Genomic DNA, 110,026 nt, shown 5'->3' on the forward strand with positions numbered 1-110,026 from the left:
TTGCGCGCCCGTGCATCCAGCGCCGTGCGCACGGCGGCCAGGGCCACGCTGCCTTGCGCCCCCAGTGCCATGTCCGCCACCGGTGCCAGCGCGGCCTGCGCCAGGTCGGCATAGGTCTTGAACCAACCGGTGATCAGCGAGCGGTTCTCGTCCGACGCGGCGGCAGCCACCTTGGTGACAGCATCCACCCAGCGCGCGCTCTCGTCATGCCACTCGGGCATGAAGGCCGTCAGCATGGCCACCGCCGTGCCGCCCTGCACTGCCAGGTGGTCGTCCACAAAATGCGTGTAGATCAGCGGGTACAGCAGGCCATCGAGCACCAGGTTCTGTGCCACGAACAGCTCGAACGGATCGTTGACGACCAGCGTGTCCTCCACCAGCCGGCGCAGCGGCTGCCAGCGCGGGTCGTGCAGCCAGTCGTTCTTGCCCGCATCGAGCGCGCCGGGCTCGCCCAGGGCCAGCCCCAGGCGCGTGAGGTACTGCGCCACGGCCAGATGGTCCATGGCATGGAACATGGCCGGCGCCGTGAACGCCGTACCGTAGCCGCGCGAGCAGATCGTGCTGTTGTTCATGTTGGCGCCCCAGGCCGCGTGGCGCAGCGGCATGAGCACTGCACAGGCGGCGGTGCGCTGCGTGTCGGCAATCTTGTCGATCAGCCCCCGCGACTCCACGAACTGGTAGTTGGCCTCCATCGCCTCCTGCTGGCGCGCACGCGCCATGGTCCAGTTGGCGTAATAGAACTGGCGCGGGTCGCGCAGCGCATCCCAGTCGGCCAGCTTGACGGCCGTGCGGGCGGTGTCGAACAGCTCGAATTCGGGTTCCCAGGTCGGACGGTAATGGAAATGCGCGGTGGGCTGCACGCCCACCGTGGCTTCCAGGTAGCGCGACGCGGGTTTGTCACCCGTGTACGCGGCCACGCGGGCGAAGGTGCTGCGCAAAGGCTGGATTTCGCGCGCCTGCAGGTCAATGTTCATGTGCGGTGTCTCCTCAAACGATGGTGGTGGTGCGGTCTTCGATCGGATCGCCGAGGGGGCGCACCCGTTGCGCCCGGCAGAACGCCTCGAACGCGCGCTGCGGCAGCATCAGCTCCACCGTCAGTTCCGGCCAGCCGATCGAAAACTCGAACTCGATAAAACCGTTGTCCCGTCTTTTCAGCACACGGACGAACTTGCGCGACACGTCGCATTGCAGGCTGTCGGTGGCCAGTGGTTCTGGGTTCATTGCGGGCTCCATGTTTTGGCTTTAGCCCGTCAACAGGTGCACGGGTCGTGCCAACTGTCGATAAAACGACTTCAATATCGATAAAACAAGGGTTAGTCCCTACAAAACTCCGTGCCGGGAAGCTGCCGCACACCCCTGGCGGCTGCGCAGCCGCGCCTTGTCCGCAAGATGCCGCGGTGCAGCATGATCAAATGCTCAAATCCACCGAGCAGGAACTGATGAAATGGTGAATTCGACCGGCACTGGGGTCATACCCGATGGCGCTCATCATTCTTTTTATCGATAGTGCGCCCATGCCTGCCTCCGCCCTGCCTCCGCTGCCTCCCGATATCGATCTGCGCCGCCTGGTGCATTTTTCTGCGGGCGACGGCCGCATCTGGCTTTCGGGCCAGCGCATGCTGCTGGTCCATGCGGCCGCACTGGGCGCCCTGCGCCGGGAGCTGATGAACACCCTGGGACCGGCGCAGACCCGCCGCCTGCTGATGCGCGCGGGCTATGCTTCGGGCGAGCGCGACGCGCAGCTTGCGCGCCAGGTGCGCCCCGAGGCATCGCTGTTCGAGATGTTCTCGGTCGGTCCCCAGCTGCACATGCTGGAAGGCGCGGTCCAGGTCACCCCGCAGGTCTTTGAACTCGACCAAGCGGCGGGCCACTTTCGAGGGTTTTTCCGCTGGGACCACAGCTGGGAGGTCGAGAGCCATGTGCGCGACTTCGGCCCCCAGGATGACCCCGTCTGCTGGATGCTGCTGGGCTATGCCTCGGGCTACACCAGCGCATTCTTTCACCGCGCGGCGCTCTTCAAGGAAGTGCAATGCGCGGCCTGTGGACACGGGCACTGCATGATCGAGGGCCGCTTCCAGCACGAGTGGCCCGACGGGGACGCGATAGCACGCGACTACGACGCCGAATCGGTGCTGGTCAAGCTCGACGAACTGCAGTCGCAGGTGCAAACCCTTCGCACCCTGCTGCAACCCGCCGATGAGCTGGGGCCGCTGGTGGGGCGCTCGCACGCATTCGAGCAGACCGTGGCGCTGCTGCGCAAGGCCGCGCAGACGCAGGTCACGGTGCTGCTCACGGGCGAAACCGGTGTGGGCAAGGAGCGCTTTGCCCGCGCGCTGCACGCCATGGGCGCACGGGCCGACAAACCCTTCGTGGCCGTCAACTGCGCGGCGCTGCCCGCCGAGCTGATCGAGAGCGAACTCTTCGGCGCCGAGAAAGGCGCCTACACCGGCGCCGCTGCCACGCGCATCGGCCGCTTCGAGCGCGCGCACGGCGGCACCCTGATGCTCGACGAGCTGGGCGAGCTGCCCCTGCCCGCGCAGGCCAAGTTGCTGCGCGTGCTGCAAAGCGGCGAGATCGAACGCCTGGGCGGTACCCAGGTGCGCAAGGTGGATGTGCGCGTGGTGGCCGCCACCAATGTGGACCTCGAAAAAGCCGTGGCCGAGGGGCGCTTCCGGCGCGACCTGCTGTACCGCCTGAACATCTATCCCATCCGCATTCCCTCGCTGCGCGAACGCACCGACGACATCGAACTGATTGCCATGCACCTGCTGCAAAAGTATGCGGTGCAGCACGGCAAGCGCATGGCGGGCTTCACCGACCGGGCTCTTCTGGCGATGCGCGCCCATGCCTGGCCAGGCAATGTGCGCGAGCTGGAGAACCTGATCGAGCGCGGTGTCATCCTCACCCCGTCGGACGAGAGCGTGGACGCCGAGGTGCTGTTCCCGCACATCACGATGCAACCGGGCGCCACCGTCAATGCCGCCGGCACGCTGGAGCGCACCGCCACCCCCACGGCCCAGGCCACGCAGCTCTACGACCAGCTGCAAAGCAGCGGCCTGACCCTGGAGGCCCTGGAAGACACACTGATCCGCGAAGCCGTGGCACGCGCCGGCGGCAATCTCTCGGCCGCCGCGCGCGCACTGGGCCTGACGCGCCCCCAGTTGAGCTACCGTCTTTCGCGCCTGAACGAACGCGCGCAGACCTGACTCCACCACGGACCACCATGGCCAAACGCCCCTATCTGCACGCACTGAACACCGACAACGACCTTGCTGGCGCGGGCGCCACCATCTCGCGCACCCTGATCGAGCAGACCTATGCCGAATTGCGCGACGACATCATCGAAGGCCGGCTGGAGCCCGGCAGCAAGCTGCCGATCGAGCACCTGCGGGTGCAGTACAACGTGGGCGCCGGCACGCTGCGCGAAGCCATCACCCGGCTGGCCAGCGATGCGCTGGTGACCACGGAGGGGCAGCGTGGCTTTCGCGTGGCCCCGATCACGCTCGATGAACTGGAAGACATCACCCGCCTGCGGGTGCATGTCGAGATCGATGCGCTGCGCCTGTCGATCCGCAACGGCGGAGCGCACTGGCGGGCCGCGCTGCGCCAGAGCTACGACGCCATCTCGGCACTGGAACAGCCCTTTCAGACGGTGCACCGGCGCCGGTGGGAAATCCTGAACGTGCGTTTTCATGAGGCCCTGCTGGCCGGACAGGAGTCGCCATGGACACGCAAGGTACTGGGCCTGCTGGCGCGCCATGGCGAGCGCTACCGCCGCTACGCCATGGGCCTGCCCGGCTCGGTGCGCGACGTGCACGCCGAGCACACCGAGATCTTCGAGCAGGCCATCGCCGGCCGCGAAGCCCGCGCGGCGCTGGCGCTGGAAGCCCATATCCGCGCCACACCCGACCTGCTGGCGCAGGCGCTGCGCAACGGCCAGCTGACCTTGCCCACAGGGGCCACCCCTGACGCCGCGCCCGCACCGATGGCCGGCTGAACGTTTGCGCTATCGTTCGGGCCTGCCGCCGCGGCACCAGAACGCTCTCCTCCATGCTCCAGTACCTCACCATCCCCGTCACGCCCTTCCAGCAAAACTGCTCCATCGTCTGGTGCAGCGCCACCCGCAAGGCCGCCGTCATCGACCCCGGCGGCGACCTGGACCTGCTGCTGGCCGAGACCCAGCGACTGGGCCTCGCGCTGGAACAGATCTGGCTCACCCACGCCCATATTGACCACGCCGGCGGCACCGGAGAGCTGGCCCAGCGCCTTGCGCTGCCCATCGTGGGGCCGCACCCCGGCGACCAGTTCTGGATTGATGGCCTGCCGCAGCAAAGCGCGATGTTCGGTTTTCCGCCCGCGCAGCACTTCACGCCCACCCGCTGGCTGCACGACGGCGACCAGGTGCAGATCGGCCACGAAACGCTGAACGTGCGCCACTGCCCCGGCCATACACCGGGCCATGTGGTGTTTCATGCGCCGCAGATCGACCGGGCCTTTGTGGGCGACGTGCTGTTTTCCGGCAGCATCGGCCGCACCGACTTCCCCCAGGGCAACCACCAGCAGCTCATCGACAGCATCACGCAGCGCCTGTGGCCCATGGGCGACCAGACGGTGTTCATCCCCGGCCACGGGCCGGAAAGCTCGTTCGGACGGGAGCGGCAGAGCAACCCTTATGTGGGCGGCACGTGAGGAATGACGGAAGAGACTTTTAGCTATTATTTCAATAGCAAACTATCCGCCGCGCCGGGCCGCTTCGTACAGCCCCTGCACCCTGGGCACGTTCTGCTCCAGCTCGCGGATGCGTGCCGGGCCCGAGGGGTGGGTGGACAAAAAGGCCAGGCCGCCCTGCTTGCTGCCGGTGGCGTTGCCCATCTTTTGCCACAGACTCACGGCAGCCGAGGGCTGGTAGCCCGCGCGCGCGGCCAGCTCCAGCCCCACCAGGTCGGCATCGCTCTCGTCAGCGCGGCTGAACTGCAGCGTGAGCAGTTGCCCGCCCAGGCTGACCGCCGCATTGCCCAGGTCGCCCAGGCCCAGGAGTTGCGAGCCCAGGCGCAGTGCCAGGTTGGTGCCCTGCGTCTTGGCGATGCGCTCGCGCGCATGCTCGCGCAGGGCGTGGGCCATTTCGTGGCCCATGACCATCGCGGCCTCGTCGTCGGTGAGCTTGAGCTGGTCGAGGATGCCGGTGTAGAAGGCGATCTTGCCGCCGGGCATGCAAAAGGCATTGACCTGCGAACTGCCGATGAGGTTGATCTCCCAGCGCCACTGGCGCGCGCGGTCGTTCCAGGGCGCGGCATGCGGGATCAGCCTTTTGGCAATGGCATGCAGGCGCTGCAGCTGCGGGTGCCCTGCCGGCGCCAGGGCGCGCTGGGCCTTGGCCTGCTGCAGCATCTGCTGGTACTGCTGGGCGGCGGAGTTCTCCAGCGTCTCCGCGGGCACCAGCTTGCGCAGGCTCGACGCCGAACCCACATCCACCTGCGCCAGCACGGGCGCGGCGGCGCTGGCACCCGCAGCCAGCAGGAAGGCGCGGCGCGCAGACCAGGGTGAAGACGGCGCAACGAAGGGTGGGGGGCAGAGCAGGCACATGCAGGAATAATAGACAAAAACCGCCCGGCCCCATGTCAGATACCTCCCCGACCCCACCCCACCCCCCTGCCGTGCGCACCCCCTGGCTCCAGACCCTGCGCGTATACCTGGAGCCCGCCAGCCTGCGCATGCTGACGCTGGGCTTTTCGGCGGGCCTGCCGCTGCTGCTGGTGCTGGGCACGCTCTCGTTTCGCCTGCGCGAGGCGGGCATTGACCGCAGCACCATCGGGTATCTCAGCTGGGTGGGCCTGGCCTATGGCTTCAAATGGCTGTGGGCGCCGCTGGTGGACCGCATGCCGCTGCCGCTGCTCACGCGCTGGCTGGGGCGGCGGCGCGGCTGGCTGCTGCTGTCGCAGGGCATGGTGGTGGCCGGCCTCGTGGGCATGGCGCTGGCCGACCCGCGCCTGACGCTCGGCCCCATCGTGTGGTGCGCGCTGGCGGTGGCCTTTGGCTCGGCGACGCAGGACATTGCGCTCGATGCCTTTCGCATCGAATCGGCCGACGCCAACCACCAGGCGGCGCTGGCCGCCTCGTACCAGACGGGCTACCGCCTGGCCATGATCTGGGCCGGCGCCGGCGTGCTGTGGATCGCTGCGCGCTCGGAAGTGGCGCCTGCCGTAGGGCAGGTGGTGGGCGAGGCCGTGGCCCAGGGTGCGGCCGCCTACCAGAACGGCGCCTGGCAGGCCGCCTACCTGGCGATGGCCGCATCGATGGCCGTGGGCATCGTCACGGTGCTGTTCTCGCGCGAGCCCGTGCCAGTGGTGTTGCCGCCGGCCAAGAACGCCGCCGAATGGCTCAAGGGCGCCGTGGTCGATCCGTTCGCCGACTTTCTGGGCCGCTATGGCTGGCAGGCCGCGCAGATCCTGGCGTTGATCGCCGTATACCGCATCAGCGACGTGGTCATGGGCATCATGGCCAACCCGTTTTATGTGGACATGGGTTTCACCAAGGACGAAGTGGCCGCCGTCACCAAGGTCTATGGCGTGGTCATGACGCTGGTGGGCGCCTTTGTGGGCGGCGTGCTGTCGATGCGCCTGGGGGTGATGCGCATCCTGATGCTGGGCGCCGTGCTCAGCGCCGGCAGCAACCTGCTGTTTGCCTGGCTGGCGGGGCACGGGCACGACGTGACGGCGCTGATCGCCGTGGTGTCGGCCGACAACCTGGCCAGCGGCATTGCCTCGGCCGCCTTCATTGCCTACCTGTCGAGCCTGACCAATGTGAGCTATTCGGCCACGCAGTACGCGCTGTTCAGCTCGATGATGCTGCTGCTACCCAAGTTCGTGGCAGGCTTCTCGGGCGACTATGTCAATGCGCATGGCTATGCGCAGTTCTTCACGGCCACGGCCCTGCTGGGGCTGCCGGTGCTGGGGTTGGTGTGGCTGGCGTCAGGGGTCAAAAAACCCGCTAGCGCTTTACCGTAAATCGCTTGTAGCTATTAAATCAATAGTTCCCAAACAGTTATCCACCTGCACGGTTTACCGGAACTTTACGGGAGCTTCAACGCCGCGCGACGCCTGCGGGCCACCATGGAGCCCTGCCCCCACCGGCTCCACCACCCCACTACACTGCCCCGATGAGCTCGCACCTGCTGATGATCGAAGACGACGCCCGCCTGGCCCAGATGGTGGGCGAATACCTGGGCCAGTCGGGCCTGCATGTCACGCACCGCGCCGACGGCGCCAGCGGCCTGGCGCAGTTGCAGGGCGAAGGCGCGGGCCCCCTGCCCGACCTGGTCATCCTCGACCTGATGCTGCCCGACATGGACGGCCTGGATGTCTGCCGCCGCATCCGCGCGCTGCAGGGGCCCGCCGCCCAGGTGCCGGTGCTCATGCTCACCGCCAAGGGCGACCCCATGGACCGCATCATCGGCCTGGAGCTGGGCGCCGACGACTACCTGCCCAAGCCGTTTGAACCGCGCGAGCTGCTGGCCCGCATCCGCGCCATATTGCGCCGGCGCACCGACGGCGCCAGCGCGCCGGCCGCGCAGACCCTGCGCTTCGGCTCGCTCGAAATCGACCGCGATGCCCGCAGCGTGACGGTGGCAGGTGCAGCGGCCGATCTCACCTCCTACCAGTTCGACCTGCTGGTGGCCCTGGCCGAGCGCGCCGGCCGCGTGCTCACGCGCGACCAGATCATGGAGGCCGTGCGCGGCCGCGAACTGGAGGCGTTTGACCGCTCGATCGACGTGCACATGGGCCGCATCCGCGCGGCCATCGAGGTGGACGCCAAGAACCCGCGCCGCATCCTGACGGTGCGCGGCGTGGGCTACGTATTTGCCAAGCAGCAAGACTGAGATGTCCCCCCTGAGTCGCTTCGCGCCTTCCCCCCAGGGGGACGCCACCGGTGGCCTGGCAAAGCCAGTTCCACGGTGGCACTGGCCTCGGTGGCGCCCCTTGCGCGGGCCGCAGTCCACGGGTGTGGGGCATGGCGGTGTTTGATCTCTTTTCCCGCCGTCTGTACCTGCGCATCTGGCTGGCCGTGGTCGGCGGCGTGGCCGTGCTCACCCTGGCCGTGGGCTGGGCCTGGCGCATTGCCGCCGAGCAGAACGCACTGCCCGTGGCGCCGCCCGCCCGCGAAGTGGTGCTGCGCGACAGCGAGGGCCACACGCTGGTCGCCGGGCTCGCCACGCGCGTGCCCGGGCCGCCGGGCGAGGGCCTGGAACTGTCCATTGACAGCGCCGACGGCAGCACCTACCGCCTGCAGCTGGCGCCGCGCGGCGACCGGGGCAATCACCCCGGGCCCAACCGCCGCGCCGACGCCGCCTTCTGGACCCGGCCACCGTTCGGCTTCCTGTGGATGCTGGGCCTGGTGGGCCTGGCCGTGGCCGTGGGGGTGTTTCCCATCATCCGCCGCCTGCTGCAGCGGCTGGAGACCCTGCAGCGCAGCGTGCAGCGTTTTGGCGAGGGCGACCTGTCGGTGCGTGTGCCCGAGCAGGGGCAGGACGAGGTGGCCCACCTGGCGCGCCAGTTCAATGCCGCCGCCGCCCGCATCGAGGCCCTGGTCAAGACCCACAAGTCGCTGCTGGCCAATGCCTCGCACGAGCTGCGCTCGCCGCTCACGCGCATCCGCATGGGCCTGGAGCTGATGGGCGGGCAGCAGCCCTCACCCGCGTTCCGCGAAGAAATCCTGCGCAACATCGCCGAGCTCGACCAGCTGGTCGATGAAATCCTGCTGTCCAGCCGGCTGGACGCGCGCGAGGCCGATGTGGGCACCGTGGAGCTGGTGGACCTGATCGGACTGGCCGCCGAGGAATGCGCGCGGGTCGATGCCGACCTGGATGTCAGCGCCAGCGCCGATGCGCTGCAAGTGCGCGGCGTGGCCAAGCTGCTGCGCCGCGCGCTGCGCAACCTGCTGGAAAACGCACGCCGCTACAGCCAGGGCACCATCACGGTGGTGGTGCAGCGGCACAACGGCCAGGCGCGCTTCAGCGTGCTCGACCAGGGGCCCGGCGTTCCCCCCGCCTTGCGCGAACGCATCTTCGAGCCCTTTTACCGCCTGCCGGGTGCCAGCGAACGTGCCGGCGGCGTGGGCCTGGGGCTGGCCCTGGTGCGCTCGATTGCCGAGCGGCACAACGGCTCGGTGCGGTGCGACGATCGACCCGACGGCACCAGTGGCGCATGTTTTGTGCTGTCGCTGCCGCTGGCAGCTGCGGCGGCAACGGCGCCTGCGCCACGCTGATCAGCGCACCATCCGATGTGGCGGCAGTGGCCAGCGCCAGGCCGACAGTCCATACATCACCGCTCCGACCACCAGCGCCGCCGCCGCCAGCGCCAGGCCGCGCGCAAAGCCCCGGCCCGGATCGCCCTGCGCAATCAGCCAGGCCACCAGGGGCGGCCCGGCGATCTGGCCCAGGCCGTAGACGGCCGTCACCAGGCTGGCAAAACTGTCGGCCGAAGCGGGCCACAGGCGCCGCGCCTCCTGCAGGCCGTAGAAGGTGATGGCCGTGAACGGCAGGCCCACGCACAGACTGCTGAGCGCAAAGCCGGCGGGCGTGGGCCAGACCAGCCCCAGCGCAATGCCCAGGGCCTGCAGCGCATAGGCGGCCAGCAGCAGCCAGCGCCGGTCCCAGGCCGGGGGAGTCCGCGTGCTCAGCGCCGCGCCAATCGCCACGCCAGCACCGAACACCGGCCAGAACAGGTCCGGCCAGGGTGCCCCCGGCGGCAGCGCGGCACGCGCGATGACGGGCAGAAAGGTGGCGGTGACGATGTAGCCCAGCCCCGCCAGACCATAGGCCAGCGCATGCACGGCCCGCGCCACCGCCGTACCGCCGCCCTGCGCCCGCGCCGCAGCCGGCGGCGCCCCTCTTGCAGGGTCCGTGGCCCGGACCTGGGCCGCCCGACCCCGCACCACGGGCCAGACCCCCACGCACAACAGCACCGACAACAGGCCGAACACCACCCAGCCCGAAGCCGCCCGCCACTGCCCGGCCACCATGGCGCTGGCCGCCAGCCCCGTGAGCACGATGCCCACGCCCGGCCCGCAGAAGATCAGCCCGCCCATGGCCGGCCGGCCCAGCACCGCCAGGCGCACCATGCACCAGGCCGCCACGTTGAGCAGTACCACGGCGCTGGCCGCCCCCGCCACCCAACGCAGCGCCGGCCAGCTGGCGGGCATCGGCAGCGCCATGGCCAGTGTGAGCAGCACCGTGACCACCAGCCCCGCGCGCGCCAGCCGCGCCGGGTGCCAGCGTGCGTAGAACCCGGGCGCCAGCCAGGGCAGCGCCATGCAGGCCAGGGCGCCCACCAGGTAACCCACGTAGTTGGCCGTGGCCAGCCAGCTGCCTTCGGCGAGCGTGAGCACGCCATCGTGCAGCATCATGGGCAGCAGTGGTGTGAACGCAAAGCGTCCCACGCCCATGGCCACGGCCAGCGCCAGCATGCCCGCCAGCGCCACCGTGTGGGGTCGGTCGGCCCAGGGCGTTGCAGCGGGTGTGGTGCCGGGGTGGGCGGTGGCCTGTGGTTCCATAGCGTGGTTTCCATGTCTGTTTTCTTTATCCTACGCTCAGCGCCGCACGGTCCCTGCGCGGAGGGTGGCGCATGCGCACACGCCCGCGCATTGGCGCCATGGACCCGATGGACGCCAAGCATTCACCCATGGACAATGCCCGCATGCACACCTTCACCAACTCCCGCTTTTGCACCCGCTTCGGCCTGACCACTCCCGTCGCACTGGCGCCCATGGCGCTGGCCTCGGGCGGAGCCTTGGCGAGCGCCTGCGCCCGCGCCGGGGCGCTGGGGCTGGTCGGCGGCGGCTATGGCGACCTGGCCTGGACACAGCGCGAATACCAGCTGGCGCTGCAAGCTGCGGATACCGGCCGCATTGGCTGCGGCTTCATCACCTGGAAGCTCGACGAAGACGCCTCGGCCCTCGACTGGGTGCTGGACCGGCCGCCCGGCCAGCGCCCCCGGGCGCTGATGCTGTCGTTTGGCGACCCACGCCCCTATGCGCGCCGCATTGCCGACAGCGGCGCCGCGCTCATTTGCCAGGTGCAGCGCATGGACCAGGTCCCGCAGGCCATCGAGGCCGGTGCGCAGGTGATCGTGGCGCAGGGAGCGGAGGCCGGGGGCCACGGCATGAACGCGCTCAATGGCCGCTCCACCATGGCCTTTGTGCCCGAGCTGGCCGACTGGCTGTCCGCCCATTCACCCGCCACCCTGCTGCTGGCCGCCGGTGGCATTGCCGACGGGCGCACGCTCGCGGCAGCCCTGGTGCTGGGCGCCGATGGGGCGCTCGTGGGCTCACGCCTGTGGGCCACGCAGGAAAGCCTCGCCCCGCAAGGCGCCAAGGACATGGCCGTCGCCACCGACGGCGACGGCACGGCGCGCACGGCCATCTTCGACATCCTGCGCCGCAAGAACTGGCCTGCACCCTACGATTTCCGTGCCCTGCGCAACGCGCTGCACCGGCAGTGGGAAGATCGCATCGACGCCCTGCGCGCCGACCCCGGGGCGGCACGGGCCGCCTACGACGAGGGCGTGCGCAGCGGCAACTTTGAGGTCGCGCACGCCACGGCGGGAGAGGCTGTCGGGCTCATCCACGACCTGCCGGCGGCGGGTGCGCTGGTTCAGCGCATGGATGCGCAGGCGCGGGCGCTGCTGGGTTGAGGGCCTGACCTTCAGAACGATCTGGACGCGCTCATCCGGACCGTCCTCCCCGCGGCTGCTCCAGCCAACGGATACAGCCCACGAACGCCACCAAGCTGAAGGTATAGAAAATATTGCCGCTGTTGTGTGCCAAGAAAACCTGCGTCCAGCCAAAGCCGAAGTAGGCGATGGGCAGCAGGGAGGCCGCCACGCGCACAGCCAGCAGCGAGGGCCGCTGCGCTGGCAGCGCCCGGGCCAGCCGGGTGCGAGTCGGCCACATCACGGCCAGCGGAATCGCATAGAAGGCCAGCAGCACGGCCACGCCGATCAGGCCGCGCTTGGCCCACATGTCCAAGATCTCATTGTGCGCATGCCCATACTCCAGGACCGACGGATGCGCCAACCCCGCCGCGACCATCTTCTGCTTTTGCACGACCACGCCGCTCACGCCCCAGCCCGTCAGCGGACGCTGCGCGCCCATGTGCAAGGCCAGGCGCCACTGCTCCAGGCGCTGACCGGCCGAGGTTGTCGCGCCCTGCTGCGGGTGGGTCCAATACAACGGAACCTCCGCCATGGCCTGGTCCACGCGCGCCCCGAACTTGCCCGCTGCGGGAATCACCATGGCCGCAACACACAGGGCGGCACCAACGGCCGTCCACATGGCCCGCCGACCTTGGCCGTGGCGCCACATCAGGCCCAGCACCACCGCCATCAGCAGGGGAGCCACAACCCATGCACCCCGTGATCCGGACAGCAAAGACGCCAGTACCCCGCACCCGCCCAACAGCCACAACAGCAGAAACTGCCTGCGCGGCCAGGCGCCAAACGAAGCCATGGCCCAGGTGGCGATCCCAAGGTACATGGCGATTCCGCCATATTGGATGGCATTGGTATGCCCCATGGCCTTGCTCCACCCCAAGACAAGGGATTGATAGGCGGCAATACCTAAAGCCCCCGCAGCACCCAGCGCGCAACCCCACACGGCGCTGCCTGCATGCACGCCGACCTGGTAGGCAACACCGAGGCACAACGCGGCCAGCCAGTACTTGAGCAGATAGTCCGAACCGGTCCACGACCACCAGCCGTCAAACGACAACCCCCAGATCAACCCCATGAGCACCATCACGGCGCACAGGGCTTTCAACTCGGTCGCCCAGGTCTTGTGGCGGCACAACCCCACGCCCGCCAGCGCGAAAATGACACAAGCTGCTGCGCCATAAGAGTACCCGGAAGGCACGGCCAGCGACAATGCAAAAAAAACAAAGCACGAAATGCTCATTCCGCATCCGACGATGCGCTGGTACAGATTGACCGTATCTTTTCTCATCACACCTTTCGTTCCAAAACACTGCGCGCAATGCCGCAAAGCCCGCTTTCCGCACCATGGCACCTTTTCCCATCCTCTACATCAACCTCGACAAAGATGTTGAACGCAGACAGCGCATGCAAGCCCAGTTCAACCACCTCCAGCTGGCTGCCCAGCGGTTGCCAGCCGTCTGGTGGCCAGACCTGGCGCGAGAGGAGCAAAACCAGTACTACAGCGAGACGCTGAACCAGACGCAATACTTCAAGGCCCTGGCCAATGGCGAGAAGGGCTGTTATTGCAGCCATATCAAGGCTTGGCAGGCGTTGCTGGACAGCGCCGCACCGGCCATGGCAATTTTCGAGGACGACGTCAAGCTGCTGCCGGACATTATCCCGGCCTTGGAAGCCCTGGCCCAACGAACGACTGGCTGGGACATGATCAAACTGTACAGCCGGGATCAGGAAAAAATTTGCAACAAATTCCCTCTGTTCACCACCCATTCCTTGATCACGTACCAGCGCATCCCCAGCTTTGCGGCAGGCTATGTGATCACCCGTGCCGGCGCCCAGAAGTTGCTGGCATCCCGCCTGCCATTCGGTCGCCCGGTGGATGTGGATTTCCGTTTCTGGTTCGAAAACGACCTGCGGGTCGCCGGGGTCTACCCCTCCGTCATGGCGCTGGATGACACCAGTGAAGTCAGCAGCATTTGGGAGCAACGCGACCGGCTCACGCTGTCGCAACGCCGACGCAAGCTGCTGATGAAGCTGCGCCTGACTCTGGGCAACGCCTTGCACCGCTGACACGCGCCAGGACGGGTTACGAATGCCCGCCCTGCGCCAGAAGCGCCTGGTACTGCGCCCACATATGCGAACGGCCATAGGAGGACAACGCCTTGCGCCGCGCGGCCTGTCCCAGTTGGGCCGCCATCTCCGGCTGCCGCAACAATTGCGCGAGAACCTGTCCCAAGGCGCCAGCATCAGACTCGGGCACCAGACGGCCGGTCAGGCCATCGCTGAGCACCTCGCGCACACCGATCACATCCGATGCCACGCAGGCACAACCGGCGGCCATGCCCTCCACCAAGGCCAGCGGCATGCCTTCCCAGTGCGTGGACAGCACAAAGATCTGGGTTGCCGCCAAGCGCTGGTGCAAATCACCCACATTGCCCAGAAACTGCACCTGGGCCTGCACGCCCAGTGCCTGGGCCAGTTGCCGCGCCTGCTTCAGCAGGCGCTTCTTGCCACCGCCAGCCAGGTACAGCGTGGGCATCAGGCCCCGCTGCTTCAGCCAGGCCAGCGCCCGGATCAGGGTCGCATGGTCCTTCTGGCGCGCGAAACGCGATGCCATCAGGATCGCGGCGTCGCGTTCAGCCCACGGCCGCATCAGGTGTTCTGGAAAGCGCTCCAGCGCGATGCCGTTCGGGATGGCAATGCATTTGTCCGGCGGGAAACCGTGCGCAATCAGACTGCTGCGCACCCCTTCCGAGACGCCAATGCTGGCCTCGGTACACGGAGCCAAGGCCAGGGCCTGGGCCAGACGGCGCGGGGTGTAGCGCTCGCGCGAGTTGTGCTCGACATGAAAGATCCGCGCCACGCCCTCGGCCCGGGCGGCCTGACGGCCCCAGATATGGTCGCTGAAACCGTGCGCAAACAGCACATCGGGGCGCCATGCACGAATGATCTTGCGCAGCTCCCAGACCGTCAGCACATGCAGCCAGTTCGACACGATGCGGACCTCCAGCCCCTGGTCGCGCAGCGCCTGAACCCGGCCCATGTGTGTGGTGCGCTTGCGCCGCAGCACCAGCAGCACTTCGGTGCCCGGGGTCTGCCGGGCGGCCAGGCACAGATCGATGGCCACTTGCGTGGCACCGGAAAACCCGCCTGTGACGAAATGCAGGATGCGCATGATTCACCCAAGAAAAAAGCACCAAAGCCGGCCTGATCGAGGCCATGCCTGGTGCCATTCGGCCGACAAAGGCCCGATCAATGCCCGCCCGCGAACACCTCGCCGGCCTTCAGCCGGTACACCGTGCCGCAATACGGGCATTTGGCTTCGCCGGCATGGGCCACGTCCAGGTACACCCTGGGGTGGCTGCTCCAGAGTTTCATGTCGGCCTTGGGGTTGGGACAGAACACGCCGCCCTGGGCGTTCAGGTCTTTGGCCAGAAGTTCAATGGCTGCTTGCGACATGGTCAGACCTTGGTGAGCCAGTGGGCATATTGGGGATTGCGGCCATTGACGATGTCAAAGAACGCGCTCTGGATCTTCTCGGTGATGGGGCCGCGGCGGCCCACATAGTCGTCTTTTCCGATCTCGATGCGATCGAGTTCACGGATGGGCGTCACTTCGGCGGCCGTGCCGGTGAAGAAGGCTTCGTCGGCGATATACACCTCGTCGCGCGTGATGCGCTTTTGCACCAGTTCCAGGCCCAGGTCCTTGCAGATGTGCATGACGGTGTCGCGCGTGATGCCCTTGAGCGCACCGGCCGACAGGTCGGGGGTATAGACCACGCCGTCCTTGACGATGAACACGTTCTCGCCCGAACCTTCGGACACAAAACCCGAGGTATCCAGCAGCAGGGCTTCGTCGTAACCATCATCGGTGGCTTCGGTGTTGGCCAGGATGGAATTGGTGTAGTTGCTCACCGCCTTGGCCTGGCTCATGGTGATGTTGACGTGGTGGCGCGAGTAGCTGCTGGTCTTGACGCGGATACCCCGGGCCATGCCGTCTTCACCCAGGTAGGCACCCCAGGCCCAGGCGGCCACCATCAGGTGGATGTCGTTGCCCTTGGGCGAGACGCCCAGCTTCTTGTCGCCGATCCAGGTCAGGGGGCGCAGGTAGCACGACTCCAGCTGGTTCTCACGCACCACGGCGCATTGGGCTGCGTTCACCTGGTCCTGGGTGAAAGGGATCTTCATGCGCAGGATCTTGGCGCTGTTGAACAGGCGCTCGGTATGGTCCTGCAGGCGGAAGATGGCCGTCCCAGCGGCCGTGTTGTAGGCCCGCACGCCTTCGAAGGCGCCGCAGCCGTAATGCAGGGTATGGGTCAGTACATGGATCTTGGCATCGCGCCAGTCGACCATCTGGCCGTCCATCCAGATCTTGCCGTCACGGTCGGCCATCGAGGGAACTACGGGGCTCATGGGTGTCCTTTGGGTTGCTGGGTGTCGCAAAAGAGCCAATTTTACGGGGCGGCAGATCCCGCATCGCCTTCTGGCGCATCCGCAGGCGCCACAGGGCGTTCCAGCGTCCATTTCACCAGCTTGCCACCGTGGAACTCGCAGGTCACATGCGATTGGGTGCCATCGGTCCAGCGGTAGACCTCGGGTTGTTCGTTTTCGGGCGACTGCAGCACCCCCAGCGAACGCGTCATGGCCACCACATGCATCAGGTTCACCCCCACCTGCAGTTTGGCATTGAGCATGACGGCACTGCCGACATATCCGATGGGGCGGTCGGCCGCCTTGCGCATGACATTCATGAGCCGCGTGAAATGCAGCAGGGCCCACATGAGGACACCCCCGCCGACGGCCGCGACGCCCATCCAGCCATAGGACCGAAAGCCCGCCACCACCACAATCACCAGCCCCACGGGCACCAGGATATTTCGAAAATTCATGGCCCCATTGTCTTACGACGCCGCTCGCCCAGCACTGTGGGGAGTGCGTATGCACAGGTCAAGCAATGCCGCGCACCACGTTCATGGCCTCCTCGACCCGCTCCACGGCGTGGATGGTCAGGCCTTCGATCGGTTTCTTGGGGGCATTGGCCTTGGGCACCACCGCCACGCTGAAGCCCAGCTTGGCCGCCTCGCGCAGGCGCTCCTGCCCGCGGGGCGCGGGGCGTACCTCGCCCGCCAGCCCGACCTCGCCAAAGGCGATGAACCCCTGCGGCAAGGCCTTGCCGCGCAGGCTGGAGGTGATGGCCAGCATCACGGCCAGATCGGCGGCGGGCTCGCTGATGCGCACGCCGCCCACGGCGTTCACAAACACATCCTGGTCCATGCAGGCCACACCGGCATGGCGGTGCAGCACGGCCAGCAGCATGGCCAGGCGATCCTTGTCGAGCCCCACGGAAAGGCGCCGCGGACTGGGCCCGCCGCTGTCCACCAGGGCCTGGATCTCGACCAGCAAGGGTCGCGTGCCTTCGAGCGTGACCATCACGCAGCTGCCCGGCACCGGCTCGCTGTGCTGGCTCAGGAAGATGGCACTGGGGTTGCTGACGCCCTTGAGGCCCTTTTCGGTCATGGCGAACACGCCGATCTCGTTGACGGCGCCAAAGCGGTTCTTGATGGCCCGCACCAGCCGGAACTGGCTGTGCGTGTCGCCCTCGAAGTACAGCACCGTGTCCACCATGTGCTCCAGCACGCGCGGGCCGGCCAGCGCGCCCTCCTTGGTGACATGGCCCACCAGCACCACCGCCACGCCCGACGCCTTGGCGGCCCGCGTGAGGTGCGCCGCGCACTCGCGCACCTGGGCCACCGAGCCGGGTGCCGAGGTGAGCTGGTCGGAATACACCGTCTGGATCGAGTCGATCACGGCCACGGCCGGCTGCATCGATTCGATGGTGGCCAGGATTTTCTCCAGCTGGATCTCGGCCAGCACATTCACCTGGCTGTGGTCCAGTCCCAGCCGGCGCGAACGCAGCGCCACCTGGGCACCGCTTTCCTCGCCGGTCACATACAGGGTGGGCAGCCCCGTGCGCTGCAGCGCATCCAGCGCCTGCAACAGCAGCGTGGACTTGCCGATGCCCGGGTCGCCCCCGATCAGCACCACGCCACCTTCCACGATGCCCCCGCCCAGCACCCGGTCCAGTTCGTCGATACCGCTGGGCGTGCGCGCGATGTCCGTGGCCTCGATGGCCGCCAGCGGCATGACGGCCTGCGCCTGCGCCAGCCCGGCAAACTGCGCGCCGCTGTAGCGGTTCTTGCCCGGTCCCGCCTCCGCCACCGATTCGATCAGGGTGTTCCAGGCGCCGCAGGATGGGCACTTGCCCAGCCAGCGCGGGCTGGTGCCGCCACATTCGGTGCAGGTGAAAAGGGTTTTGTCTTTGGCCATGGGAGCGGGATCTTGCAAAGCGGCTGGCCACTATAGCGGCCAGCAGCGCGCCAGCGGCCGTTACCGCTCCTTCAGGGGCCAAGAAACCATGCGCCCGCGTCCAAGGACCAAACCCCTTACGATGGCGACTCGGGCCCGCAATACTAGCGCGCATGTCGACGCCCCCGGCGCTCAGCACTGCGGAGCCTGCACCCCGCCACCTTTTCAACCTCCACCATGTCCGCACCCACGCTTTACTTCGCCCCCGGCACCTGCGCCCTGGCCGTTCACATTGCCTTGCACGAGGCGCAGGCAGGCCACGAGCTGGTTCGTCTCGACTTCACCACCCAGCAGCAACGCAGCCCCGAGTACCTGGCCATCAACCCCAAGGGCCGCGTGCCCGCGCTGGTGACCGAGCACGGCGTGCTGACCGAAACCCCGGCCTTGCTGGCCTATGTGGCGCAACGCTTTGCGCAGGCGCAGCTGGCGCCGCTGGACCCGTTTGCCTTCGCGCGCATGCAGGAGTTCAACAACTACCTGGCCTCCACCGTGCATGTGGCCCACGCCCACCGCCCCCGCGCCAGCCGCTGGGCCGATGACGCCCACGCCATCGAGGCCATGCAGCGCAAGGTGCCGCAGAACATGGCGGAGTGCTTTGGCGTGATCGAACACCATTACCTGCAAGGCCCCTGGGTGCTGGGCGAACAATATTCCGTCGCCGACGCCTACCTGTTCACCGTGTCCGGCTGGCTGCGCAGCGACGGCGTGGACGTGGCGCAGTTCCCCAAGGTGGCCGACCACCGGCGCCGCATGGCCGAGCGCCCCGCCGTGCAACGCGCGCTGGCATAAACGGCACAAAAAAACCCCGGCACCGGGCGGGTGGCGGGGCTTTCGGCGTTGCCGGCCCGGTCAGTTGACCTTGAGCGCGCGCCAGTCAATGCGGTTGTCCGCGCGGTGCGGCAGCTCCACCTTCTGCGTGGCGGCCCACGGGATCACCTGGTTGTACAGCGGGATGTGCGAAATGAGCTCGTGGTCCTGCACCAGGGCCTTTTCGATCAGGCCATTGCGTGTGGCCGGATCGGTTTCTTTCTTGATGCGCTCGATCAGCGCATCCTGCTGCGGGCTGCTGAAACGGCCCAGGTTGAAGTTGCCGTCGCCCCCGGCGCCCGGCGAGCGGACCAGCGACTGCAGCGAATAGAACGCATCGAACGTGGGCACGCCCCAGCCCAGCAGGTAGATGCTGGCCTCGTTGCGCTGGATCATGGGGAAATAGGTGGCAAACGGCAGCGAGCGCAGCTTGGCCTTCACGCCGACCTTGGCCCACTGCGCCGTGATGGCCTGGCACAGCTGTTCGTCGTTGATGTAGCGGCCTGCGCTGCAGGCAAAGTCCACCTCGAAACCGTTCGGGTAGCCCGCATCGGCCAGCAGCTTCTGCGCTGCCTTGGCATCGAAGGGCCAGCGCACATCGGCCTTGGGCGTCCAGCCGTTGACCTGGTGGGCAATCAACGCGCCCGTGGGCTGGGCCAGGCCGCGCAATACCACGCGCTGGATGGCGTTGATGTCGATCGCCTGGTACAGGGCCTTGCGCACACGCACATCCTTGAGCGGGTTCTGGCCCTTGACGTTCGAGCCTGGCAATTCGCTGCGGAACTGGTCCATGCCCAGAAAGATGGTGCGGTATTCGGCGCCTTCCAGCACCTTCAGGCCCTGCGTCTGGCGCACCCGCGCCAGATCCTGCAGGCTGGGGTCGATGATGAAGTCGATCTCGCCCGACAGCAGCGCCGCCGTGCGCGTGGCATCGGACTTGATGGGGGTGTAGACCACCTCGGTCACGTTGGTGGCGAACTTGCCCTTGCCCCACCAGTGCGGGTTGGGCGCAAGCACCACGCGCTGGTCCGGCGTCCACGATTGGAGCACGAACGGCCCCGTGCCCAGCGCGTTGCGGTGGGCAAAGGTTTCGTCCTTGTTCTTGATGTCCTTGGGCTCAACCGACTTGTTCTTCTCGGCCCAGGCCTTGCTGAGCATGCGCAACTCGGTCAGCTGGTTCACCAGCACCGGGTTGGGCACGTCCGAGAAGATGTCGATGGTGTGGCTGTTGACCTTTTCCACCCGGTCGATGCCCTGGGCATAGACCGCGTAGTTGGAGCTTTTCGACTTGGCGCGCTCGAGCGAGAACTTGGCATCGTCGGCCGTGAACTCGCTGCCGTCGCTGAACTTCACGCCCTTGCGCAGGCTCAGGCGCAGCTGGGTGGGACTCATCGGCTTCCATTCGGTGGCCAGCGCGGGCTCGGGCTTGAAGGTCTTGCTGTTGTATTCGACCAGCGTGTCGTACACGGCCGCGTGCAGCGCGTTGTTCACGCCCACGTTCTGGGCATGCACGTCCCACGACGACACATCCACGGCACGTGCCCAGCGGAAGGTCGTGGCCTGCGCGGTCAGGGGCAGGCTGGCAGCCAGCGTGGCGGCAAGGAGCAAGGGTTTGAATTGCATGGGCTTGTGCCTCTCAGAAAACAAAACCCTAATGTGACCCAGGGTAGGCGCCACCGGAACGATTTGGTGGTTGTATCCATGTGCGCCGTGGGGTCGGCACCCTGAAAACCGTCGACAAGGCGCCTGCGCCAGCAGCGCCCAGCCTACTGGCGCCGCAGCGCCTGCCGGATGCGCTCCAGCGCCGGCGAGGGCTGCGCCACGCTGCGATCGAACGGGTGCGCGGTGGCTCCGACGGCTTTCAGGATGCGTTGCACGTAGGCACGCGTCTCCAGGTAGGGCGGCACGCCGCGGTAGCGCTCGACCTTGCCCTCGCCGGCGTTGTAGGCCGCGGCCACCAGCGCCACGTCGCCTTCGAAGTAGGCCAGCAGCCAGCGCAGGTAGGTCAGGCCCCCACGGATGTTCTGCGCCGGGTCATACGGGTTCTTGACGTTGAAGCGCTCGCTCGTTGCGGGAATCAGCTGCATCAGGCCCTGCGCGTTTTTGGGCGACAGCGCCTGGGTGTTGAAGTTCGACTCGGCGGCCATGATGGCCAGCGCCAGCTGCGGCTCGACCTGGTATTGCGGCGCCATCCTGAGCACCAGCTCCACGATCTTGCGCGGCGCGACCCGCTGGTAGTTGACGCCAGGCTGGGCCACCTGGACCGGGGCGGGCGGTGGCGGCCGCAGGCATTCGGGCACTTCGTCCGTGGCGCCGCCCACCACCTGCAGCATGCGCGCTGCCACGTCCAGGCCCTGCTCGGCGGCGGCCTGGAAGAAAAAGGCGGCCGCCCCATCGTCGCGCACCACACCGCGCCCGTGGGCGTACATCCATCCGAGGTTGTATTGGGCCAGCATGTCGCCCAACCGCGCGCTCGCGCAATAGAGTGCAACGGCCCGCAACGGGTCGCGCGCCACGCCTTCGCCATGTTCGTAGGCGATGGCCTCCTGGCGCAGGCTGGCCGCCCGGTTGGCGTCGGATTCACCGGCCTGCGCCCGCGCCGCGCCCGCACCCCAGGTGCACAACGACACCACCGCTAGCGGCGCAAGGATCGACAGGCTGGCACGCATGGTTTTCAGTATGCGCGTCTTTGCGCCCTTCGTCACGTCCTGTGCCGACGCAGGACGGCCAATAGCCACCCCCCGAGAGTGTGCTGTGGACCGTCAGTCCACCGCCACGGGCACGCGCGGCGCCAGTGCGCACATCAGCTCGTAGCCCACGGTGCCGGCGGCCTGCGCCACCTCGTCGATGGGCAGGACCGTGCCGTTGCCCGCCCGCCCCCACAGCGTGACTTCGCTGCCAAAACCGGCCTCCACGCCCGCTGCCATGACGGGGTTCAGGTCCACGGTGACCATGTCCATGCTGACGCGGCCGACCAGGCGCGTGCGCACGCCGTTCACCAGCACGGGCGTGCCGGTGTCGCAATGGCGCGGGTAGCCGTCGGCATAGCCGCAGGCCGCCACGCCGATGGTGAGCGGTCCCTCTGCCGTGAAGCGCGAGCCGTAGCCCACGGTATCGCCCGCCTGCAGCTGCTGCGTGCCGATGATGCGGGTGGCCAGCGTCATGGTCGGCTGCAGGTCCCACTGCGCCGCCTGGTGCTCGGGGTGGTCGGGCGCGCTGCCGTACAGCACGATGCCGGCGCGCACCCAATCGCCCCGCACCTGGGCGTCGCTGGCATGGCGCAGCGCGGCGGCGCTGTTGCACAGGCTGCGCTCGCCGGGCAGGTCCTGCGTGGCCGCGTTGAACGCCGCCATCTGGTGCGCAATGCCCCGCGCGCCGTCGGCATCGCTGAAATGGGTCATGAACGAGATCTCGTCCACCTGCGGCAGCGCATTCAGCCGCGCCCAGGCGCTGCGGTAGCGCTGTGGCGTGAAGCCCAGGCGGTTCATGCCCGAGTTCAGCTTGAGGAACACGCGGTGCGGCACCTGCGTCTTGTGGGCGGCCAGCATGTCGATCTGGTCGTCGCAGTGCACCGCATGCCACAGCGACAGGCGCGAGCACAGTTCCAGGTCGCGCGGCTCGAACACGCCCTCCAGCAGCAGGATGGGACCGCGCCAGCCCAGGTGGCGCACACGCTCGGCCTCGGCCAGGTCGAGCAGGGCAAAACCGTCGGCGGCACGCAGACCTTCAAAGGCCCGCTCGATGCCGTGGCCATAGGCATTGGCCTTGACCACGGCCCAGGTTCTGGCGTCGGGCACGGCCTGGCGCACGCGCTCGAGGTTGTGGTGCAGGGCAGCGGTATGGATGGTGGCGTGGATCGGGCGCGGCATGGGAATGGTGGGGGAAACGAGCATGGGATTCTGGCATTGCGGGCCCGGGGGGGCGTGATATAACCGCCAGTCACCTGTATGCGGCCTCCCAATTTAATCGGGCATCAGCCTCACTGATACCCCTCCAGCCATTCGATGAAGCGCGGTTTTTACACCATCATGTCGGCGCAGTTTTTCAGCTCGCTCGCCGACAACGCACTCTTCGTGGCCGCCGTCGAACTCCTGCGCACAGGGGGCGCCCCCGAGTGGCAGCGCGCCGCGCTGGTACCCATGTTTGCCCTGTTCTATGTGGTGCTGGCGCCTTTCGTGGGCGCGTTTGCCGATGCCTTGCCCAAGGGCAAGGTGATGTTTGCCAGCAACGCCATCAAGATCGCGGGCTGCCTGATGATGCTGTTCGGCTCGCACCCCCTGATTGCCTATGCCGTGGTGGGGCTGGGCGCCGCGGCCTATTCGCCCGCCAAGTACGGCATCCTCACCGAGCTGCTGCCGGCCTCGCAGCTGGTCAAGGCCAACGGCTGGATCGAGGGGCTGACCATCGCCTCCATCATCCTCGGAGTGCTGCTGGGCGGTCAGCTGGTGGGACAGCAGCTGTCGGTGGCACTGCTGTCCATCGACATCCCCATGCTCGATACCGGCGTCGATACTGCTGCCGAAGCGGCCATTGCCGCACTCATCGTGGTGTATGCCCTGGCTGCCTGGTTCAACACGCGCATCCCGCACACGGGCGTGGAGATGCGCCCGCTGCGCCAGGACCCGCAGCGCGGCCTGATCTCCAGCACCCTGGCCCTGCTGCCCGACTTCTGGGCCTGCAACAGCCGCCTGTGGCGTGACAAGCTGGGGCAGATCTCGCTGTCCACCACCACCCTGTTCTGGGGTGCCGGCGGCAACCTCAAGTTCATCGTGCTGGCCTGGGCCGGCGTGGCCCTGGGCTACAACACCACGCAGGCCTCGGCCCTGACCGGCGTGGTGGCCATCGGCACCGCCGTGGGCGCCGTGGCGGCATCGATGCGCATGCGCCTGGACATGGCCACGCGCGTGATTCCGCTGGGCATCACGATGGGGCTGCTGCTGATCCTGATGGTGTTCATACGCAACATCTGGGTGGCCATTCCATTCCTGATCCTGCTGGGTGGGCTGGGCGGCTTCCTGGTCGTCCCCATGAACGCCCTGCTGCAGCACCGGGGGCACAACCTCATGGGCGCGGGGCGCTCGATTGCGGTGCAGAACTTCAACGAACAGGCCTGCATCCTCGGCCTGGGCGCTTTCTACAGCCTGTCGCTCAAGCTGGGGCTGTCGGTCTTCGGCGCCATCATCGTGTTTGGCGTGGTGGTGGCGGGCATCATGTGGATCATCCAGCGCTGGCATGCCCGCAACTGCCGCAACCATGGCGAGGAACTGCGCCACCTGCTGCACATCGCGCGGCAGGACACCCACCATTGATGCTATTTATTGAATAGCTATTGGCGCTTGATACATGAGCGCTGCCCGCGCTTTTGATGCCTACCATTTTCCCCGTACTGGCCCTGGTGTTCAACGCCTTTGTGTGGGGCGTCTCATGGTGGCCCTTGCGGCAGCTGCACGCCGCCGGGCTGCACCCGCTGTGGGCCACGGCGCTGATGTATGCGCTGGCCCTGGCCTGCCTGCTGCTGGCCCGGCCGCAGGCGCTGCGCAACGCGCGGCAGCACCCCGCCCTGTGGCTGCTGGCGCTGAGCTCGGGCCTGACCAACGTGGCCTTCAACTGGGCCGTGACGGTGGGCGACGTGGTGCGCGTGGTGCTGCTGTTCTACCTGATGCCCGCCTGGTCGGTGCTGCTGGCCTGGAAGGTGCTGGGCGACCGCCCTACGGGCATGGCGCTGGTGCGGCTGCTGCTGGCCTTTGCGGGCGTGGCCCTGGTGCTGCTACCCGCCGATGCCGCATGGACCCGGCTGGCGGCCCATCTCTCGGGCGCCGACCTGCTGGCGCTGGCAGGCGGCTTCTGCTTTGCCCTCACCAACGTCACGCTGCGGCGCCTGCATGCCGTGCCCGGCGATGCGCGCATGCTGGCCATGTTTGGCGGCGGTGCCCTGCTGGCCTGCGCCAGTGCCGCGCTCGGGCGGGCAGCGGGGGCCGTGCCCGCCCTGCCCGCTCCGGCACTGGCCTGGGTGTTGCTGGCACTCGCGCTGGCTCTGGCCTTTGTGCTGGGCAATTACGCCCTGCAGTACGGCGCCGCCCGGCTGGCCGCGGGCACCACGGCGCTGGTGATGCTGTCAGAGGTGGTGTTTGCCAGCGTGTCGTCGGCCCTGCTGACTTCTGCCACGCTGGCACCGCGCACCCTGCTGGGTGGGGCGCTGATCATGCTGGCGGCGCTGCTGGCGGCATGGCCACCCCGGCGCCAGGCCCGCACCTGACAGCCGGGGCAATACCCGGCGCCAGCCGCTACCATGGGCCGTCTGAAAAGGTTCTTTCCCAAGGAGTTGCCCATGACCAGCCTGTATGACCTGGAAGTTCAGCCCATGAGCGGGCCCGCCGTGCCATTGCGGCAGTGGGAGGGCAAGGTCTTGCTGATCGTCAACACGGCCAGCGCCTGCGGTTTCACCCCGCAGTTCGGCGGACTCGAAGAACTGCACCAGCAGTACGGCGACAAGGGGTTGGTGGTGCTGGGTTTTCCGTGCAACCAGTTCGGCCACCAGGACCCGGGCAGCAACGACGAGATCGCCAGTTTCTGCCAGCGCAACTACGGCGTGCGCTTTCCGATGATGGCCAAGATCGATGTGAACGGCGCCCAGGCCTCGCCGCTGTACCAGTGGCTCACCGCCGAAGCCCCGGGCCTGCTGGGCAGCAAGGCCATCAAGTGGAACTTCACGAAGTTCCTCGTGGGCCGGGATGGCCGCGTGATCCGCCGCTATGCGCCGCAGGATGCGCCCCAAAAGCTGGTGGGCGACATCGAGGCGGCGCTGGCCGCCCAGGGATGATCTGCATCACCCTCGCGAGCCGGGGGTCGTGCGGATCGGGATGGGCCACAAGGCGTCTTTTTTGCAGCCAATAGCCCGGCTATTGGCAAGAAAAGCAACGCAGCGGACCACCCGAAGCCGCGCTATCACCGCCCGCAGGGGGTTACGCAGGCCATCCCCAGAGCGCCGCGATCAGTCTGCCGCTGCGGGCGTGCGCTGGCGGCGCGCGCGCTCCAGCATCTGGCCGGTCTGGCGCGGGTCCATGCCGTACATGTCGGCAAAGGCCTCCAGCGTCTGGCCGCTGGCCTCGAAGGCGCGCAGCAGGGCTTCGTCCTTGGCATTGCGGACCGCCCATTCGGCGAAGGCTTCTTGCAGGATGGCATTGGCCGCTTCATCGCGGCCGGTGACCAGCTCGGTGTAGGCCTCGCGCGTGAGGCCCGAGGCCTCGAACGCCTGGACCATGCGCCTGCGCAGCTTGGGCAGCATGTCTTCGCCCGCCCGGGCCTTGCGGCGGCGAAACACCTCCAGCAGCGCATGGTGCACATGCTCGGGCGCCATGTCTTCGACGGGCTGGCCCGCCAGGTCGTGGCGCTTTTCACCGGCGGCCACGCTCTGCAGGTAGCGGGTGGAGCGGGTGTGGATGCCCAGCGCCACCTTGAGCGCATCGCGCTCGAACAGCTCGGGATGTGCTTCGAGCAGATCCTGAAAGATGCCGCGCTTGAGCGGCAGGAACACCGCACCAAACAGATGGGGATAGAGCCCCGCCAGCTGCTCCAGCACCGGGTGGGTGCGGGGCGGCGTGCGCGACGGTGCCTGTGGGCCTGCCGGCGCCTGGCCCTGGGCACGGGAGCGATCACGGCCGCTGTTGCGGCCACCACGCCCACCCCGGGGGGGACGATGGCCGCGCTGGGCATCCGCCGCAGCAGCGGCCTCGGCAATGGCTGCCGGAGCACTGTCGCCAGTCTCGGGCTGCTGCAATGCCTGCGGGGCACTGGCAGCGGCTACCGGGGCGGCGGGCGCCGCTGTGGGTTCTTGTTCTGGCACGTTGTCGGTCATGGCGTAGCGGATCGGAGGGCAACAAAACCCTCGATCATGCCAGCGTTGGCGCCAAGGCCCTTCCGACCCGCGCCGCAACAACCCATTCAAGACAAGGGGATGCATGCCGCTGGTGGCCCCGAAAGTAGCCCGATATGCGCCGCAGGAGAGCGGACCACCGTACACAAACAAGGCGCATCCCGGAAAGGATGGCCTTCCCTAACGGTTGCTGTTTCCCGGCGGGTCTCGCCGCGATTGCGACTGGTTGCTGCCGCCCACATGCGATTCGCGGTCGCTGCGGCTTTCGGGCGTGCGCTTGCCCTGGTTGATCTGGGTGGGGTCCTGCTCGCCCACCTTGTTGGTGTCGTTCTCGACCTTGCCCGTGTGGGGCGCTTGCTTGTCGCGCGGGTTGTGATGGATCGCCATGAAGATCTCCTGTAGGTGGCCCAAGGCCAAAGCTTCCCCGACCACGCCTCAGACAGTACCGCAAGCGAAGCCGCGTTGCAAACCGCAACGCGGCGCGGGATTGACGCCCGCGGCGGTGCCCCATAAAGTGGGCTCTGTCCCGCGCGTGTTCAATCCTCGGAGGAGACACCATGGCTTCACGGATATTCTGCAGCGGCCGGCTGGCTGGCCGGTTCAAGGCCGCCGTCAACGACCGCCTCCACAAGCGACGGCTCCCATGACGGCTCCCTCCGGCGCACGAACCGTCCTGTATGGCACACAGGCGTTGCTGTCCGTCATCGACGGGATGGCTCGGCAGGCCCACGCTCTGCTGGATGCAGCCCGCCAGGTGGCGGTGATTGGCGTGCTGCGCCGGGGCGCCCCCCTGGCGGACCGTCTGTGCACACGGATGATGGAGCGGTATGGCCTGCCGCAGCCCTTGCGGCTGGATCTGCAGGTCAAGCGGTATGCGGACGACCTCACCCTGCTCCATCCGGAAACCCAGCTGACAGAGCAGGCGCAGCATGCGGCACTGGATTTGCGCGGGCACACGGTGCTGGTCGTGGACGACGTCTTGTACACCGGGCATTCGCTGCTGAAGGTGGTGGACTATCTGGCACGCAAGCAACCCGCGGCCATCCGTGTGGCCTGCCTGGTGGACCGGGTCACCACCCGCCTGCCCCTCCATGCCGATGTGGTGGGCGTGCGCCTGGGCGTTGCCCCGCCGGACATCATCGAGTGCCATGTCCCCCCCTACGAGCCCGATTTCCGCATTGAGCTCGTGCAGCCCGATCGGCCGCGCTGAAACCGCCCGAGGCACCCCCATGTTCAAAGACCGCGACGACGCCGCCCACCAGCTGGCGGACCGCCTGGCCGCTTTCAGCGCCCAGCATCCCCTGGTGCTGGCCATTCCGCGGGGCGCCGTGCCCATCGGCAAGATCGTTGCAGCACAGCTCGGTGGCGACCTGGATGTGGTGCTGGTGCGCAAGCTGCGCGCCCCCTTCGAGCCGGAAGTGGCCATCGGCTCGGTGGCGGAAAACGGGTGGACCTACATCGCACCCTACGCAGCCGCAGTGGGAGCCGACCAGGATTACATCGCCGCGGAAAAACAGAAGCAGATGGCCACGATCCACTCGCGCCGGGTGCAGTACACCCCAATCCGTCCCCCGGTCGATCCGCACGGGCGCGTGGTGATCGTGGTGGACGACGGCCTGGCCACGGGCGCAACCATGATTTCCGCGCTGCACAGCCTGCGCCTGCGCCAGCCCGCGCGGCTGGTTTGCGCCATTCCCGTGGCATCGCCCGAGGCCCTGGAGAAAATCCGCCCCATGGCCGACGAAGTGGTGTGCCTGCATGCGCCGGCCCACTTCCAGGCCGTGGGTCAGTTTTACCGCCACTTTCCGCAGGTGGACGACGCGGAAGTGATCGCGCTACTGGGCGCCTGAAGCCGGCCCCCCCGGGGCCGGCAGATGCTGCGCGAACCAGTCCGCTGCCAGCTGGGCCACGGTTTCCAGCGCCCCCGGCTCCTCAAACAGATGGGAGGCATGGGGGACGACCGTCAAGACCGTGGTCCCGGGCATGTGTGCGGCAGCGCGCCGGTTGAGTGCCAGCACCTCTTCATCGCAAGCGCCCACCAACAGCAAGGTCGGACACCGCACCCGCGCAAGATCACGGGCGGGTGCCAGGTCCGGGCGGCCACCGCGGGACACCACGGCCCGTATGCTGCCCCCCAGCGCCGCGGCCGCACGCAAGGCCGCAGCGGCACCGGTGCTCGCACCAAAATACCCCATGGGCACCAACGCCATCGCTGGCTGGCGCCTGGCCCAGTCGGTCACATCCAGCAGGCGCTGTGTCAAAAGCGCAATATCAAACCGCGTGGCCTCGGCGCGGTCTTCCTCGGGTGTCAGCAGATCGACCAGCAAGGTGGCCAAGCCCCGTTCCCGCAACACCCGCGCCACATGGTTGTTGCGCGGGCTGTGCCGGCTGCTGCCGCTGCCGTGGGCAAAGAGCACCAGACCCTGGCTGTCGGGTGGACTCTCCCATGCGCCCTCGATAAACCCGCTGTCCACCGGAATGCGAACCAGTTGTTGGGTTGCGGATTGCATGGCATTACACCTCGCTCAAGGGCTCATCGAACATTGCGCTTCTGCCCGCCCGGTTCACCTGCGGGCATCGCATCGGCAGCGTCCAGCGCCTCGTCCAGCACTTCCACCCAGTGCCGCACGGGGGTGGAGGTGCCGCTTTGCAGGTGCGTGATGCAACCGATGTTGGCCGACAGGATGGCGTCGGGGGCCTGCTCGCCAAAGGCGTCGCCCAGCACACCGAGCTTGCGGTCGCGCAGCTGGTACGAGAGGCCCGGGTTGAGCACCGAATACGTGCCCGCCGAGCCGCAGCACAGATGGGATTCGTTGCGCGCCACGCGCAGCTGGAAGCCCAGCTGGTTCAGGTGCGTCTCGACGCCGCCGCGCAGTTGCTGGCCATGCTGCAGCGTGCAGGGCGGGTGGTAGGCAAAAAGCACGTCGGGCGGCTGCACGCGGCCCGCCAGTTTTTGCGCCAGCTCGGGCAGCATGGCGGGTAGCAGCTCCGACAGATCCCGCGTGAGGGCGCTGATGCGCGCGGCCTTGGCGGCGTACTGCGGGTCGTCCTTGAGGATGTGGCCGTATTCCTTGACGGTGACGCCGCAGCCCGAGGCGTTCATGACGATGGATTCGACGCCGCCCGCCTCCACCAGCGGCCACCAGGCATCGATGTTGGCGCGCATCTCGGCCTTGCCGCCCTCCTGGTCGTTGAGGTGGAACTTGACGGCGCCGCAGCAGCCCGCCTTGGATGCGATCACGGTCTGGATGCCCACCGCGTCGAGCACGCGCGCCGTGGCGGTGTTGATGTTGGGCATCATGGCCGGCTGCACACAGCCGGCCAGCATGAGCACCTTGCGCGCATGTTCGCGCGTGGGCCAGGCCCCGGCCGGCTGCGGCGCGGGTACCTTGGCCTGGAGGGATGGGGGCAGCAGGCCGCGCACTGCCTGACCCATCTTCATGGCGGGGGCAAACAGGGGCGATGGCAGGCCCTCTTTCAGCGCCCAGCGCAGGGCCTTCTCGCCCAGGGGTCGGGCCACTTTTTCATCGACGATCTTGCGGCCGATGTCGATCAGGTGGCCATACTGCACGCCGCTGGGGCAGGTGCTTTCGCAGTTGCGGCAGGTCAGGCACCGGTCCAGGTGCATCTGCGTCTTGCGCGTGGGGGCCTCGCCTTCGAGCACCTGCTTGATGAGGTAGATGCGGCCGCGCGGGCCGTCGAGCTCGTCGCCCAGCAGCTGGTAGGTGGGGCAGGTGGCCGTGCAGAAACCGCAGTGCACGCATTTGCGCAGGATGGCTTCGGCCTCCAGGCCATCGGGGCGCGCGCGGTATTCAGGGGTCAGTTGGGTTTGCATGGGGTGCAGCCTGGACGGGTCAACAAGATCACTTCAAGGAATGGGGGGCAGCCGGGCGGGCCCGGCCTTGCGCAGCGGATGGCGCAGGCGCGCGCGGTCGGCCCACAGCGGGGGCAGCGACAGGACCAGCAGCACCAGCGCCAGCGGCACCACAAAGACAAAGCCCACATGCTTGAAGCCGGCCGCCCCGGCAATGCCGCCCACGAGAAACACCGACGCCAGCCCCGCGAACAGCCGCAGCCGTGCCTGGTTGGCGCGCACCTGGTTTTCGAGCGCGGTGCCGGTGCGGTTCCAGTACAGCATCTTGCCCAGCTCGATGCCCAGGTCGGTCACCACGCCCGTCATGTGGGTGGTGCGGATCTGGGACGAGGACATCTTGGTCACGGTGGCGTTCTGCAGCCCCATGATGAAGGACAGCAGCAGCACCGTCATGGGCACGGCAAAAGGTGTGCGCCAGTCGAGCGTGATGGCGCCCACCAGCCCGAACACGAGCATGAGCAGCGCCACCAGCAACAGCGGCAGCGCATAGCTGCTGTGCAGTTTGCGCTGCAGCGCCCAGTTCACCATCACCGCCGTGGTGGCCGCCCCGCTGATGAAGGCCAGCAAGGCCCCCAGGGCGCTGAGCACCAGCACCATGTTGCCCAACACGAGGTTGTCGGCCAGCATCGACAGAAAACCCGTCATGTGCGAGGTGTACAGGTGGACCACCAGAAAACCACCTGCATTCACCGCCCCGGCATTGAAGGCCAGCAACAGACCGAGCACGCGGTTGCTGGTGCCCGTGCGGTGGTGGCCGGTGAGATGACGCAGGCGGCGCATGTTCAGCCTGCGGCGCCCTGGTGCGGCTTCGCTTGCCCGATGTCGCTGGCCACCATGTGCGCGCCCCTCACCACTGCGGCGCCATGCGACCGGGGTTGAAGATGCCGGCCGGGTCGAAGCTGTGCTTGAGGCGCGCATGGATCTGTGCCAGCGCCGAAGATTCCAGATCCAATGGGCCGGCAACGCTTGATTGCTCTGCGCCATCAGCCATGAATAACGCAGCACTTCCACCCACAGCCCGGGCGGCTTGGCGCAACGCATCGCCCTTCGCCAGCGGCGCCTGCACCCAGCGCAGGGCGCCATGCCATTCGATCAGCGGCGAAGCCCCCTCGGGCAGCGCCAGCACGGGGGCCGTGGCGGGCACAGACAGGCGCCACAGCGCCTGCCCAGGCTGGGCCTGGCGGGCGGAAAACCAGGGCAGCGTCTGCTCGCGGCAGGCCTGCCAGTCGGGCGCCACGGTGGCGTTGTCGAGCCGCGTACCGCCCATGCTGCGGCAGGCCGCATCCACCGCCGCCACCGCGCCACGCAGGCGCACAAACAGCGTGCCCACGCCCGCGTCCTCTACCCAGCAGCTGGCGTTGAGCGGCAGGGGCAGGCCGCCCCAGGCGTGCAGCCGGCGCAGGGCATCGGCCTGGCTGCATTCAAAGCGCAGCGTGGCCTCGGCGGGCGCCACGGGCAGCACCTTGAGGCTCACCTCGGTGAGCAGGCCCAGCGTGCCCCAGGCGCCCGCCATGAGGCGCGAAACGTCGTAGCCCGCCACATTCTTCATGACCTGCCCGCCGAAGGTGAGCAGCTCGGCGCGGCCGTTGAGCAGCACCACACCCAGCAGATAATCGCGCACGGCGCCCACGCTGGCGCGGGCAGGGCCGCTGAGGCCAGCGGCCACCATGCCGCCCACGGTGGCACCCGGTCCGAAATGGGGGGGCTCGAAGGGCAGGCACTGGCCTTTTTCGGCCAGCACGGCCTCCAGCTCGGACAAGGGCGTGCCCGCGCGCGCCGTGACGACCAGCTCGCTGGGCTCATAGCCCACGATGCCGGTGAATGCACGGGTATCGAGCACCTCGCCGCGCAGCGCAAGGCCATGAAAGTCCTTGGTGCCCCCACCCCGGATGCGCAGGGGGGTTTGCGCGGCGGCGGCGGCGCGGACACGGTCAACCAGCTGGCGAAGGGCGAATTCCATGGCCTGCATGGTAGCGGCACTGTTCCTGGGTATGCCGGCCTGGGCATGTGAATTTTTTGAACAGGGACCGTGCATTCCACCCGCGCCCCACGCAGGTCACAGCGCACACCAGGGCCTTGCCCCCAGAAAAAAGGCCCGCCGAAAGGGCGGGCCAAGACCTGGAGGTTTCTCCCTCCATCAGCAAGCGCTGCGGTGCCACCAGACACCGCAGCGCGGGAGCGATCAGCGGTTGTAGGCTGTTTCGCCGTGCGAAGTGATGTCCAGCCCTTCGCGTTCGGCTTCCTCGGATACCCGCAGACCCACGAGCAGATCGGCGATCTTGTAAGCGATGAACGAGACCACGCCCGACCACACGATGGTGAGCAGCACGCTCTTGGTCTGGATCCACACCTGGGCACCCATGGCAAAGGTATCGGGAGCGAGGCCACCTGTGCCGCCCAGGTTCTGCGAGGCAAACACACCGGTCAGGATGGCACCGAGGATGCCGCCCACGCCGTGCACGCCGAACACGTCGAACGCATCGTCGGCGCCCAGCATCTTCTTGAGGCCACCCACGCCCCACAGGCAGATGACGCCAGCAATCAGGCCCATCACGATGGAACCCATGGGACCCACGAAACCGGCGGCCGGCGTGACGGCCACCAGACCCGCCACCGCACCCGAGGCAGCACCCAGCATGGAGGCCTTGCCCTTGTGCAGGGCTTCACCGGCCAGCCAGGACAGCGTGGCAGCGCCCGTGGCCAGGATGGTGTTGATGAAGGCCAGGCCGGCTGCGCCGTTGGCGGCGCCGGCCGAGCCGGCGTTGAAACCGAACCAGCCCACCCACAGCAGCGAGGCGCCCACCATGGTCAGCGTCAGGCTGTGGGGCGTGAGCGCTTCGCGGCCGAAACCGATGCGCTTGCCCACCATGTAGGCACCCACCAGGCCGGCGATACCGGCATTGATGTGCACCACGGTGCCGCCAGCAAAGTCAAGCGCGCCGTCCTTGCCCAGCAGGCCGCCGCCCCACACCATGTGGGCCATGGGGATGTAGCTGAAGGTGAACCACAGCACGGCGAAGATCAGCACGGCAGCAAACTTGATGCGCTCGGCGAACGAACCCACGATCAGCGCCACGGTGATGGCGGCAAAGGTGGACTGGAAGGCCACGAACACGTATTCGGGAATCGTCGGCAGCAGACCCGACAGCGTGTCTGGCGCGATGCCCTTGAGGAAGAGCTTGTCGAAGCCACCGAAGAACTGGCCCTCGCCGGCAAAGGTCAGGCTGTAGCCATAGACGGCCCACAGCACGGTGATCAGCGCAAAGATCACGAACACCTGCACCAGTACCGACAGCATGTTCTTGGAGCGTGCCAGGCCGCCGTAGAACAGGGCCAGGCCCGGGATGACCATCAGGATCACGAGCAGGGTGGAGGTGAGCATCCACGCGGTGTCGCCCGAATCGAGCTTGGGCGCGGGTGCTGCAGGGGCGGCCTCGGCAGTGGCGGCTGCGGGTGCTGCGGCGGCATCGGCCGGCGCAGCCACGGGGGCGGCGGGCGCCGCGGCTTCTGCCGCCGGAGCGGCAGCGGTGGTTTCAGCCGGGGCGGGCGCCTGGGCCAGGGACATCGATCCTGCGGACAGCAGGCCCAGTCCCAGGATGAAGGAGGCAAGCAGTTTTTTCATGGCATGTTCTCTCTGTGGAATGCAGCGGGCCCTGGGGCGCGCTTAAAGGGCTTCCTTGCCGGTTTCGCCGGTGCGGATGCGCACCACCTGCTCCAGATGGCTGACGAAAATCTTGCCGTCACCAATCTTGCCGGTGCGCGCCGCGCCTTCGATGGCTTCGATCACGCGGTCCACCAGCTCGTCGGCCACGGCGGCCTCGATCTTGACCTTGGGCAGAAAGTCGACCACGTACTCCGCGCCGCGGTACAGCTCGGTATGGCCCTTCTGGCGCCCGAAGCCCTTGACCTCGGTCACCGTGATGCCTTGCACCCCGATGTCGGAAAGGGCTTCGCGCACTTCGTCGAGCTTGAAGGGTTTGATGATGGCTGTCACCATTTTCATTTGGGGTTCCTCCGATGGGGCGCCTGCGCGCCCACTGTGAATTACAGGGTTTTGGTGAGCGTGGCGATCACGCGGGCTTTGTTGACGGAACCGAAATAGTCTTTCTTGTTGGCGCCCACGATGGCGGCGCCCAGGGTCAGACCGTCGCCGAAGTCGTAGGCGCCACCGAATTGATAATCCATGTAGCTGGGCACGCCGCTGTCCCGGATGTCGCCGGAAAAGCGGGTAAAGCCCACCGCTGCCTTCAGCGTCACCTTGGGCATCACTTCCTGGGCCACCGCGACGTTCAGGTAGCCGGTGTTGCGCCCCCGCAGGCCCGAGCCGGACTTGGCGCCCGCCCAGCCGAAATAGTCCTTGGACACGGTGTGCGAGTACTTGGCCGTGAGCGGGCCATAGGTGGCAGCGCCATAAAGTTCGGTGGTGTTGCCGCTGGTGTTGCCGGGATACAGATAGCTCAGGGCACCCACATCCAGGTCCACCTCGCCGGCCTTGAATTTGTAGCCACCGTACAGGTCGGATTCCAGGGAATTGCCGGGCAGCCAGTTCACGCTGGAGTTCCAGTTGCCGACATACCAGCCGGTGTCACCAAAGGCATAGTCGAAACCGCCCTGCAACGCGGGCTTGAAGGCGCTGACCTTGCCGGTGTCCTGGTCCTGCCCCCGGAACTTGTAGTTGCTGGTCATGCTGACATTGCCGGTGAGCTGGGCACTGGCCAGCAACGGCAGGGCTGCAGCACAGGCAACGGTCAGAAGCTTGATGGATGCGCGGATCATGGTTCCTCCGGTGTAATGAAGAGTGGGGACAGTTGTGCAAAGCACGGTCCGTGCCATGTTGCGGATCTCCATGGCGACAAGGTCCGCACCCACGGCGTGCATTCGCCCTTACATTGGCAGTGGCGCCGCACCGTTGCACCCCCTTGGTGCGCAACGCCGCCAGCAGACAACAACCCTCCACCCACCGCACCCATCTGGGGAGAAAACCGTTCATGAGTCTTGCATTGGTGCAAAGTCGCGCGCTCCTGGGGCTGGAAGCGCCCTCCGTCACCGTCGAGGTGCATCTGGCCAACGGGCTTCCCAGCTTCACCCTGGTCGGCCTGGCCGATCTGGAAGTGAAGGAAGCGCGCGAGCGGGTGCGCTCGGCACTGCAGAACGCAGGGCTGGAGTTCCCCCACAACAAGCGCATCAAATGTAGTCAAGCACTTTTTGCACGGAATGGGCGAGGTACGGCACGTTCGCGTGCGCTCATCTTGACGGGTTGTCCACGGCGCTTGGTTGTGGACAACGCGCTGGGCCGTCCACCAGCCCGGAAGCGTGTTGTCCACAACTGCGAAGCACGCGGTGGGCAACTTCTTCAACGCACCTTTTAATGGACCGGTTTTGAAGCCGCATCAAAGCTGTGCGGGCGGCACCATCAGAGAGACTTGCCTACTTGATGTTGCCCGATCGAAGTGTTTCTACGCAGGGGTATTTCAACTCAGAAACGGTTAAATCGATCTTGCCGGCGTCTCACTTGTGCAAAGAATTGCATCTTCGCGCTTCAATGGTCATGAATTTTCTTCAAAGCAAGTGGAGAGCCAGACTAACTGCGGCATTACATCGCGGAATTGATCTGTTGTAAGAGATTTGGCATGCGCGTCTGCGCGGAACCTGTTGCTCAAATCCATTGCCTGCTGAAACCTCTGCTTATCCTCATTGAACATAAACTTAAAACGATCCCAGTGCGTAACGGTAAGATCTTTAAGATTAAGAAAATAGAATTCCTTAGTGAAAATCTGATCGTAATCAAGCTTCCTCGCGGCATCTGCCTGGCTTGACTTCCGCATCGCGGAAATAACCTCGTCCTTGGCCTTTTCCTTGCCGAATGCCACCTTGAAAGCGGAGCGTAGATAGTCACGGAAACGAAACTCGAACTGATTTCTTTCACGGCTGAGCAAAGCCCAGCGCTCTTCGACGGTGTCCGGGCAAAGCAAGTCCCTAGCATTTTTTCTCACCGCTGCTTCAACGGCGGCGATTCTGAAAGTGTAGGTGTCGTTCAGTTTTTCGATCAAACCGTAGCCGAGCAAGTGTGATACATCACGAGGCGAGCTTTCGGCGTAGATCCGGAAACGCTCTTGATCGCCTGCCGCGAGGACGCGGAGCATTTCGAACTCGCGCTGATAGCGTTCGGTCAAAACCTCCAGGATCATGGCGATGTAATTGCGGGTGTGCTCGAATAATTCTGTTTTGTGAGCCTGATAAAACGCACGGGTGGTGTGCACGCGGCGCGGTACGTTTGGAGCGGCTTGCAAGTCCCAAAGTCTGCTGCAAGCCTGACGAATGAGAAATGGATGACCACCGAAATCGTCGGTGAGGTAATGAAAATTGGTCTCATCGAACGTCACGCCCATATAAGCCCCAATGTGCTCGAGCATGCCCTTGACCTCCTGCCAGCTGAAGAAGCCGAGGTAGTGCGGTGCAACGTAACCGAATAAGGGATTGTCCGCACCATCGGCGGAATGTGGGGCCTCGATGATGTGAGCGTTGGTGCCGCCAAGGATGAAGCTGAAAAGATTCTGGTTTTGTTGGTACACAGATCTAATCGCCTGCCAAAACGGAATGGATTCTTTGCCAGAACACCAAGCCTCGCTAGTGGACACGTCAAAGCACAGGTTCTGTATTTCATCAAAGATTGCCAGTACAGGCTTGGTCGTCTTGTACTTCGCCATGCGAAGATCTTCGGCGAAGCAGGTTGTGGCGTCTGCTTCGGTGTAGTCGGCCTCAAGGTGTCCGCCCTTCAGCGTATTCACAGCGAAGATCGCTTCTTTAACTCTGTACAGTGCCTTATTCCACGTCGCGCGGTGGTATCGCGCGTCATTGCCGTCGATGAGTGCAACGGCAACGCCTGTCGCTTTCAAGTGGCGCACCACGGCCCAAAGCACGGACGTTTTGCCGATTCGACGCAACCCGAATACCGTACTATTCTCGTTGCTCTGGTAATGACCAACCAGACGTTGAATTTCTGTCGTGCGGCCGAAAAAGAACCGTTCGCTTTTAAGAGCGGAAGACATCGCAAAAAGGTCTTTTGAAAAGAGCCTTTGTTCGAACCGTTCGATCATTAGTCGTTCTTTGCCGGCCACGCCACCGCGCAATTCGCGATAAGTGAATGGCGCGACGGCGCGGGGATCGGAGTCACCTTCGCGAGGACGCTCCAGTAAGGTACCCTCGGCATTAGTGACGAGCACGATGCACAGGTGGTCGAGCCGCTGCGGATGTTTTTTTAAGAGCCGCTCAATCGCCTCGAGCACGCGCGAATCGATCGACGGGTACGGATGAAACAAACAGAGAACATCGCTTAAAAGATTGAACTTCTCTCTAAAGCCGTCACATGGTTTAAGAAACACATAAGGGAATGCTGCTTTGCCAGCTTGATGTACTTGCGCCTCAGCGATAAACCAGATAGTCGCAAGATTGTTAACAATTTCAATTTCGGCAGGCCCAAACCGAGCTAAATCGACCGCTGACCTCAAACCCGGCGCTTGTCTCATGCTTTTCCTTTTTACTTCTGATGATTTGGTCCGACAGATTGGCACAGTCGTTTATGGATGTTACGACACCGTACATTGCCTTCGACAAGAACCTACTGGGCCACCGGTCGGCCCAAAACCCTCGCCGGCTCTGAGACATCGCTGGCGAGTTTCAACTCCAGTCTTTTGCCATTGCCCAACGCGCGCCTTGCAGATGTCAGCGATAGCTTATTTGGTGACGGGTGGCCGTTACGGCGAAGCGGCATCGAACAACTCAAAGCCTGAGTTCAGCGGCGCATCAACGTCGGCTGCGGACCAGCAGTTCCGTCGATCTGCGTGTTCGCAAGTGTTCGGCTTCGCAAGAGAGGTGCATGCTTTGGTTGTCACAACGCTGTCCATGAGGCGCCAAAAATGGCTGAGGCATCGCGACCTTCGTCGAACCCGGTCCGAATGACGGCTCACCGACGCACTTGTAACGAGAAGTTGTGCATACTGCGCTGCTGCAAGTCCGCTGCCGCAGATCTAGCCTTCGCTGGTCATTTCGCCCGGCTACGCCCGGCAATTTCCGATGTTCGGCTTCTCTTGCGACTTAGTCATGTGGGGGGCATCCCCTAGAAAACCGGGGGGGGTGTTCGCATGACCAATAGAAAAGAACGATGTACACACGAGAACCTGACGCAGTCCTAGAGGCCCTCGATGACCGCTCTCTGCGGACGAGGCTGGCGCGCACCGATTGGGAACGCGACTCGCTCTTCGTAGCCGATGAGCCCAAAAGCGGCCGGCCGGCCTCGAACCGGAGGCCTCGTGAGCAGGCGTCGCTACTGCCGACGGCGCCACGACAGCCTTTCCTCGGCGGTGTACGACACTGCACACATCGCCGCAAAGTTCGGCCCCGTTGGAGCTCTCTGGACGGGCGTGGTTGGCTTCGCTGTCTTTTACGCAGGACTGCCGGCCTGCATGATGGCCTGGACCGCAGAGCGCAAAGCCAGCCTCAAGGGCCCCTCCGCGGCGGCCTTCGCGAACTTGCTGGACCAAGTCATGTGGTACCGCTTCATCTCGCCTTGCCAGTGGGCCGGCGTCGCCATCCTGCTGGTGTGCTCGTCCATCGCCATCTGGAAGTACCTCGGCCAGGCTGACTTCGATGGCGACGACGTTACCTTCCTGACCGCTGTGTCGAAAGCCGTCATCCGCTTAGTTGGACATTGAGAGCATCAGGCGCCGATCCCGGCTGCTTGCTTGGGCACTCTACGAAAAGCTCTCGCGACGCTGCCAGCACAAGATTTACGCTGGCTGATCGTCAACCACATGATCAGCGGCACGATCATTCCTCGCGAAGTTGTGCAGCAATCCATACTGAAGCGCCTTTGCCATCTAGCCGATCCGGAAACGCGGCACTTTGGTGTTCAGGACAAAGTGATGCCCATGGCCCGGCAGCATTGGTGATCATCGAGCGCGCCCCACACACGATGCATGTCTCTCGCAAGATGACCTCAGCTTGCAGAACGGCTTCTTGGATCGCGACCGCCGTTGGATCAAACGATTCGCTCGGCGCACAATGAATTCGCGTGATCTCTGTTGGCCGATGTGCATGGATTACGTGCCAGGCCCTGCGCTGCCCCCGGAGAACAGTAGCACCGAGATTTAGAGTTCGATCAACCCTGACCCTGTACCCGTTTCAGTACCGCTCGGAATTAGAGATTTCCGGCTCCTGGGGTATCGCCGTTGCCGGCTGCAGCCGGCAACGGCGGGCGAATTCGGCGGGTGTGGCCCAGTCTAGCGCGGAGTGGGGTCGGCTCTCGTTGTAGTCGATTCGCCAGGCTGCGACCTTGGCTCTCGCGTCGTCGAGCGACAGGAACCAGTGGGCGTTCAAGCACTCCTGGCGAAGCCGCCCGTTGAAGCTTTCCACGCGCGCGTTGTCGGTTGGCTTGCCCGGTCGGCTGAAGTCGAGCTCGACGCCACGCTCATAGGCCCACTTGTCCATCACCTTGGAGATGAACTCGCTGCCGTTGTCGGTCTTGATCGTTGCGGGCAGGCCCCGCCTGGCACAGATGCGGTTGAGGCTGTCGACCACGTCTTCTCCCTTCAAGCTCTGTCCTACGTCTATCGCCAAGCATTCCCGCGTATAGCAGTCGACGATGGTGAGCATTCGCAGCTTGCGGCCGTCAAACAGCGCATCCGCGACGAAATCCATACTCCAGATCTCGTTGATGGCGCAAGCCAGTTGTTTGGGCTGACGCAACATGGCTGCCTTGTTGCGCCGCGGCCGCTTCAGGCGCAGCGACAGCCCTTCCTCGCGGTACAACCGGTACACGCGCTTGACGTTGTCACGATGGCCTTCGCGTCGCAACAGGACATGCACCTGGCGATAGCCGTAGTGCACGCGCGTGTTGGTGATCTCCTTGATCCGCATCTTCAGAACGGATTCGTCGCGCTTGACCGGCTGGTACAGGTAGGTCGAGGCGGACATTCCGACCACGCGCAATGCATTGCGCTGACTGCAGCCGAAGCGTCGGATCAATTCAGGCACCCATTCGCGGCGCTGCGAAGGCCTCAGACTTTTTTGCGACCACCGCCTGCAGCATCGCCTTGTCTAAGCTCAGGTCGGCCACGATCTGCTTGAGCCGACGGTTCTCCTCCTCGAGCTGGCGCAATCGTCGCAGCTCGGACGGCCCGAGGCCGCCGTACTTCTTCTTCCAGACATAGAACGTCGCTTCGCTGATGCCCATCTTGCGGCACACCTCCTCGACGCTCGTGCCCAGTTCATTCTGCTTCAGCGCAAAGGCGATCTGGTCCTCAGTGAACTTGCTCTTCCTCATGGCATGTGCTCCTGGCCCCTCTTTGGGGCCTTCATCATGCCGGTCGACTCTGTTACCGAACGGTTCGAAATACTGGGACAGGGTCACGGCAGGGGCGCTAGTTGCCCGGCGCTTCCAGCCACTTGAGTGCTGCTGAAATGTCGTTGTAAAAGACTCGATAGTTGGCCTCGCCTGCATGGCCGAACGCAATGCGGGACAGGTAAGCGATCTTGCTGTTCGGTACCAGGATTGCTGTCCTGAGCGGAGCAGCGTCGAGTCTGGTTTTTCTCTCGGAGTCCAGTTGCTTCTGTAGAAGAACCAAGTCCATCTCGGGAGGTTCGAGTTCCAGCGCGTCGTACAGCACGCGGACGTGCTGTGTGTCACGCGTGAGCTCGATCACGCGTGCTTCGCACTCCCGAAGCAATTCAGCGGTGGGCTTGCCGCGCAGCCGCGCCACGATGACAGAACCAACCGGCTCCACCCAAATGCGTTCATCTTGCATCGGCCGATGCTACAGCGCCCACTCTCCGGCTGGGTGGGCAGGTCTGCTTCCGGACCCATGGCAGCCGTTCCACAGTGCGCCGCCCCGAGTGCAAGAAGCCCGCAACGCGGGGCTTCGAGGTAATGGGAGCAGGAGGGATTCGAACCCTCGATACGGGAGAACCGTATACCGGATTTCGAGTCGAGTACGCGGGGGCTGGGGAATGTGCCGACCGTCAACCTTCACTGGGAAAGCCGTTGTGCGTCAGACGCGCTGAGAGCGGAAAACGCATGTTGTTGGTCAAAAAAATTCCCCCGAACATTCGCTGCTCCAAGCCACCCGGCGACGGTGTGCAGGGGCCCAGGCAGGCAGCGCCGCATGTGCAGCTGCCGCGGTCCATGTCTCTACGCGCGCTCGTATGAGCGCATCAGCTTGTCCTTGGCCGCCTGGTATTCCGCTTCCATGCGCGCGATGAGGGTCGCGACGTCGGGGATGTCGCCGATCGCGCCGATGCCCTGCCCCACGCCCCAGACGTCCTTCCAAGTGCTTGTGCGCAGCAGCGGCCGCGACTGACCGGGCGAAGTCGGCAGGTTCTCGGGGTCGAAGCCCGAGGCGACGATGCTGGCGCGCAGGTAGTTGGCGTGCACGCCCGAGAAGTAGTCGGTGTAGATCACGTCTTCGGCCTTGCCCTGCAGTACCCCCTGCTTGTAGGGCTCGCTGGCGTTCGATTCGGTGGTGGCGATGAAGCGCGTGCCGACGTAGGCATAGTCGGCGCCCATCGCCTGCGCCGCCAGGATGCCGGCGCCGTTCGAGATCGTGCCCGACAGGGCGATTGGCCCGTCGTAGTGCTTGCGCACCTCGTTGACGAATGCGATCGGATTGAGCCGCCCGGCATGCCCGCCGGCGCCGTTGGCGACCAGGATCAGCCCGTCGACGCCGCCTTCGAGCGCCTTCATGGCGTGGCGCAGGTTGACCACGTCGTGCATGATCACGCCGCCATAGCCGTGGATCTCCTGCACCAGCTCGTTGGGTGCACGCAGGCTGGTGATGGTGATCGGCACCTGGTGCTTCGCGCACACCTCCAGATCGTGCTCGAGCCGCGTGTTGTCCTTCTTGATGATCTGGTTGACGGCGAACGGCGCCACCTTCTTGTGAGGGTTGGCGGAGGCGTACGCGGCCAGCTCTGCCTTCAGCTCCGTCAGCCAGCGGCCCAGCTCGGGCTCGGGGCGCGCGTTGAGCGCCGGGAACGAGCCGACCACGCCGGCCTTGCACTGCGCGGCGACGAGCGCCGGATACGACACAGTGAACATCGGCGAGCAAATCACCGGCAGCCGCAGCTTGCCGTCGAGAATTTTCAGCGTGGCCATCTTCTGTCGGTCTCCTCTTATTTCTTGCGCGCGCCGGGTCGACCTCAGCGCGGAAAAATAGGGTTGGCGATCGCGTTCTTCTGCGTCTGCGTGGTGCCGCCGGCGATGGCTAGCATGCAAACGTTGCGGACCATTCGCTCCAGCGGCAGCAGGCCCAAGTAGCCATAGCCGCCGAACATCTGCTGGCATTGGAGCGTCACCTTCTGCGCCATCTTGGTGGCATGCACCTTGGCGACGGACGCCAGGCAGACGTCGGGCGTGCCGGCATAGATGGCGGCCAGCGCGCGGTAGCGCGGCGAAGCGACGCGGCGCCCGGAAGCCAGGCGGCAGGGGCTGCGAACATGCTGTTGCAGTTGGTTCACTGGGTCTCCTCAGGCGAGTGGACGGGTGGGCAGGCCGCGCGCGCCCGGATTCTCAGCGGCCTTCGAACTTCGGCGGGCGCTTGGCGATGAAGGCAGCCGCGCCTTCCTTGTGGTCGTGGCTCGCGAGCAGCTGGTTCTGCACGTGCGACTCGAGCTCGAGGAAGGCATCGATGCCGACTCCCGCAGCGCCCACAAACAGGCGCTTGACCATGCCCAGCGCCAGACCGGCCGACGCCGCGAGATCGGTCGCAATCGCCATCGCGCGCTGGTCGAGCTGGTCTTCATCGACCAGCTCGGTCACCAGGTTGAGGCGCATCGCCTCCTCGCCGGACACCATGCGTGCCGACATCACCAGCTCCTTGGCGCGCAGCACGCCGACATACTGCGCGAGCAGAAAGGCCGCGCCGCCGTCGGGCGCGAGGCCGACCCTCCTGAAGAGCTGCCCGAACCTCGCGGTGGGCGTCGCGAGGATGTAGTCGCTGGCCAACGCGAGGCTCCAGCCGATGCCGACGGCCGGTCCGCGCACCGCAGCGATGATGGGCTTCTCGAGGTGGACCATCGCGCGGATCAGCGCGTGGGCGGTGGCAAGCCGGCGGCGCCCACTGCGGACATCCGACTCTCCGAACGACGTCACATCGGCGCCCGAGCAGAACGCATTGTTGGCGCCGCTCAGGATGACGGCCCGCACGCGGTCGTCGTCCGCGAAGCCCTGGAAGGTGGCAGTCAACCGATCCTTCATTTCGGCGCTCAGCGCATTCAGACGCGCGGGGGCGTCCAGGGTCACCCGGGCAATGCCGGCGTCGACTTCCACGCGAACCGTCACGGTGTCTCCTTCCGTCGCCGGGACAGCCGCCCCGGACAAGGGACGGGCGGCTGCCGTGCGCCGCACATCGCCCCGTCAATCTAACAATCGATAGGCTGGAGACTACTACACATCCTCCGCTGCCTCCATTGCAACGGCTATCCGAACGCGACGGGCGCCCTCGGATGGCCGATGTCGTGCCGGCCGGCCTTGCGCAGATCCGCTCGAAGGCATCGTCGTTGAACAGTATCGTTGGGCTCGTTGCCGTTGACGGAACAGGATGCAGAGCGACGCGGCGCCCTCGCTCGCGCGGTCCAGGACCTGGCGGGAGCTATAGTACAAAACATGCGTTAGGCAACCGCCCAATGGAGAATGGCTTGGATGGACTGGAGGATCTGCCCGTGAGCAGACCACAGGCGCCGGCGCGGGGCCGCACAATCGAGGTCGTGCCCGGCGTGCACTGGATACGCATGCCGCTGCCCTTCGCGCTGGATCACATCAACCTGTGGGCGATCGACGACGGGGCCGGCTGGGCCGTGGTCGACACGGGCGTGCGAACCGACCATTCGGTGGCGGTGTGGCGCGAGCTGTTCGCCAATGCGCCGGACGAACGCTCACTGACCCGTGTCATCGTCACGCACATGCACCCCGACCATGTGGGGCTGGCCGGCTGGCTGACGCGCAAGTTCAACGTGCGGCTGTGGATGACGCGGCTGGAGTACCTGAGCTGCCGCGCGGCGGTGTCGGACATCGGCCGCGAAGCACCGCCCGACGCGATCCGATTCTTCCAGCGCGCGGGCTGGGGCGACGCGATGATCGAAGCTTACCGGGCCCGCTTCGGCAATTTCGGCAAGAACATCCACGCGCTGCCCGACAGCTTCCGGCGCCTGAGCGATGGCGAGGAGTTGCGCATCGGTGCGCATGCCTGGCACGCCATCGTCGGCAATGGCCACTCGCCCGAGCATGTCTGCCTCTACTGCCCCGACCTCAAGGTGCTCATCTCCGGCGACCGAGTCCTGCCGCGCATCTCGTCCAACGTGTCGGTCTACCCCATCGAGCCCGACGCCGACCCGATGGCCGACTGGCTCGCGTCGCTCGACAAGCTGCAGCGACTCGTGCCCGATGACGTACTCGTGCTGCCGTCCCACAACGAGTGCTTCCGCGGGCTGCACGCACGCATCGACTCGCTGCGCCAAGGACAGGAGCGCTCGCTGCAGCGCCTGCGGCGCACGCTGAAGGAACCCAAGCGCGCGATCGACGTGTTCGGCGCGCGGTTCGCCCGCAGCATTGGCGAATCCGACGTGGCGCTGCTCGGGCTCGCGACCGGCGAGAGCCTGGCCTGCCTGAACCACCTTCTGCAGCGTGGCGAACTGACACGCGAGGACGACGACGACGGCGTGGCCTGGTATCGCCTCCGTCCCGCGGCCTGAGCCCGGGGCGGAGCTTCCGCAGCTTCGGAGAACGTCGCGCCGCCCCCCCCACGTGACGGGCACGGCTGGATGCGCCGGTGTTTCAAACGAAACGTGCAGCGCCCGATCGTCAGCTTCGTGCTGACACATCCCGGGCTGTTGGCGAGCGTCAGCTCGGGAGGGCGCGATTCATCAAGATCGGGTCGTGAGCCGCTCGGCTCGAGACGTTGATGTCGGGCTCGACCATCTTGACGCGGTCGGCCTCGGCGCGTTCGACCGTGGCCTGGGTACCGATCCGCCATCGCGAGGTCGGACGCATTGCCTCGTCCGGGCGGCTACGGGGTCAGCGTGCCGAGGCCTCGGCGCCGACCTCGAAGCGGATGTGGTCTCACATCAAAGGGCCGTCACGAGCTCCGGCACGGCCGTGAACAGATCCGCCACGAGGCCGTAGTCTGCCACTTGGAAGATCGGCGCCTCGGGATCCTTGTTGATCGCGACAATGACCTTGCTGTCCTTCATCCCGGCGAGGTGCTGTATCGCCCCAGAGATGCCGACCGCGACGTACAGTGTCGGCGCGACGATCTTGCCGGTCTGGCCGACCTGGAAGTCGTTCGGCGCGTAGCCGGCGTCGACCGCCGCGCGCGACGCGCCAAGCGCGGCGCCGAGCTTGTCGGCCAGCGGCTCGAGCACCGCGTTGAACTCCTTCGCGGAGCCCATGGCGCGGCCGCCCGACACAATGATCGAGGCCGCCGCGAGCTCCGGCCGCTCCGACTTCACAACCTCGCGCCCGACCAGGCGCGAGCCGGCCTGGGCCGGGGGCGTCGACGCCAGGCTCTCGATGGTCGCGCTGCCGCCCGCCGAGGCGCCGTCGAAGGCCGTCGTGCGGATGCTCAGCACCTTGATCCGGTCGCTGGACTGGACCCGTGCCAGAGCATTGCCCGCGTAGAAGGGACGCACGAAGGTGTCGGGCGATTCGATGGCGACGACGTCGGAGACCTGCGACACGTCGAGCAGCGCGGCGATGCGCGGCAGCACGTTCTTGCCGAAGGACGTGCTGGGCGCCAGTACGTGGGTGCACTCGGCGTCGGCACGCACCACGTCGACCACCAGCGCCGCCAGCGTTTCGGCGAGTTGGGGCTGGTGGTGCTCGGCGTCGGCCAGGAGCACCTTGCCGACGCCGGCGATGCCGGTCGCGGCCTGCGCGACCGCGCTGCAGCCGTTGCCGGCCACCAGCAAGCGCACGTCGCCGCCCAGGCGGGCGGCGGCGCTCAGCGTATTCAGGGTCGACGGGTTGAGCACCGCGTTGTCGTGCTCGGCAATGACCAGGACGCTCATGCAATCACCTTCGCTTCTTCCTTCAGCTTCTTCACCAGTTCAGCCACGTCGGCGACCTGCACGCCGGCTTTGCGCGTCGCGGGCTCCGTCACCTTCTGGGTCTTCAGGCGCGGCGCGATGTCGATGTCCAGCGTGTCCGCCTTGACCACTTCCATCGGCTTCTTCTTCGCCTTCATGATGCTGGGCAGCGTGATGAAGCGGGGCTCGTTCAGGCGCAGATCGGCCGTGACCACCGCCGGCAGCGCGAGCTGCAGCGTTTCGAGGCCACCATCGATCTCGCGGGTGACGGCGAGCCCGCCGTCGGCGGCCTGCACCTTGGAAGCGAAGGTCGCCTGCGGCCACCCCATCAGCGCGGCGAACATCTGGCCGGTCTGGCCGGCGTCGTCATCGATCGCCTGCTTGCCGAAGATGGCGAGCGTCACACCTTCCTTCTGTGCGACGTGGCGCATCAGCTTGGCGACCGCCAGCGGCTCCAGCGCCTCGGAGGTCTCGAGCAGCACGGCGCGATCGGCGCCGATGGCCATCGCGGTGCGCAGCGTTTCCTGACAGGCGGCGGGGCCGCATGAGACGGCGATGACCTCGCTCGCAACGCCGGCCTCCTTCAGCCGCACCGCCTCCTCGCAGGCGATCTCGTCGAAGGGGTTCATCGACATCTTCACGTTCGTGATGTCGACCCCGGAACCGTCGGACTTCACGCGGACCTTGATGTTGTAGTCCAGCACCCGCTTCACAGCCACCAATACCTTCACTACTTCTCCAATCTTTTCAACGCCGCGTAGTCTAACAATCGTTTGGTAGTCTGTCCAATGGGCGCGGCATGGCGCGACGGGCGCGCGTGCACAGGCGCTACGCGAGGCGCAACCACGTCATCGGTCTGATCCCGCAGGCGACCGCGCGCCCATGCAGCCCGTACCGGGCGGCTGGCGGCGAGAGGGGGCCGTCGACCCTGCCTGCGGACTCTTGCGGGACAGCGCAATCGCCGCGCGGCTGCGCAGCACGAGGCCAAGATGCGGCGGGCGGCCGCTCGCTCACGCGCCGCCCTGCCGCACCGCACCAGCGGCCAGCAGTAGCTCGATGCGCTCGGGCGGCAGGCCCGCTTCGCGCAGCACCTCGACGCTGTGCTCGCCCAGGGCCGGGGCCTGGCGCCGCACACGCGTCGGCGTGTCGGACCAGCGCGTGGGAACCGCCATGGTGCGGAGGCGGCCCTCGCTGGGGTGATCGACCGCTTCGAAGAAGCCGACGGCGGCAAGATGCGGGTCCTCCAGCAGCGAGTCGAGCGTGTGCAGCGGCATGGCGGGGATGTCCGCCGCCTCGAGCAGGGGCATCCACTCGTCGGTCGCGCGGGCAGCGAAGGCCGTCGCGGCCAACGCGTACAGCGGCCCGACGTTGCGGCCGCGCTCGGTGACGCTGGTGAAGCGCGGGTCGTCACGCAGCTCAGGCCGGCCGATCAGCTCGAAGAAGCGGTGCCACTGCAGGTCCGTGTAGAGCAGCATGCAGATGAAGCCGTCGGCGGTGGCGAAGGGCCGCCGCTCGGGCTCGAGGTGGCGCTGGAAACCGGTAGGGCCGACCGGCGGGTCGAAAGTGGCGCCGCCGGCGTGCAGCGTCAACACGAACTGCGCCATGTTCTCGAACATCGGCACGTCGACGGCCTGTCCGCGGCCAGTGCGCTGGCGCGCCAGCAGTCCGCCCATCACCGCATAGACGCCGACCAGCCCCACCGCTTGGTCGGCGATCGCCATCGGCACGTAGCGGGGCGGTCCCTCGCCGGCCTGCGCGAACAGCGCGGGCAGTGCCGACAGACCCTGGATCATGTCGTCATAGGCCGGTTTCGCGCCGTAGGGGCCGTCCTGGCCGAAGCCGAACAGGCCGCAATAGACTAGCCGGGGATTGACCGCGGCGACGCTGTCATAGTCCAGGCCGAGGCGCGCCATTGCCGCCGGCCGCACGTTGTAGACCAGCACATCGGCGGTCTTCAGCAGTTCGATGAACGCGGCCAGGCCGTCGGGCTGCTTCAGATCGAGCACGGCACTGCGCTTGTTGCGGTTGAGGGTGAGGAAGCCGGCGCCCATGCCCGCGTGGCGCATAGGGCCCACGCGGCGCACCGCATCGCCATCGGGCGATTCGACCTTGATCACGTCGGCGCCCAGGTCGGCGAGGATTTGAGTCGCGTACGGCCCCATGCCCATCGAGGTCAGGTCGACGACGCGCACACCCTGCAGCGGTCCCGCTCCGCCCCCCTTGTCACCGCCGTCGTTCGATTTTCCGAATGTCATTCGACTTAATGTAACGCCCTGCGCTGCGCAGTGTCAACGCGAGCCGGGCCCCCGAGCCCTCCTCCCCCAATGGCCGCAAGGGAAACCCCGTTTGACGGTGGCGCAGCTGCCGGGTATTCTTAAATTCAATATGTCGTTCGTGAACTCGAACGCAAAAAAAAGGGACCTATCCAGCATGGACGTCAACAGTGGCGCAAAGCCGCAGCGCAATACCCTGGGCGAGGACCGTGCGCCGATGGCGCTGACGCGCGTGTTGCACCTGCTTCGCCTTCTCGCCGATCGGCCGGGCGGCCTCTCGCTCGCGCAGCTCAGCGCGGCGCTGGAGGCGCCCAAGACCAGCGTGCTCTCGCTGCTGCGAGGCCTCACCGCGCACTGCTACCTGCAGCGCAGAGACGGCCTGTACCGGCTGGGCCCGGAATCGCTCACGCTGGGCGCGCAGCTGGTCGCCGTGCGCCAGAGCGACGCGCCCGAACGCGCCGCGCCGCGGGCGCCGCAGTCCAGCGCCAGCGCCTGCTTCGACGCGATGTGCCAGCAGGTGCTGCAGGGGGGGCCGCACCGCGCGCGCCGCAGGAATGCCAGCATGACGGGTTCGCGGCAATGACCGGCGACCTCCTCTTGGGGCGCAGCGCGGCGCTGCGTGCGTCGTATCGCGTCTTCGACTCGGTGTACCTGAGCGAAGACGCACTGAAAGGCCCACGCTCGTTCGGCGAGAACGCAACCCGCTCTGAGGATCGTTGATATGAGGAGTGCGTAATGCAAGGCAGCGCTGTGACGTTCACACTCGCGCGGCATAGCGCCGCCTGGCGCTTCAGCGACCTCGCCCCCGATCGCCGCGTGCAGTTGCGGCAGGCTCTGCTCGCATGGATGGCAGTCACGCTGTCCGGCGCGCAGGCGCCGCTTGTGCACCTGCTCGCGGAGGACGCGGTCGAGCAAGGGGGCCACGGGCAGGCCACCGTCGTCGGCCACGGCTTCGCCACGTCGACGCGGCAGGCTGCGCTGGTCAACGCGGCGGCCTCCCAAGGAGGGGGTGGCGATGACACGATGTCGGTCGGGTCGGCTGTGCTGCTGGCGGCCCTGTTGGCTCTGGCCGAGTCGCGCGGCGACAGCGGCCGCGCCTTCATGACGGCGTTCGCCGCCGGCCAAGACCTGCTCGACCGCATTGGCACCGCCAGCCCCAGTACGGCGGCGCTGGCCGCGGCGGCGGGCGGCGCCCACCTGCTGCAGCTCGATGCGGCCGACACCGCCGCCGCGCTCGCCCTGGCCGGCGCAACGGCGCGTGGGGCTGCGGGCCTGTGCCGGCCGATGCAGGCCGGCATGGCGGCGGCGGACGGCCTGTTCGCCGTCCATCTCGCCGCACGCGGCTGCGGCCACGACGCCGAGACGCTGACCGCGCCGTTGGCCGCCGTCCTGCCGCAGCAGGACAGACCCATGCGCATGGCGCAGGACCCCGCTGCACGGCAGCGGCACCTGGAGTTGCGTTTCCGCGAGCTGACCCGGCCCGTGCTCGACGAGAGCGACGCCCAGGCCTTGCTGCGGCTGATCGACCAGCTCGACGAGTTGCCCGACCTGTCGCCGCTGGCGGGCGTGCTGGCGGCGCGGCCGGCCTGCCGACACTGAGGCGCGCCGCGCCGCGCGCGAAGGCGCATAGGTCGTTTCATCGAATCGCAGACGGCGCCGCCGAGCAGGTTGCGGCCCGGCATGGGGGCTCCAGCCATCGGCGCTGGCGAATTGCCAGGGCCATCCGGCAAGGTTACCATCACGCCTAACATGTGTTAGTTATATTACAACAGAAGGAGCTTCCTCGGATGAGCAAGAGCAGCATGCTGCGCGACAAGGTCGCGGTGGTCACGGGCGCGGGACGCGGCATCGGCCGCGACATCGCGCTGCTGATGGCCGCCGAGGACGCCAAGGTGGTGGTCAACGACATCGGCGCCTCGGTCAACGGCGAAGGCATGGACCGCGGCCCGGCGCAGCAGGTGGTCGACGAGATCAAGGCCGCCGGCGGCCAGGCGGTGGCGAACACCGATAGCGTGTCGGACCGCGCCTCGGCGGCGCGCATCATCCAGTGCGCCGCCGACACCTTCGGCCGCATCGACGTGGTGGTCAACAACGCCGGCATCCTGCGCGACCGCCTGATCTTCAACATGTCGCCCGAGGAATGGCACGCGGTGATCGACGTGCACCTGCACGGCAGCTTCTACGTCTCGCGCGCCGCCGCTCCGCACTTCAAGACGCAGCAGTCGGGCGCCTTCGTGAACATGACCTCGACCTCGGGCCTGATCGGCAACGTGGGCCAGGCCAACTACGCGGCCGCCAAGCTCGGCATCGCAGGGCTGTCGCGCTCGATCGCGATGGACATGCAGCGCTACAAGGTGCGCTCCAACTGCATCGCGCCCTTCGCGTGGAGCCGCATGATCGGCTCGATCCCGACCGAGACGCCGGAGCAGCAGGCGCGGGTCGAGAAGCTCAAGCTGATGGAGACCGCCAAGATCGCGCCGGTGGCCGCCTTCCTCGCCAGCGACGCCGCCCACGAGGTAACCGGACAGATCTTCGCGGTGCGCGCCAACGAGATCTTCCTGATGAGCCAGCCGCGCCCGATCCGCGGCATGCACGCCGGCGAAGGCTGGACGCCGCAGAGCATCGCCGACCGCGTGCTGCCCGCGATGCGACCCGATTTCATTCCGCTCGAGAGCACCTCCGCCGTGTTCTCGTGGGACCCCGTTTAAGGAGCGACAGATGGCGATCGACTACGACAAGCTGATGGCATGGCCCTTCGAGGACGTGCACCAGCGCTACACCGAGCGCGACACGATGCTGTACGCGCTGGGCATCGGCCTGGGCACCGACCCGCTGGACGAAACCGAGCTGCGCTTCGTCTACGAGAAGAACCTGCGCGTGCTGCCGACGATGGCGGTCGTGCTGGGCCACCCCGGCATGTGGATGAAGGACCCGCGCAGCGGCATCGACTGGGTGCGGCTGGTGCACGGTGAACAGGGGCTGACGCTGCACAAGCCGCTGCCGCCGGCCGGCGAGATCATCGGCCGCACGCGCATCACCGGCATCGTCGACAAGGGCCCCGGCAAGGGCATGCTCGTCTACTCGGAGCGCCAGGTGCTCGACGGCACCACGCGCGAGCCGCTCGCCACGATGACGTCGACCACGTTCTGCCGCGCCGACGGCGGCTTCGGCGGACCGACCGGCCCGGTCAAGCCGGTGCACGAGCTGCCCACGCACGCGCCCGACCGGAGCGTCGACTTCGCGACCCAGCCGCGCGCGGCACTGATCTACCGCCTGTCCGGCGACTACAACCCGCTGCACGCCGAGCCGGCGATCGGCCGCGCCGCCGGCTTCGAGCGCCCCATCCTGCACGGGCTTGCGACCTACGGGATCGCCGCGTGGGCGGTGACCCGGGCGGTGTGCGACGGCGACCCGCACGCCGTCGCCAGCTTCGACGTTCGCTTCTCCTCGCCGGTGTACCCGGGCGAGACCATCCGCACCGAGATGTGGGTCGACGGCAAGGAGGTGTCGTTCCGCGCCCGCGTGCTCGAACGCGACACCATTGTGCTCAACAACGGTCACGCCACCGTGCGCTGAGACTCCGCCCCTTTTCCATTCAGGAAAAGACAGCGATGACCGATCTGCTGGCCGGATGGCGACCGAGATGGAGGACTTCCATATCACCTAGTACATCGTTCCGTTAAAACATTTACGTAAATGTGATCATGTGCGATCATGCCAACCCAGCGATTCCTTTTGGAGGCTGGCATGGCAAGACGGACGGGGCGAGCGGCGTTGGTGTTGAGCGGGGAGCACAAGGCAATGCTCGACGAACTTGCGGGCTCGCGCACGGCGCCGACGCGCGAAGTCGAACGAGCCCGGGTGCTGCTGGCGTACGCCGATGGGCAATCGCCCACGCAGATACAGCGCGCACTGGGTACATCCCGCCCGACGATCTACAAATGCATCGACAAGGCCTTGGCGACGGGTGTGGCGACGGGGTTGCAGGATCGCTACCACCGGCCGCACCCACCGCAAATCACCGATGACGCTCGTGCGTGGGTCGTGGACTTGGCTTGTCGCAAGCCCAAGGACTTGGGCTACGCCGCAGAGCTGTGGACGCTGTCGGCGTTGGCCGCGCACGTCAGCGCGAACGCACACAGCGCGGGCTTCGCGCGACTGGCTCGGGCGGGCAAGACCACGGTCTGGCGCATCCTCGACGCCCACGAACTCAAGCCACACCGCGTGCGCTACTACCTTGAGCGGCGCGACGCGCAGTTCGAGCGCAAGATGGCCGAAGTGCTGATGGTCTATCGCGACGTGAACCTGTACCGCGCCGATGCGGTCCACGACGCGCGTCCCGCGTCGATCTATACCGTCAGCGTCGATGAGAAGCCGGGCGTGCAGGCACTCGGCGTGACAGCCCCCGATCTGCCGCCGGTGGCCGGCGTACACCCCGGCGTGGGGCGTGATCACGAATACGTGCGCCACGGCACCTTGTCGATCATTGCAGCGCTGGACCTGCACAGCGGCGAGATCATCGCCAACGTCGAGCCGCGCCATCGCAGTCGCGAGTTCATCGCACTGCTCGAACGCCTGCATGCGCACTACCCGAGCGAGGCCGTTATCCGCGTCGTGCTGGACAACCACAGCGCCCACATCTCCAAGGAGACGATGGCCTACTTGGCGAGTCGCCCCGGACGTTTCGAGTACGTGCATACCCCAAAGCACGGCTCCTGGCTCAATCTCGTCGAGTCGGCCTTCTCGAAGATGGCTCGCTCGTTCCTGCGGCACATCCGGGTCGCTTCGCTCGACGAACTCAAGCTGCGCATCCTCAAAGGCATCGACGAGATGAATGCCCAACCCGTTCGCTTCCAATGGAAGAGCTTCGACTTCCAAATGGCTGAAACGTAAAGCTTTTGCGGAAACGACGTACTAGGTAATACCCGGCATTTACGCGCCCCGCGCTAGACTACCTAACGGTTGTACGGTAGGCTGGCGACCTCTCAGGCTTGCGCAAACAGCGACGGGTCACGGCACCCCGCGACCACGAACCCACTGACGGAGGCCATCGACATGCGTGCCCTCAACCTGTTCACCTTGCTGTACCGATGGCTGGTCACGAACGCGCCGTCTGCGGCGGCGCAGGTCTATCGCTGCAAGCCCTTGCGCATGAACGTGCCGCAGGGGGCGGGGGCAGCACCGATTCGCTCACTCGCTCGCTGGCGAAAGCCATGTCCGACGCGGCGCTGCGCGACCACGTACCCGGCACACACCGCCACATGCACCGGACCACCGTACTCGACGCGCCGTCGGGCGAGCTGTACCAGGGCGATCGCCGAATCGCCACCAGGAATCAAAGGAGACAAGCATGCGACCAATCCTCAAAACCTTGCTGGCCTGCGTAGCCGCCGGCGCCGCCTCTCTCGCCTCCGCGCAGGTTGAGACTTATCCGACCAAGCCGATCCGCTTCATCGTGCCGTACAGCCCGGGGGGGAGCACCAGCACGGTCGCCCGCCTGGTCGGCACGAAGCTGACCGAGGCCTGGAAGCAGCAGGTGCTGGTCGATAACCGGCCCGGCGGCAGCACCGTCATCGGCACACAGGCGTTGGCCAAGTCGCCGCCCGACGGCTACACGATCATGCTGGTCGTCAACACGCATCTGGCCAACGGTCACCTTCTGAAAAACCTGCCCTACGACACGATGAGCGACTTCACACCGGTGGCGACGCTGGTGAAGACGGAGCTGCTGCTGGACGTCAACCCGACGGTGCCAGCGTCGACGCTTCCGCAGTTCATCGCGCTGCTGAAGGAAAAGCCGGGGAATTTGAATGTCGCCACCATCGGCAGCGGCAGCGTGACGCGCCTGATCTCGGAACTGTTCCTGATGGAGACTGGCACCAAGGCGGTCCACGTCTCGTACCAGGGCACGCCGCAGATGCTGCAGGACCTGATGGGCGGGCAAGTGCACTTCATCTTCGACACGCCGGCGACCACGCTGCCCTTGGCAAAGGACAAGCGCCTGAAGCCGCTGGCGGTGACCGGGCCGAAGCGGCTCGCGGCCTTTCCTGACGTGCCGACCTTCGCCGAGCTGGGCCTGCCGCAGATCGACATGAACGTCTGGTTCATGGCGATCGCGCCCGCCGGCACGCCCAAGCCGATCATCGCCAAGCTGAACGCCGAGATCAACCGCATCCTCGCGCTGCCCGACGTCAGGAACGCGCTGGCATTGCAGGTCATGGAACCGTACATCTCGACGCCTGAAGAGTCGGCCAGGATGCTGCGCACCGTGTACGACCAGTACGGCAGGATCATCACCAAGGCCGGCATCAAGCTGGAACAGTGAGCGTCATCCGATCCCGCAACACTTCCAACAAGACCAGAGGCATATTTCCATGTTTGGCATCCGAACCCTCGTCCGCATCGCGGGCCTCCTCACGTTCGCTGCAGCGGCGGCGACCGCCTCGGCGCAGACCTACCCCAGCAAGCCGATCAAGCTGATCGTCCCCTATGCCACCGGCGGCTTCTCCGATGCGCTCGCGCGCCAGCTGGCGCAGAAGTTCACGGAAAGCATGGGCCAGCCGGTGATCGTCGAAAACAAGCCCGGCGCCAGCACCATCCTCGGCGTGAGCGCGGCGGCCAAGGCGCCGGCTGATGGCTACACCCTGCTGCTGACCACCGGTGCAATGACCATCAACCCGCACCTGTTCCCCAAGCTGCCCTACGACGCGGAGCGCGACTTCGCTCCTATCGGCCGCATCGTCGACCTGCCCTACGTGCTGGTGACGCATCCCTCCCTGCCGGTCAACTCGTTCAAGGAGTTCCTGGCCTACGCCAAGGCCAACCCGGACAAGGTGAACTTCGGCACGCCGGGCAACGGCACAGTGCCGCACCTGGCGATGCAGCTGCTGGAAGACGCGGCCCGCATCTCGGTACACAAGGTCCACTACAAGGGCAACGGCCCGGCGCTCACCGACCTGGTCGGCGGGCAGATCAACCTGCTGCTCGACGGGCTGCAGCAGCCCCTGCCGTTCATTACCAGCGGCAAACTCAAGGTCCTTGCCGCGGCGTCGCTCAAGCGCCTGCCAAGCCTGCCGGACGTTCCGACTATTGCTGAGACCTTCCCGGGCTTCGAATCCGGAACGTGGTATCAGCTTCTCGCCCCCGCTGGCACGCCGGCACCCATCATCGCGCGGCTCAACGCCGAGATCGAGAAGTTCACCAAGGACCCGGCGCTGCGCGACAAGTTGCTCTCCCAAGGCGCGATCATGCACAGCAGCTCGCCGCAGGAACTCGCCGCCTACTCGAAGGCCGAGACCAAGCGCTGGGGCGAGATCATCTCGAAAGCCGGCATCAAGCTGGAGTGAGCCGCCGACCATGATGCAACGACGACGCCTCGTACTGCTGGCCAGCGCAGCCGCCGCCTTCTCACCACTGCCCGCCTGGAGCGACACCTGGCCCGGCAAGCCGATCCGCATGATCGTGCCCTTTGCGCCAGGCGGGGCCACCGACGTTGTTGCGCGCCTGGTGTCCGAGCGCCTCTCGGTCGCGCTTGGCCAGCCGGTGGTGCTCGACAACCGCGCCGGCGCCAACGGCATCATCGGCACCGATGCGGTGGCGAAGGCTGCGCCCGACGGCTACACGCTGCTGATGACCACCGGCGGCGCGCAGACCGTCTCGCCCAGCCTGTACCCGATGCCCTACGACTCCATCAGGGACCTGACGCCGATCAGCATGGTCGCCACGCTCGGCACCATGATCGTGGTGCACCCGTCGGTGCCGGCCAAGACGCTGCAGGAGTTCATCGCACTGGCCAAGGCCCAGCCCGGCAAGTTGAACTACGCGGCCGGCTCGAGCCTGCTCCACCTGGTCAGCGAGACCTTCAAGCTGGCCACCGGGACCGACATCGTCGCGATCCCGTACAAGGGCACCGGGCCACAGCTCGCGGCGGTGCTCGCCGGCGAGACCTCGATGACCATCGACCCCTTCACCGCGGTGCAGCACGTGAAGAGCGGCAGGTTGCGAGCGCTGGCGGTGTTGTCGCGCAAGCGCTCGTCGCTGCTGCCCGACGTGCCGACGCTGCAGGAGGCGGGCGTGTCCGGCGTCGATCTCGACGCCTGGGCGGGCATGCTGGCACCGGCCGGCACGCCGGCCCCGGTGGTCAACCGGCTGCACGCCGAGATCGCCAAGATCGTCGCGCTGCCCGATTTTCGCGAGCGGCTGGCCACGTTGAACTACGAACCGGCGGGCACCACGCCGGAGCAATTCGCGCAGCTGATCGCCACCGACACCGCCAAGTGGGCCAAGGCGGTGAAGGCGACCAACTTCAAGGTGCAATGAAGATGCTGAAACGACGCGAGGCGCTGCTGGCAGGTGCCTGCATGCTGGCGGCCGCGCCGGCGGCGGCCGACACCTGGCCGTCCAAGCCCATCCGGCTGGTGATTCCGTTCGCGCCTGCCGGTCCGTCCGATGTGCTGGCGCGCATCGTCGCGCAGAAACTGGGCCCGTCCCTCGGCCAGGGCGTGGTGCCCGACAACAGGCCCGGTGCGAATGGCATCCTGGGCACCGACGTGGTGGCCAAGTCGGCGCCCGACGGCTACACGCTGCTGATGACGGTGGGCAGCGCGCAGACGCTGGCGCCCAACCTCTACAAGCTGCCCTATGACGCGCAGAAGGACCTGGTTGCGATCAGCAACTTCGCGACGCTGAAGACGATGATCGTGGTGCACCCCTCGGTGCCGGCCAAGACGCTCCAGGAGTTCATCGCGCTGGCCAAGGCGAACCCCGGCAAGTACGACTTCTCCGCCGGCACCAGCCTGATCCAGCTCGTGGGCGAGAGCTTCAAGAGGGCCACCGGCACCCACATCGTCGCGATCCCCTACAAGGGCACCGGGCCGCAGCTCGCGGCGGTGCTCGCCGGCGAGGTGGCGATGACGATCGACCCGTTCACGGCGGTGCAGCACGTCAAGACCGGCAAGCTGCGCGCGCTGGCGGTGCTGTCGGACAAGCGCTCCCCCGTGCTGCCCGAGGTGCCGACGCTGCTCGAATCCGGCGTGCGTGGCGTGGAACTGAGCTCCTGGATCGGCCTGATGGCCCCGGCCGGAACGCCGCGCCCGATCATCGACCGCCTGCATGCGGAAATGGTGAAGATCGTCGCCACGCCGGACGTGAAGGAGCGCCTGGCCGGGATGAACTACGAACCGGTCGGCGACACGCCGGAGCAGTTCGCCGCGGCGATCGCCGCCGAGACGACGCGCTGGGCGAAGATCGTCAAGGAGACCGGCTTCAAGCCGGAGTGAGCACCGGCGCGCCGAATGGCGCGCCGCATGCCGCGCCAATCAACGGCGCGGCACGGCCCCGTACTCAGCCCGGCAGCTCGAGCATCGCCTTGGCGAGGATGTTGCGCTGGATCTCGCTGGAGCCGCCGTAGACGGTGGCCGGCCGCGACGCGAAATACTGGTTGGCGATGTGCATCTGCGTGCCGTCGGCCGTCGTCGAAGCGTCGAGCGTCGCATCCTCGGCGTCCGCCTCGAGCAGCAGGTCGGTCACGCGCTGCATGGCCTCGGTGATCCAGATCTTCAGCATCGACACCTCGGGGCCCAGCTCGCCGCCGCGGCGCAGCACGTCGACCATGCGCACGAACGACGCGCCCAGGTCCTCGACGTCGAGCCGCAGCTCGTCGTAACGCGCGCGCGCCGCCGGCTGCTGCAGCAGGCCACGCGCCTTCATGAGGCGGTGCAGCAGTTGCAGCGGGGCCTTCGCGAGCCGCGGGTTGCCGATCAGGATGCGCTCGTTGCCCAGCAGCGACTTCGCCATCGTCCAGCCGCGGTTGAGGCCGCCGACCAGGTTCTGCCTGGGCACCCGCACGTTGTCGAAGAAGACCTCGCAGAACTCCGAGCTGCCGGTGAGGTTGCGGATGCGCCGCACCGTGATGCCGGGGGTCTTCATGTCGGCGAGCAGGAAACTGATGCCGTCCTGCTTCTTCGCCTCAGGATCGGTGCGCACCAGCATGAAGATCATGTCGGCCTCATGCGCGAACGAGGTCCAGATCTTGTGGCCGTTGACGACGAACTCGTCACCGTCGAGCACGGCCTTGGTCCGCAGGCCCGCCAAGTCGGAGCCCGCGCCCGGCTCGGAATAGCCCTGGCACCAGCGCAGCTCGCCGGCCAGGATGCGCGGCAGGTAGTTGCGCTTCTGCTCTTCGGAGCCGTAGCGGATCAGCAGCGGCCCGAGCATCGTGATGCCCATGTTCGTTGCGATGGAGATGCCATGGCGGTCGAACTCTTCAGCCATCGCCAGCTGGTCGTAGGCTGACAGCCCCATGCCCCCGTGTTCGGTGGGCCAACCCGGCGCAGCCCAGCCCTTCTCCGCCAGCTTGCGCTGCCACGACACGGTCTCCTTGATGCCCATGCGCGTGGCCGGGAAGCGCCATTCGGGCGGGAAGTTCGCCGCCAGGAAGCTGCGGACCTCGCCGCGCAGCGGGTCGCCCGATTCCGCCTCCTCGCTCGGGTCGCCCGCCCGCTCGCCGTAGCGGCGGCGGTGCGTCGAGGCGTCGCCCAGCCAGGCGGCGAGCACCATCGCACGCTTGAGGAACAGGCCGATGTTGCACTCGTCCGTGTAGCCGATGCCGCCTTGCAGTTGCACGCAGCCCTTGGCCACCTTCAATGCGGCGTCGGAGCAGCGCGCCTTGGCTTGGCTGGCAGCGAGCGCACGCTCGTCGGCGTTCTCGCTGGCGTCGAAGCGTTGCGCGCTCCGGCGCACCACCCCCCGCGACAACTCCACCAGCACGAACATGTCGACCGCGCGGTGCTGCAGCGCCTGGAAGCTGCCGATCGGCTTGCCGAACTGCTCGCGCACCTTGATGTAGTCGACGGTGATCTCCAGCGCCTGCGCCATCACGCCGAGCAACTCTGCACTCGCGGCGAGACGGCCTTCGTCGAGCACGCGCTCGAGCGCAGCCGCCGCCACCGCCGCGCTCGCGACCACGGCACGTGCCGGCACCGCCGTGAGCGTCAGTTCGCTCCAGGTGCCGCCGTCGACCCGCGTCTGGGAGCGGATGGCCAGGCCCGGCGCATCGCGGTCCACCAGGTACAGCGCACAGCCATCGGCTGCAGTGGCCGAGACGATGAATGCGTCGGCCGTCTCGCCGATCGGCACGAAGCACTTGCGGCCGTCGAGCACATGCCCGCCCTGGCGTTGCGTCGCCCGCGTCGCGTCCGGTTGCACCGACTGGCTGCCGGCCGCTTCCTGCCAGGCCAGCGTGGGTGTCCACTCACCGGCGGCCAAGCGCGGCAGCAACTCCTGCTTCAGCGGCTCGTTGTCGCCGGCCAGCAGCGCACCGCCGGCCAGCAGCGCCGCCGCGGTCAGCGGCTCGGGCGCGAGCGCGCGGCCGTGCTGCTCGAGCAGCAGCGCGAGCTGCGCGAAGCCGAGCTGCATGCCGCCGACGCTCTCGGGGAGCCGGCAGCCGGTCCAGCCCATCTCGGCCAGCTCGCGCCACGCGGCAGGGTCGTAGCTCGGCGACTGGCCGCGCAGGCCGCGCACGCGGCGGTACTCGGGGTCGCGCGAGGAATAGGCGGCCGCGGCGTCGCGCACCATGCGCTCGTCGTCGCTCAGCGCGTCGATACGGGAACTCAGGTCAATCATCGAATCAACTCCATCAACGGGTCTTGTCTTCGCTCGCCAGCCGGTCCCAGTCGAAGCGCGGCGGCTGCTTGGCCAGAAAGCGCTCGACGGCCTCCTGGTGGTAGGGCAGCGTCTTCACGGTCGCCGAGGCGAAGCCCTCGAGCTCGCCCATGAGCCGCTCGTCGCTCTGGAACGACTGGTTGAGCAGCGTCTTCGTGACGCCGATGCTCTCGGTCGGCGCGTCGCGGAAGCGGCCGGCGATCGCCATCGCGGCCGACATCAGCGACTCGGGTTGGTGGACCTCGAACACGATCCCCAGCGACTTCGCCTCGTCGGCGTCGACGACGCGACCGGTGAACATCAGCTCCTTGGCCTTGTGCAGCCCGACCGTGCGCGGCAGCAGGTAGATGGCGCTGAAGTCGGGCACCAGGCCGACGCGCACGAAGGCCTGGCAGAAGCGCGCGCGCGGCGTGCAGACGATGAAGTCGGCCGCCAGCGCCAGGCTGAAGCCGGCGCCGTAGCAGACGCCGTCGACGGCCGCGATCACCGGCTTCTCGAGGCCGACGAACTGCGGCAGCCAGGCCTGCACGTCGCGGATGGTGTTGCGCCCCTCGGCCGGCGTGCGCGCCGTCACCGGCTTGCGCATGCCGGAGATGTCGCCGCCGCCGCAGAAGTTGTCGCCGGCGCCGGTGACGATCAGCGCCTTCAGCGACGGGTCGTGCGCGAGCACCGGCATCAGCGACGCCAGCTCGTCGCGCATCTGCACGCTGAGCGGGTTGCGCTGCCTGGGGCGGTTGAGCGTGAGCAGGCCGATGCCGTCGTGCAGCTCGTATTGGATGGTTTCGTAGTTCATGGGGCGTCCTCAGGCGGGGTGGCGATCGATCTTCTTCCAGCCCAGCTCGTCCATGCCGAGCAGGTTCTTCTGGATGTTGGCGGAGCCTTCGCCGGTGCGCATCACGCGCGCGCAGGTGAAGTAGCGGAACACCGGGAACTCGCGCGCGAAGCCGAAGCCGCCGTGGATCTCCAGGCACTTCTCGGTGACGTTCATCACCGCCTCGCCGGCGAAGTACTTGGCGATCGACGCCTCGCGCCCGAAGGTCTCGCCGAGCTCGGCCTTGGCGGCCGCGCGGTAGATCAGCAGCCGCGCCGCCTCGGTCTGCGCCAGCATCTCGGCGATGGTGTGCTGCACCGCCTGGAACTCGCCGATCTTCTTGCCGAAGGCGACGCGGTCGTTGGCGTACTGCACCGCCATGTCGAGGCAGGCCTGCGCGATGCCGAGTCCGCGCGCCGGCACGCACACGCGGCCGTAGTGCAGCGTGCTCATCGCGAGCTTGAAGCCCTGCCCCTCCTCGCCGAGCAGGCTGCCGGCCGGGATCTCCACGTCCTGGAACGAGAGCTCGGCGGTCGGGATGCAGCGGGTGCCGATGTCGGCCTCGATGGCCTTGGCGCCGAAGCCGGCGAGGTCCTTGGTCTCGACCAGGAAGGCCGACACGCCGGCGTGTCCCTGGTCCGGATCGGTCTTCGCGAACAGCAGCACCAGGTCGGCCACCGAGCCCAGCGTGATCCACATCTTGCTGCCGTTGAGAACGTAACGGTCGCCCTTGCGCACCGCGCGCGTCTTCATGGCGGCGGCGTCGGAGCCGCCACCCGGCTCGGTCAGCGCGAAGCAGCCGATGGTCTTGCCCGCGAGCAGCGCCGGCACGTACTTGCGCTTCTGTGCCTCGGTGCCGAAGCGGTAGATCGCCATCGGCACGTTGACGCCCTGGTTGTTGAACGGCATGCCGCTCTCGATCGAGGCGCGCATCATCTCTTCCATGATGAGAACCTGGGCGACGAAGCCCATGCCGCTGCCGCCGTACTCCTCGGGGAACAGGCAGCCGAACATGCCGGCGCCCGCCATCTTCTCGATCAGGTCGCGGTGGAACACGCCCTCAGCCTCGCGGCGGCGCCAGTTGGGGGCGATCTCCTTGCGCGCGAAATCGATCGCCATCTCGCGGGCGGCGGCCTGATCGGGCGTGAGTCGGAAGTCCATGCGATCTCCTTCGGGTGTCAGTCGACCTTGAAGCCGGTGTCCTTCACAACCTTGGCCCACTTGGCGGTCTCGTCGACCGACAGCCGCATCAGCTGCTCGGGCGTGCCGCCGACCGGGATGTAGTTCAGCGACAGCAGCCGCTCGCGCACGTCGGGCATCGCGACGATCTTCACGACCGCCTCGCTCAGCGTCTTGATGATGGGCTTGGGCGTCGCCCCCGGCGCATACAGCGCGAGCCACGAGTTGAGCTCGACGCCGGGGTAGCCAGCCTCGGCGATGCTCGGCACGTCGGGCAGGCTGGGGAAGCGGTTGGCCGACATCACCGCCAGCGGGCGCACCTTGCCGGTCTTGATGTGCGGGATGGCGGTGAACGGGTCCATCGTCATTGCGACCTCGCCGCTCAGCACGGCCGACAGCTGCGGCGAGGTGCCCTTGTACGGCACCGCGACGATGTCGGTGCCGGTGGCAGCCTTGAAGGTCTCGACGAACAGCTGCAGCCCGCTGGTGCCGTAGGCGTAGTTCAACTTGCCCGGCTGCGCCTTGGCGAGCGCGACGAACTCCTGCACCGTCTTCGCCGGCACCGAGGAGTTGACGACCATCAGCACCGTCGCGTTGATGACCTGGCTGATTGGCGCGAGGTCCTTCAGCGGGTCGTAGGGCATCTTGTAGAGGCTGGGGTTCAGCGTCTGCGCGCTCGCCACCGTGAGCAGGATCGTGTAGCCGTCGGGCGCGGCCTTGGCGACCGTGTCGCCGCCCAGCATGCCGTTGGCGCCGGGCCTGGAATCGACGACGACGGGCTGCTTCAGCACCTGCTGCAGCTTCTCCGCGACGATGCGCGCGAGCACGTCGGTCGTGCCGCCGGGCGCGAAGGGCACCACCATGCGGATCGGCTTGGCGGGGTAGTCCTGGGCACGCACGCCGGAGGGCAGCAGCGCGGCGGCGAGCGCAATCAGTGCGACGCACCGGCGCGAGAGGGTCGTGAAACGCATCATGGGGCTCCTTCGGGTGGGTATCAGTGCTGGCGCGGCACGATCAGCGCGTCGAGCGCGATCCCTCCCTCGCCCGCCGGCAGCACGACGAACGGATTGATGTCGATGCTGTCGATGTGCTCGGCGTTGTGGGCGGCGAACACCGACACGCGGGCGATCGCCTCGGCGAGCGCGGTCTCGTCGGCCGGCGGCTGGCCGCGCAGCCCGGTGAGCAGCACGCGGCCGCGCACCTCGTCGATCATCGCCCGCGCCTGCGACACGCCGAACGGCGCGACGCGGAACGCGACGTCCTTGAAGGCCTCGACGAACACGCCGCCGAGGCCGAACATCACGACCGGCCCGAACACCGGATCCCGGTTGACGCCGATGATCGTCTCGACGCCGCCCTTGACCATCGGCGCGACCACGGCGCCGTCGAGCCGGGCCTCGGGGGCGCGCTCCGCCATGCGCTTCATCAGCGTGCGCCAGCCCTCGCGCAGCTGCGCCTCGTCAGCAAGGCCCAGCAGCACGCCGCCGATGTCCGACTTGTGCTGGATGTCGACCGAGGCGATCTTCAACGCCACCGGGTAGCCGAGCTGGGCCGCCGCCTTCGCCGCGGCGTCCTGCGTGGCGGCCAGCACCTCGCGCACGACCGGGATGCCGGCGCTCGCCAGCACGGCCTTGGCCTCGACCTCGTTGAGCGCCGTCGCCGGCACCGGCAGCACGCCCGCGGGGAGCGCGGGCGGCGCGTCGGCGGCCCGTGCGCGCGCCGACTCGCGGGCAAAGCGCACCAGCGCGCTGGCGGCGCGCACCGCGCGGGTCGGCTCGTCGAACACCATCACGCCGGCGGCCTCGTAGAGCTTGCGCACCTCCGGCGTCGCGAGCATGGAGATGATGATGGTGCGCTCCGGAAAGCGCGCCAGCACCTTCTTCAGCTGCTGCAGCAGCTCGTCGCTCAGGCTCGGCACCTGGCCGACGCTGGACAGGAAGGCCACCACGACGTCGTAGCCGCCCTCCTCCAGCATGATGTTGAAGTTCTTCTCGAACAGCGTGACGTCGTTGACCAGCTGCGCCGTCATGTCGACCGGATTGCGCGGGCCGGCGAAAGGCAGGATCTCCTTGAGCCGCCGCTGCGCGTCGTCGGGCATCGGGGCGACGTCCATCCCGTGGTCGGCCGCCGCATCCGCCATCAGCGCGCCGACGCCGCCCGACACCGTGAGCAGGCCCAGCCGGTTGCCCTGCGGCGGCTTGCGCGCGAGCGAGCAGGCGTAGGCCACGTCGAACAGCTCGTCGATGGTGCGCGCGCGGTAGACGCCGTACTGCCGGAACAGACCGTCGTAGACCTGGTCCGATCCGGCCAGCGAGGCGGTGTGCGAGGCGGCGGCGTGCGCGCCGGCCTCGGAGCTGCCGACCTTCATGATGACGATGCGCTTGCCGCGCTCGCGGGCGATGGTCAGCGCGTCGACCAGCCGCGCCTTGTCGGTCACCGCCTCGACGTAGCCGACGATCACGTCGGTGTCTTCGTCATCGGCATAGAAGCGCACGCAGTCGGCGAAGTCCACGTCGCTCTGGTTGCCGGTGGTGACCCACAGGTTCAGCCCAAGCCCGCGCTGGCGTATCAGCGACAGGCAGTAGCCGCCGAAGGCCCCGCCCTGGCTCACCAGGCTGATGCGCCCCGGCACCAGGCCGAAGCCGGCCGCGCTCGGCGTGAAGGTGCCCAGCAAGCCGCGCCGCACGTTGATGAGGCCCATGCAGTTGGGCCCGACGACGCGCATGCCCGTGCGCCGCGTCAGCTCGGTGATCTGGCGCTGCCATTCCAGCCCCTGCCCGCCGATCTCGGCGAAGCCCGCGCTCAGCACCACGGCGCCGCCGACCTTCTTGCGCGCGCAATCCTCCAGCGCCGCCAGGACGTGCGGCGCCGGCACGGCGACGATCGCCATGTCGACCGGCCCCTCGATGGCCTCGGCCGTCGGGTAGGCTTTCAGCCCCTGGATCTCCTGGTGCTGCGGATTGATCGGGTACAGCGCGCCGTCGAAGTGCGTGGACTTGATGAAATCCAGCGGCCGGCCGCCAATCTTGCGGGGATCCGACGAGGCGCCGTAGAAGGCGACCGAGCGCGGATGGAACAGGCGGTGCATGGCACTTTCGCGGATGTCGGGCATGGGGTGCAGGAGGTGATGGGCTGACGGACGAGCGCTTGCGCGGACAATCGCGACCGCCACCCCGGCGCGGGCCGCGGTGGCGTGTCGCTGCGGCGCGCGGCTCAGTGGATCGACAGACCGCCGTCGACGCCGATCAGCTGGCCGGTGACATAGCTCGCGCCGGGCGAGGCGAGGAAGACGAACACCGGCGCCAGCTCGGCCGGCTCGGCCCAGCGGCCGAGGGGCACGCGCTCGAGGTACGCATCCTTGAAGCGCGGGTCGGTGCGGATGGTCTCGGTCATCGGCGTGGCGGCGCCCGGGGCGACCGCGTTGACGACGATGTTGTAGCGCGCCAGCTCCTTCGCCGCCGACTTGGTGAAGCCGAGCAGGCCGGCCTTGGCCGAGCCGTAGTTGATCTGGCCCAGCGTGCCGAGGATGCCCGCGGTCGACGTGACGTTGATGATCCAGCCCTGCTTGCGCTCGATCATGCCGTTGATCACCGCCTGCAGACAGTTGAAGCTGCCGGTGAGGTGCACCGCGATCACCTCGTCCCACTGGGGGATGGTCATGCGGTGCAGCATGGCGGTGCGGGTGACGCCGGCGTTGTTCACCAGGATCTCGACCGGGCCAAAGGCCTCGTTGACCTGCTTCACGGCGGCGTCGACCTGCTGGCGGTCGGACACATCGCAGGCGAAGGCCTGGGCACGGCCGCCGCGCTCGCGGATGCCGGCGGCGACCTTCTCGGCAGTGGCGATGCGCAGGTCGACGACCGCGACCATTGCGCCTTGCGCGGCGAACGCCTCGGCGACGGCCGCCCCGATGCCCTGCCCGGCGCCGGTGACGAAGGTCACGCGGTCCTGCAATGCCTGTCCACTGAACATGTCTCGCTCCTTTGAAATGGGATGCGAACATTCTAGGCAACCGTGCGGATCAAGGAATGCCGTTCGTATTTAGGAACACGTGGCCTTCCCGGCGCACCTGTCGTACGATCGGGCCTTCTCCGCTGCACGCTGCCACCGTACGCCATGCCCACTCAACCCAAGCAGAGCAAGCCCCAGCGGGAAGCCGACGAGCCGCTGGCCAATGGCGCGGTTGCGCTCGACACCGGACCGCGCTCGCTGATCCGGACCTTGCGCATTCTCGAGCAGCTCGCAGCGGCGCCCCAGGGGGCCACGCTGGCCATGCTGAGCGTCGAGCTGCAGTCGCCCAAGAGCAGCCTGCTCGGCCTGCTGCGCCCGCTGTGCAGCTACGGCTACATCGTCAATACCGCAGGCCGCTACGTGCTCGGCCCGGCCGCCTACCGGCTGGGTCTGTCGATCATGCCGACCGTGTCGATCTCGCGCATCGCGACCCCGATCATGCGGGAGCTGGTCGAGCGCTGCGGCGAGACCGTGCTGGTCGCGGTGCTCGACCGCGAGGCGGGCACCGCCGTCTACGTCGAGAAGATCGAAAGCACGCAGTCGATCCGCTACACGGTGGCCATTGGCACGGCGCGGCCACTCTATTGCTCGGCGGCGGGCCGCGTGTTGCTGGCCCACGCCGACGAGGAATACATCGAACGCTACCTGCGGCGCGCCGTGTTCCCGCCGCTGACACCGCAGACGCTGACGCGCGCCGCCGACCTGCGGCGGCTGCTGCCGCAAGTGCGCGAGCAGGGACTGTCAGTCACTATCGGCGAGGTGTCGAGTGATGTCGCCGGCTTCGCCGCGCCGATCTTCGATCACCAGGGCCGCGTGATCGCCGCGCTCGCGATGGCGGCGCCGGTCAGCCGCACACGCGCCAACCCGCAGCACTTCGCGCGCCAGATGCGCGAGGCGGCGGACAGCATTTCCTTCGGCTTCGGCCATGCCGGCGCAGCGCTGACGATGCCGCCCGGGTCGGACGTGGGCGCGCCCGAACCGGCGCCCGCCCGCTCCGCACCCGAGAAGCGCCGCCGAGTGTCCGCCGCCACCGGCTGAACGGGCCGATCTCGCGGGCACCTCGCCACTGCCAGCCGACCCCGATCGCGGTCGCGGTCGCGGCCGATGGTCGCGCTCGCGCCCACTTTCAACCACAGGAGACCAGCAAGACATGACGATCAAAGGCAAGGCCTGCATCGCAGGGGTGTTCGAGCACCCGACGCGCAAGGCCGTCGACAAGTCGGTGGTGCAGTTGCACGCCGAAGTGGCCAAGGGCGCGCTCGAAGACGCCGGCCTCAGCAAACACGACGTCGACGCCTACTACTGCGCCGGCGACGCGCCCGGGCTGGGCCCTCTCAGCATGGTCGACTACCTCGGTCTGAAGGTGCGGCACATCGATTCGACCGACGTCGGGGGCTCCTCGTACCTGGTACACGTGAGCCACGCCGCGCAGGCCATCGCCGCCGGCAAGTGCAACGTCGCGCTGATCACGCTGGCCGGCCGCCCGCGCGCCGAGGGCCAGGCCACCGGCACCGCGCCCCGCAACTTCGGCGCCACCGCCGACACGCCGTTCGAGTTTCCGTTCGGCTCGGCCACCGTCAACATGTACGCGATGGCCGCGATGCGCCACATGCACGAGTACGGCACGACCAGCGAGCAGCTCGCGTGGATCCGCGTGGCCGCGTCGCACCACGCGCAGCACAACCCGAACGCAATGCTCCGCGAGCTGGTGACGGTCGAGGACGTCGTCAACTCGCCCCTGATCGCCGACCCGCTGCACCGGCTGGACTGCTGCGTGGTGAGCGACGGCGGAGGTGCGCTGATCGTCACGCGGCCCGAGATCGCGCGCAGCCTGAAACGCCCGGTCGTGAAGATCCTCGGCGCCGGCGAGGCGGTGAAGGGCCAGATGGGCGGCAAGGTGGACCTCACCTACTCGGGCGCGGCCTGGTCGGGCCCGATCGCCTTCGAAGAGGCGGGTGTCAAGCCGGCCGACATCCAGTATGCATCGATCTACGACAGCTTCACCATCACCGTGCTGATGCAGCTCGAGGACCTGGGCTTCTGCAAGAAGGGTGAAGGCGGCAAGTTCGTCTCCGACGGCAACCTCATCTCGGGCGTCGGCAAGCTGCCGTTCAACACCGACGGCGGCGGACTGTGCAACAACCACCCGTCGAACCGGGGCGGCATGACGAAGGTGATCGAGGCAGTGCGCCAGCTGCGCGGCGAGGCCCATCCCGCAGTGCAGGTGCGCGACTGCGGCCTGGCACTGGCGCACGGCACCGGCGGCTCGCTCGGAACCCGGCACGGCAGTGCCACCCTCATCCTGGCCAAGGAGTAACGCGATGACCGTCAAGGAAAGAAAGATCCCGTCCCCCACCGCGTACCCGGAGACCGAGGCGTTCTGGAAGGCGGCCGGCGAAGGCAGGCTGCTGGTCAAGCACTGCAACGCCTGCGGCGAGTACCACCACTTCCCGCGCTCGCTGTGCCCGTTCTGCTTCAGCGAGCAGACCGAGTGGCGCAACGCCTCGGGCCAGGGCGTGATCTACAGCTACAGCGTGATGCGCCGCGTCGAGGTGCCGTACGTCATCGCCTATGTCACGCTGGATGAAGGCGTGACGGTGATGACCAACATCGTCGACTGCGATCCGGAAGCGGTGCGCATCGGCCAGCGTGTCAAGGTGAAGTTCCAGGCGACCGACGGCGGCCCGCCGGTCGCGATGTTCACGCCGGCGTGATCGAAAGAGCAGACAGCACAGGCAGCGGATGAAATCCCGTCTTCCGCTGCTGCTCGGCGCCGTCGGCATCAGGACTACCCCACCCGCCCGGAAGAGGGACCCTGCGCCATGTCGCGCACTTGCAAAAGTGTGCCGAGCGTCATAGCCGACGGCCGGGCCCGCCGGGCCCCGCCGAACGGCACCCCGCCGCCGCTCCTCAGCCCGGCAGGTTCAGCACGCTCTTCGCGATGATGTTGCGCTGGATCTCGTTGGAACCGCCATAGATGGTCGACGGCCGCGCGTTGTAGAACGGCGAGAGGATGTCGATCGCCGCGTCGCCGAAGGCTACCTCGCCCTCGATCGCCCCGGCGTCACCTCCCGCCTCCAGCGTCAGCTCGGTGATGCGCTGGAAGGTCTCCGACGCGAAGATCTTCAGCAACGAGACGTCGGGGCCCAGCGTGCCGCCGCGCTTGACGATGTCGGCGAAGCGGCCGTAGGCCGACGTGAGGTCCGCCACGTTCAGCTTGAGCTGCGTGAAGCGGTCCATGAAGGCGGCGTCGGCGCTCAGCCCGCGCGCCTGCACGATGCGCTCGAGCCGCTGCAGCCCGGTCTGCGACAGCTTGGGGCTGCCGATCGAGATGCGCTCGAACCCGAGCAGTGCCTTGGCGATGGTCCAGCCCTGGTTGGGCTGGCCGACCAGCCAGCGCGCCGGCGTGCGTACCTTGTCGAGGAACACCTCGGCGAAGTGCTCGCTGCCGTTCAGGTTGCGGATCGGCCGCACCGTGATGCCGGGCGACTTCATGTCGACCAGCATGAAGCTGATGCCCTCCTGCTTCTTCGCCTGCTTGTCGGTGCGCACGAGTACGAACATGTGCGTCGCGTCCATCGCAAAGCTGGTCCAGATCTTGGAGCCGGTGATCACGTATTCGTCACCCTCCAGCACGGCCTCCGTGCGCAGACTGGCCAGATCGGAACCAGCGTTCGGCTCCGAGTAGCCCTGGCACCAGATGTACTCGCCGCGCAGACTGGGCGGCAGGAACTCGCGCTTCTGCTCCTCGGTGCCGAAGCGGATCAAGAGCGGGCCCAGCATCGTGATGCCCATGTCCGGCGTGCGGGCGACGCCGTGCTTCTCCTGCTCCTCGATGAAGGCGAGCAGCTTGCCGGGCGACAAGCCCATGCCGCCCCACTCCCGCGGCCATGCGGGCGCCGCAAGGCCCTTCGCGTACAGCTTGCGGTACCAGTCCTTGCATTGCGCCCAGCGCAGGAAGTGCGCCGGAAAGCGGATCTCCTCGGGGTACTCGGTGCGGAAGAAGTCCGCCACCTCGCGTCGGAAGGTCTCGTCGTCGAGGGCGTCCCAGTCCATGTCAGCCATGTCGTTGTGGTCCTTGTCAGGCGGTGGCATGCGCCGGTGCGAGCGCGGCGTAGCGGCGGCGGTGGCTCGCGCCGTTGCCCAGCCAGGCCGACAGCACCATCGCGCGCTTCAGGTACAGGCCGATGTCGCATTCGTCGGCATAGCCGATGCCGCCGTGGATCTGGATGGATTCGCGGCCGATGCGCAGGCCGGCATCGGAGCAACGCGACTTGACGCGGCTGGCCCACAGCGCGAGTTGGCCGTCATCGCCGTCCAGGTGCAGCAGTGCGTCCGCGAGCACCGAAACCGCCAGCTCCTTCTCGATGAACAGGTCGACCGCGCGGTGCTGCAATGCCTGGTAACTGCCAATCGGCTTGCCGAACTGCACGCGCGTGCGCATGTACTCCAGCGTGATGTCGAGCGCGCGGCGCATCACGCCGACCAACTCGGCGCCCGCCATCACGGTCGCGGTGTCGACGGAGCGCTGCAGGGCGGCTGCCGCCACCGCGGGCGAGGCGACACGCTGCGCGTCGGAGACCTTGACGCCGTCGAGCACCAGCCGGCCGCTGCGCGAGCCGTCGGCGCGCCGCTCGAACGAGCGCTGCAGGCCGGCCGCGCCCTGGTCCACCCAGTACACTGCCGGGCCGTCCGCGCCTTGCGCGCTGACCAGGTAGCCGTCGGCCTCGGCCGGCACGGCGAAGCGCTTTTCGCCGCGCAGCACGCCACCCTCGACGCGGGTGGCGATGTCCAGCGGCTCGACGCCGCCGTGCGATTCCTGCCACGCCAGCGCCGGCAGCACGTGCCCGAGCGCGATCCCGGGCAGCAGCTCCGTCTTGAGCGCGTCGTTGTCGCCCTGGACCAGCACGCCGGCGGCCAGCACGGCGACCGCGTTCAGCGGCTCGGGCGACAGCGTCTTCGCGAATTCCTCCAGCACCGTCGCCATCTCGCCGAGGCCCAGCCCCAGGCCGCCGTGCGACTCGGGGATCAGAATGCCGGTCCAGCCCAGGTCGGCAAGGCTGCGCCACACCGCCCGGTCGTAGCCGGGGTCGCTGCCGCGCAGCGCGCGCACGCGGGCGATGCTGGTCTCGCGGGCGGCGAAGCTCAGCGCCGCGTCGCGCAGCATGCGGTGGGTGTCTTCGCCGGTCTCCACCGGGTCACCAAAGGTCGCCGCCGCCATCACGCAGCCTTCGTTGCGGCGGCGTCCGCCGGGGTAGCGTGCGTGCGGACGACGCCATCGCGGCGCAGATGTTCGATGGTGGCGGCGTCGTAGCCGGCGGCCGCGAGGATCTCGGCGGTGTGCTCGCCAAGCATCGGCGGGGCCCGCTTGACGGTGCGCTGCTCGCCGTCGAAGGTGACCGGCATCGCCACCGTCTTCATCGCGCCCGAGATCGCATGCTCGTACTCCATCACGATGCCGCGCTCGGCGGTGTGCGGCATGGCGAGCACGCGGTCCAGCGAATGGATGGGCGAGTTCGGCACGCCGGCTTCGTCGAGCAGCTTCGCCCACTCGGCGACGGTTTTCTGGCGGGTGCGCTCGCTGACCCGCGCCACCGTCTCGTCGAAGTGCCTGACGCGGTCGCCGTTGGTCCTGAACTTCGGATCATCGGCCATCTCCGGCATGCCCGCGGCGCGGCAGTAGCTGCGGAACAGGCTGTCGTTGCCGACGGCGATCAGGATCTCGCCGTCCTGGGCCGGGAACACCTGGTAGGGGCACAGCGACTCGTGGCTGGTGCCGCAACGGGCCGGGGTGCGACCGGTTTCCCAGTAGATCTGCGAGGTGTAGCCGAGGAAGGCCATCGCCGTCTCGTACAGCGACACCTCGAGGAAGCGGCCCACGCCGGTCGCGTCGCGCTCGCGCAGTGCAGCGAGGATGCCGAAGGCGGCCCAGATGCCGGTGGTCTGGTCCAGCGGCGAGAAGGCCGCGCGCACCGGGCCACCGTTCTTCTCCCCGGTCACGCTCATGATGCCGCTGAAGGCCTGCACCATCAGGTCGTAGCCCGGCAGGTGCGACAGCGGACCGGTGCGGCCGAAGCCGGAAATGCTCGCGTAGATGAGGCGCGGATGGCGCTTGCGCACCGCCTCGTGGCCGAGGCCCAGACGGTCCATCGCGCCCTTGCGGTAGCTTTCGATCATCACATCGCTGTTTTCCAGCAGGCGCATCACGACTTCGCGGCCGGCGGCGGTCTTCAGGTCGACCGCGATGCTTTGCTTGTTGCGGTTGGCGCTGAGGAACACCGCGCCGTCCTCGCCGATGACGGGCGGCCAGCGGCGTGTGTCGTCGCCGCCGTCGCTGGGCTCGACCTTGATCACGGTCGCGCCGAGGTCAGCCAGGTACTGGCCGCACATCGGGCCCGCGAGGACCTTGCTGAGGTCCAGCACGCGAACGCCGGCTAGCGGCGCGAAGGGTTTGGAAGCTTGTTGGGGCGTCATCGGAGGGTCAGCGGGGTGGATTTCAGGGACGGTGCCCGGCCTGCTCGAGCTCGCACGAACAGGAAGGAACGGATCGGCTCCATCGGCGTCCTCAGTAGGACTTGGGCAGACCGAGCACCTTCTCGGCGATGTTGCACAACACCAGGTGCGGGCTCACCGGCGCGATGCGCAGGATCATCACCTCGCGCAGGAAGCGCTCGACGTGGTACTCCTTGGCGTAGCCGAAGCCGCCGTGGGTCAGGATCGCGGTCTCGCAGCACTTCACCGCTGCTTCGGCGGCCAGGTATTTGGCAGCGTTGGCCTGCGGGCCGCATTGCAGGTCGCGGTCGTACAGGCTGGCAGCGCGAAAGGTCATCAGGTGCGCCGCTTCGAGCTCGGCCCACGAGATCGCCAGCGGGTGCTGGATGCCCTGGTTCTGGCCGATCGGGCGGTCGAACACGACCCGCTCCTTGGCGTAGCGGGTGGCCCGCGCCAGTGCGGCGCGGCCGATGCCGACAGCTTCGGCCGAGACCAGCACCCGCTCCGGGTTCATGCCGTGCAGGATGTACTGGAAGCCCTTGCCTTCCTCGCCGATGCGGTCGGCCACCGGCACCGGCAGGCCGTCGATGAACAGCTCGTTGGAGTCGACCGCCTTGCGGCCCATCTTGTCGATCTCGCGCACGTCGACGTAGTTGCGGTCGAGCTTGGTGTAGAACAGGCTCAGGCCGTCGGTCGGTCTCTTCACTTCCTCGGCCGGCGTGGTGCGCGCGAGGATCAGCATGTTGTCGGCCACCTGCGCGGTGGAGATCCACACCTTGCGGCCGGAGATCAGGTAGCGGTCGCCGTCGCGCACCGCGCGCGTCTTCAGCTTGGTCGTATTGAGTCCGGCGTCCGGTTCGGTCACCGCGAAGCAGGCCTTCTGCTCGCCGCGGATCAGGGGCGGCAGGAAGCGCTGCTTCTGCTCCTCGGTGCCGAACACCACGACCGGGTTGAGACCGAAAATGTTCATGTGCACCGACGACGCGGCCGACAGGCCGCCGCCCGCTTCCGCAATGGCCTGCATCATCACCGCCGCTTCGGTGATGCCGAGGCCGGCGCCGCCGTATTCCTCCGGCATCGCGATGCCCAGCCAGCCGGCGTCCGCCACCGCGCGATAGAACTCTTCCGGGAAGCCGCCCTCGCGGTCCTTGCGCAACCAGTAAGCATCGTCGAAGCGGCTGCACAGTGCCAGGATCGCCTCGCGCAACTGTGTCTGTTCGGGGCTGAATTCGAATTCCATGGGGGGTCGGCCGCCTGCGGCTGGTTGGGTTGGCGTGGATTCTACGGCGTCGTGCGGAAATCAGAATCTCGTTCGTCTTTTGGAACGCCGTCTTCGTTTGCCCGTCAGACTAACAGTTGTTCGAAATACCAGCCGGGCCACCGCATCGCCGCGTAGTCCCGCGTCGCGGCCATGCACGGCTGGGGCGACCTGCTGGCCATGCACATCCCGGCGCGGGTGCCGCCCAGCGCGACCACTTCCTGAACGATCCCTGTGGTCTGCTGTTCGAGGAGATCACGGCTTCGAACCTGGTCAAGGTCGACGCGCACTGCAACATCCGCAGCCAGACCGAGCGCATCATCAACCGGCCGGTTTCGTGATCCACAGCTGCCCACGTGGCGCGCCAGGACATGGACTGCGTGATCTGCACTGGGGCAGGCGCCCACGATGCCCCTGTTAGCATTGCCACAGCGCTATCACCTAACTAGCGAGCGAAATGGCCTCCAGGACCCCCTCTTCCCCCTCCACGCTGAACGAAGTTGAATCGGCCACGCGCGAGCGGATCCTGCTGGAGGCCGCGCGGCTGTTCCGCCATCATGGCTACGCCGCGACCACGCTGCGCGAGATCGCCGATGCCGCGAACATCAAGGCAGGCAGCATCTACTACCACTTCGCCTCGAAGGAGGAGATCCTCGGGGATGTGCTCGACAAGGGCATCCAGGCAGTGGCGGACGCCGTGCGCGAGCGGATTGAGGCGCTGCCCGCGGATGCCAGCTTCCGCGACCGCATCGCGGCGGGGATCGAGGGCCATTTGTGGGGACTGCTGCATCACGGCGACTTCACCTCGGCCAACATCCGCATCTACGGCCAGATCCCGGCCAGCGCGAAGAACCGCCATCGCGTCGTGCGGCGCGCTTACGCCGACCTGTGGGACAGCCTGTTCGAAGGTGCGATGGCGAGCGGCGAGCTGCGCAGCGACAGCAGCACGGCGGTGATCCGCCTGTTCGTCATCGGCGCGCTGAACTGGACGGTCGAGTGGTACAACCCGCAGCGCGGTTCGTTCCAGGACTTCTCGCGCCAGCTTACCGAGATCGTCTTCGACGGTGTGCTGGCGCGCGGCACCGCTTAGCCGCTGCGGCAGCAGTGCCCCACGCGAGTGGATCGCTGGTCGTTGGGGTGGCTTGGGCGCGTGGCTGCGAGCGTTTCACCTCCTTGCCGTCAGGCGGAATCGCGGCAGGGTGATGCGGGCGTCCACGGGATCGCAAACGAGTTCGACCGTTGCGTCGATGGCGACCGCCATCGGGTCGCCGCCGAGCAGTGAGCTGATCATCCAGGGGCCCTCCTCCAGTTCCACCAGCAGCACGGCGTACGGCGTGTCCTGCTTGAACGCCGGGCCCGGTGCGCGATACACCACGCTGTACGAATGCACGTGGCCGCGCCCGCTGGCGGCGCGGTGCTCCAGGCGCTCGCTGCCGCAGAGCCGGCAGCGCGACTGCTGGTACACCTGCACCTGGCTGCATACGAGGCAGTGCTGCAACAGCAGCCGGCCGTGCTTCAGTCCGGCCCAGAAGGCCCCGGAGTCCGGGTCCGGTTGCGGCAGCGGCTTGAGGTGGGCATCCCCGGGGTGGATCACAGCGTGGCCTCCGTGCCGAGGATCGTGGTGGCGTTGGTCGCGAAGCCGCCGCCCAGGCTGTGCACGAGGCCGAGTTCGGCGCCGGCCACCTGGCGTTCGCCGCAGCGGCCGCGCAGCTGGTTGACGACCTCGTAAAAATGGAACAGCGCGCCGGGCATACCCGAATGCGCGAACGACAGGAGTCCGCCGTGCGTGTTGCACGGGATGCTTCCGCCGTAGGTCATCTGCCCGTCCTCGACGAAGCGGCCGCCCTCGCCCTTGGGGCAGAAGCCCAGGTCCTCCAGCATCATGATCACGGTGCCGGTGAAGCAGTCGTAGACGCCGGCGACGTCGATGTCCCTCGCGCTGTAGCCGGCCATCGCGTAGGCGCGCTGGCCCGACTGCACAGCGCCGGTGGTCGTCAGCGACGGCATCAGGAAGACATGCTCGTGCGTGTAGCACTCGCCACCACCGAGGATGTACACGGGCCTGGCGACGCCGAGCGACTTCGCCCGCTTTGCCGAAGTGACGATGAAGGCCGCGCCGCCGTCGGAGATCAGCGAGCAATCGAGCTTGTGATAGGGCGTGGTCACCCAGCCCGAGTCCAGTACCTGCCGCACCGTCAGCGGCTCGGTCATCTGCGCGCCCGGCGTACGCCGGGCATGTTCGCGATGCACCACGGCCACCTGGGCGAGCTGTTCCGACGTGGTGCCAAACTCCTTCATGTGGCGCTGCATCGTCATCGCGAAGGTGTTGGCCACCGGAATGCCGAAGGGCATCTCGTACTGCTGGTCGCGGCTCTCGGTCATCGACCGCAATGCGAGCTCGGGCGACAGGCCGGTCAGCAGGCTGTCACCGCCGACCACCAGCACCGTCTCGGCCAGCCCGCCGTGGATGGCGGCGGCGGCGGTGTTGAACATCGTCGCGGCGGTCGCGCCTGAAACCTGCAGCGTGTTGGAGAAGGTTGGCTGGATGCCGAGGTATTCGCTCAGCGCGACGCTGAAGCGGTGGAACGGCGCGGCAAACGCGTGGCAGGCCAGCACGCCGTCGATCTGCGACTTCGGCAGGCCCGCGTCGGCGATGGCCTGGTAAGTGGCGTCCGCGGCCAGGCCCAGCGCACTCCGGCCCGGCACGCGGCCCACCGCGGACAAACCGGCGCCGACGATCGCCGTCTTGCCGCGCAGGCTGTCGCGCCGGGTGGAAGCGTTGGAAAGGGCCATCGACTTGCTCTTGCTCGGGTTGGGGCGGGATCGGGCACTGGACGCACCGTCGCGCGTTGGTACGCTCAATTCTATGCCTGTCTAACGACCGTTTGAATTGGCCAACCCCAGAGGTGGTCGCGCAATCCAACCTCACGGCGTTCCTGCGACGGGTCGGTGTGCCGGACTACGAAGCGCTGGCCGACCGTGCCGACGCCCCACCACGCCTGCCTCGTCTTCCCGCCGCACGCACGCTACTCGCATGGCCGCTTTAGCGCGCCCAGGCTCTCGACTTCTCCACCAGGAAGTCGATCAGCGTGCGGCTCGCCAGGGTCCGGTAGCGGCCGGGCATGCGCAACAAGTACATGCGCGTTCCGAAAACACTCAGCCGCCACTCTTGCAGGCTGGTCACCAAACGCCCTGCAGCGACATCGGCTTCGACGACGTAATCGGGCACGAGCCCGACACCCAGCCCCGCAAGAACCGCCTCCCGCAGGAACTGGAAGTTCTCGGACGCAAGCGTCGGGTGCAGCGTCATCTCACGGCGCTCGCCGTCACGATACGCGGACAACCGCAAGTCGCGGCCGCTCACGGCAGACGTAATCAGGGGGCGTCCACCAACTCCTCCAACACGGTGGGCACCGGACGCGTACGCGCATAGTCCGTCGACGCGCAGATGGCGTACCGCACGCGCGCAAGCTCCACTGCCACGGTTTGCTCCGGCGGCTCGGACATCACACGCACGGCGACGTCCACCTCTTCCCGCAGCAGGTCGTCGATGCGATTCTCGAAGCGAAGGTCCAGCGAGACCTCCGGATAGCGGCGCTTGAACTCGATCAGCCAGGGAGACATCACGAGCTGCCCGAATCCCGTCGGCACACTGAGACGCACGGAACCGTGCATTCCCTTGCCGAGCATGGCCACTGGTTCGCGCGCTGCCATCACCTCGTCTCGAATCACCCGCCCGTGTCGGTACAGGCGCTGCCCCACTTCCGTCAGCTGCACGCGGCGCGTCGTGCGGCGCAGCAACTCGAAGCCCACCGACGTTTCCAGTTGCCGCAGGTGATAGCTGATGTTGGCGCGGCTCATCTTGAGATTGCGCGCGGCGCGGCTGAGGTTGCCGGCATCGGCGATGTCGACGAAGAGGGCGAGAGATTGCGCGTCCATTCGACTGTCAAAAATCCTTTGACGGATTGTTCATGTCTGCTGTGATTGTCAAGCGCGATCGCAGTCCCAACAATGGCGGCTCCTCCACAAGGAACGGCATGGCACTCGACGACGACACCTTCCATCTGCTCAAGGGCAGCGTGCAGCGCTTCATCCAGGACCGGCTGGTCCCGGCGGAGGACCAGGTCGAGGAGCACGACGAAGTGCCGCCAGAGATCGTCAGCGACATGAAGGAACTCGGCCTGTTCGGGATCTCCATTCCGGAGGAGTACGGCGGCATCGGCCTGTCGATGGCGCAGGAGTGCGAGGTTGCCCACGAACTGGGGCAGACGGCGCTGGCCTTCCGTTCCGTCGTCGGCACCAACATCGGCATCGGCTCACAAGGCATCCTCATGGACGGCACCCCTGAGCAGAAGCGTGAGTACCTGCCCCGCATCGCCAGCGGTGACCTGGTGGTGTCGTTCGCCTTGACCGAACCCGACGCCGGGTCCGACGCAGCCTCCATCAAGACCCGCGGCGTCAGGGAGGGCAACGAATACGTCCTGAACGGGACCAAGCGCTTCATCACGAATGCGCCGCGGGCCGGAGCGTTCACGCTGATGGCGCGCACCGAGGGCCCGGGCCCGGGCGGCATCACTGCTTTCATCGTTCCTGCCGGTTCGCCGGGGTTGACGCTCGGGAAGCCCGATCGGAAGATGGGCCAGCGAGGCACGAAGACCTGTGACGTAAACCTGGACAATGTCCGGGTCGCGGCGCAGAACATCATCGGCGGGCAGCCTGGCAAGGGCTTCAAGACCGCCATGAAGGTGCTGGACCGGGGCCGCCTCCACATCTCCGCCATTGCCTGCGGCATGGCCCGCCGCATCCTGCAGGAGAGCGTGGCCTATGCGCAGCAGCGCAAGCAGTTCGGCCAGAGGATCGGCGACTTCCAGCTGGTGCAGGCCATGCTCGCCGACAGCCAGGCCGAACTTCTCGCCGGCTGGTCGCTGGCGCAGCAGGTGGCACGCCGCTACGACGCCAAGCCGTTCGGCGTGACGGACCCGGAGGTGAGCATGCAGGCTTCGTGCGCCAAGATGTTCACGACCGAGATGGTCGGCAGGGTCGCCGACCGCGGCGTGCAGGTCCACGGCGGCGCCGGGTACATCAACGAATACAAGGTCGAACGCTTCTACCGCGACGTGCGCCTGCTGCGCCTGTACGAGGGCACCACCCAGATCCAGCAGATGGTCATCGGCAAGCATCTGATGCGGGAGGCATGAGTGTCCGGGCGCTCATTCCGGGGCGCGCGAGACCTTCACAGCGCAATGTGAAGCGGCAATGAGGTCTCCTTCCGGCCCGAGCAATCTTCCACTGCAAAAAGCGATGCTGCGACCACGGCGTTCCACCAGCGCCTCGACCCGGATCCGGGTACCGCTTTGCGCTTCGCTGGTGAAGTTGATCGAGAGCATCACCGTCGCGCCGCCGGCAAGGGCAGAGTCTTCATCCAGGGTGATGGCCGCATAGACACACGCGGCGTCCAGCAGGCCCGAGATCATTCCGCCGTGCAGGGTCCCGCGCCGGTTGCAGTGCCGCGGGTGAACCTCCAGTTCCAGCACGCACCCGTCCTGGCGCAGCTCGACGAGCTCGACTTCCAGCATCTCCAGGAACGGGCTGTCCATGGTCCTTGTGTTCATCGCACTGCTCCCGGATCGTTGCGAACCAGTTGGCTATGTACTCCACCCGCACCGACTCTTCGGCGGGCGTGGTTGACGCTGGTCTGTGCCTGCATCATAATGAAATTACGGCTAACGAAATGAAATTGCCGGGCAGTTTGTTTAGGAGCGCGTATGAAGAAAGTTGTCCGCCTGGGTGCGGGTTCCGGGTTCTGGGGCGATGCGATGGATCCGGCCGTGGAGTTGCTCGAGCGCGGTGAGCTCGACTACCTGTGTTTCGATTTCCTCGCCGAACTCACGATGGCGCTGCTGCAGCGGCAGAAGCTCAAGAACCCGCAAATGGGTTACGTGCCCGACGCGGTCACGTACATGAACACCATGCTGAAGACGGCGCGGGATCGTGGCACGAAGCTGATCTCCAACGGTGGTGGCGTGAATCCCCGGGCCGCCGCGGAGCGGATCGCCGAGGGAGCGCGGGCCGCCGGCCTGCAGGGCACGCGGGTCGCGCTGGTCGAAGGCGACGACCTGCTGCACAAGCTCGACGAGCTCATCGCGCAACGCGTTCCCATGGTGAACATGGACACCGGCGACAGCGACTTCGCGGCCATCCGCTCCCGTGTGGTGTCGGCGAACGTCTACACGGACAGCACCGGCATCGTCGAGGGCCTCGCGGGTGGCGCCGACGTGGTGATCGCGGGCCGGGTGTCCGACAACGCGGTGTACGTGGGGCCGCTGGCCCACGAATTCGGCTGGACCCGCGATGCCGCGCACGTGAACCGCTTCGCTTCCGGCGTCACGCTGGGACACATCGTCGAATGCGCGTCTGCCTGCACCGGCGGCATGTCCTCCCGCTTCGCCGAAATGCCGAACATGGGCCGCGTCGGCTTTCCCATCGTGGAGTTTTCTGCCGACGGCAGCGCCGAGGTCACGAAGCTGAAAGGCACGGGTGGCCGGGTCGACCTGTTCACGATCAAGGAGCACCTGGTCTACGAGATCGCCGACCCGCGCAGTTACCTGATGCCGGACGCCGTGGCGGACTTCACCTCGCTCAAGCTGGAACAGGTCGGCGAGGACCGGGTCCGCGTGAGCGGCATCACCGGCCGCCCTGCCCCCGACATGCTGAAGCTGGTGGTCGGCTACCAGGACGGCTGGATCGGTGAGAGCATGGCCTTTTTCCCCTGGCCCAATGCCTATGACCGCGCCCTGAAAGCCAGGCAGACCATGCTGGAGCGCTTCGAGCGCATGGGCCTCGAGGCCTCGCAAGTGCATTTCGATTTCATCGGCGTGAACATGCTTCACGGCCCCGGGGCACCGAAGCCCGACCCGGCGGTGGCCAACCAGTTGCCGGAGGTGGGGCTGCGCTGCGCCGTCCGCACCCGCACGGCGGAAGAGGCGGACAAGGTGCGACGCGCCGGTTCGCACCTGTGGATCATGGGCCCGGGGGGCACCTCGTTCGGCACACCGATGAAGCCGCGGCCGGTGATCTCGCTCTGGCCGACGTTGATCCCGCGGTCCTTCGTCGAGCAGAAGACCGAAATCCTGGTGAGCTGAGGAGAAGAACATGACGAAGATCGTTCGAGACATCGCGTACGTGCGCTCCGGCGACAAGGGCGACGTGTGCACGGCCGGCGTGATCGCGCGCACGCCCGCCGACTATGCAGTCCTGAAGGCCAGCGTGACACCGGCTGCCGTGAAATCCCTTTACGGAGACTGGGTGCGCGGCGATGTCCATTGCTACCCGATGGACAACATCGAAGCGGTGGTCGTGGTGATGGAGCGCGCCCTCGGCGGCGGCGCAACGAAGACCCTCCGCCTGGACCAGACCGGCAAGTCACTGGGCTACGCCCTGCTGCGCCTGCCGGTCGTGGACTGACGATGGCCGTCCTGCGTTCCTCCCTGCGCACGACGGATCCGGCGTACGCAGCCAACAGCGCGGCCTACGCCAGGCTGCAGGAGCAGGTCTCCGTCGCCCGCAGCGCCGCCATTGCGGGCGGTGGCAGCCAGGCGAGCCAGGCCCACCTCAAGCGCGACAAGCTGCTGCCGCGCCACCGCATCAACGTCCTGCTCGACCCCGGCACTCCGTTCCTGGAGATCGGGCAGCTGGCGGCGCACGGCCTGTACGAAGGTGCCGTGCCGAGCGCCGGCATCATCACCGGCATCGGCATCGTGGAAGGCCGGCCGTGCATGGTCATGGCCAACGACGCCACGGTGAAGGGTGGAACCTACTATCCGCTCACCATCAAGAAGCAGGTCCGGGCCCAGGCCATCGCGCGCGAGAACGGCCTGCCCTGCATCTACCTGGTGGACTCGGGCGGGGCCTTCCTGCCGCTGCAGGAAGACATCTTCCCGGACGAGAACCACTTCGGCCGCATCTTCCGCAACATCGCCGAGATGTCCTCCATGGGCCTGAAGCAGATTGCGGCGGTGATGGGCCAGTGCACGGCGGGTGGCGCATACATCCCCGCCATGTGCGATGAAACGATCATCGTCCAGGGCAACGGCACCATCTACCTGGGCGGGCCGCAACTGGTCCAGGCCGCCACCGGGGAAATCGTCGACCACCAGACGCTCGGTGGAGCCGACGTCCACACGCGGATGTCCGGCGTGGCGGACCACCTGGCGCGCGACGAACTCCACGCCCTCTCGACCGTGCGCGAGATCGTGGCCCGCCCTGGTCCCGGCCGCATCGCCCGCCCGCCGATGGCGCCAGTCGAACCTTTGTACGCGGCATCCGAACTGCCCGGCCTGATTCCGGAAAACCCGAAGCAGCCGATTCCCGCCCGCGAGATCCTGGCCCGTATCCTGGACGGCAGCGAACTGAACGAGTACCGGGAGCGCTATGGCAGCACCCTGATCTGCGGCACCGGTGCCATCGGGGGCTATCCCGTAGGTGTCCTGATCAACGACGGCGTCCTCTTCAGCGAGAGCGCCCAGAAGGCCGCGAACTTCATCGAGCTTTGCAGCCAGAGCGCCATTCCGCTGGTGTTCCTGCACAACATCAGCGGCTTCATGGTCGGCGTGAGCTACGAGCAAGGCGGCATCGCCAAGGACGGGGCGAAGATGGTCAACGCGGTGTCGACGTCGCGCGTGCCCAAGTTCAGCGTCATCGTCGGCGGCAGCTACGGTGCCGGCGCTTATGCGATGTGCGGCCGGGCTTTCGGGCCGCGGCTGATGGCCGTGTGGCCGAACGCCCGCACCTCGGTGATGGGCGGCGAACAGGCGGGGACCGTCCTGGCGCTGGTGCGCGAAGAGCAGATGGCCCGCAAGGGCCAGCAGTTCACGGCCGAGGACGCTGAGGCGTACAAGCAGCCGATCCGCGAGCGCTATGCCGCTGACAGCACGGCGGTCAATGCCGCTTCCAAGCTTTGGGTGGATGCAGTGATCGAGCCGGCCGACACGCGGGCGTGGCTGGCCATGGGCCTTTCACTCGCCGCGGGGTCCCCGCAACAGGAAACGCGTTTCGGCGTTTTCAGGATGTAAGCATGTTCAAGCGTGTCTTGATTGCCAACCGTGGCGAGATCGCCTGCCGCATCGCCCGCACCTGCCGGGCGATGGGCATCGAATATGTGGGCGTCCATACCGACGTCGACGCAGCAGCACCTCACCTCGAGGGAACTGCGGCGCGAATCCGGATCGGAACCGGGCCGGCGGCGCAAAGCTACCTGGACATCGAGCGCATCATCGCGGCCGCGCTCGACACCGGCTGCGACGCCGTGCACCCGGGCTACGGATTCCTGTCGGAAAACAGCAGGTTCGCGGCGGCGGTCGCTGCGGCCGGCCTGACCTTCGTGGGCCCGAAGCCGGAGACGATAGCCGCCCTGGGGGACAAGGCGCGCGCGAAGGCGCTCATGGAAGCGGCAAGCGTCCCCGTGGTACCGGGTGGCGGCGACGCCAGCGACGACCCGGAGACCGTCGAGGCGATGGTCCGCAGGGTCGGCTTTCCGGTGCTGCTCAAGCCCAGTGCCGGCGGCGGCGGCAAGGGCATGCGCGTGATCGTGGATGCCTCGGAAGTGCGGGAGGCAGTCGCCTCCGCGATCCGCGTTGCACGCAGCAGTTTCGGCGACGGCCGCCTGATCGTCGAAAGGTTCATCGAACAGCCGCGCCACATCGAAGTACAGGTTTTCGGTGACAGTCACGGGAATGTGGTGCACCTGTTCGAACGCGAGTGTTCGCTGCAGCGCCGCCACCAGAAGGTGGTGGAGGAGGCACCCGCTCCGAACCTGCCGGAGCAGGTGCGCAGCCGGCTGGTCGAGGCGGCCGTGCGCGGCGCCCGCAGCGTGGGTTACCTGAACGCGGGCACCTTCGAATTCATCGTCGCACGCGACTTCCAGTTCTACTTCCTGGAGGTGAATACGCGCTTGCAGGTGGAGCACCCGGTGACCGAGGGCATCACCGGGCTCGACCTGGTCGAATGGCAGCTGCGGGTGGCCGCCGGCGAACCCCTGCCGCTGGCGCAGGAGCAGATCCGCTGTGACGGCCATGCCGTGGAATGCCGGATCTATGCGGAAGATCCTGCCCACGATTTCCGGCCGTCGCCCGGCGACGTGGGCGCGGTACGCTGGCCGCGCCACGTCCGCGTGGAGGCCGGGATCGCTGCCGGCGGGGTCGTACCGCCCTTCTACGATCCCATGGTCGCGAAGCTGGTGACGCATGCGCCATCACGCGAGACGGCGCTGTCCCGGATGGTTGCTGCGCTGGACGAAACCGCCCTGGTGGGCCTCACGACCAACATCGGCTATCTGCGCCGCGTCCTGGTGGACGCCGGCGTGCGCGCGGCGCAGGTGCACACCCGCTATCTCGACGAACACGGCAGCCGGTTCGCCGCCAACGGCGGAATCGGCCAGGCAGCTGCGTGTGCAGCCACCATCCGGCCACAGTCGGCCACCGCCAGCCATCCCTGGGCTTCTGCGCACGTCGCGGATCGCGCCAGCCTGGATCCGCAGGCGCCGCTGGGCCGCGTGCATCTGTGGATGGGCGACCAGCACCTGTCGGCCGCCCTGCAGGCGCGCACCGCGGATGGATTTCAGGTGAGCGTCGATGACCAGTCGTGGGACGTGGCTGCTGCGCAGGAGAGCGACGGCTTGCACCAGGGTCGCATCGGCGCCAGCACCTGGTTCGCGCACTGGCGCCAGGGCGTGTGGGAACTGCAGGTCCATGGCGATCGCTTCTCCGTCCAGCCGGCGCGGACCCGGCGCTTCGACGAAGCTGCCACTGCGGGATTGGCCGTGGCGCCGATGTCGGGGACCATTGCCGCGTTGCCCGTGGCGGCGGGCGAACGCGTGGCCGAAGGCGATACCGTCGCCGTGGTGGAAGCCATGAAGATGGAGCACAGGGTCGTCGCGGCGCGCGAGGGGACCGTGCGCGCCCTTGCCTTCCGGGTCGGCGACACGGTCAAGGCCGGAGAGCTGATCGTCGACATCGAGTGACAGGGCGAGACGCGTGCCACTGCTAGACTTGCTGCAAATTTCATTCCGATGATGGCAGTGAATCTTCCGGCACCTCCCGATGACGCGCCCGCGCGTCCCTCGGAAGTCCGTGTGCTTGCGCGCGGTCTGGCGATCCTGCGCGCGTTCGAGCCCGCCAACGAATGGCGGACCAACACGGAACTCGCCACCCTGGCCGAACTGCCGAAACCGACCGTCTCCCGGCTCACGGCCAATCTGACGGAGTCGGGCTACCTGATTTACTCGGCCGAGCGCGCGGCCTACCGCCTGAGCACTTCGGTGCTCGCCCTCGGTTTCATTGCGGCATCGAACCGCAACCTGGTGGTGATCGCCCGGCCGCTCATGCAGGAGTTCGCCGACCAGCACAACCTCTCCGTCGTCCTGGCCTCGCCGGACGGGGGCAGCATGGTGTGCAATGAAGTGGCACACAGCCGGGCCCTGCTGTTCACGCTGCGCGTTCGTGTCGGCTCCCGTTTGCGCATGGGGCAGTCGGCCGTGGGCCGGGCCCTGATCGGGTCCATGGGCGACGCGGAACGAGACCGCGTGCTCGCCAGGCTCGAGGACGCCGACCACGAAACCTGGTCCGTGCTGCAGGGCCAGGTCAAGACGGTGGTGTCCCAGATGCAGCGGCGCGGATATGTCACCGCCGCGGGCACCCTGGAACGCGGAACCAACGGCGTGGCGGTGGTGATCGATACGCCGGACGGGCCGCATGCCTTCGCGCTGGGCTGCGCGGCACCGTCCGGCATCCTGAGCGTGTCGCGCATCGAGAGCGAGGTTGCCCCGGACCTGCTCGCGCTCAAGCGCAGGCTGGAAGCGGAACTGAGCGTGACCGCCCAGGGTCTGGACAACTGATGGTCCGAAAGCGCGACACCCAGGCCTTTGCCCAGCATTCCGACCGCGCGCACGATCCAGGCGCCGAGGTCGATTCCTTGCGCCGCGGCCTGGAACTGCTGCGATTGTTCGATGCCCGGCATCGATCGCTCCACTTGATCGACATCGCGGCGAAGCTCGGCCTGTCGCGCGTGACGGCCGCGAAGCTGATCGCCACGCTCGAGAGCCAGAATTTCCTGCGCCCCTCCAGCAACGGCGACGGCGGCTTCGAACCCCACGTCGCCTGTCTCGCACTGGGGCGTGCCGTCAAGCGCGGCCTGCGGATCGTGCAGGTAGCGCAACCGCGGATGCTGGCGCTGTCGCAGCGTTTCGGCGTGCACGTGACGCTTTCGACCCGCGATCGCCTCCACATGCTCGTGGTGGAGCACGTGGTGCCGAGCGGGCAGGTGCGCATGGGCCTGGACACGGGGGCGCGGCTGCCGATGGTCAATTCGGCGTCGGGCCGTGCCTACCTGGGGGCCCAGCCGGAGCCAGCGCGGAGCAAGTTGCTGACGTTGATCAAGGAAGACCCGAGCCAGGGCGCGTTCCGCCAGGCCAGCGTGGACGCAGCCTTCCGCGAACTCGAGAAGAAAGGGTGGTGCTTCCTCGCATCTCCCGTCACCAGCCAGACGAATTCGATCGCGACGCCAATTCGGGCCGCCGCAACCGCCGATTACGTCCTGACAGCGATGGCAGTGGGTCCGGACATCAAGCACGACCTGCGCGAAGAGGTCGCCCCGGATCTGCTCCACGAGGCCCGGCAGATCGCTTTCGAACTGGGCGCCGCAGGCTAGCCCGTTCCCTTGCCTCGTGCGGCGGGCGAACCTCGCTGCTGCAGCCGTGCCAACACCGCCTCCACCGCCGTGAGGTGTTCCGGCGTGACATGGGCAATGGCCTGGAACGCGGCCGCCAGGTCGAGATGATTGGCAAGCGTGGAGTGCTCCGACTCGCGCAGCAGTCGCTTGGTCATTCGCACTGCCCGCGCAGGATGCCGCGCGATCCGGTTCGCCAGCGCGTGCGCGTGGTCCAGCAGTTCAGCGCCGTCGACGACCTGGGACACGAGGCCCATGCGCAGCGCCGTCTCGGCATCCACGGGATCGGCCGTGAAAGCCATTTGCATCGCGTTGGACCTTCCGACCAGGCGGGGGAGCATCCAGGCGCCGCCATCACCGGGAACGATGCCCAGTTGCACGAAGCTGAACGAGAAGCTTGCGTTGCGGGCGGCCAGCCGAATGTCGCAAAAGCATGCCAGGTCGCAGCCGGCACCATAGGCCGGGCCGTTCACTGCGGCGATCGTCGGGACGTCGATCTCGCTCAAGGCGAGGGGCACTTGGTGCACCGAACGGCGATACCTCTCCTGGATGTCGGCCGCGGTCCCGGCCGAAAAGCCTTCGCGCGCCGCCATCCTGCGAATGTCGCCGCCGGCGCAAAAAGCCGGCCCTTGGCCGGTGATGACGAGCGCGCGCACGCTCGTGTCGGCCTCGACGGACCGGATCTGGCCGGCCAGATCCAGGAACTGCGCCTCGAACGCGAGTCTATTCAGGGTCTCCGGGTGATCGAGCAGGAGGGTGACGACATCACCTTGCCTGCTCGCCTGCACGAACGGGCGGTCGGCCGGTCCGCTCATGCGCCGATCCAGCGTGGCGCCCGCTTTTCGGCGAAGGCGCGCGGCCCTTCGATCGCGTCCTGGCTGGCGTACACGCGCTCGTGAAAGCGCTTGGCCGCCTGGAGCCCTTGCTCGCAGCCGAGGTCCATCGCCGCGCCGACGCTCTTCTTGGCTGCCCAGATCGTCAGCGGCGCATTGGCCGCAATCGCCCGGGCGAGTTCCCGTGCGCGCGCCCGCACCGCGTCGGGGTCCGGCTCGACGTAGTTGACGAAACCGAGCTGGTGGAAGCGCTCGATCGGAATCATCTCGCCGGTGAACATCAGTTCCAGCAGGAACGGCTGCGGCAGCATCCACAGCATCGGCACTCCCCAAGGCGAGCCGCGACCCACCTTGGACTCCGAGATCCCGCCGCGCGTTCCTTGCATGCCCACGCGCAGGTCGCTGTTGGCCGCCAGCACCATGCCGCCGGCGGTGAAGTGGCCCGTCATCGCGGCGATGATCGGCTTGGATACACGCCGCATGCGCTCGTGGAAGGGATCACGCAGCAGCTGCAGCATGTCCTTGCCGGTCTCTGCGCGCACCTTCGCGGCTTCCTTCAGGTCCATGCCGGCCGAGAAGGTGCCGCAGTCGGCCGAGGTGATGATGGCCACGCGAACCGCGTCGTTCGTTTCGACGTCGTCCCAGATCTCGAGCAGCCGCTCGCAGACTGCGAGCGACAGCGCATTGCGCTGGGCGGGACGGTCGATGCAGACCGTCGCCACTCCGTCTTCAATGCCGTAGCGGACCGGCGCTTCCGGGGTACCCGGGATCATGGATGCTGCTCGCCCGTCGTTCATTCCGCCTCGACCCCCGCGGCTTTCACCAGCTTGCCCCAATGCACGCTCTCGGCGCCGATGAACTTGCCGAACTCCGCCGGCGACATCTGGCGCAGCAGTTCGTAGCCGGTCGCATCGATCTGCTTCTGCACGTCCGGGATGGCAAGCACCGCGGCCATTTCACGGTTCAGGCGATCGACCACCGCCTTGGGCGTACCGGCCGGAGCGAACAGGCCGTTCCAGTTGCCGATCTCGAACCCGGGCAGCACTTCCTTCATCGCGGGCACGCCGGGCAGCTTTGCCGAGCGTTCCGGCGTGACACCCAGCGCCTTCAGCTTGCCGGCGCGGATGTGCTCGAGGCCGGTGGTGAAATCGATGAACATCATCTGCGTCTGGCCGCCGAGAAGGTCGGTGACGGCCTGGCCGTAAGCCTTGTACGGAACCTCCACCAGGTTGGTCTTCGTCATGACGCGGAACGTGCTGCCCGTGATGCGGGTGGTGCTGTTGGCGTACGGGAAGGAAATCTTGCCGGGATGCGAGCGCGCGTAGGCAATCAGCTCGGGCACGGTGTTGACCGGCAAGGAGGGATTGACCACCAGCACGTGCGGCACGCCACCGACGATCGCCACCGGGGTGAAGTCCTTTTCCCCGTCGTAAGGCAGCTTCTTGAAGAAGTACTGGTTGGCCACCTGCGTCGTATTGGTTCCGAACAGGAGCGTGTAGCCATCCGGCACGGCCCTGGCGGCGAACCCCGTCCCGATCAGGCCGGTGGCGCCCGGCTTGTTGTCGACGATGACGGATTGGCCGAGGCGCTTGGCCAGGGGGCCCACGATCACCCGCAGGATCGCGTCCGTGGGGCTCCCGGCAGCGAAGGGAAGGACGATCTTGAGCGGCTGGGTCGGATACGCGGCCTGGGCGGACGCCTTGCCGCCGATGCCCAGCATCGCGGCAAAGGACAGCGCGACGGCAGCGAGGGTCTTGGATTGCATGGATTTGTCTTCTTGGTCTTTGGGTTGACGGGAACGTGACTCAGGCGGAAGGCCGCGTTTTCACCATGCGCAGCGGGTTGTACGTGAGAACCACTTCGCCGCGTTGGTTGACGACCTTGTTGGAGGTGCGCAGCAGCCCACGGTCCGCCTTGCTGGTCGCACGCGCCTCGACGACTTCGCATTCGACGTGGATGGTGTCGCCCGCGGTGGTCGGCTTGTGGACCTTCACATCGGCTTCGAGGAAGGCCATGCCGGTGCGCTGCATGGTGCTTTGCATCAGCAGCCCCTCCGCGGTGCAGAACACCAGGGAGCCAGGCACCGGCCTCGAGCCGATCACCGACACCTCCTTGATGTATTCGACGTTGGTGAACATCTCTTCCACCATGCCGACGGCGGCCACGTACATGGCGATGTCTGCTTCCGTGATGGTCTTGCCCAGCGTGCGGAAGCGGTCGCCGACCTCGACGTCGTTCCAGTAGAGGCCGATCCCCATGATCTGGAGCCCGTTCTTGTCCTTCAGGATGGGTGTTTTCATTCGATCCGCCGTGGTGTTGTGAGAAGGCGCGCTACAGCACGCAGCTGCCGCGGTTCGTCCGCGTCGAGCTCTTTCAAAATGAAATTAGATCTTCCAGATTGAAATTACAGCGCGGCCGGATGAAGTTGTCAAGCGGACTTCCAAACGGCCGCTCGCGAGCGGGTCGCGCTTGACAGTGCATGGCGACGCTGCTTTAATTCCACTTCGACGAGTTATATTTCGTTTTGAATCGATCGAACCGCGCGGTGCGCGTGAGTGAAAAGGAACAGCGAAGATGATGAATCTCCCGTACGGGGAACTCGCGATCGGGCAGCGGGCCCGCTCGCGCGGCCGCACCATCACCGAGACCGATGTGGTCAATTTCTGCGGGCTGACCGGCAACTGGCTGGAGATCCACGCCAATGCCGAATTCGCCAAGCAGTCCATGTTCGGCCAGCGGGTGGTGCAGGGAGGGCTGGTGTTCGTCATCAGCAACGCGCTGTTCGGCTTCGACTCCTCGGTCGTCGAGGCGTTCTACGGCGTCGACAAGCTGCGCTTCCTCAAGCCCACGTTCATCGGCGACACCCTGCACGCGGAAAGCGAAATCATCGCCATGCGCGACAAGGGCGACAAGCACGGCGTGGTGACCGCCCAGCTGTGGGCGGTGAACCAGCGCTCGGAGCGGGTCTTGAGCTGCGAGTTCACGCTGCTGATCCGCCGCGAGCGCCTCATCGTCGAGTGACACCCCATCCTGGAGACAAGCGAAGCCATGAATTTTCTGACGCCGGAACAGCAACTGTGGAAAGACACCGTCGACCGCGTGATGCAGGACGAGATCACGCGCGAGTACGTGCGCGAGTGCGACATCCATCGCAACTACCCGTACGAAGCCTATGAGAAGGTGGCCCGCATGGGCTGGCTGCGGCTGCTGGTTCCGGAGGAGAACGGCGGCGACGGCGGCAGCATCTTCGACTACGCGCTGATGTGCGAGGGCCTTGCGCGCTACGGCTTCGACTTCGCCACCGCCTTCATGGTGTCGACGTTCACCGCCATGAACATCTGCAAGTTCGGCACGCGCGAGCAGCAGGAGCGCTTCCTGCCGGCCTTCATGAAGGGCGACATCCGCTTCTCGATCTCCATCTCCGAGCCGTCTGCCGGCTCCGACGCGGCCAACACCCGCACCCGCTCGGAGGAGACGCCCGAGGGCTGGCGCATCACCGGCCAGAAGCTGTGGTGCTCCGGCGCCGCCGCGCGCAACACGGTGATCGCGATGCTCACGCGCAGCGACAAGGCCGCGGCCAAGCACAAGGGCCTGACCGTGCTGCTCGTGCCCAACGACACGCCGGGTCTGGACATCCGCCGCCTGCCCACCATGGCGCGCCGCGCCACCGGCACGACCGAGATCTTCGCCGACGGCGCGGTGGTGCCGTCCGCGAACCTGCTGGGCCAGCCGGGCGACGGGTGGAAGATCATCACCGACCACCTGGAGCTCGAACGCATCGCCGTCTCGGCCGCCTACGTGGGCAACGCGCAGCAGGCAGTGACCGATGCGCTGAAATACGCGCACGACCGCATCCAGTTCGACAAGCCGATCTACGACTTCCAGGTGATCCGCCACATGCTGGCGGACATGCAGACCGCGGTGGACGCCGCGCGGCTGATGGTGTACCGCGCCGCCGACATCGCCTCGCGCGGCGAGCCCTGCCAGCGCGAGGTGTCGATGGCCAAGCTGATGGCCTCCGAGACGCTGCAGACCGTCACCCGCAACGGCATGCAGATCCTGGGCGGCCACAGCATGCTGCCCGAAGCGGACATGGAGCGCTACTTCCGCGAGGGTATGCAGTCCACCATCGGCGGCGGCACCTCGCAGATCCAGCGCACCCTGATCGCCAAGTCGCTGAGCCTGTGACCGCGCCGACCGCGTCCATGACCCCCCCCGCAGCCCCGCTGGCCGGCGTGCGCGTGCTGGACCTCACGCGCATCCTGGCGGGCCCCTGGGCAACCCAGAACCTGGCCGACCTCGGCGCCGAGGTCATCAAGATCGAGCACCCGAATGGCGGCGACGATACGCGCCAGATGGGCCCACCCTTCGTGCGCGACCAGCACTCCGGCGAGCTCGGCGACGCCGCCTACTTCCTGGCAGCCAACCGCGGCAAGCAGTCGGTGGCCATCGACATCGCCACGCCCGAGGGCCAGAAACTGGTGCGAGCGCTCGCCGCACGCTGCGACATCCTGGTGGAGAACTTCAAGGTCGGCGGCCTGGCTCGCTATGGCCTGGACTACGCCACGCTGCACGCCGAACTGCCGCGGCTCGTGTACTGCTCGATCACCGGCTTCGGCCAGACCGGGCCCTATAGCCAGCGCGCCGGCTACGACTACCTGATCCAGGGCATGGGTGGTCTCATGAGCGTCACCGGCGAGCCCGACGACAAGCCCGGCGGCGGGCCGCAGCGCGCGGGCGTCGCCTTGGCCGACGTGATCTCCGGCATGTATGCCGCCCTCGGCATCCTCGCGGCGATGCGCCACCGCGACGTCACCGGCGTCGGCCAACACCTGGACATCGGGATGCTGGACGTGCAGGTGGCGGTGCTCGTCAACCAGTCGATGAACTACCTCACGACCGGCAAGGCACCCGTCCGCATGGGCAACGGCCACCCCAACATCGTGCCGTACCAGTACTTCCCGGCGAGCGACGGCCAGTTCATCCTGGCCGTCGGCAACGACGGCCAGTTCCGCCGCGCCATGCAGGTGCTGGGGCTGGAAGCCGAGGCGGCCGACCCGCGGTTCACCACCATCGCGCTGCGGGTGGCCAACCGCGACGCCCTGCTGCCGCTGATGATAGCGCGCACCCGCACCCGCACCGTCGATGAATGGGTGGCGGCCATGGAGGAGGTGGACGTGCCCTGCGGCCCGATCAACACGATCGACCGGGTGTTCGCCGACCCGCAGGTCAAGGCCCGCGGCATGCAGCTGACACTGGCGCACAAGCGCGCCGGCGAGATCCCCTCCGTGGCCAACCCGATGCGCTTCTCGGAAACGCCGATCCGCTACGAGAACGCCCCGCCGCTGCTCGGCCAGCACACCCGCGACGTGCTGCGTCGCGTGCTGGGGGCGAGCGACGCCCAGATCGAGGAATGGATCGCGCAAGGCTTCGTCAAGGAGACACCATGAGCAAGGCCCCTTCGGAGACCGGCCAGCAGACGGGCTGGGACGCCACACCCCTGATGGGCATGGGCCTGCACTGGGACGACGTCAAGGTGGGGCAGCGCTTCCGCACGCTGGCGCGCACCATCACCGAGGCGGACATCACGCTGTTCGTCGGCGTGACCGGGATGGTCGAGGAGATGTTCACCAACCTGGAGTACATCCGCGCGGAGTCGCGGATCGGCGCGCGTCCAGCGCCCGGGTCGCTCGTATTCTGCATCTCCGAAGGCTTGCTGATGCAATCGACCATGCAGCGCACCGGCATGGCCTTCCTCGAGTGCGACCTGCGCATCCTGAAGCCCACGATGGCCGGCGACACCATCCACGTGCAGGCGGAAGTGGTGGAGGCGCGCGCCACGAGCAAGCCGGGGCGCGGGCTGATGCGCACCTTCAACCGGGTCGTCAACCAGCGGGGCGAACTCGTGGCCACCTACAACCCGCTGCGCATGGTCAAGGGACGCGAACACACCGTGGCGTGAGCCCTGCCGCACAACCTCCAGGAGACAAACCGTGAACGTCCGCACCCCCTTGCGCCGCCTGCTGGCAGGCACCGCGCTGTTCGCCGCCGCTTGCGCGTCGCTCGCGCAGACCGCCGCCGGCTTCCCCAACCGGCCGATGCGCATCGTCGTGCCTTTCGCGGCCGGCACCACCACCGACCAGGCGGCCCGCTACATCGGCCAGAAGATCACCGACCAATACAAGCAGCCGGTGATCGTGGAGAACAGGGCCGGCGCCAACGGCTTCATCGCCCTGCAGTACCTGCTGGGTCTGCCGGCCGACGGCTACACCTTCACGATCGGCACCAACACCACGCACGCGGCCAACAGCGCGCTGTTCAGGAAGCTGCCCTACGACCCGGTGGCCGATTTCGTGCCACTGTCCGGCGTGACCATCGGCGGCGTGGTGCTGGTCGTGGCGCCGAGCACGCCCGCGAACAACGTGCAGGAGCTGATCGCCTTGGCGAAGAGCAAGAAGATGACTTTCGGCAGTGGCAACTCCTCCTCCCGCGCCGGCGGCGAGGTGCTGCGCGAACTGGCCGCCGTCGACCTGCTGCACGTACCGTACAAGGCGCTTCCCGCAGCCCTGACGGACCTGGTCGGCGGCCAGATCGACATGGTGTTTGGCGATGCCCCGGCCGTGATGCCGCTGGTGAAGGCGGGCAAGCTGAAGGCACTCGGCGTCTCCACCAGGGAGCGCATGCCCGGCTACGAGGAGATCCCCACCATCGCCGAACAGGGCGTGAAGGGCTACGAGACCAATGGCTGGCTGGCTGCCTTCGCCCCGAAGGGCACGCCGCCCGACATCGCGGACAAGTTGAGCAAGATGATCGCCGACATCATGCGCACGCCCGACGCGGCCAAGTACTTCGGCGCGAACGCCTGGAAGCCGATCCCCTCGACCCGCGACGAACTCGCGGCCTTCCAGAGGGCGGAGCTCGCGCGCTGGGCGCGCCTGGTGAAGAACGCCGGCATCGAGCCGGAGTGATCCGGCAGCCGCGCCCGCGGGGCACGTGAGGACAAGCATGGCGACTCTCGTCGAACAACTGGCCGCGTTCACGCAGGTGCCCTATGCGGACCTGCCGCCGGCCGTGGTGGCCGAAAGCAAGCGGCTGCTGCTGGACTCGATCGGGGCGGCGCTTGCCGCCACCGACTCGCCCAAGGGCCGCATCGGCATCGACTACGGCGGCCTGCAGGGGGCCGAGTGCAGCCCATCGCCCGACCCGTCGACCGCGATGACGGACGCCGAGCTGATCGCCAAGTTCCGCGACAACGCCGAGGGCCGCCTCGCCGCCGGGCAGGCCGATGCGCTTGCCAACGCGGTGTTCGGGCTGGAGGCAGTGCGGGACTTCGGCACGCTGATGGCCCTCACCGTGCCCGCGTGAACCGCGCACCCCGGCGTTGCGCATGACCCTCCCCGGCGCCCCCGTCGCTGCCGCCGACTTCAGCTTCCACGGGCTGATCGGGCCAGGCGACCACATCGTGTGCGGCCAGGCCGCGGCGGAGCCGCTCACGCTCACGCGCAAGCTGGTGGCCGAGGGACCCGGCGTGGCCGAGGCCATGGTGTTCCTGGGCGCGACCATGTCGCGCACCTTCGACGGCGCGCTGCCGGCGGGCCTGCGCTTCCTCTCCTACGGCACCCTCGGCCACAACGCCTCGCTGGCCGACCGCGGCTTGCTGGAAGTGCTGCCGGATCGCTACAGCCGCATCGCGCCCCTGTTCCGGTCCGGCCAGCTGCGCGCGGACGTAGTCCTGCTGCAGCTCGCGCCCGCCCCCGCCGGCCGGCGGCCCAGCCTGGGCCTCGCGCACGACTACTGCGTCGATGCGGCGCGGCGGGCGCGCCTGGTCGTCGCCGAACTCAACCCCGACGTGCCCTGGACGCATGGCGCCGAACTGCCCGAAGACCTTCGGATCGACCACTGGGTGCGGGCCGAAGTGGCGCCGCTGGCGCTGCCGGCTGCCGCCGGCAGCGAGGTGGAGCTCGCGATCGGCCGGCACGTCGCCGGCCTGGTGCCCGATGGCGCGACGCTGCAGGCCGGCTTCGGCAGCCTGCCCGATGCGCTGTTCCTGCAGCTGCGGCAGCACCGCGACCTGGGCCTGCACTCCGGCGTGTTCGGCGACGCCGCCGCCCTGCTGGTGCAGCAGGGCGCGCTCACCAACGCCCGCAAGGGCGTGGACGCCGGCGTGTCGGTGACCAACACGGTCATCGGCAGCGCGGATCTCTATCGCTGGGTCCACGACAACCCCGCGGTGCAAGTGCTCCCCGCCACGTCGACTCATGCCGCCGAAGTGCTGGCACGCGTGCACTGCCTGCACGCCGTCAACGGCGCCCTGCAGGTCGACCTCACGGGCCAGGTCAACAGCGAAGCGGTGGGCGGGCGCCAGCGCGGTGGAATCGGCGGGCTGCTGGATTTCTGCCATGCCGCGCGCCAGTCCGCAAGCGGCGGCCGCGCCATCACCGTGCTGCCGGCCACCGCCGACGGCGGTAGCCGCAGCCGCATCGTCGTCGACCTGGACGGCCCGGCCACCGTGGGCCGGGCCGACGTGGACGTGGTGGTGACGGAGTTCGGCGTGGCTGACCTGCGCCACGCCACGCTGGAACAACGCGCCGAACGCCTGATCGCGATCGCGGCGCCGGCATTTCGCGACAGCTTGCGCCACGCTTGGCGACTATCGACATGGGGACAGAGGGCATGGCATTGAAGGGTGGGCCGCTCGCCGGCGTACGGGTAGTGGAACTGGCGGGCATCGGGCCCGGTCCGATGTGCGGCATGCTGCTGGCCGACATGGGCGCGCAGGTGCTGCTGGTGGAGCGGCTGGAGCCGGCCAACATCGGCATCGAGCGGCCGCGCCGCTACGAGCTGTCGCATCGCGGCAAGCAATCGCTGGCAGTCGACCTGAAGCATGCGGACGGCGTCGCACTGGTGGCCGACCTGGCGGCCGCCGCCGACGTGCTGATCGAGGGCTTCCGTCCCGGCACGATGGAGCGGCTCGGCCTGGGGCCGCAGGCCTGCATGGCCCGCCATCCCGGCCTGGTGTACGGGCGCATGACCGGCTACGGCCAGGACGGCCCGTTGCACGAGGTGGCCGGCCACGACCTGAACTACCTCGCCCTGTCGGGCGCGCTGCACGCGCTCGGCCCGGCGGATGGGAAGCCGGCCGCCCCGCTCAACCTGCTGGCCGACTTTGCGGGCGGCGCCTTGAACCTCGCCTTCGGGATTGCCTGCGCGCTGGTGGAGCGCAACCGCTCGGGTCTGGGACAGGTGATCGACGCCTCGATGGTCGAAGGCGCGGCCTTGCTCATGACCTCGATGTTCGGCATGTACGCGGCGGGCCTGCATACTGCGGCGCGCGGCCACAACCTGCTGGATGGCGGCGCGCCCCACTACGCCACGTATGCGTGCGCGGACGGCGCGTACATCGCCTTCGCCGCCATCGAACCCAAGTTCCGCGCCGTCTTCGCCGAACGCACCGGGCTGCCGCCCGAAGCGCTGGCGCGCCTGGACGACCCCGCCACTTGGCCGAAAGGCCGGGCGATGCTGGCGGAGCTCTTCGCCACCCGCACGCGGCGCGAATGGTGCCAGCTGCTGGAGGACTGCGACGCCTGCGTGACGCCCGTGCTGGACCGCGACGAGGCGCCGCGCCACCCGCATAACGCGGCGCGCGGCAGCTTCGTCGTGCAGGACGGCGTGACCCAGCCCGCCGCTGCGCCGCGCTTCTCGCGCACGCCAGGTGCCGTGGCGGCGGCGCCGCCCACGCGCGGCGCGGGCGGCGAGGCCACGGCCGCCGCCTGGGGCCTTCCCGCGGCGCGGCTGCAAGCGCTGCGCGCCGCCGGTATCATCGGCCCCGACGCCACCGTCTCGTGACGCCATGAGAGAAGATCACGCGATGCCGGCCGCGGACGCGGCCACCGAACCGCCCGCCCTGCCCGCCTGGGCCGAAGCGGCGCGGGCGATGCCAAACCGCAGCGGCTTCCTGGAAATCGACGGCAGTTCCATCCACTACCTCGCCTGGGGCGACGCGGCATTGCCGCCGCTGGTCCTGGTGCACGGCAACGCGGCGAGCGCGGAGTGGTGGCGCTTCGTCGCACCGCTGCTGGCGGCCGACCACCACGTGATCGCACCGGACCTGGGCGGCATGGGCGACAGCAACCATTGCGGCCGCTACGCGCGCGAACGCTATGCCGAGCAGGTGATGGCGGTCGCCGGCGCGCTAGCCCCCGGCCGGCCGCCGGTGGTGGTCGGCCACAGCCTGGGCGGCTACGTGGCGATCATGGCCGGCTGCGCGCACGGCGAGCGCATGGCGGGGCTCGTGGTGCTCGACTCCCCGCCGCGCGAGGTGGACGGCGCCACCTTCTCCTCCTACGTGCAGTCCAGCCCCGTGCCGCGCATCTACCCGGACCGCGCGAGTGCGCTGCGCCGCTTCAGGGTGCTGCCCGACCAGCCGGTCAACTGCGGCTTCTACCTCGAACACATCGCGCAGACGGCGATCAGGCCGGAGGCCGGCGGCTGGCGCTGGAAATTCGACCCCGCCGCGCTCACGCATCCGCGCCGCCTGGACTACGTGGACGACCTTCTGCGCATGCGCTGCCCGGTGGCCCTGATGTGGGGCGGGCTGAGCGAGCGCTTCGGCGCATGGGAGCGCCAGGTGAGTCGTGAGCAGTTCGACGGCCGGCTGCCGCTGGTGGAGATCCCCAACGCGCGGCACCACATCATGCTGGACGAACCGCTCGCCCTTGTCGCGGCGTTGCGGGCGCAACTGGCCAGCTGGAAGGCCGCCCGCACGGGCTGATCGGCGCCGACGTCGACTACTCGAAAGCAGGACGAACGATGGATTTCGCCAAGGAATACGTGGAGCGCTACCTGCGCGAGGTGATGGTCCTGCGCATCGCGCCAGTCAGCCCGCACCTGGCGCTGTGCAACATCCCCGAGAAGGTGCTCGGGCTGCCGAAGTCCTACTGAGGAAGGCGGCCCCGCCGTGCGGGGCCGCGGCGCCTCACTCCAGGGTGGCGCCCGACGCCTTGATGATCGGCTCCCACTTCTCGCGCTCCCTCTTCAGGAGACGCGTGAAGTCGGCGGCCGTTCCGCCGATGGGAATCAGGCCCGCCTCGGTGAACTGCTGCTGCAGCGCCGGCACCTTCATCGCAGCGACCGCGGCGCGCTGCAGCTTCTCGATCACCGGCGCCGGCGTGTGGGCCGGCGCCAGCAGGCCGCCGTAGATCTCCACCTCGTAGCCGGGCACGCCGGCTTCCGCGATCGTCGGCAGCTCGGGGAACATCCGGGAACGGTAAGGGTTGGCCGCGGCAATCGCCCGCACCTTGCCGCCCTTGATCAACTGCGCCGCCACAGCCGTCGAGACGATCGCCGCGTCCACGCGCTCACCCACCAGGTCCAGCATGGCGGGACTCTCGCCCTTGTAAGGCACGTGCGTGAGGTCGGTGCGCGTCACGGACTTGAACAGCTCCATCGCCAGGTGCTGCGGCCCGCCCGAACCGGAGGATGCATAGCTCAGCTTGCGGTCCTTGGCCAGTTGCACGAACTCCTGCACGTTGCGCGCCGGCAGGCCATTGCGCACCACCAGCAGGTGGTCGTAGGTGACCACGTGGCTGATCGCCTGCAGGTCCTTGTCGACCTTGTACGAGAGCTTCGGATCCATGATCGGCCGCAACGTGAGGTTGCCCGCGCCGCCGAACACCAGCGTGTAGCCGTCCGCCGGCGACTTGGCCACCATGTCGGTCCCGATGACGCCGGCGACGCCGGGCTTGTTCTCCACGATCACGCCCTGCCCGAGCAGCTTCGCCATCTCGCCGGCCAGCAGCCGCGCCGACACATCGGTGGCCCCGCCGGGCGGGTACGGCACGACGACGCGCACGGCTTTCTCGGGATAGGTGGACTGCGCGAGCGCCGGGAGGGACACGCCCAGCGAGCAGGTCGCGACGAGTGCGACTAGAGCGGGGAAGTGGCGTCGCTGCATTGCGATGTCCTTGAGTTGGTTGCGATTCTTGGAAGATGATAGCGCGCTAATTTCGTTATGACCATCCTAATTTCGTTCGGGAAAACCCGCACCCCGGGCAGGTACGCTTGCCGCAGCCAACAGGGATGCGATGACGAACTTCATCGATTCCGCGCAAGACGGGCCGGTGGTCACGCTGACCATGAACAAGCCGCATGCCCGCAGTTCGCTCACCGGCAACATCGGCGTCGCCAGCTTCCAGGCCGCGACCGAGCGCATCCACGCCGACGCGAGCGTCCGGGCGCTCATCCTCACCAGCGTGGGGGCGGCCTTCTCACGGCAAGGAACCTCTATGACCCCAAGCGTAGAAGTAAGCCATAAGATGCTGCGCTTCGTTGGCGCGGAGCGCACTGGCAGCGCGTGGCATGCGCGGGAGTGGATATGCGAACTGGCTTGAACAGGGCTTGGCCGGTTACGGCCTCACAGACGTCCTGTGCCGCCCCTGAGAACAGGGAGCGGACGCCTTCTTGGCTGGATCCATGGCCTGACTTTGAACTGCGCCACGTGCAGGAAGGACGGTGCGAGTGAATGCCGCCAAGCTCCTGTCGGCGCGACGCACCCCTGCACAGGCCTGAAACGCTGTGGTTGCACGGACCTGCTTGGAAGGTGGCGGGCCCGCGGGGGCGACCCCCTGGACCACGCCGACTTCGCTCATTACAAGCGGATCATGACGCACCCGGAGAATTTCTCCCGCGTGTTTGCCTCGGGCTTCGACGATCCCCAGGAGCTCGCAACGCTCATCGACCGAGCGGGGCGTCTGCGCGCCGCATCGCACCACGGCCGCTCATTCTCTGAAGAAGACTTGCGAGAGCTTCGCGTGACCTGGCGCACGCTGCAGACCGGCCTCGAAAACCTGATTGAGCCCTACGACGACGCGAAGTTCGATGAATAGGCCGATTCGGGTTGCGATCGTGGACGACCACCTCATCGTGCGGCAAGGACTCCGTGACTACTGGCTGAATTCATGGACATCGAGTGGGTGGGCGACGCTGCGGACGGAGTTGCGGCTCTCCACGCGCAAGGGTCTGCATAAGAACTACGCGAAATACGTCCGGGAGTTCAGTAGGGCGGGCTTCGTCGTTGACACCGAGTCGCTCTCGCGCAGCCGCCGCTGCAGCCCGGCGGTCTGCGAGTTCATCTCCGAGAAGCTCGGTATCCGATCCAGACGCATTCCAAGCGGCCGGCGCGCATCATGACCGTCGTCCAAAGGCGAGGACCACTACTACGAGATCTGCGGGTGCTCAACGCGTCAACGCTGGCTAAGGATTTATCCGTAAATAATATTGACCGGCAGCCTGATCTTGCGCAGGACGATGATGGCTGCGGCCAAATGGTTGAGCGCGAGGAAGGTGTGCTCGAGCTTCTCGTAGCGCACCAGGAGCTTCCTGAACCGGTTGAACCAGCCATGGCAGGCTTCGACCACCCAGCGGCGCGCCTTTTTCCCGGGGTCTCGTTTCTTCTGATCGGCTTCGCTCTTTCGGCCCACCACATGCGGGATGTAGCCATGGGCCAGGATGATCCTCATGGCGTTCCTGCCCCGGTACCCGGCGTCAGCGCACAAGTGCTTGGAGCGGCGCTGCTGGGGAAGCGGGCGCTTGACCACGATGGCGTCCAGCACGGCCTCGAGCTGCGTCACATCATGCGCGTTGGCTCCTGTCACGACGAGCGACAAGGGGACCCCACGCCCGTCCACCAGAAGGTGGCGCTTGCTGCCTTTTTTTCCCCCGATCCGTCGGGTTGCGCCCCACCGCCTCCTGGGCCAGGGGCGCCTTGAACATCGCTCCATCAATACTCTGCCATCTCCAGGCGATGCCTTCGAGGTCGTCGTACTCGGCCAGGCCCGCTTTCCACAGGGCCTCGAAGAAGCCGGCCCTGGACCATTGCATGAATTTGTGGTGCACCGCGCTCGCACTGCCGAAGCGCTCGGCTGGCAGCGCCCTCCACTGGCAGCCCGTCCTGAGCACATAGACGATGGCCTCGAACACCAGCCGGGGTGCCTTCGGGGGACGCCCCGCGCCTGCGCGGCGCAGGTACTCTTTGTTCGGATCTCGCCCGGGCTGCGGCACCAGTGGCCCCACTCGCTTCCGAAACTCATCCGTCACCGCCCATGAATCGGCGTGGGCCTTGGTCATTGCGCTCATCCTTCGCCGATCACAACTCGGTTCGGGGCGTAGTTTATTCAATTTAAGGATAAATCCTTAAGCTGATCCGCGGACCCGGCCCAAACGCGGTTCTTAGAACACGGCACAACCGTTGACGTTGATGCTAAATCGTGTCCTCTGTGTCGTGTCTGATACTTTTCCTGATCGCCATACTTTCCTCGCAGGCTGCCGCGAAAGCCTCGACTAGCTCCGGCTTTACGAACAAGCCACCGCCGTCGCTGCACTGGATGTCGTCCGGATACTGAAAGTACGCAAAGTATGCAAAGCGGTGGTGGCGGTGCCGATCGCGAGCTGCAGAACGAGCGGACGTACTAGCTGCTCATTCACCGTTGCTTAAGCCCTTATCGCCGGCTCGATGCAGTTAATTTAGCTTCGAGTTCTTGTATTTTTTTCCGAAGTTGATCGGCTTCGGCCTGCGCCGCTTCAAGCGTATTTTTCACTTCCCGATAGCTTGCTCTTCGGGACAAACCACTATTTGATTGCGCTCGCGAAACGTAAGGCAACAGTGATTCCCAATTTCTCTGACCCATCGACGTTGCGACTGTGCGAGCGATTGATTCAGTGCTCGTATCCATGCCTTTTTCCAAGAGATCGCTGATCACAGCGTCTACTTTTTCCCCGGCATAAAGGCGCCTCATTGAATGATAAGCGGCCCCCTTCTTGGCGCCCGCCGAACGCGCAGCACCAGAGAAAATGCGGGTAATTGCGCCATCTGTCAGCGGCTTACCGGTTTTCTCTGAAAGGAACAGTTGCCCGGAAAAGTTTGCAAGCTTCTTCTCATCCAAGAACCTTTCAAGCGGACCCTCAGCGAATTCGACAACTCGCAATGCAAGCCAAGTCGGAAAGTCGAATTCGTTGTCGTAACCAAATTTTTGGCGCACTGGCAAGACCTTGATAGCGTCGGCATCAACATTTCTTATTATTTCTGGATCGAATTGGTCAACTCGAAGTGAATTCACGGAGCCTCTTCTGAATCCTATCTCCGCACCAATGTCCGCCATCAATGCATTTCTTTCCCGAACGTACTCCGACTGTTTTGCATTCATAAATCGCTCAACCATCGTCTCTTGCTGTGAGCGAGAAACGACTGGCTTTAAAAGATGGCGATCAGAGCTCGCGCTTCTTTTAAAGAGTAAAGGACAGACGGCCAGAATGGACGTCGTTCTTTTCTCCGCTTTCCTAACCTGCTCCGCCAAGGTACTTACGCACGAATTAACTCGAGCAGCAACTGGTCCGACGGCCCCCGACCGAATTCGCTTATTGTCTTGCAGCCACAGCAGCCATTTGTAAACGCAACGAAGCTTTTTGTTAACAGTATCTTCGGCGTAGCTTTCCTTGCGGAACGATTTGGGATTTGCCATCACCAAAGCTTTCTCCGAATCACGAAACTTTGTCAGCACCTGATCTGTGACATCGTTTAGCATCACACCGTGGCGATCAAGATAGCGCCTAAAAACGACTAAGTTTAATAGTATTCCGTGCGCTGTTATTTTTGCAAGACCGAGTTTGTCAAGCAAATAAAGTCCGTAATCAGTAAGCTCTTGATCAACTTTTCCGGAAAGCACGTCGTAGATTAGAAACGCGTCAGCAGCTTTAACGTCGCTACACCAACGTTGTAAATCAGTCTTTCGATGCATCGCGCGCCACCCTTAAGGACGTCACTTTGGGTGCTGTGTGTGCGACTTCACTTATTTGTTTGCGAAGTGCCGCAACCTCCTCATTCTTTTGTTCGATAACTAGGAGCATCTCTCTTCTGTTTGTGGCCTCGACATTCTTGAGGTTTGCAACTTCTTCTTGTAGCTGCCTCACCGTACGCAAGTAACCAATCGCTTCGGCCTCTGCGATGCCTCGCAAAACTTCGGCGAACTTTAGCTGCCGTTTCAGGCCGGCCATTGACTCCAGCTTGGATGGTGTCGAGGTAGCTTGCAGCTTCAACGCTCTTGTGGACGCCACAATCAAGTTGGCACGCTTCAACAAGCTGCTTACACCCGAGAGGGTTTCAGAGGCGTTGCTCTTGAAACTAGCTGTCGGCAGATCCAAGCCCGTGGGGATCGCCTTAGCGTCCCATTGATTGAAAGCACGAAGAGACTTCGGAAGGACTTTGCGAATCTCGTCCGCAAGCCCCTTCTCGTTTTTCTCACACATCCTTAATAGCATAGTTGCGAAAGACAATTTGCACTCAATGTTCGTCACTGCACGGTGATGATTATCGGAAGCGACTGTCGGCTTACGAGGCTTTTGCACGATAGTCACGCCGTGGCTCCCAAACGCTTCTCGTGGAAAGTTATCACCTTGTCCAAGTTGGTGAGATCTTGGCTATGCTTGTTCCGAAGCATTCCAGCAGGCAATTCAGAAAGGCGGGCGCTAATCCAGAGCTTCTCGCGTTTCAGGCCTTCTACGTGTCCTGCTGACGCTCTGTGGAATGGGCATTTATGACAGGTCTCCGGCGAGGCCTTTGCGCGATCGAGGACGCCATTCTTCTCATCGAAGCAGCGCGCGATCCGCGCGCGCTTTTCGGTCGGAGCCCCGCAGTCTCCGTGTGGGTAGGGTCGCAGCGTCTGTCCGCGGCTTTCAACAGCCAATACAAGAGCGTCAACCTTCTTCACGATGTCTAATGAGGCATAGTCAAGACGCCCGCTGAGCTTTTGATGAAACTTCAGCATTAACCTAGAAAGGCCTCCTGAGGTTTTATTGGTGCCTGCAAGCAAGTCAGAAACAAATTGATGAAGCTTTTCATGCGCGACTAGCTTTAACTCTGCATCAAGGCCGAATTGTTCCTTCTGCATTAAAAGGTTAACGCGCTCTGATGGCGGGCCAAATCGCTCTAATTTCACTCTACCGTCGGCTTTGGAGGGATTTGTAAGATAAGTGATTGTTTCATTCACACCACTTGCGACGTGATCTAGCTGAAAGCTTACCGCCATAAGCTCTGAATTCTCGTAACGGTAATGCATTATTAGCGCGTAGGCTCTTCGTAGCATGTGCGGTCGAACGTGCCAGGAAGCATCTGCTCCCATTGCTCTGATGAAGAAAAATCTCGATGCACCATCCAATCCTGCATTAAAGACAAACCATTTCGGTGTAGTCTCCCTTGGCGCGTCAAATTGCGGAATTTGGCACACCTTTCTTTCTTTTGGATGGCCTCCCTCGCCACTAACCCAACCTCTTTGGATGCGTAGCTCAATCGCTAGTTTTGACATCTCCTTCAAGATACCAATGGCATCAACAGTACCTTTATTTACAAAGAACTTCTTGTAATCTTTACGGTACTTTTCAAGGTAGAAGTCGCATTCATAAAGTCCGAGGGCGGGGTCGAACGGTTGGAGCGCGTCATAGTAAAGACCGTACATGGGATCGACAATTTCTCCCGCTCGTCTGGCGTTATAGAACCCAATCACAATAAAGCACGCATCGAACAGTGCCTGCGCCAGTTGACGAACCGACAATTCTTCCGAATGAGCGTATGCGGCTCGCCGCAGCACGACGTCATTTACGTTAAGCAAGTTGAGGATTTCTTGCTTTTTCGTCGAATGCGCGAGAACTTTTCTCAACTGGTTTTGCTCGGCTTGGAGATCGGGTGCTTGTCCTGCAACTGTGCTCATCTCTTTGAACAGCTCAAGGATGGGTTTGCTGTGGGAGTAAATCCACTTATTAGCCTCTTTGAGAAGCTGGCCAACTTCTTCCGGCGCTAAATTCGAGGTGCGCCCCCCTGGTCGTCCGTGCTTCTTGCTTTGCTTGAACGAATTTTCGAAAGGAGTGAACCTAAGGCCCGAAGGGCCTGGAACATCTGCGAGCAGGTTGATCCACCCCATCGTTTGTCGAAGCAATGACTGCCCCATGCCCTGAGACGAATTACTTACACTTCCTTTCTTCAGCGTTAGTGAGAGTGCAATTTCAACCAGCCTTGCATTCCCCGCAAATTCTTTAACGTTTACGTTTGAGCCGAGAGCAGCAAAGAACTCGTTAGAAATTCCCCCAGATTTGTTTACGAAGCGCATTGCGCTCTCTACATGTGTTTGCTGAAGCAGTGAATGAGCGCGAGACTCAAGCTGCAATGCCTTTTGCCACCCCCCTGAAGAAAGCAATTCGCGTAGAGCCATGGCATTTTCTTCCGTCCAATCAGAAATTTTAAACGCACCATGGAGCCACCCAAACTCGAACAATTTTGCCATGCAATTAACAATACTTCTAATGTTCAGTTCAGTGGACTTTGATTCCCCGGTACGAGTCAGATAGACCCGAACGGCGCCGATAATGGCGTCCGTTAAGTCTGGTCGATCGATCACGCGCGTGCCTTGGGGCGCCCATGCAGTTGGAGGCAGACGGAGTTCATCGAGCGGGACGATGAAAATGCCAGATGCGTCAGATCTCCTTTGGCTCTGGATGGTTAAGCTCGTACCATTAAAGACCACGCGCTTGTCAATGGAAGCCCTTTTGGCGTGTTCATCTGCTTCAAACGCTCTCAATTGGCTAAATCCACGCATTTTCGTCTCCTTCAATTTTCATTTCAATTGCCTTTAGGCGCGATCGATGAGGGCCCTTATTCACAATGTGAAGAATGGCTTGGTTGAATACGAGTGCCGTCAAATGCACCGCAACAAAGCGATCTGCATTCTCGTGGACAAGCTTGGTCCAATAGCTTTGATAAAAGCGGCGCGTTCGAACCGCTGCTTCAAGACTCTCTTCTGTGATTATCACTGTACGATTGCTACATCCGTCTCCAGCGTGGCATGAACGTCCTATGCATGTGCCGTTCAGCAAATCTGTTTCAACGGGAGGCAAAGCTGGATTGACACAAGAGCTGCCGTCCCCAATCGGCGCATACAATTTTCTGTGTATGTTGAACTCCACTCGACGTTCGGGAGTATCAATTTCGTAATCGACTTTAACTCCTAAGTCGAGCCGACGTTGAAACTCGTAATTGATGGAACTCCAAATTCGGTTGAAGATTTCCTGATCAAGATAGTGTCCAGTGGTTGAAATCCCCAGATGCCCAGCCGTATGCTGAGCTGCGTTTAATCCTCCAGCTCCTAGGGCGATCAGAGATAGGCCTTGTGTTCTTACCTGTTCTAGGGAAAACGCTGGCAACCCATGATGCTTCGTGAATTCTCTGAGCGCAGATCCCCACCCGACGTAAGCGAGAGGCTCTGGTGCGTTCTGAATACTGACTGGGTTGAGCCACAAGCGATTCTCATCCTTCGGCAGCCATTTGTTGCAAGCCATCCATGCATGCCGCCTTAGAAGAAATTGCAATGCCTTCCAGGGCACTAATTGCTCTTTCTTAAGTTCGACAATTGGGCTGCTGTCACCAGTCCTGGATTTAAACGCTTGCAAAGTGTAATGATCGTCGACAGCAGTTATGCCGTCGAAATCGAGATCCAGCACCGTATTGGAGTTCCACACGGTATGGCATTGCAGCGCGAGCAGCACGGAAAGCATGACACGTTGCGATCCGATCTCTCGAACGAAAAGTTCGATCAATCTATAGCGCGGTAATTTCTGATTGAGGGCGTGGTCAACATAATCCATCACTATCCCGAAACCTGGCGTGCAGATCGGTTTTTTGCCCTGTGCCAGCCAGAAAGAAGGTTCGTTCAGAACCATGAAGTACGTTGAAGCTAACTTGGATGGTGAAGCTTGTCGGACCCATTCTGGAATGACTTTCCCATCGCCCTGTATCAATGCGATAAGCAAGGGTTTAAGGGAAGAATCTGGTTCATTAAGGAGCACCTTCAACCTGCTCCAAATCATTTCGTGGCGATCTAACTCAATTTGACAGGCAGCAATCACGTCATCCAAGTCCTTTGTTCTTTGCTGCAACTCGTTTGCTTTAAGTTCCCTAAGGTTTTCATGAGGTGTTGCGCCTGAGGGAAACCTCCGAACCTTACCTTCCGCAGACGGCAAGTCACTGATCAGTCCGCGCGGAGCAGAGCGCTTGATTTGGAAGCGACTCTTGTACATTAATGGGATTCGATCCGCTTTAGGAATGCCGAGGGCAATCATGCCGTTGGTCATCCAAAGTCGAAGGCGACCTGCTCTGCGGGCTAACATAGTGGCTTCAAATCCGCATTTGCCCAAGGCCGTCTCCATGGCTTCTATTGCCGAAATACCTTTGTGAACGTCCATTTTGGACAGACTAGTATTTGCTGCTGCGCACCAAGCTGAGTCGTTTAAAATAGCGGATAGCGTTGAAAGCACCACTTGAACCTGCTGATCTTGCTCCGGGACAAGAATGCTGAGTGTTGCTCTTTTTTGAAGGACGTCGAAAAGCCATCCGTTGATGTCTAAACCGGCGCCGCTGATGTCAAGAATCCGCTTTGGCAGGTACACCCGCTTGTGCAGCTTGTGCTGAGTATGAAAAGTCAAATTCATCTGAGTCTTTCTGCGCGGCTTTCACCTTCACTTGGCAAGTGCCAGTAACTCTTCGCATGCTGGGGTCCAGCGGGCGGCTCCCCGCAGTACGGCCGGACCCCTTCTCACTCCTGTCCTACCCGAACGTGCTCAAGGTACCATGCGGCCTGATCCTTTTGTACATGGGCGTTCCCGTACTCCGATCATTTTCAATACTACATTGACCAGTACGGTCAATCTGGCGCCCGCCGATCTGCCCAAGGATTCGGGCCGCTTCGACCTGCCCATTGCCCTGGGCATCCTGGCCGCCAGCGGGCAGATCGACGCGGGCCGCCTGGCCGGCCATGAATTCGCCGGGGAGCTGTCGCTGTCCGGGCAATTGCGCCCCGTGCGCGGCGCGCTGGCCACGAGCCTGGCACTGCGGGCCCACGGCGTGGCGGTGCGGCTGGTGCTGCCGCCCGGCAGTGCCGAAGAGGCCGCCCTGGTACCCGACGCACAGGTGTACCGCGCCCGGCATCTGCTCGATGTCGTGCGGCAGTTCCTGCCGGCAGGCAGCCAGGAATCCATGGACGACGCCAGCGCCCCGGACGACGGCTGGTGTCTGCTGCAACCCGCGCCGCTGGCCACGCAGGTGGCCTATGCCGATCTTTCGGACATCAAGGGCCAGGCGGCCTCCAAGCGCGCACTGGAGATCGCGGCCGCTGGCGGGCACAGCCTGCTGATGATGGGGCCGCCCGGATCCGGCAAATCCATGCTGGCCCAGCGCTTTGCCGGGCTGCTGCCGGCCATGACCATGGAAGAGGCCCTGGAGAGCGCCGCCGTGGCCAGCCTGGCCGGGCGCTTCACCCCCGCGCGCTGGGCGCAGCGACCCACCTGCCAGCCGCACCACACGGCATCGGCGGTGGCACTGGTGGGTGGGGGTTGTGAATTACAATAATTTTTAAGACTCTACAATATTTAATGCGACCACAAAGGCTGTGATGCCCGCCCTTCGGCGAGAACGCCGAGTCCCGGATGATCGACATAGCGCAGGGACCGGATCGCGGTGCGGACACGGCCGCAGCATTCGTTGCAGAACCGACCTGGGCTTGGCCGCTTCAGGCTGATCTCCGACACTCGAACCTAACGCCTGAAAGTTCGCGTGTTGCGCAACTGGTCATTGGCCGAGCAGGGTCTCAAGCGACCGCTTTGTTGCTCAGACCGGTCACTCTATTGATGCGAGCCGGGCAAGGTAGCAGGAGCAACTGATCACACCAAGGATGAATTGGTTCTCCCGACCCGCTGCGGTCGGTGTTGATGTAGGCAACGATCCCAGAAAACCGTCCGAGAAACCGGGGGAATCCCACCCCGGATACTTGGCGGCACGGCTTATCGGAACCATTGCGAAGAGCATCCGCAGTTGGCCCGCGGGTCCGAAACACGTAGCCAAGGTCTTCTCAAAGAATTAGATCGGCCAGAACCATAGAACGTCCAAAAGCATTCTCTGGTGTGGTGACCTCATGGCTGCACCGAGCAGTGCGAAGCTGCCACATGAGCCGCTCAGTGCGATGCCTCGTAGTGTGCAAGCGGCTCATTACCATTTAACGCA

The 110,026-nt window shown here is 66.2% G+C and carries 106 protein-coding genes and 4 pseudogenes (2 of these 110 only partly in view); 54 read left to right on the forward strand and 56 right to left on the reverse strand.

The features are described 5' to 3' along the window. A protein-coding gene (locus AC1RDS_RS08645) for an aromatic/alkene monooxygenase hydroxylase subunit beta (protein WP_026434959.1) crosses the window boundary here: on the reverse strand, positions 1–974 show its 5' portion. Its footprint begins 19 nt before the window's first position; only the first 974 of its 993 coding nucleotides appear in the window; the start codon lies at positions 972–974; its stop codon lies beyond the left edge, outside the window. A 13-nt stretch (positions 975–987) separates the two neighbouring features. Beyond that, positions 988–1,221 carry a phenol hydroxylase subunit gene (locus tag AC1RDS_RS08650; protein ID WP_051248612.1) on the reverse strand — a complete coding sequence of 78 codons (234 nt, stop codon included), beginning with the start codon at positions 1,219–1,221 and terminating at the stop codon, positions 988–990. Between the two features lie 47 nt (positions 1,222–1,268). On the opposite strand from AC1RDS_RS08650, the gene AC1RDS_RS08655 reads away from it, so the two are divergent. From AC1RDS_RS08655 to AC1RDS_RS08670, 4 genes are all read left to right on the forward strand, one after another. Then, positions 1,269–1,451, forward strand: a complete 183-nt coding sequence (locus AC1RDS_RS08655) for a hypothetical protein (RefSeq protein ID WP_492226787.1) — start codon at positions 1,269–1,271, stop codon at positions 1,449–1,451. Between the two features lie 63 nt (positions 1,452–1,514). Next, complete coding sequence (locus AC1RDS_RS08660) at positions 1,515–3,206, forward strand: sigma-54-dependent Fis family transcriptional regulator (RefSeq protein WP_026434958.1); 1,692 nt, start codon at positions 1,515–1,517, stop codon at positions 3,204–3,206. Between the two features lie 17 nt (positions 3,207–3,223). After that, positions 3,224–3,997, forward strand: coding sequence for a GntR family transcriptional regulator (locus tag AC1RDS_RS08665; protein ID WP_026434957.1), 774 nt, complete (start codon positions 3,224–3,226; stop codon positions 3,995–3,997). A gap of 53 nt (positions 3,998–4,050) precedes the next feature. Beyond that, positions 4,051–4,689: an MBL fold metallo-hydrolase gene (locus AC1RDS_RS08670; protein ID WP_026434956.1), complete on the forward strand. Its 639-nt coding sequence runs from the start codon at positions 4,051–4,053 to the stop codon at positions 4,687–4,689. Positions 4,690–4,731: 42 nt separating this feature from the next. On the opposite strand, the gene AC1RDS_RS08675 is transcribed toward AC1RDS_RS08670, so the two are convergent. Further along, positions 4,732–5,583, reverse strand: a complete 852-nt coding sequence (locus AC1RDS_RS08675; RefSeq protein WP_492226788.1) for a M48 family metallopeptidase — start codon at positions 5,581–5,583, stop codon at positions 4,732–4,734. A gap of 32 nt (positions 5,584–5,615) precedes the next feature. Between AC1RDS_RS08675 and AC1RDS_RS08680 the strand changes: the two genes are divergently transcribed. From AC1RDS_RS08680 to AC1RDS_RS08690, 3 genes are all read left to right on the forward strand, one after another. Beyond that, entirely contained in the window at positions 5,616–7,004 is a 1,389-nt protein-coding gene (locus AC1RDS_RS08680; protein WP_026434954.1) for an AmpG family muropeptide MFS transporter, read from the forward strand. A gap of 152 nt (positions 7,005–7,156) precedes the next feature. After that, positions 7,157–7,876: a response regulator gene (locus AC1RDS_RS08685; RefSeq protein WP_026434953.1), complete on the forward strand. Its 720-nt coding sequence runs from the start codon at positions 7,157–7,159 to the stop codon at positions 7,874–7,876. Between the two features lie 131 nt (positions 7,877–8,007). Further along, entirely contained in the window at positions 8,008–9,261 is a 1,254-nt protein-coding gene (locus AC1RDS_RS08690; RefSeq protein WP_026434952.1) for an ATP-binding protein, read from the forward strand. Here AC1RDS_RS08690 and AC1RDS_RS08695 read toward each other — a convergent pair whose 3' ends face one another. Next, positions 9,262–10,548 (reverse strand): YbfB/YjiJ family MFS transporter, encoded by a 1,287-nt coding sequence (locus tag AC1RDS_RS08695; RefSeq protein WP_026434951.1) that lies wholly within the window; start codon positions 10,546–10,548, stop codon positions 9,262–9,264. It abuts the gene before it with no gap. Between the two features lie 71 nt (positions 10,549–10,619). Between AC1RDS_RS08695 and AC1RDS_RS08700 the strand changes: the two genes are divergently transcribed. Beyond that, a complete protein-coding gene (locus AC1RDS_RS08700; protein ID WP_238323170.1) occupies positions 10,620–11,687 on the forward strand; it encodes an NAD(P)H-dependent flavin oxidoreductase in 1,068 nt (355 codons plus the stop codon). 31 nt (positions 11,688–11,718) lie between these two features. Here the strand turns inward: AC1RDS_RS08700 and AC1RDS_RS08705 are convergent, their stop codons facing one another. Continuing rightward, positions 11,719–12,993: an O-antigen ligase family protein gene (locus AC1RDS_RS08705; protein WP_034711601.1), complete on the reverse strand. Its 1,275-nt coding sequence runs from the start codon at positions 12,991–12,993 to the stop codon at positions 11,719–11,721. A gap of 116 nt (positions 12,994–13,109) precedes the next feature. Between AC1RDS_RS08705 and AC1RDS_RS08710 the strand changes: the two genes are divergently transcribed. After that, a complete protein-coding gene (locus AC1RDS_RS08710; protein WP_492226862.1) occupies positions 13,110–13,772 on the forward strand; it encodes a glycosyltransferase family 25 protein in 663 nt (220 codons plus the stop codon). A gap of 16 nt (positions 13,773–13,788) precedes the next feature. Here the strand turns inward: AC1RDS_RS08710 and AC1RDS_RS08715 are convergent, their stop codons facing one another. From AC1RDS_RS08715 to radA, 5 genes are all read right to left on the reverse strand, one after another. Continuing rightward, positions 13,789–14,877, reverse strand: coding sequence for a glycosyltransferase (locus tag AC1RDS_RS08715; protein WP_026434947.1), 1,089 nt, complete (start codon positions 14,875–14,877; stop codon positions 13,789–13,791). Positions 14,878–14,954: 77 nt separating this feature from the next. Continuing rightward, positions 14,955–15,161 carry a zinc-finger domain-containing protein gene (locus AC1RDS_RS08720; protein ID WP_026434946.1) on the reverse strand — a complete coding sequence of 69 codons (207 nt, stop codon included), beginning with the start codon at positions 15,159–15,161 and terminating at the stop codon, positions 14,955–14,957. Between the two features lie 2 nt (positions 15,162–15,163). Then, positions 15,164–16,114 carry a branched-chain amino acid transaminase gene (locus AC1RDS_RS08725; protein WP_026434945.1) on the reverse strand — a complete coding sequence of 317 codons (951 nt, stop codon included), beginning with the start codon at positions 16,112–16,114 and terminating at the stop codon, positions 15,164–15,166. Positions 16,115–16,155: 41 nt separating this feature from the next. Then, a complete protein-coding gene (locus AC1RDS_RS08730) occupies positions 16,156–16,590 on the reverse strand; it encodes a hypothetical protein (protein ID WP_026434944.1) in 435 nt (144 codons plus the stop codon). 58 nt (positions 16,591–16,648) lie between these two features. Then, entirely contained in the window at positions 16,649–18,028 is a 1,380-nt protein-coding gene (radA, locus tag AC1RDS_RS08735) for a DNA repair protein RadA (RefSeq protein ID WP_026434943.1), read from the reverse strand. A gap of 216 nt (positions 18,029–18,244) precedes the next feature. On the opposite strand from radA, the gene AC1RDS_RS08740 reads away from it, so the two are divergent. Then, entirely contained in the window at positions 18,245–18,856 is a 612-nt protein-coding gene (locus AC1RDS_RS08740; protein WP_026434942.1) for a glutathione S-transferase family protein, read from the forward strand. A gap of 60 nt (positions 18,857–18,916) precedes the next feature. Here AC1RDS_RS08740 and AC1RDS_RS08745 read toward each other — a convergent pair whose 3' ends face one another. From AC1RDS_RS08745 to alr, 3 genes are all read right to left on the reverse strand, one after another. Then, positions 18,917–20,497, reverse strand: coding sequence for an ABC transporter substrate-binding protein (locus AC1RDS_RS08745; RefSeq protein WP_026434941.1), 1,581 nt, complete (start codon positions 20,495–20,497; stop codon positions 18,917–18,919). 143 nt (positions 20,498–20,640) lie between these two features. Continuing rightward, positions 20,641–21,543 carry a lytic transglycosylase domain-containing protein gene (locus AC1RDS_RS08750; RefSeq protein WP_081679582.1) on the reverse strand — a complete coding sequence of 301 codons (903 nt, stop codon included), beginning with the start codon at positions 21,541–21,543 and terminating at the stop codon, positions 20,641–20,643. A 93-nt stretch (positions 21,544–21,636) separates the two neighbouring features. Further along, entirely contained in the window at positions 21,637–22,743 is a 1,107-nt protein-coding gene (gene alr / locus AC1RDS_RS08755) for an alanine racemase (protein ID WP_492226863.1), read from the reverse strand. 135 nt (positions 22,744–22,878) lie between these two features. Here alr and lplT point away from each other — a divergent pair, with 135 nt between their 5' ends. The 3 genes from lplT (at position 22,879) to AC1RDS_RS08770 (ending at position 25,694) form a co-directional block, all read left to right on the forward strand. After that, on the forward strand, positions 22,879–24,183 hold the full coding sequence (gene lplT / locus AC1RDS_RS08760) for a lysophospholipid transporter LplT (protein ID WP_303832901.1): 1,305 nt from the start codon (positions 22,879–22,881) through the stop codon (positions 24,181–24,183). Positions 24,184–24,239: 56 nt separating this feature from the next. Beyond that, positions 24,240–25,130: an EamA family transporter gene (locus AC1RDS_RS08765; RefSeq protein WP_303832899.1), complete on the forward strand. Its 891-nt coding sequence runs from the start codon at positions 24,240–24,242 to the stop codon at positions 25,128–25,130. A gap of 72 nt (positions 25,131–25,202) precedes the next feature. Next, positions 25,203–25,694: a glutathione peroxidase gene (locus AC1RDS_RS08770; protein ID WP_303832897.1), complete on the forward strand. Its 492-nt coding sequence runs from the start codon at positions 25,203–25,205 to the stop codon at positions 25,692–25,694. Positions 25,695–25,865: 171 nt separating this feature from the next. Here AC1RDS_RS08770 and AC1RDS_RS08775 read toward each other — a convergent pair whose 3' ends face one another. Next, complete coding sequence (locus AC1RDS_RS08775) at positions 25,866–26,729, reverse strand: ProQ/FINO family protein (protein ID WP_492226789.1); 864 nt, start codon at positions 26,727–26,729, stop codon at positions 25,866–25,868. 198 nt (positions 26,730–26,927) lie between these two features. Beyond that, the gene (locus AC1RDS_RS08780; protein ID WP_026434934.1) at positions 26,928–27,134 is read right to left on the reverse strand and encodes a hypothetical protein; all 207 of its coding nucleotides are present in this window, start codon (positions 27,132–27,134) and stop codon (positions 26,928–26,930) included. A 256-nt stretch (positions 27,135–27,390) separates the two neighbouring features. Between AC1RDS_RS08780 and AC1RDS_RS08785 the strand changes: the two genes are divergently transcribed. Then, complete coding sequence (locus AC1RDS_RS08785) at positions 27,391–27,957, forward strand: phosphoribosyltransferase family protein (protein WP_092699247.1); 567 nt, start codon at positions 27,391–27,393, stop codon at positions 27,955–27,957. Between the two features lie 19 nt (positions 27,958–27,976). Next, positions 27,977–28,597, forward strand: a complete 621-nt coding sequence (locus AC1RDS_RS08790) for a phosphoribosyltransferase (RefSeq protein WP_348682375.1) — start codon at positions 27,977–27,979, stop codon at positions 28,595–28,597. On the opposite strand, the gene AC1RDS_RS08795 is transcribed toward AC1RDS_RS08790, so the two are convergent. The 7 genes from AC1RDS_RS08795 to AC1RDS_RS08825 all read right to left on the reverse strand — a co-directional run bounded on the left by AC1RDS_RS08795 (position 28,583) and on the right by AC1RDS_RS08825 (position 35,397). Beyond that, a complete protein-coding gene (locus tag AC1RDS_RS08795) occupies positions 28,583–29,257 on the reverse strand; it encodes a dienelactone hydrolase family protein (protein WP_348682374.1) in 675 nt (224 codons plus the stop codon). The genes AC1RDS_RS08790 and AC1RDS_RS08795 overlap by 15 nt on opposite strands. 23 nt (positions 29,258–29,280) lie before the next feature. Further along, complete coding sequence (glcF, locus tag AC1RDS_RS08800) at positions 29,281–30,582, reverse strand: glycolate oxidase subunit GlcF (RefSeq protein WP_348682373.1); 1,302 nt, start codon at positions 30,580–30,582, stop codon at positions 29,281–29,283. A 33-nt stretch (positions 30,583–30,615) separates the two neighbouring features. After that, positions 30,616–31,401, reverse strand: coding sequence for a YoaK family protein (locus AC1RDS_RS08805; protein WP_092699241.1), 786 nt, complete (start codon positions 31,399–31,401; stop codon positions 30,616–30,618). 67 nt (positions 31,402–31,468) lie between these two features. Beyond that, positions 31,469–32,590: a glycolate oxidase subunit GlcE gene (gene glcE, locus AC1RDS_RS08810; RefSeq protein ID WP_208859731.1), complete on the reverse strand. Its 1,122-nt coding sequence runs from the start codon at positions 32,588–32,590 to the stop codon at positions 31,469–31,471. A 213-nt stretch (positions 32,591–32,803) separates the two neighbouring features. Next, positions 32,804–34,243 (reverse strand): ammonium transporter, encoded by a 1,440-nt coding sequence (gene amt / locus AC1RDS_RS08815; RefSeq protein WP_092699239.1) that lies wholly within the window; start codon positions 34,241–34,243, stop codon positions 32,804–32,806. 42 nt (positions 34,244–34,285) lie between these two features. After that, positions 34,286–34,624, reverse strand: a complete 339-nt coding sequence (gene glnK / locus AC1RDS_RS08820) for a P-II family nitrogen regulator (protein ID WP_026434926.1) — start codon at positions 34,622–34,624, stop codon at positions 34,286–34,288. 41 nt (positions 34,625–34,665) lie between these two features. Continuing rightward, positions 34,666–35,397: a TorF family putative porin gene (locus AC1RDS_RS08825; RefSeq protein WP_092699238.1), complete on the reverse strand. Its 732-nt coding sequence runs from the start codon at positions 35,395–35,397 to the stop codon at positions 34,666–34,668. Positions 35,398–35,609: 212 nt separating this feature from the next. Here AC1RDS_RS08825 and AC1RDS_RS08830 point away from each other — a divergent pair. Further along, positions 35,610–35,822: pseudogene (locus AC1RDS_RS08830) on the forward strand (magnesium chelatase domain-containing protein); the annotation flags it as partial. 345 nt (positions 35,823–36,167) lie between these two features. Here the strand turns inward: AC1RDS_RS08830 and AC1RDS_RS08835 are convergent. Continuing rightward, positions 36,168–38,147 (reverse strand): ATP-binding protein, encoded by a 1,980-nt coding sequence (locus AC1RDS_RS08835; RefSeq protein WP_492226790.1) that lies wholly within the window; start codon positions 38,145–38,147, stop codon positions 36,168–36,170. 936 nt (positions 38,148–39,083) lie between these two features. Here AC1RDS_RS08835 and AC1RDS_RS08840 point away from each other — a divergent pair. After that, complete coding sequence (locus AC1RDS_RS08840) at positions 39,084–39,332, forward strand: hypothetical protein (RefSeq protein ID WP_492226791.1); 249 nt, start codon at positions 39,084–39,086, stop codon at positions 39,330–39,332. Between the two features lie 30 nt (positions 39,333–39,362). Beyond that, positions 39,363–39,569: a hypothetical protein gene (locus tag AC1RDS_RS08845; RefSeq protein WP_492226792.1), complete on the forward strand. Its 207-nt coding sequence runs from the start codon at positions 39,363–39,365 to the stop codon at positions 39,567–39,569. A gap of 232 nt (positions 39,570–39,801) precedes the next feature. Here AC1RDS_RS08845 and AC1RDS_RS08850 read toward each other — a convergent pair. The 5 genes from AC1RDS_RS08850 to AC1RDS_RS08870 all read right to left on the reverse strand — a co-directional run bounded on the left by AC1RDS_RS08850 (position 39,802) and on the right by AC1RDS_RS08870 (position 43,954). Then, a protein-coding gene (locus AC1RDS_RS08850; protein ID WP_492226793.1) for an IS3 family transposase occupies positions 39,802–40,942 on the reverse strand; the annotation gives its coding sequence in 2 pieces (ribosomal slippage) (positions 39,802–40,681 and positions 40,680–40,942; 1,143 coding nt in all). Positions 40,943–41,039: 97 nt separating this feature from the next. Then, positions 41,040–41,423, reverse strand: a complete 384-nt coding sequence (locus tag AC1RDS_RS08855) for an STAS/SEC14 domain-containing protein (RefSeq protein ID WP_492226794.1) — start codon at positions 41,421–41,423, stop codon at positions 41,040–41,042. Positions 41,424–41,806: 383 nt separating this feature from the next. Next, a complete protein-coding gene (locus AC1RDS_RS08860; RefSeq protein WP_492226795.1) occupies positions 41,807–42,769 on the reverse strand; it encodes an NAD(P)H-dependent flavin oxidoreductase in 963 nt (320 codons plus the stop codon). A 44-nt stretch (positions 42,770–42,813) separates the two neighbouring features. Beyond that, positions 42,814–43,131, reverse strand: coding sequence for an acyl-CoA dehydrogenase family protein (locus AC1RDS_RS08865; RefSeq protein WP_492226796.1), 318 nt, complete (start codon positions 43,129–43,131; stop codon positions 42,814–42,816). 52 nt (positions 43,132–43,183) lie between these two features. Further along, positions 43,184–43,954: an enoyl-CoA hydratase/isomerase family protein gene (locus tag AC1RDS_RS08870; RefSeq protein WP_492226797.1), complete on the reverse strand. Its 771-nt coding sequence runs from the start codon at positions 43,952–43,954 to the stop codon at positions 43,184–43,186. 344 nt (positions 43,955–44,298) lie between these two features. On the opposite strand from AC1RDS_RS08870, the gene AC1RDS_RS08875 reads away from it, so the two are divergent. Beyond that, positions 44,299–45,363, forward strand: coding sequence for an MBL fold metallo-hydrolase (locus AC1RDS_RS08875; protein ID WP_492226798.1), 1,065 nt, complete (start codon positions 44,299–44,301; stop codon positions 45,361–45,363). A gap of 372 nt (positions 45,364–45,735) precedes the next feature. Here AC1RDS_RS08875 and AC1RDS_RS08880 read toward each other — a convergent pair whose 3' ends face one another. The 3 genes from AC1RDS_RS08880 to AC1RDS_RS08890 all read right to left on the reverse strand — a co-directional run bounded on the left by AC1RDS_RS08880 (position 45,736) and on the right by AC1RDS_RS08890 (position 48,950). Next, on the reverse strand, positions 45,736–46,677 hold the full coding sequence (locus AC1RDS_RS08880; protein WP_492226799.1) for an electron transfer flavoprotein subunit alpha/FixB family protein: 942 nt from the start codon (positions 46,675–46,677) through the stop codon (positions 45,736–45,738). Continuing rightward, the gene (locus AC1RDS_RS08885; RefSeq protein ID WP_492226800.1) at positions 46,674–47,426 is read right to left on the reverse strand and encodes an electron transfer flavoprotein subunit beta/FixA family protein; all 753 of its coding nucleotides are present in this window, start codon (positions 47,424–47,426) and stop codon (positions 46,674–46,676) included. The genes AC1RDS_RS08880 and AC1RDS_RS08885 overlap by 4 nt, the downstream gene beginning before the upstream one ends. A 279-nt stretch (positions 47,427–47,705) precedes the next feature. Then, a complete protein-coding gene (locus tag AC1RDS_RS08890) occupies positions 47,706–48,950 on the reverse strand; it encodes a CaiB/BaiF CoA transferase family protein (protein WP_492226801.1) in 1,245 nt (414 codons plus the stop codon). Positions 48,951–49,047: 97 nt separating this feature from the next. Between AC1RDS_RS08890 and AC1RDS_RS08895 the strand changes: the two genes are divergently transcribed. From AC1RDS_RS08895 to AC1RDS_RS08940, 10 genes are all read left to right on the forward strand, one after another. Then, the gene (locus AC1RDS_RS08895; RefSeq protein ID WP_492226864.1) at positions 49,048–49,551 is read left to right on the forward strand and encodes a helix-turn-helix domain-containing protein; all 504 of its coding nucleotides are present in this window, start codon (positions 49,048–49,050) and stop codon (positions 49,549–49,551) included. Beyond that, positions 49,548–49,688 carry a hypothetical protein gene (locus tag AC1RDS_RS08900; protein ID WP_492226802.1) on the forward strand — a complete coding sequence of 47 codons (141 nt, stop codon included), beginning with the start codon at positions 49,548–49,550 and terminating at the stop codon, positions 49,686–49,688. Before AC1RDS_RS08895 ends, AC1RDS_RS08900 begins: the two co-directional genes overlap by 4 nt. A gap of 15 nt (positions 49,689–49,703) precedes the next feature. Then, positions 49,704–50,567, forward strand: coding sequence for an MmgE/PrpD family protein (locus tag AC1RDS_RS08905; protein ID WP_492226803.1), 864 nt, complete (start codon positions 49,704–49,706; stop codon positions 50,565–50,567). 203 nt (positions 50,568–50,770) lie between these two features. Further along, a complete protein-coding gene (locus tag AC1RDS_RS08910) occupies positions 50,771–51,676 on the forward strand; it encodes an SDR family NAD(P)-dependent oxidoreductase (protein WP_492226865.1) in 906 nt (301 codons plus the stop codon). 10 nt (positions 51,677–51,686) lie between these two features. Then, entirely contained in the window at positions 51,687–52,544 is an 858-nt protein-coding gene (locus tag AC1RDS_RS08915) for a MaoC/PaaZ C-terminal domain-containing protein (protein WP_492226804.1), read from the forward strand. Between the two features lie 171 nt (positions 52,545–52,715). Next, complete coding sequence (locus AC1RDS_RS08920; protein ID WP_114657076.1) at positions 52,716–53,861, forward strand: IS630 family transposase; 1,146 nt, start codon at positions 52,716–52,718, stop codon at positions 53,859–53,861. Positions 53,862–54,318: 457 nt separating this feature from the next. After that, positions 54,319–55,293, forward strand: coding sequence for a Bug family tripartite tricarboxylate transporter substrate binding protein (locus AC1RDS_RS08925; RefSeq protein ID WP_492226805.1), 975 nt, complete (start codon positions 54,319–54,321; stop codon positions 55,291–55,293). A 49-nt stretch (positions 55,294–55,342) separates the two neighbouring features. Continuing rightward, entirely contained in the window at positions 55,343–56,314 is a 972-nt protein-coding gene (locus tag AC1RDS_RS08930; RefSeq protein ID WP_492226806.1) for a Bug family tripartite tricarboxylate transporter substrate binding protein, read from the forward strand. Between the two features lie 10 nt (positions 56,315–56,324). Beyond that, the gene (locus AC1RDS_RS08935) at positions 56,325–57,287 is read left to right on the forward strand and encodes a Bug family tripartite tricarboxylate transporter substrate binding protein (RefSeq protein ID WP_492226807.1); all 963 of its coding nucleotides are present in this window, start codon (positions 56,325–56,327) and stop codon (positions 57,285–57,287) included. Beyond that, positions 57,284–58,246 (forward strand): Bug family tripartite tricarboxylate transporter substrate binding protein, encoded by a 963-nt coding sequence (locus AC1RDS_RS08940; protein WP_492226808.1) that lies wholly within the window; start codon positions 57,284–57,286, stop codon positions 58,244–58,246. Before AC1RDS_RS08935 ends, AC1RDS_RS08940 begins: the two co-directional genes overlap by 4 nt. A gap of 64 nt (positions 58,247–58,310) precedes the next feature. Here the strand turns inward: AC1RDS_RS08940 and AC1RDS_RS08945 are convergent, their stop codons facing one another. From AC1RDS_RS08945 to fabG, 6 genes are all read right to left on the reverse strand, one after another. Then, positions 58,311–60,590, reverse strand: coding sequence for an acyl-CoA dehydrogenase family protein (locus AC1RDS_RS08945; protein ID WP_492226809.1), 2,280 nt, complete (start codon positions 60,588–60,590; stop codon positions 58,311–58,313). 13 nt (positions 60,591–60,603) lie between these two features. Beyond that, on the reverse strand, positions 60,604–61,422 hold the full coding sequence (locus tag AC1RDS_RS08950; protein WP_492226810.1) for an enoyl-CoA hydratase/isomerase family protein: 819 nt from the start codon (positions 61,420–61,422) through the stop codon (positions 60,604–60,606). Positions 61,423–61,431: 9 nt separating this feature from the next. Next, a complete protein-coding gene (locus AC1RDS_RS08955; RefSeq protein ID WP_492226811.1) occupies positions 61,432–62,601 on the reverse strand; it encodes an acyl-CoA dehydrogenase family protein in 1,170 nt (389 codons plus the stop codon). Positions 62,602–62,618: 17 nt separating this feature from the next. Continuing rightward, a complete protein-coding gene (locus tag AC1RDS_RS08960) occupies positions 62,619–63,590 on the reverse strand; it encodes a Bug family tripartite tricarboxylate transporter substrate binding protein (protein WP_492226812.1) in 972 nt (323 codons plus the stop codon). Between the two features lie 23 nt (positions 63,591–63,613). Further along, positions 63,614–65,731, reverse strand: coding sequence for an acetate--CoA ligase family protein (locus AC1RDS_RS08965; protein ID WP_492226813.1), 2,118 nt, complete (start codon positions 65,729–65,731; stop codon positions 63,614–63,616). Positions 65,732–65,832: 101 nt separating this feature from the next. Next, positions 65,833–66,591: a 3-oxoacyl-ACP reductase FabG gene (fabG, locus tag AC1RDS_RS08970; RefSeq protein WP_492226814.1), complete on the reverse strand. Its 759-nt coding sequence runs from the start codon at positions 66,589–66,591 to the stop codon at positions 65,833–65,835. 144 nt (positions 66,592–66,735) lie between these two features. Here fabG and AC1RDS_RS08975 point away from each other — a divergent pair, with 144 nt between their 5' ends. From AC1RDS_RS08975 to AC1RDS_RS08985, 3 genes are all read left to right on the forward strand, one after another. Further along, positions 66,736–67,668: an IclR family transcriptional regulator gene (locus AC1RDS_RS08975; protein WP_492226815.1), complete on the forward strand. Its 933-nt coding sequence runs from the start codon at positions 66,736–66,738 to the stop codon at positions 67,666–67,668. A gap of 112 nt (positions 67,669–67,780) precedes the next feature. Next, on the forward strand, positions 67,781–68,947 hold the full coding sequence (locus AC1RDS_RS08980; protein ID WP_492226816.1) for a thiolase family protein: 1,167 nt from the start codon (positions 67,781–67,783) through the stop codon (positions 68,945–68,947). A gap of 4 nt (positions 68,948–68,951) precedes the next feature. Beyond that, complete coding sequence (locus tag AC1RDS_RS08985; RefSeq protein ID WP_492226817.1) at positions 68,952–69,344, forward strand: Zn-ribbon domain-containing OB-fold protein; 393 nt, start codon at positions 68,952–68,954, stop codon at positions 69,342–69,344. 196 nt (positions 69,345–69,540) lie between these two features. Here AC1RDS_RS08985 and AC1RDS_RS08990 read toward each other — a convergent pair whose 3' ends face one another. The 4 genes from AC1RDS_RS08990 to AC1RDS_RS09005 all read right to left on the reverse strand — a co-directional run bounded on the left by AC1RDS_RS08990 (position 69,541) and on the right by AC1RDS_RS09005 (position 74,362). Continuing rightward, positions 69,541–70,695: an acyl-CoA dehydrogenase family protein gene (locus AC1RDS_RS08990; protein WP_492226818.1), complete on the reverse strand. Its 1,155-nt coding sequence runs from the start codon at positions 70,693–70,695 to the stop codon at positions 69,541–69,543. 16 nt (positions 70,696–70,711) lie between these two features. Then, on the reverse strand, positions 70,712–71,851 hold the full coding sequence (locus tag AC1RDS_RS08995) for an acyl-CoA dehydrogenase family protein (protein WP_492226819.1): 1,140 nt from the start codon (positions 71,849–71,851) through the stop codon (positions 70,712–70,714). Further along, positions 71,851–73,104, reverse strand: coding sequence for a CaiB/BaiF CoA transferase family protein (locus tag AC1RDS_RS09000; protein ID WP_492226820.1), 1,254 nt, complete (start codon positions 73,102–73,104; stop codon positions 71,851–71,853). Before AC1RDS_RS09000 ends, AC1RDS_RS08995 begins: the two co-directional genes overlap by 1 nt. A gap of 91 nt (positions 73,105–73,195) precedes the next feature. Next, a complete protein-coding gene (locus AC1RDS_RS09005; protein ID WP_492226821.1) occupies positions 73,196–74,362 on the reverse strand; it encodes an acyl-CoA dehydrogenase family protein in 1,167 nt (388 codons plus the stop codon). A 116-nt stretch (positions 74,363–74,478) separates the two neighbouring features. Here AC1RDS_RS09005 and AC1RDS_RS09010 point away from each other — a divergent pair, with 116 nt between their 5' ends. Together AC1RDS_RS09010 and AC1RDS_RS09015 are read left to right on the forward strand one after the other, a co-directional pair. Beyond that, the gene (locus tag AC1RDS_RS09010) at positions 74,479–74,721 is read left to right on the forward strand and encodes a hypothetical protein (protein ID WP_492226822.1); all 243 of its coding nucleotides are present in this window, start codon (positions 74,479–74,481) and stop codon (positions 74,719–74,721) included. A 116-nt stretch (positions 74,722–74,837) separates the two neighbouring features. Beyond that, the gene (locus AC1RDS_RS09015; RefSeq protein WP_492226823.1) at positions 74,838–75,470 is read left to right on the forward strand and encodes a TetR/AcrR family transcriptional regulator; all 633 of its coding nucleotides are present in this window, start codon (positions 74,838–74,840) and stop codon (positions 75,468–75,470) included. 75 nt (positions 75,471–75,545) lie between these two features. On the opposite strand, the gene AC1RDS_RS09020 is transcribed toward AC1RDS_RS09015, so the two are convergent. The 3 genes and pseudogenes from AC1RDS_RS09020 to AC1RDS_RS09030 form a co-directional block, all read right to left on the reverse strand. Beyond that, positions 75,546–75,974, reverse strand: a complete 429-nt coding sequence (locus AC1RDS_RS09020) for a Zn-ribbon domain-containing OB-fold protein (protein WP_492226824.1) — start codon at positions 75,972–75,974, stop codon at positions 75,546–75,548. After that, the gene (locus tag AC1RDS_RS09025; RefSeq protein ID WP_492226825.1) at positions 75,971–77,173 is read right to left on the reverse strand and encodes a thiolase C-terminal domain-containing protein; all 1,203 of its coding nucleotides are present in this window, start codon (positions 77,171–77,173) and stop codon (positions 75,971–75,973) included. Before AC1RDS_RS09025 ends, AC1RDS_RS09020 begins: the two co-directional genes overlap by 4 nt. A gap of 250 nt (positions 77,174–77,423) precedes the next feature. Further along, positions 77,424–78,319: pseudogene (locus AC1RDS_RS09030) on the reverse strand (LysR family transcriptional regulator). Positions 78,320–78,417: 98 nt separating this feature from the next. Between AC1RDS_RS09030 and AC1RDS_RS09035 the strand changes: the two are divergent. After that, on the forward strand, positions 78,418–79,578 hold the full coding sequence (locus AC1RDS_RS09035) for an acyl-CoA dehydrogenase family protein (RefSeq protein WP_492226826.1): 1,161 nt from the start codon (positions 78,418–78,420) through the stop codon (positions 79,576–79,578). A 12-nt stretch (positions 79,579–79,590) separates the two neighbouring features. On the opposite strand, the gene AC1RDS_RS09040 is transcribed toward AC1RDS_RS09035, so the two are convergent. Next, positions 79,591–79,977, reverse strand: coding sequence for a PaaI family thioesterase (locus AC1RDS_RS09040; protein ID WP_492226827.1), 387 nt, complete (start codon positions 79,975–79,977; stop codon positions 79,591–79,593). 168 nt (positions 79,978–80,145) lie between these two features. Between AC1RDS_RS09040 and AC1RDS_RS09045 the strand changes: the two genes are divergently transcribed. The 6 genes from AC1RDS_RS09045 to AC1RDS_RS09070 are packed head-to-tail and all read left to right on the forward strand — an operon-like array spanning position 80,146 to position 87,082. Beyond that, a complete protein-coding gene (locus AC1RDS_RS09045; protein ID WP_492226828.1) occupies positions 80,146–81,522 on the forward strand; it encodes an acyclic terpene utilization AtuA family protein in 1,377 nt (458 codons plus the stop codon). A 10-nt stretch (positions 81,523–81,532) separates the two neighbouring features. Then, positions 81,533–81,844, forward strand: coding sequence for an AtuA-related protein (locus tag AC1RDS_RS09050; protein ID WP_492226829.1), 312 nt, complete (start codon positions 81,533–81,535; stop codon positions 81,842–81,844). A 2-nt stretch (positions 81,845–81,846) separates the two neighbouring features. Continuing rightward, positions 81,847–83,451 carry a carboxyl transferase domain-containing protein gene (locus AC1RDS_RS09055; RefSeq protein WP_492226830.1) on the forward strand — a complete coding sequence of 535 codons (1,605 nt, stop codon included), beginning with the start codon at positions 81,847–81,849 and terminating at the stop codon, positions 83,449–83,451. Between the two features lie 2 nt (positions 83,452–83,453). Next, positions 83,454–85,397, forward strand: coding sequence for an acetyl/propionyl/methylcrotonyl-CoA carboxylase subunit alpha (locus AC1RDS_RS09060; protein ID WP_492226831.1), 1,944 nt, complete (start codon positions 83,454–83,456; stop codon positions 85,395–85,397). A 51-nt stretch (positions 85,398–85,448) separates the two neighbouring features. Further along, entirely contained in the window at positions 85,449–86,270 is an 822-nt protein-coding gene (locus AC1RDS_RS09065) for an IclR family transcriptional regulator (protein ID WP_492226832.1), read from the forward strand. After that, positions 86,270–87,082 carry an IclR family transcriptional regulator gene (locus AC1RDS_RS09070; protein WP_492226833.1) on the forward strand — a complete coding sequence of 271 codons (813 nt, stop codon included), beginning with the start codon at positions 86,270–86,272 and terminating at the stop codon, positions 87,080–87,082. Before AC1RDS_RS09065 ends, AC1RDS_RS09070 begins: the two co-directional genes overlap by 1 nt. On the opposite strand, the gene AC1RDS_RS09075 is transcribed toward AC1RDS_RS09070, so the two are convergent. Genes AC1RDS_RS09075 through AC1RDS_RS09090 form a run of 4 tightly spaced genes read right to left on the reverse strand, consistent with a single transcriptional unit; the run spans position 87,079 to position 90,233 of the window. Next, a complete protein-coding gene (locus tag AC1RDS_RS09075; RefSeq protein WP_492226834.1) occupies positions 87,079–87,915 on the reverse strand; it encodes an enoyl-CoA hydratase-related protein in 837 nt (278 codons plus the stop codon). The genes AC1RDS_RS09070 and AC1RDS_RS09075 overlap by 4 nt on opposite strands. Then, positions 87,912–88,706, reverse strand: coding sequence for an enoyl-CoA hydratase/isomerase family protein (locus AC1RDS_RS09080; protein ID WP_492226835.1), 795 nt, complete (start codon positions 88,704–88,706; stop codon positions 87,912–87,914). Before AC1RDS_RS09080 ends, AC1RDS_RS09075 begins: the two co-directional genes overlap by 4 nt. Positions 88,707–88,726: 20 nt before the next feature. After that, the gene (locus AC1RDS_RS09085) at positions 88,727–89,698 is read right to left on the reverse strand and encodes a Bug family tripartite tricarboxylate transporter substrate binding protein (protein WP_492226836.1); all 972 of its coding nucleotides are present in this window, start codon (positions 89,696–89,698) and stop codon (positions 88,727–88,729) included. Positions 89,699–89,738: 40 nt separating this feature from the next. Then, the gene (locus AC1RDS_RS09090) at positions 89,739–90,233 is read right to left on the reverse strand and encodes an FAS1-like dehydratase domain-containing protein (protein ID WP_492226837.1); all 495 of its coding nucleotides are present in this window, start codon (positions 90,231–90,233) and stop codon (positions 89,739–89,741) included. Between the two features lie 274 nt (positions 90,234–90,507). Here AC1RDS_RS09090 and AC1RDS_RS09095 point away from each other — a divergent pair, with 274 nt between their 5' ends. The 10 genes and pseudogenes from AC1RDS_RS09095 to AC1RDS_RS09140 form a co-directional block, all read left to right on the forward strand. Next, positions 90,508–90,954 carry a MaoC/PaaZ C-terminal domain-containing protein gene (locus tag AC1RDS_RS09095; protein ID WP_492226838.1) on the forward strand — a complete coding sequence of 149 codons (447 nt, stop codon included), beginning with the start codon at positions 90,508–90,510 and terminating at the stop codon, positions 90,952–90,954. Positions 90,955–90,981: 27 nt separating this feature from the next. Then, positions 90,982–92,121 (forward strand): acyl-CoA dehydrogenase family protein, encoded by a 1,140-nt coding sequence (locus AC1RDS_RS09100; protein ID WP_492226839.1) that lies wholly within the window; start codon positions 90,982–90,984, stop codon positions 92,119–92,121. Positions 92,122–92,138: 17 nt separating this feature from the next. After that, positions 92,139–93,383 carry a CaiB/BaiF CoA transferase family protein gene (locus AC1RDS_RS09105; protein ID WP_492226840.1) on the forward strand — a complete coding sequence of 415 codons (1,245 nt, stop codon included), beginning with the start codon at positions 92,139–92,141 and terminating at the stop codon, positions 93,381–93,383. Continuing rightward, the gene (locus AC1RDS_RS09110; protein WP_492226841.1) at positions 93,380–93,895 is read left to right on the forward strand and encodes an FAS1-like dehydratase domain-containing protein; all 516 of its coding nucleotides are present in this window, start codon (positions 93,380–93,382) and stop codon (positions 93,893–93,895) included. The genes AC1RDS_RS09105 and AC1RDS_RS09110 overlap by 4 nt, the downstream gene beginning before the upstream one ends. Positions 93,896–93,926: 31 nt before the next feature. Further along, entirely contained in the window at positions 93,927–94,901 is a 975-nt protein-coding gene (locus AC1RDS_RS09115) for a Bug family tripartite tricarboxylate transporter substrate binding protein (protein ID WP_492226842.1), read from the forward strand. A 37-nt stretch (positions 94,902–94,938) separates the two neighbouring features. Next, a complete protein-coding gene (locus tag AC1RDS_RS09120; RefSeq protein WP_492226843.1) occupies positions 94,939–95,298 on the forward strand; it encodes a hypothetical protein in 360 nt (119 codons plus the stop codon). A gap of 22 nt (positions 95,299–95,320) precedes the next feature. Further along, positions 95,321–96,616: an acetyl-CoA hydrolase/transferase family protein gene (locus AC1RDS_RS09125; RefSeq protein ID WP_492226844.1), complete on the forward strand. Its 1,296-nt coding sequence runs from the start codon at positions 95,321–95,323 to the stop codon at positions 96,614–96,616. After that, a complete protein-coding gene (locus AC1RDS_RS09130; protein WP_492226845.1) occupies positions 96,607–97,779 on the forward strand; it encodes a CaiB/BaiF CoA transferase family protein in 1,173 nt (390 codons plus the stop codon). The genes AC1RDS_RS09125 and AC1RDS_RS09130 overlap by 10 nt, the downstream gene beginning before the upstream one ends. 4 nt (positions 97,780–97,783) lie before the next feature. After that, positions 97,784–98,704: an alpha/beta fold hydrolase gene (locus AC1RDS_RS09135; protein ID WP_492226846.1), complete on the forward strand. Its 921-nt coding sequence runs from the start codon at positions 97,784–97,786 to the stop codon at positions 98,702–98,704. A 38-nt stretch (positions 98,705–98,742) separates the two neighbouring features. After that, a pseudogene (locus AC1RDS_RS09140) lies at positions 98,743–98,874 on the forward strand (acyl-CoA dehydrogenase family protein); the annotation flags it as partial. A gap of 34 nt (positions 98,875–98,908) precedes the next feature. Here AC1RDS_RS09140 and AC1RDS_RS09145 read toward each other — a convergent pair. Continuing rightward, the gene (locus AC1RDS_RS09145) at positions 98,909–99,886 is read right to left on the reverse strand and encodes a Bug family tripartite tricarboxylate transporter substrate binding protein (protein WP_492226847.1); all 978 of its coding nucleotides are present in this window, start codon (positions 99,884–99,886) and stop codon (positions 98,909–98,911) included. A 130-nt stretch (positions 99,887–100,016) separates the two neighbouring features. Here AC1RDS_RS09145 and AC1RDS_RS09150 point away from each other — a divergent pair, with 130 nt between their 5' ends. Both AC1RDS_RS09150 and AC1RDS_RS09155 read left to right on the forward strand, forming a co-directional pair. Further along, complete coding sequence (locus AC1RDS_RS09150) at positions 100,017–100,322, forward strand: hypothetical protein (protein ID WP_492226848.1); 306 nt, start codon at positions 100,017–100,019, stop codon at positions 100,320–100,322. Positions 100,323–100,592: 270 nt separating this feature from the next. Next, a complete protein-coding gene (locus AC1RDS_RS09155; RefSeq protein ID WP_492226849.1) occupies positions 100,593–100,817 on the forward strand; it encodes a hypothetical protein in 225 nt (74 codons plus the stop codon). A 375-nt stretch (positions 100,818–101,192) separates the two neighbouring features. Here AC1RDS_RS09155 and AC1RDS_RS09160 read toward each other — a convergent pair. The 5 genes from AC1RDS_RS09160 to AC1RDS_RS09180 all read right to left on the reverse strand — a co-directional run bounded on the left by AC1RDS_RS09160 (position 101,193) and on the right by AC1RDS_RS09180 (position 108,459). Next, a protein-coding gene (locus tag AC1RDS_RS09160) for an IS5 family transposase (protein WP_492226850.1) occupies positions 101,193–102,057 on the reverse strand; the annotation gives its coding sequence in 2 pieces (ribosomal slippage) (positions 101,193–101,640 and positions 101,639–102,057; 867 coding nt in all). Between the two features lie 371 nt (positions 102,058–102,428). Continuing rightward, positions 102,429–103,724, reverse strand: a complete 1,296-nt coding sequence (locus AC1RDS_RS09165) for a site-specific integrase (protein ID WP_492226851.1) — start codon at positions 103,722–103,724, stop codon at positions 102,429–102,431. Then, positions 103,708–104,340, reverse strand: a complete 633-nt coding sequence (locus AC1RDS_RS09170; protein WP_492226852.1) for a hypothetical protein — start codon at positions 104,338–104,340, stop codon at positions 103,708–103,710. The genes AC1RDS_RS09165 and AC1RDS_RS09170 overlap by 17 nt, the downstream gene beginning before the upstream one ends. Further along, positions 104,337–106,571 (reverse strand): hypothetical protein, encoded by a 2,235-nt coding sequence (locus AC1RDS_RS09175; RefSeq protein ID WP_492226853.1) that lies wholly within the window; start codon positions 106,569–106,571, stop codon positions 104,337–104,339. The genes AC1RDS_RS09170 and AC1RDS_RS09175 overlap by 4 nt, the downstream gene beginning before the upstream one ends. Then, entirely contained in the window at positions 106,558–108,459 is a 1,902-nt protein-coding gene (locus AC1RDS_RS09180) for a hypothetical protein (protein WP_492226854.1), read from the reverse strand. Before AC1RDS_RS09180 ends, AC1RDS_RS09175 begins: the two co-directional genes overlap by 14 nt. Positions 108,460–108,667: 208 nt before the next feature. Between AC1RDS_RS09180 and AC1RDS_RS09185 the strand changes: the two are divergent. Continuing rightward, positions 108,668–109,360 (forward strand): annotated as a pseudogene (locus tag AC1RDS_RS09185) (ATP-binding protein); the annotation flags it as partial. 617 nt (positions 109,361–109,977) lie between these two features. On the opposite strand, the gene AC1RDS_RS09190 reads toward AC1RDS_RS09185, so the two are convergent. Continuing rightward, on the reverse strand, positions 109,978–110,026 hold the 3' portion of the coding sequence (locus tag AC1RDS_RS09190; protein ID WP_492226855.1) for a phosphonate dehydrogenase. It continues 929 nt past the right edge of the window; the window shows 49 of its 978 coding nt (coding positions 930–978); the start codon falls outside the window, past its right edge — the gene reads right to left on this strand; it ends in the stop codon at positions 109,978–109,980.

The sequence above is a fragment of the Acidovorax sp. GW823-FHT02H02 genome, assembly GCF_058797075.1.

Excerpts from the sequence above, each read along its gene's own strand:
- AC1RDS_RS08650 (WP_051248612.1), bottom strand. The coding sequence starts at position 1,221 with ATGAACCCAGAACCACTGGCCACCGACAGCCTGCAATGCGACGTGTCG.
- AC1RDS_RS08660 (WP_026434958.1), top strand. The coding sequence starts at position 1,515 with ATGCCTGCCTCCGCCCTGCCTCCGCTGCCTCCCGATATCGATCTGCGC.
- AC1RDS_RS08665 (WP_026434957.1), top strand. The coding sequence starts at position 3,224 with ATGGCCAAACGCCCCTATCTGCACGCACTGAACACCGACAACGACCTT.
- AC1RDS_RS08670 (WP_026434956.1), top strand. The coding sequence starts at position 4,051 with ATGCTCCAGTACCTCACCATCCCCGTCACGCCCTTCCAGCAAAACTGC.
- AC1RDS_RS08675 (WP_492226788.1), bottom strand. The coding sequence starts at position 5,583 with ATGTGCCTGCTCTGCCCCCCACCCTTCGTTGCGCCGTCTTCACCCTGG.
- AC1RDS_RS08680 (WP_026434954.1), top strand. The coding sequence starts at position 5,616 with ATGTCAGATACCTCCCCGACCCCACCCCACCCCCCTGCCGTGCGCACC.
- AC1RDS_RS08685 (WP_026434953.1), top strand. The coding sequence starts at position 7,157 with ATGAGCTCGCACCTGCTGATGATCGAAGACGACGCCCGCCTGGCCCAG.
- AC1RDS_RS08690 (WP_026434952.1), top strand. The coding sequence starts at position 8,008 with ATGGCGGTGTTTGATCTCTTTTCCCGCCGTCTGTACCTGCGCATCTGG.
- AC1RDS_RS08695 (WP_026434951.1), bottom strand. The coding sequence starts at position 10,548 with ATGGAACCACAGGCCACCGCCCACCCCGGCACCACACCCGCTGCAACG.
- AC1RDS_RS08700 (WP_238323170.1), top strand. The coding sequence starts at position 10,620 with ATGCGCACACGCCCGCGCATTGGCGCCATGGACCCGATGGACGCCAAG.
- AC1RDS_RS08705 (WP_034711601.1), bottom strand. The coding sequence starts at position 12,993 with ATGAGAAAAGATACGGTCAATCTGTACCAGCGCATCGTCGGATGCGGA.
- AC1RDS_RS08710 (WP_492226862.1), top strand. The coding sequence starts at position 13,110 with ATGCAAGCCCAGTTCAACCACCTCCAGCTGGCTGCCCAGCGGTTGCCA.
- AC1RDS_RS08715 (WP_026434947.1), bottom strand. The coding sequence starts at position 14,877 with ATGCGCATCCTGCATTTCGTCACAGGCGGGTTTTCCGGTGCCACGCAA.
- AC1RDS_RS08720 (WP_026434946.1), bottom strand. The coding sequence starts at position 15,161 with ATGTCGCAAGCAGCCATTGAACTTCTGGCCAAAGACCTGAACGCCCAG.
- AC1RDS_RS08725 (WP_026434945.1), bottom strand. The coding sequence starts at position 16,114 with ATGAGCCCCGTAGTTCCCTCGATGGCCGACCGTGACGGCAAGATCTGG.
- AC1RDS_RS08730 (WP_026434944.1), bottom strand. The coding sequence starts at position 16,590 with ATGAATTTTCGAAATATCCTGGTGCCCGTGGGGCTGGTGATTGTGGTG.
- radA (WP_026434943.1), bottom strand. The coding sequence starts at position 18,028 with ATGGCCAAAGACAAAACCCTTTTCACCTGCACCGAATGTGGCGGCACC.
- AC1RDS_RS08740 (WP_026434942.1), top strand. The coding sequence starts at position 18,245 with ATGTCCGCACCCACGCTTTACTTCGCCCCCGGCACCTGCGCCCTGGCC.
- AC1RDS_RS08745 (WP_026434941.1), bottom strand. The coding sequence starts at position 20,497 with ATGCAATTCAAACCCTTGCTCCTTGCCGCCACGCTGGCTGCCAGCCTG.
- AC1RDS_RS08750 (WP_081679582.1), bottom strand. The coding sequence starts at position 21,543 with ATGCGTGCCAGCCTGTCGATCCTTGCGCCGCTAGCGGTGGTGTCGTTG.
- alr (WP_492226863.1), bottom strand. The coding sequence starts at position 22,743 with ATGCCGCGCCCGATCCACGCCACCATCCATACCGCTGCCCTGCACCAC.
- lplT (WP_303832901.1), top strand. The coding sequence starts at position 22,879 with ATGAAGCGCGGTTTTTACACCATCATGTCGGCGCAGTTTTTCAGCTCG.
- AC1RDS_RS08765 (WP_303832899.1), top strand. The coding sequence starts at position 24,240 with ATGCCTACCATTTTCCCCGTACTGGCCCTGGTGTTCAACGCCTTTGTG.
- AC1RDS_RS08770 (WP_303832897.1), top strand. The coding sequence starts at position 25,203 with ATGACCAGCCTGTATGACCTGGAAGTTCAGCCCATGAGCGGGCCCGCC.
- AC1RDS_RS08775 (WP_492226789.1), bottom strand. The coding sequence starts at position 26,729 with ATGACCGACAACGTGCCAGAACAAGAACCCACAGCGGCGCCCGCCGCC.
- AC1RDS_RS08780 (WP_026434934.1), bottom strand. The coding sequence starts at position 27,134 with ATGGCGATCCATCACAACCCGCGCGACAAGCAAGCGCCCCACACGGGC.
- AC1RDS_RS08785 (WP_092699247.1), top strand. The coding sequence starts at position 27,391 with ATGACGGCTCCCTCCGGCGCACGAACCGTCCTGTATGGCACACAGGCG.
- AC1RDS_RS08790 (WP_348682375.1), top strand. The coding sequence starts at position 27,977 with ATGTTCAAAGACCGCGACGACGCCGCCCACCAGCTGGCGGACCGCCTG.
- AC1RDS_RS08795 (WP_348682374.1), bottom strand. The coding sequence starts at position 29,257 with ATGCAATCCGCAACCCAACAACTGGTTCGCATTCCGGTGGACAGCGGG.
- glcF (WP_348682373.1), bottom strand. The coding sequence starts at position 30,582 with ATGCAAACCCAACTGACCCCTGAATACCGCGCGCGCCCCGATGGCCTG.
- AC1RDS_RS08805 (WP_092699241.1), bottom strand. The coding sequence starts at position 31,401 with ATGCGCCGCCTGCGTCATCTCACCGGCCACCACCGCACGGGCACCAGC.
- glcE (WP_208859731.1), bottom strand. The coding sequence starts at position 32,590 with ATGCAGGCCATGGAATTCGCCCTTCGCCAGCTGGTTGACCGTGTCCGC.
- amt (WP_092699239.1), bottom strand. The coding sequence starts at position 34,243 with ATGAAAAAACTGCTTGCCTCCTTCATCCTGGGACTGGGCCTGCTGTCC.
- glnK (WP_026434926.1), bottom strand. The coding sequence starts at position 34,624 with ATGAAAATGGTGACAGCCATCATCAAACCCTTCAAGCTCGACGAAGTG.
- AC1RDS_RS08825 (WP_092699238.1), bottom strand. The coding sequence starts at position 35,397 with ATGATCCGCGCATCCATCAAGCTTCTGACCGTTGCCTGTGCTGCAGCC.
- AC1RDS_RS08835 (WP_492226790.1), bottom strand. The coding sequence starts at position 38,147 with ATGAGACAAGCGCCGGGTTTGAGGTCAGCGGTCGATTTAGCTCGGTTT.
- AC1RDS_RS08840 (WP_492226791.1), top strand. The coding sequence starts at position 39,084 with ATGATGGCCTGGACCGCAGAGCGCAAAGCCAGCCTCAAGGGCCCCTCC.
- AC1RDS_RS08855 (WP_492226794.1), bottom strand. The coding sequence starts at position 41,423 with ATGCAAGATGAACGCATTTGGGTGGAGCCGGTTGGTTCTGTCATCGTG.
- AC1RDS_RS08860 (WP_492226795.1), bottom strand. The coding sequence starts at position 42,769 with ATGGCCACGCTGAAAATTCTCGACGGCAAGCTGCGGCTGCCGGTGATT.
- AC1RDS_RS08875 (WP_492226798.1), top strand. The coding sequence starts at position 44,299 with ATGGAGAATGGCTTGGATGGACTGGAGGATCTGCCCGTGAGCAGACCA.
- AC1RDS_RS08880 (WP_492226799.1), bottom strand. The coding sequence starts at position 46,677 with ATGAGCGTCCTGGTCATTGCCGAGCACGACAACGCGGTGCTCAACCCG.
- AC1RDS_RS08890 (WP_492226801.1), bottom strand. The coding sequence starts at position 48,950 with ATGACATTCGGAAAATCGAACGACGGCGGTGACAAGGGGGGCGGAGCG.
- AC1RDS_RS08900 (WP_492226802.1), top strand. The coding sequence starts at position 49,548 with ATGACCGGCGACCTCCTCTTGGGGCGCAGCGCGGCGCTGCGTGCGTCG.
- AC1RDS_RS08905 (WP_492226803.1), top strand. The coding sequence starts at position 49,704 with ATGCAAGGCAGCGCTGTGACGTTCACACTCGCGCGGCATAGCGCCGCC.
- AC1RDS_RS08910 (WP_492226865.1), top strand. The coding sequence starts at position 50,771 with ATGCTGCGCGACAAGGTCGCGGTGGTCACGGGCGCGGGACGCGGCATC.
- AC1RDS_RS08915 (WP_492226804.1), top strand. The coding sequence starts at position 51,687 with ATGGCGATCGACTACGACAAGCTGATGGCATGGCCCTTCGAGGACGTG.
- AC1RDS_RS08920 (WP_114657076.1), top strand. The coding sequence starts at position 52,716 with ATGGCAAGACGGACGGGGCGAGCGGCGTTGGTGTTGAGCGGGGAGCAC.
- AC1RDS_RS08925 (WP_492226805.1), top strand. The coding sequence starts at position 54,319 with ATGCGACCAATCCTCAAAACCTTGCTGGCCTGCGTAGCCGCCGGCGCC.
- AC1RDS_RS08930 (WP_492226806.1), top strand. The coding sequence starts at position 55,343 with ATGTTTGGCATCCGAACCCTCGTCCGCATCGCGGGCCTCCTCACGTTC.
- AC1RDS_RS08935 (WP_492226807.1), top strand. The coding sequence starts at position 56,325 with ATGATGCAACGACGACGCCTCGTACTGCTGGCCAGCGCAGCCGCCGCC.
- AC1RDS_RS08940 (WP_492226808.1), top strand. The coding sequence starts at position 57,284 with ATGAAGATGCTGAAACGACGCGAGGCGCTGCTGGCAGGTGCCTGCATG.
- AC1RDS_RS08945 (WP_492226809.1), bottom strand. The coding sequence starts at position 60,590 with ATGATTGACCTGAGTTCCCGTATCGACGCGCTGAGCGACGACGAGCGC.
- AC1RDS_RS08950 (WP_492226810.1), bottom strand. The coding sequence starts at position 61,422 with ATGAACTACGAAACCATCCAATACGAGCTGCACGACGGCATCGGCCTG.
- AC1RDS_RS08955 (WP_492226811.1), bottom strand. The coding sequence starts at position 62,601 with ATGGACTTCCGACTCACGCCCGATCAGGCCGCCGCCCGCGAGATGGCG.
- AC1RDS_RS08960 (WP_492226812.1), bottom strand. The coding sequence starts at position 63,590 with ATGCGTTTCACGACCCTCTCGCGCCGGTGCGTCGCACTGATTGCGCTC.
- AC1RDS_RS08965 (WP_492226813.1), bottom strand. The coding sequence starts at position 65,731 with ATGCCCGACATCCGCGAAAGTGCCATGCACCGCCTGTTCCATCCGCGC.
- fabG (WP_492226814.1), bottom strand. The coding sequence starts at position 66,591 with ATGTTCAGTGGACAGGCATTGCAGGACCGCGTGACCTTCGTCACCGGC.
- AC1RDS_RS08975 (WP_492226815.1), top strand. The coding sequence starts at position 66,736 with ATGCCCACTCAACCCAAGCAGAGCAAGCCCCAGCGGGAAGCCGACGAG.
- AC1RDS_RS08980 (WP_492226816.1), top strand. The coding sequence starts at position 67,781 with ATGACGATCAAAGGCAAGGCCTGCATCGCAGGGGTGTTCGAGCACCCG.
- AC1RDS_RS08985 (WP_492226817.1), top strand. The coding sequence starts at position 68,952 with ATGACCGTCAAGGAAAGAAAGATCCCGTCCCCCACCGCGTACCCGGAG.
- AC1RDS_RS08990 (WP_492226818.1), bottom strand. The coding sequence starts at position 70,695 with ATGGCTGACATGGACTGGGACGCCCTCGACGACGAGACCTTCCGACGC.
- AC1RDS_RS08995 (WP_492226819.1), bottom strand. The coding sequence starts at position 71,851 with ATGGCGGCGGCGACCTTTGGTGACCCGGTGGAGACCGGCGAAGACACC.
- AC1RDS_RS09000 (WP_492226820.1), bottom strand. The coding sequence starts at position 73,104 with ATGACGCCCCAACAAGCTTCCAAACCCTTCGCGCCGCTAGCCGGCGTT.
- AC1RDS_RS09005 (WP_492226821.1), bottom strand. The coding sequence starts at position 74,362 with ATGGAATTCGAATTCAGCCCCGAACAGACACAGTTGCGCGAGGCGATC.
- AC1RDS_RS09015 (WP_492226823.1), top strand. The coding sequence starts at position 74,838 with ATGGCCTCCAGGACCCCCTCTTCCCCCTCCACGCTGAACGAAGTTGAA.
- AC1RDS_RS09025 (WP_492226825.1), bottom strand. The coding sequence starts at position 77,173 with ATGGCCCTTTCCAACGCTTCCACCCGGCGCGACAGCCTGCGCGGCAAG.
- AC1RDS_RS09035 (WP_492226826.1), top strand. The coding sequence starts at position 78,418 with ATGGCACTCGACGACGACACCTTCCATCTGCTCAAGGGCAGCGTGCAG.
- AC1RDS_RS09040 (WP_492226827.1), bottom strand. The coding sequence starts at position 79,977 with ATGGACAGCCCGTTCCTGGAGATGCTGGAAGTCGAGCTCGTCGAGCTG.
- AC1RDS_RS09045 (WP_492226828.1), top strand. The coding sequence starts at position 80,146 with ATGAAGAAAGTTGTCCGCCTGGGTGCGGGTTCCGGGTTCTGGGGCGAT.
- AC1RDS_RS09050 (WP_492226829.1), top strand. The coding sequence starts at position 81,533 with ATGACGAAGATCGTTCGAGACATCGCGTACGTGCGCTCCGGCGACAAG.
- AC1RDS_RS09055 (WP_492226830.1), top strand. The coding sequence starts at position 81,847 with ATGGCCGTCCTGCGTTCCTCCCTGCGCACGACGGATCCGGCGTACGCA.
- AC1RDS_RS09060 (WP_492226831.1), top strand. The coding sequence starts at position 83,454 with ATGTTCAAGCGTGTCTTGATTGCCAACCGTGGCGAGATCGCCTGCCGC.
- AC1RDS_RS09065 (WP_492226832.1), top strand. The coding sequence starts at position 85,449 with ATGGCAGTGAATCTTCCGGCACCTCCCGATGACGCGCCCGCGCGTCCC.
- AC1RDS_RS09070 (WP_492226833.1), top strand. The coding sequence starts at position 86,270 with ATGGTCCGAAAGCGCGACACCCAGGCCTTTGCCCAGCATTCCGACCGC.
- AC1RDS_RS09075 (WP_492226834.1), bottom strand. The coding sequence starts at position 87,915 with ATGAGCGGACCGGCCGACCGCCCGTTCGTGCAGGCGAGCAGGCAAGGT.
- AC1RDS_RS09080 (WP_492226835.1), bottom strand. The coding sequence starts at position 88,706 with ATGATCCCGGGTACCCCGGAAGCGCCGGTCCGCTACGGCATTGAAGAC.
- AC1RDS_RS09085 (WP_492226836.1), bottom strand. The coding sequence starts at position 89,698 with ATGCAATCCAAGACCCTCGCTGCCGTCGCGCTGTCCTTTGCCGCGATG.
- AC1RDS_RS09090 (WP_492226837.1), bottom strand. The coding sequence starts at position 90,233 with ATGAAAACACCCATCCTGAAGGACAAGAACGGGCTCCAGATCATGGGG.
- AC1RDS_RS09095 (WP_492226838.1), top strand. The coding sequence starts at position 90,508 with ATGATGAATCTCCCGTACGGGGAACTCGCGATCGGGCAGCGGGCCCGC.
- AC1RDS_RS09100 (WP_492226839.1), top strand. The coding sequence starts at position 90,982 with ATGAATTTTCTGACGCCGGAACAGCAACTGTGGAAAGACACCGTCGAC.
- AC1RDS_RS09105 (WP_492226840.1), top strand. The coding sequence starts at position 92,139 with ATGACCCCCCCCGCAGCCCCGCTGGCCGGCGTGCGCGTGCTGGACCTC.
- AC1RDS_RS09110 (WP_492226841.1), top strand. The coding sequence starts at position 93,380 with ATGAGCAAGGCCCCTTCGGAGACCGGCCAGCAGACGGGCTGGGACGCC.
- AC1RDS_RS09120 (WP_492226843.1), top strand. The coding sequence starts at position 94,939 with ATGGCGACTCTCGTCGAACAACTGGCCGCGTTCACGCAGGTGCCCTAT.
- AC1RDS_RS09125 (WP_492226844.1), top strand. The coding sequence starts at position 95,321 with ATGACCCTCCCCGGCGCCCCCGTCGCTGCCGCCGACTTCAGCTTCCAC.
- AC1RDS_RS09130 (WP_492226845.1), top strand. The coding sequence starts at position 96,607 with ATGGCATTGAAGGGTGGGCCGCTCGCCGGCGTACGGGTAGTGGAACTG.
- AC1RDS_RS09135 (WP_492226846.1), top strand. The coding sequence starts at position 97,784 with ATGAGAGAAGATCACGCGATGCCGGCCGCGGACGCGGCCACCGAACCG.
- AC1RDS_RS09145 (WP_492226847.1), bottom strand. The coding sequence starts at position 99,886 with ATGCAGCGACGCCACTTCCCCGCTCTAGTCGCACTCGTCGCGACCTGC.
- AC1RDS_RS09150 (WP_492226848.1), top strand. The coding sequence starts at position 100,017 with ATGACGAACTTCATCGATTCCGCGCAAGACGGGCCGGTGGTCACGCTG.
- AC1RDS_RS09155 (WP_492226849.1), top strand. The coding sequence starts at position 100,593 with ATGACGCACCCGGAGAATTTCTCCCGCGTGTTTGCCTCGGGCTTCGAC.
- AC1RDS_RS09165 (WP_492226851.1), bottom strand. The coding sequence starts at position 103,724 with ATGCATCGAAAGACTGATTTACAACGTTGGTGTAGCGACGTTAAAGCT.
- AC1RDS_RS09175 (WP_492226853.1), bottom strand. The coding sequence starts at position 106,571 with ATGCGTGGATTTAGCCAATTGAGAGCGTTTGAAGCAGATGAACACGCC.
- AC1RDS_RS09180 (WP_492226854.1), bottom strand. The coding sequence starts at position 108,459 with ATGAATTTGACTTTTCATACTCAGCACAAGCTGCACAAGCGGGTGTAC.